Here is a 112,684-nt window from a genome sequence, read left to right on the forward strand (position 1 = left end):
GGCCGAAAGGGAACTCGCTGAACGACGCCGAGCGGAAGCCGCGCTGCAAACACTCAACTCCACGCTTGAACAACGGGTGATTGAGGAAGTTGCGGAGCGATCAAAGGCGGAGGAGCAGTTGCGTCAGGCGCAGAAGATGGAGGCGGTGGGCCAGTTGACAGGCGGCATCGCTCACGACTTCAACAATATGCTTGCGGTCATCATCGGTGGGCTCAATCTTCTTCAACGCAAACTGTCCAAGGGTGAAACAGACGTTGGCCGATTTGTCGAAGGGGCCATGGACGGCGCCCATCGCGCCGCGGCCCTGACACAGCGGTTGCTTGCCTTCTCTCGACAGCAACCACTTAAGCCGGAAACCATCAATGCAAACCGCCTGGTAGGCGGGATGACCGATCTGTTGATGCGAACGCTCGGCGAGACGATCAAGGTCGAAACTGCTTTCGGTGCTGGCCTCTGGCAGGTCAAGGCCGACCCAGGCCAGCTGGAAAGCGCCCTGCTCAACCTCTCGGTCAATGCGCGGGATGCCATGCCTAACGGTGGCAAGCTGACCATCGAAACTTCGAACGCCTATGTCGACGAGCGGTATGCTCGCGAGTCCGCCATCTGCGCCGGGCAGTTCGTGCTGATCGCGGTTACCGACACGGGCATCGGGATGTCGCCTGATGTTCTCGCAAAGGCTTTCGATCCCTTCTACACGACCAAAAGCGTTGGCAAGGGAACCGGGCTCGGCCTCAGCCAGGTTTACGGCTTTGTCCGGCAGTCCGGGGGAAACGTGAAGATCTACTCGGAGCCCGGCGTGGGGACCACGATCAAGATCTATCTGCCAAGGCACTATGGCAATCCTGAACAGGGTGCTTCCAACACCCAACCACGACCGATCGACGGTGGCCTGCCGAGCGAGGTCATCATGGTGGTCGAGGACGAAGATCGGGTCCGCGCAGTCTCAGCCGAAGCGTTGCGCGAGCTTGGTTACACGGTAGTCGAAGCCAGCGGACCAAATGAAGCACTTAAGATGATCCAAGCCGGGCAGGAATTGTCGTTGCTCTTCACCGACGTTGTCATGCCGGAGATGTCAGGGCGTCAACTCGTCGACGTCCTGCGCAAGAAAAATCCGAAGCTCAGGGTGCTCTACACCACCGGCTACACGCGGAACGCCATCGTTCACAATGGTATCCTCGATCCGGGGACACAGCTGTTGCCGAAACCTTTCAGCCTTGAAGACCTTGCGGAAAAGGTGCGGTCAATCCTAGACGATCCTACGTAGGGCGTCAGTCATGATGGCAGGCAAGCTCGCAGGTGACAGGAACAATTCGAACTGGAAGTCGTTTGCCCTGAACAGGTCGGGCCGCGTGCTGCCTGGAAGAGCCTAACCCGCCAGCGCCGGCGCCTAAGCCGAAAGAGAACGTCATCGATCTGGCTGAGGTTCTAAAAAAGAGCCTCAAAAAGGGTGGTTTGGCCCCCAAAAAGACCGCGCCGTCAAAGCGGAAGACAGCTTAGTCAGTGCACTGAAACAGGAGAATTTTGTGACCCCACTGACTCCCGAGCAATGCCGGGCCGCAAGAGGTCTTTTGGATTGGCCCCAAGTCAGGCTTGGAGCCAAAGCAGGTCTAAGTGAGGGGACGGTTCGAGATTTCGAAAAGGGAAGACGTGTTCCTGTGGCCGGCAAGCTCGTCGCGATGCGGTGTGCGCTTGAAATGGCGGGGGTCGCTTTTCTCGGAGATGGCGAGACAGCGCATGGCGGCCCCGGTGTTCGCCTGATGAAGAACCCGGCTCCACGCACCCATCTTTGCGATGGCGAAGCCGGCATTATTGAGAACAGCGAGATGTGACCCTCACCGAGGCCCTGCTCTTTCGCCAACTCCGAAAGTGGTGGGATGCCCACTTACCTTGTGCATTTTTTGCGATCTGCAGAGCCGGATTGGAAGGGAGTGGCGGCCGGTGTTTGCCGGTGTCATGTCTTCATACGCTGCTCGGCCTCTGCTTTTGCAGAGGGTATCGAGCCGAAGATTGACGCTCAGGTGGTCAAGCCCTCTGTCCATGAGTCGGGGGCGCCTTACCTGGAGGATTCTGGCCATCTGATTGGTGCGTTTTGTCGTCCACCTCATTGACTGGCCGCGTTAATCCAACCCCACCCTCCGGCTTCTTGTTACCAGCCGCGCCCTGGGAGAACGCATCCGTCTGGTCGGCACCGGTCTTGGCCGGATATTTTGTTGCACCGGATTCGCGATGGTTTTCGTTCCCAGACATTTTCGATCCTCCCATGTGATGACCGATAACAGCCCCGCGCGCTGCGAGTTCCGCCTCACATGGAACATTCTTTCCGGCCGGTCGTTGGCCAGCAAAGGAGACAGCGGGAATGGCCATGATCAAAAACCTCAGCGATGCAATTGTTAAAGAGCCGGAGAGGGCCGGAGCCGAAATCGAGCGCAAAAACCTGAGCGGCAAAGACGCCAATCCCGCAGACCTAGCCAGACAAAGCGACGCTCGGCCGGTGGCCGGCAAAACCCCTCGCCCGACCGACAAACCCGGAGCGTAGCCATGCCGCCCAAGCCAGAGCCAAGCGAAGAACCTCCGGTGGATGCGCCGACCTGGACGCAAGACGTGCGTGAACCCGATCCCGATCTTTTCCCAGACGAGTTGCCGGTCCCTAACCCCGATGAGAACCGTGTCCCGCCAAAAAGAGTTCTGACATGAGCGGCCATGATACTCGCAAGGGTGGTTGCCTTTGTGGTGCAGTTCGCTTCTCGGCAAAAGGCGATCCGCTTCGCGTTGGCTTGTGCCATTGTCAGGATTGTCGGCGCGCTAGCGGCAGCGCGTTCAATTTCTTCGGTGTTTGGCCGCGATCTGCATATAGGGGAACTGGAGAACTCAGGACGTTTGAAGGTCGGAGCTTTTGCCCAAGTTGCGGATCTCGCGTTGCCTCGTTTCTGGATGACGAGGCGGAGTTGATGCTTGGTGCTCTGGATCTTGCCCCCAGCGACATCATCCCCGACTATGAACTCTGGATCGGTCGGCGCGAACCCTGGCTCATGGATTTGCGATGGGCCGAGCAGTTCGAGCATGATAGCGAACCGCGTGCCATTGCCGCCCCGCCAATTGAACCTGACATTCCAGCACCGCCGCAGCAACCGGCTGCTTGACCTGGCGCCACGCGTGAGCCGCGCCTCGAACATCTTTGCGACGAAGTTTATAAGTTCCTCTGGACGGCAGTGGTGAGTAGCAGCAGAGTGTCTCGCGATCCCATGACGACGCGTGAACCACCGTTTCAAGGGCGCGCGCTCGTTGTTTGAAATATCTGTTCGAACGTGCATTGCCTGGCATTCTTGTCAGGGCGCCATCGCAAGAACTTGGTGCCATGCCGGAAGCGACCGCCGGTGACGTGATCGAAGCGAACTTCCGCCACCAGTTCGGGCCGCAATGGCTCCCACTGCCCGCTTCTTTCCGAGCTCCAACGGCTTGGACTGCCCGGGGCTTTGCCAGTAAAGCCCGGAGGCGACCGCAAAGCTTCGAGTTGTCGTGTCAGAGTTGATCGGTCTTCCTCGGCGATCGTCGACGTGAAACCCACATGGTCAAGTTGCCCGTGGCCGTTGTAGAGACCAAGCAGCAATGAACCGACCTCGCGCGACTTCGACAGATAGCGGAACCCTCCGACCACGCAATCCGCGGTGCGTGAGCGTTTGACCTTGACCATGAGGCGCTCTCCAGGCCGATATTCGTCGTCGAGACGTTTGGCGACAACGCCGTCCGTAGAACCCTGACCAGCGTCGCCAAGCCACTTCGTTGCGATCGCCAGGTTTTGCGTAGAGCGCGAGAGCTCGAGATCGGTGCATCCAGCTGACTTCGCGAACGCTTCTAGCGCTTTGCGCCGTGCAGAAAGAGGTTGATGCATCAGGCTGACGTCGCCACTGGCCAGCATGTCAAAGAGGATCAATTTGGCGGGCGTTTCGATCGACAGTTTTCGAATCCTGCTCGCCGCCGGATGCAGCCGCATCTGCAGCGCGTCAAACCATAGCGAGCCATCGACCTCGATGACGATCTCACCATCGAGGACGAATTCTCTGGCTTTCTGGTCACGCAACATCGAGACGACTTCGGGGAAATATCGCCCTAGCGGCTTGCCCGATTTTGCCCGCAAGTCTACCGCATCGCCGGCTTTAAACGCCAGGCATCGAAACCCGTCCCATTTGGGTTCGTACTGCCATTGGCCGGGGTCGCTCGGCAATGTATCGGCTGCCTTTGCCTCCATCGGCGCGATATCCAAGGAAAGCGGGAAAGACGATTTCAAATCGTTCGATTTCATGCGGCAAGCTTTGCTGAACCGAAACGTTTGATGGCAGTGCTGATCGACCGTGCACCATCATCGTAGTCCGCCCACGCAACGGTCTTCTTCAAGAGGCCTGGCACAGTTCGGACGGTGTATTTCTTGGGATCCAAGTCCGTCCTGACCTGCCCCCATGTCAGTGGCATGGATACGGTCGCGCCCTCCCTGGCTCGCGGTGACAGCGGGGCCACGGCTGTCGCCATTCGATCATTTCGGAGATAGTCGAGAAAGATCCGGGACGTTCTCAACTTCTTGGCCATGTTGACGAGGTAGAGGTCCGGACGGTCCGCTGCCATTTTCATGCAAATGGCCTTTGCGAAGGCTTTGGCCTCCGGCCATGTCGTTTTGCTGCGCTGGCTGGCCAGTGGCGTGACAACGTGCAGCCCCTTGCCGCCGGTGGTCTTGCAAAAGCTCACCAGCCCCAGATCCTCAAGACGGTCGCGCATTTCCTTGGCGGCCACAACCACATCCGCAAAGGCGACTTCCGGACCTGGATCAAGGTCGAAGACAAGTCGACCGGGTACTTCAGGTTGGTCGGGCTTGCAGTTCCAAGGGTGCAGTTCCAGGCCCCCAATCTGGGCTATCGCTGCCAATCCTTCAACACGGTCAATCTGCAGATAGGGCTTATGGTCGCCGAAGACCTTCACGACCTCCAACAGATTGGACGTGCCGGGCATTGCGTGGCGCTGGAAAAACTGCTCGCCGGCAAACCCATCTGGCGCTCGCACGAGCGAACACGGTCGACCTTTGAGATGTTTGATCATCCAAGGCCCAACGGTTTCAAAGTATTCCGCCAGGTCGAGTTTCGTAACCGGCTGGCCTCCATCCCCAGCATTCGGCCAGAGCGGTTTGTCCGGTTTGGAGATGATCACGCCCATGATGACCGGGTTTTTCGCCGTCCGCCCCGTCGATTTGGCTGGTTCGGCAATTTGCGTGTCACGAGGATTAGCCGGTCTATCGGCTTCAACGTCATCTGCCGGCTTGTCCTCGCGCAAACCCTTAAAGGCCGCTTGCCTTACATTGCCCCCACCAGTCCAGCCTGCGAATTCGATTTCCGCAACGAGTTCCTGCCTGGTCCAAAAGACGGTCGAATCTTTCTTCGGTGCGCCATCGCCGGTAAACGGCGACTTGTCCGTCTGCATCTCCTTCAGTTTCGGAAGCAACTGCTTGACCTTCGCCTCGCTGTATCCAGTCCCGACGCGGCCAATATAGGCGAAATGCTCTCCGCGATTGACACCGACCAGCAGCGATCGAAACCTGCCATTGGTTGTCGACCAGCCACCGATAACGACCTCATGGCCAGCGCGGCATTTGGATTTTGCCCAGGTGTCGGTCCTCCCGGACACATATGCTGCATCAGATTTTTTGGAGACAATGCCTTCAAGCGAAAGCCGGCAGGCGGAGCGCAGGACCGCATCCCCGCCATTGGTGAAGTGCTCGACATAGCGAATGAGATCGTGCTGACCATGGTCGGCTTCACCAAGCAGCGCGCTCAGCCGCTCCTTGCGTTCAAAGAGAGGCAGCTTTCGTAGATCGACGCCGTTCACAAACAGCAGATCAAAAGCAAAGAAGATCAGGTCCTTCGTCCTGCGCTCCGACAAAGAGGATTGCAGGGCAGCAAAATCGGGCGCCCCGTTTTCACCGAGCGCAACGATCTCGCCATCGATGATGACATTGGGAAGACGGGCCGCCTCCTTTGCGATGGCGCCAAACTTCTGCGTCCAGTCGAGGCCTTTGCGGGTCTTCAGGATGACGGCGCTGTCTTCGACCCGCAATTGCACCCGATAACCATCGAACTTGATTTCATGAACCCAATTCGCCCCTGTTGGGGGGCGCGAAAGCGTGGCGCAGAGCTGTGGTGAAATGAAGTCGGGCATCTTCGCCCCGGAAGCGGGCGCGGCCTTTTTGGACCGCGGAGATGCCTTTGGCACTTTCGTGGCGCGCTGCTCGGCAGCATGACCGCGATTGCTGTCCCACACCGCATCAGCATCGGCCACCGCCGCGCCTTGTATCATAAAAGGCTTCGGCCCCGAACCCTTTCCCGCAGCGATCCTTTCCATGCTGCGCCCGGAGGCAACCGATCGGTCCTGTGCGAGCACCGCGTCGCCATTGCCATCAGTCGCGTATTTGTCTCGATGTTTGATCAGCAACCAATTGGTCCGCTTGCCGCCATTGCGGTCATGCTTCATGCGCACCAAGACAAAGCTTCCGTGCAGGCGCTTGCCGTCGAGCGTGAATTTGAGATCACCTTTTTCCAAGGCTTGCTCGGGAGACAGCGAGCCTTCCGCCACCCAGTATCCGCGATCCCACAGTTGCACGGTGCCGCCGCCATACTGTCCTTTGGGGATCGTGCCTTCAAAGTCGCCATACTCCAGCGGATGATCCTCAACTTCGACTGCCAGGCGTTTGTCCTGCGGATCCAGGGACGGACCTTTGGTGACGGCCCACGACTTGAACACACCGTCCAGTTCAAGGCGCAGATCATAATGAAGCCGCGTGGCATCATGTTTCTGGATCACAAACCGAAGTCGGTTCGATTTCACGATCGACCGCTCGCCGCTCGGTTCCTTTGTCTTCGTGAAATCGCGCTTGGCCCGATAGGTGGAAAGCTCGCCCTTTATCATGGATGATGCCCTAGCTGATGACGCAACGCGCGACTCAACGCCGTGGGCGAGATTTGGTTCGGGTGCTGCGCTTCGATGATCCTGCCGCTACGCTTTTCACTTAAGAGGAAACGTGGCATCGCCAGCGAGCCAGTTCCGTGGCGGGGATCGGTCTCGCACCTGAGACGAAACAATTTGACGAGCGCATGGCCGCATCATCTATGTCCTGTCGGGCTCTAACATGTGCATCTCAACGTCCCACCGATCGAGATTATCTGGTCCACATGTCTGATCCGTACACGCCGATGGCAGCTCACGGCATTGGCGAAATCGGCAACCGGCACTTGCGCTGACGTTGCGAACGCGGTCTTCAACGAGACCGGAAAGCGCATTCGCGACCTGCCGCTAACGACAAGCTGATGTGACTTCGAGCGCTCTTGGCGTGTATTCTCAAGCGCCGAAAGCGCGAGGTGCAAAGCTCCGCGACCGCGGAGCAGCCCCTTGCGCCAATCTCGGCGTGCACAGCGACAATGTCAGCCGGCCGGCGGTGCGCTGGCCGGCTGATTTAGGGGCACCGCCTCATTCAGCGGCGTGCAGATTGATCTTGCTTTCCGCCATTTCGGTAAGCTTGCGATCGGTCGCCTGTTCTTCCTTGAGGTTCTTGGCCAGCACATTGGCGCAGTCGCTACGGCCAAGCTGTTTGGCCCAGGCGATCAGCGTGCCGTAACGTGTCATCTCGTAGTGCTCCACCGCCTGTGCCGACGCAATCAGGGCCGCATCGAGAACGTCCTTGTCGTCGACATCGCCGCTCACGTCGTGGGCTTCTTCCAGGATGCCGTCGATCGCCGGGCAGTTGATCTGCTTGGCCTTAACGCCATGCAACTCGAACACCTGCTCGACACGCTCGATGTGGCCCTTGGTCTGGCCGAGGTGTTTTTCAAATCCAGCCTTTAATTGCGGATCGGTTGCTTTCTCGATCATCTTCGGCAGCGCCTTCTCGATCTGCTTTTCGGCATAATAGATGTCGCGCAGCGTGTGCACGAAGAGATCGTCCAGTGTCTTGATGTCCTTAGAAAAGAAGCCCATGGCTCTTCCCTTTCATTGCTCTCAGGGTGAATTTCGGCGGCGGGTTTGACCGCACCCAACAGCCGCCGGGACGTATCCCGGCTTGTCTGGTCAACGTCCCGGTAAGGGAGCGGTTCCGAGTTCAAGTGCCGGGCCAGCACCCATTGGTCGAATGACGCTTCGAACCCTGCGGTTACGCGCCAGACTCGCTACGCATGGCGGTAATGCAGACGTCCAAATCTCACGTCCTATTCCGCAGCAGCAGTTGCCCTTCGAAGCTTCCCGACCTGTCTCGTGATCTGGCCGATATGTCGACTATCGGTGCCACAGCATCCGCCCCAGACATTGATGTGAGAGAAGCGCGCAGCAAGGTTGGCCATCTGGCCGCCGAGTTCCTCAGGGTCACCATCTTCGAGATGCCCGAGCTTGCAGAGATCGAGCGTTTCCATTGCAACGGCGTTTGGCATGAAGCCCCCTAATCGCTGCGTCCAATCACCTTCAGTCAGGCCCCGTTCGAACTCCGTTGGATGCGTGCAATTGACCATATAGTAAGCCGGCGCGGCGTCGGTCGCGGCGTCGACTGTTGCAATTGCCTCCTGCAAGGTCTGCCCACCTTTCAGTTTCCCGCCCTTTGCAACGAAGAATGATACAACAACTGGCATATCTGCGGCCTTCGCCGCACGAGCCAGGCCGATTGCTTCATCTGTGGCAGACAATGTCAGTGCGGTTATCAGATCGGCTCCGGCCTTCTTGAAGGTCAGAATTTGTTCGGAGTGGTAATCCTCGGCCTCCGCTGCATCCGGGGTACGGCCCACGTTGTAAGCATCGCCTCTTGGCCCGATTACGCCCCCGACGATCATGGGCGTTTTAAGACTGTCGTACTCTCGCACGAAGTCCTTGTAGAACTCGATCCCACGAATGTTGATTTCCTCCAGGCCTTCGCGGGAGTAGCCGATTAGTTCGCCCCAATCACGGCTAGCCCGATAGTGAAGGCCCTCGTTTATGACACCGAACCCTTCCGTAACTGCTGCCTCGACAAGCCTACGGTGATAGTTGGTCAGACAGGCCACACCACGCTCGTCATCTAGCAATTCGAAAAGACAGAAGTGCCGAAGGCGGAAGCCGTCGACATACTGCAACCACGTCTCGATCCCACCTCCACAGGTCATGTTGCGACCATTCAGTTGAGGAAGATTGCCTTTTCCAACCATGTTGGTCCTCACGCTTGGCGTTCAAACGTAGCACAGAAGGGCATTGCTGTCGTGTTCATGGAACCGACGCGCTTGGGAGTGGCAACAGCTGTGGCTCGGTTTCTTGATTCCGCACGCGGGCAAGAAACTCAAGACGGTTAAAGTGATCGAACCGCAACCAGTCAATCAAACGGCAAGTCACAAATATGCCGAGGGCCACTCGATGAGGCCGGGAGCTTCTATTTCCATGGGCCGGACATTGCCATGAACCTCAGGGCGCACTCAGATCGCCGAAGGCGTCGACGATAGGACCTGGGAGTTCCATTTGCCTGCCGGCGACTATTCGGAATGGTTTCGCCATCAGATCCGCGACAAGGATCTTGCTCGCGAAACTGCCGATGCGGAAAAGGACAAAAAGCTTTCAGCCGAGGAGAGCCGCAAGCGTGTAATCGGACGCCGTCCGCCGTCGCTACACGGCGCCCGCGACGACTCGGGAAGAGTACTGGGCGATAGAGGTTCGCCATCGGCTAGACCGACTTCCAGAGCACCCCGAGCGCGACCAGGAGGTCGGCGAAGCCAAAGCCAAGCCTGCTAAACTTCCCTCGTCAGCATCCTCTCATTTCCGTCGCGGTTCATCACCGTCGTATCACGGTCACCGATAACCAGCCGGTGAAAGCCGGCGCGTTCTCCTGCGCATCCACTACATCGACAATCAAGTGAAGCCGGACAGAGACGGAAACGGAATGTCTCGAAAGTCTTGAGGGTGCAGCCCGGAAAGACACGGACAAGTGCTTGTAGCACTGTCCAGTGTCCGGTCCCTTGGGTTCTCTGCAACGGGATCAATAATCGTTGTTGTCGTCCGGGATGATGACGTGCCGGTGGTGACGGCGTTCGATGGAACCGGTGGTGACCACGACGTGATCGCGGCGATGGTGCCGACGCCAATTGCGATTGCCGTTGTCATAGAAAGCTTCCGTGCCATGTCGGCGATGATGAAGGCGCTGGCCGTCCTGGTTGATAATCACAGCGTGATCGCGGCGATGGTGCCGACGCCAATTGCGATTGCCGTTGTCATAGAAAGCCTCCGTGCCATGTCGGCGATGATGAAGGCGCTGGCCGTCCTGGTTGATAATCACAGCATCATTGTTGTGACTGCGATGATGTCGGTGGGTGGTGATGACGAACGAGTCCGCCGACGCGACCGCAGGCGCGGCCAAGCAAAGCGCCAGCGCGCCCAGAATGAGGGTGGTTTTCATTTTCAGTGCTCCAAGAATTTAAAATGCCCTTCATCGAATAAACATCCGTGCCGGGCTTTTGTTCCTGCCACCATCGGTTCCGCCTTCGCGAGCTGGCTGAGAATGGAGCGGAACAACCTTGCGGCCACCATGCACGCCGTTCGTGCCTGTTAGATGCTGGCAGCTAAGGCTTGACTGATAGGCCGATGCGCTCATCGAAATCGCGAGCGGTCTCGATGCAGCCGGCCTCAGGCTTGCGGCAAAGCCCCGCGCGCGTTTGCCTTGGACAGCTTTGCCACCGCGCGCTCGACCCGCAGGGCCGCGGCGTCGGTGTCTTCGAAACTCTGCATCAATTCATGCCGCAGTAACGCGAGCCTGGCTTGCCGATAGATCGGGCCGCTTCTGGCGATTTCGGGGTTCAGCGGAAATGTCGGGAACATCATGTTTCAATTCCTCCGGACGGGATCGATCTTTGCGAGCCGCTGCCTAGCCTCGACCACGCGCCGTTTCTCCGCCCGCACCCTGCCGCACAACGCCAGGTTCAATGCGACGCCATATTCATTGGCCAGGAGCTCATTTGCGCGCCTCAGAGAAATCTCAGCTCGTTTCACGCGCAGCCTCGCGTCAGCCGCTTCTATAGAGAAAACTTCAAACATTGTTCCGCTCCCTTTGAGGTGGCGGTCCCTTCGATCGGTAAACAGCCGCCGGGAGCAATTGGTTCCGACGATGCGACAATCAGGCCGCCGGGGCTGACGTGGACCCGCCAGCCGATAAAGCATCGACGTGTCCACGTCGCTGGGGCCGGCCGGCCTCTTCAACCGTCATTCCTGACTACGAGGGCATCCAGGCGAAGAGCACTCGCGACTGGAAGCCGACCTTTGGTCGAGGGACTTAGGGACTTCAGTCTTAGTTGAGCTATTGCTAATATGCCTTTAGCTTGGGCAATGCAGGGACGATCCCAAAAAGACTGACCCGCAATGGCCGGTGCGGCTCGCTTCACCCAAGCATCCCCTGCACCGGCCATCCCCCCGCGGCAGCATGAGGGCTGCCAGACTGGCGCTCGTAGCTCAATAAAAGGGGCAGAGCGGAGGCTCAAATGGCCGGCAACAAGCGCAGGCATGATGCTATTCACGACCATCAGGTCGAACACTTCGCCTCGGAGAACGGTTTGACTGGGGACCTGGCTTGGGCGTTGATCCTAACACACGGCAACAGCCGCAAGGCCGTGATTAAAGCCGCGCAGGGTTTGAAAGGTGATGTCAGGCAACACGGAGCCGACCAGCCCTTACTTCCCGGTAGAGCTCGCACCCCCTGACAACCGACATCGTCAGCGTTTGTGCAAGGTGTGGGGCGCGTCGAAGAGGTGTCCCCGCACCTCTTCCGAGTTTCCTTACTACCCCAACCACCGCGCCTTCGACGTCAGGAGCGGGTCTGCGCGGCGAGGTTCCATCGTCACGGCCGATACGATGGTTGCGATAGCAAACGCGACAGGAGCATGGGAAGCCCACGCCGCCTGCTCGGGGAATCCCCCTCGCAGGTAAACTGATCGAAAATCCGCCAACTGGCGGAATTGGCCCACTTCCTCACGGTGGTGGGCTAGTCGTTCGGGCTTCGCCAATTCAGAGCGTGGCTGGCGATAGTGCAGATGCCGAGCGTACACTTGCGCTTGAGAAAACCACGAAGGCGAAAAGCAGCACCGCTGCAGCCACGATCAGCGAGCCGACGGCAACGACCGGTTCGATTGCCGTATAGCCTCCGTGCAGCATCAGATACAAAGCAGGAAGCATGATCACAAGCCCGACGTTATATAAGCCGTAGTGGATCATCGCGATTTTCCGCCCGGCCTTTGCCGGGTTAAGGGCGTAGTAGCCGCCGAAAATTGCACTTGTAACCCATCCGAGGAGATTGATGTGCGCATGCGCCGGAAAGGCGCCGTGGTCGCCCGAAATCGCCATCTGCAAGCCGGCGCCAATCCCCAGGATGAGCCACACGACTGCCGTCTTAAAGAAGAGATCCGAAACCTTAGGCATGACACTTCCTCCCCGTAATGCCGATTTTCAACGGGGGATATTAGGGTTCCCTAAAAAAGCAATGCAATCAAAATCAAAGACCATCCACAGGCCCCAAGCCCGACCACGCCTAACAGTGGTGCGCCCTTAACTCGCGCTGCCCGGAACAGGGAGCGGGGGCCCCGTAGACACGCCAAACAAAACCACAGAACCACCGCTGAATAGGTACCCCCGCTGGCTCACGGTGGCGTGCTTTTTCTATTTGGCAGGCGCAAGAACGAGCAGTGTAATGTGTTTTCTCGCCGCCACCCGTTGAAGGCAATGTTGGGGGATATCGGGCCAGGTGGCCTTGGTGCATTCCTTGTGGGTGATAACTACAGCGGCTTGCACGACCGGTTGCACGTTTGCCGCTTGGGTAGGGGTAGAAAGCAACGTCTGCGCTATGAGAGCCGATATTACGGCGATTTGGGCCAGTACAGCAGCGAAGGGGGTGTTCTTGAGCATATTGCACGCAACCCCACGGCAATCGTTCCATGCTCACGGTGGCGTGGTTTTTCGTGGCGGAGAGAGCGCGCCTGTAAATCGACTAGTTCGCATCCTTTCGCAATCGCCACGGCAGACATGGCCGGATGTGCTTTTGGCTCGACCTAGTCGCGAATAGCTTGAACAAGGTCTGTTTCATTGGCACCCTATCGCCCATGGGAACAGAAAGGGCAGGTCCTCAATGCCAGATGGACAGTTCGACATCGACGCTTGGCTTTCTCGTATCGGATACGATGGCTCGCGTGACCCGACGCTCAAAACGCTCAGGGCGGTAGTAACTGCACACGCGACTGCTATTGCTTACGAAAGTATCGACGTTCTTCTGAATATTACGCCCTCTCTCGATCCCGCATTGCTGCAGGCCAAAATAATTTCTGGTGGACGAGGCGGTTACTGCTTTGAACAGAATATGCTGTTTCGCGCCGGCTTGCTTTCGCTTGGATACAAGGTAACGAGCCTACAAGCTCGAGTAGTGCGCGGATTGAAGATCGATGCACCTCGACCCATGCTCCACATGGTTTTGCGGGTGGAACTGCCGGAGGGGTCCTTCCTCGCAGACGTGGGATTTGGAAATCTTGCGCCGACAACCGCGCTGAAGCTTTTTACGCAGGACGAACAGGAGACCCCTCACGAGGTCATGCGGTTTCTAGATATGGGGGATGAGTCAGTGCTGCAGTCCAAGCTGGCGAGTGGATGGGAGCATATCTACAGGGTCGTTTTCCTTCCTCGGGTCGATGCCGAGTACGAGATTTGCAACTGGTTCACCGCCAGTCATCCACAGAGCCCATACCTCAGCAACCTGATTGCGGCGCGTCCCGGACCAAACAGAACGCGACTAACCCTGTTTAATTCGCGCTTCAATCGGCGATACCCATCAGGCGAGGTAGAACGCCGTACGATAACCGGCATCGAGGGGTTTCGCGATGTGCTCGCGAACGAGTTTGGTCTCCACCTTTCCCAAACTAAATTGCAAACGGCCGTCGATCATATGGAACAACGAGGGACGCGCGGCGCGCCTCATCCGTTCTTCGCTTAGCGTGGCGGGGCCATTGCGTCATTGGAAAACAGCAGGGGCGAACCAAAGCCCCCGGCAAGTCCCCGATCTCTAAAGGGAGGGGCCCGCCGCCGCCGTGAGCGAAGCGGTGGGTTTTCGCTGGGAACCAGATCTTGCCGACCAGCTGCCGTATGGGTTGCGGGCCCGCTGGCCAAGCTTGGCGGCCCGCGTTCTATCACAGAGCGCAGACCATCCTTTCCGCAGACCATCTCCTTTCTTTGAGCGCGGCCGACATCCGGGCTGCGTCCTTGAATCCTAAAGCAGCCTATTCGGCCACTAGTTCGCGTTGCGCGGCGCCTCTCAAGCCGGCCCGTTCTGGTCGAAGCTCTTCATTGGTGGACCATCGATCGCATTTGGCAACGGCTTCCCGATCTGGATCGGCCGCCGAGGCTGATCTACCCGATAATCACATGACCCATTGAGGGCACATTGGCGCATAGTTCGCTGCCGGGCGCCCCTCCCCCTTCGGAAAATCGTCAAGCACGCCCTTGTGCGGGTCGAGGCTTTAGTACGCGATCCCTCTTCCGCGTGACCGGCAGGTCAGTTGCACCGCCCGGACCTTCCTGAATTGTCGGGCTCGTCGGCTTTGAGATCACCGCCCGAAAGAGAAGGGCGAAACGATAGACTCTAGGTTGGACAGGCCGGTTTAGGGCGCGCCTAAGTGCGTCCGCTGTGCGTTGGCCAAGTTCAAGCATGACGTTGTCGTATGTGTCGGAAATCCGGCAATTGGGGCAAGTTAAGAGGTCGGATCCTTGCGGATCACGGAGGCCGCTGAGGGGCACTTTGCACCGATTGCAGCCGATCTTAGGAGCAATTTCGATCATGTGGTAGCGATGTCCCGCCGTTTTGATCAACCAAGCAATTCCAGTGCCAAGCGCAATTGATCCGTTGCGGGACAGAGTTGCTCAAAACGAACTTCCAAACACGCTCACGACGTAGGTCATCGCCCTTATTCCTTCCACCTTTGGTACTTCCGTCATATGGTTGTGTTCCGCCCATATTAGCGGTGGCGTATATATTGGCCGACCCGGCGCCGCTCTCAACCCGCCCGCCGGTCAGGCCCAGCGGCTTAGCTGCCGGTCACTCCTGGCAACCAGGCCGCTGGGCTCTTCAAACGCGCTGGCAAAGGCGATCTATGGCTTTCGGAAGTGAAATTGCCACTGGCCTATATTAAGGAGCAAATTATGGACGGGACCTTTGGAGGCCGGTCCAAGGGGCCTTGTCGCATCGCGAGCGGCCATGTGCGACTTCCCCGGTATTGCACGCATTGGCGATGGGTCGTGGAGATTGGGGCGCGAAATAGAGCTTCCCATTCGCTTAGATTCAATCCGGGCAATCTTCGTAACGTGGAGCCAATTCGCTTTCGATGGTGTTCACAATTATTCCCGGCGTGAGGCCTTCGACGCCCTTGCAACGCCGCTGGCCAAACTCGATGAGGCCCTTCCCGGTTTCTACGAGCGCAATGTTATAAGCAGCGACTATGCTGTTGCTGCTTGGCAGGACGCGACCGAAGCTGCTCGAAGGGGAGTTTCGAATGTTTCGCCTCGCAGGATCTCCATCATGCGCAGACTTCTGGCACTTCATCCCTGTGTTGGCGACGACAAGTGCAGTCGCAGGTGATCTATTGTTCGACGCCGTCGCTGCCGGCAACATAGCTGGCCGAGAGCAAATACGTTGGTGAGATAGGCCTGGACGACGGCGAGCTGAGGACTAAATGTCGACAATTGTTTTCTATGGCCTCGTGGCGTTTGCCGTCATTTTCGGCGGCGGCTTATTGGGGATGCTCTTGGGGAGATTGATGCCGGTAGCTTATCGCGACAAGGAAACGCAAGCTATCGTACAGACAGCTGCCGGCATGGTTTCAATCAGCACCGCTTTGGTGCTTGGCTTGCTGGTCGCGTCGGCGAAAGGGAAATTCGATGTCAGCAATCGCCAGATGGAAGAGCTGGCTGCCAGCCTTATGTTGATGGACCGCAATCTGATGAATTGCGGGCCGGAAGCAAAAGACATTATCATGCTGTTGAGATCCTACACTGTAGCCAACATCGCGACCGCTTGGCCTGACGAGCCCGAGGCCCAATCAGCAACTGGGGGCCAACCCGCCTGGCAGATTATCGAGAGTATCCAGCAGCGGCTTCGAGAACTGACACCAAAGACAGATGCGCAACGAGCAAGTGCCGCCAGTGCGTCGCAAACAGCCTTGGACCTAGCCAAGGCAGGTTGGCTTGAGACGGCGCAGCAAGCCAATCACGCCCCTCAACCATTCATTTTACTCTTGATTGCGTGGCTCTTCGTCTTATTCTTGAGCTTCGGTCTGTATGCACCCCACAATGGCTTGGTGGTCGCTGCGCTATTTGTCTGTGCGCTCTCGATAGCTTGCGCCATCGCGATGGTTGTCGATCTGGATTATCCTTTCGAAGGAGTGATTGTCGTCTCTCCACAGTCGATGCAAAAGGCGCTGGCGACGATTCACGCTGCTAGCTGAGGCGACGGTTCAACTGGCAGCAGTCGTCCGATAGGCTGAAACCGAGTGTGCGTTCCTTGTACAACCTAGAATCGAACTTCGCTCTTGACGACGTCCCCTTTCAGGCGGGCGCGCCGGGATCTCCAACAGCGGACAAGAGGCGCATCGCGGCCCGACTGCGATTGGGCCGACCGCAGACGGTCGGCTTTTGGCAAGGTAGCTTGGAAAGCAGCCGTTCCGCATCGACCCATTCTAAGACATTCGATCTCATCCGGCTCGATGACCGCAACGGGTTCCTAAATGAGGTTAGGAATGTCCGCTGCTGGGCAAGTGCCCTGGCGGAAGGCTGAATGTAGCGTCTGACAGCAATTGTCTGCGAGAAATCCGGATAAATGGAAGACTACGAAGGTCGACCGAATTTCAAGGCGAGGCTGCGAGATGCTCAACGCTGGCGCCTTCCCGCCCTGCCAGTTTGATGATTTCGGCGAATCTGGCGTCGTCAATCTGTCCGGCCATGCACACTCCGTCCGTATGCCATCCGGGTCGTGACATTTCCTCAAATTCAGGATCTCGCAGCCGGTCGGCCAGCCTGCGATTGGAAACGAGATAGGCGTCTTCAAACTGTCTTACGACATACGCCGGCAATCCGAACGGCGGCCCTGGCAGGTGTCGTTGAAGAGCCAAGAGCGCTTCTGACATCGGTGGCAGACCTCGCTCGTTGAGCATTCGCGCAACCTCGGTCATTTCGGCGTTAAGGCTCCGGTTCGTATGAATTTCCTGCACCTGATCGATCGTGTCCATGCCAATACCCAGCCGCACCTTGAACGCGCCTAGCAGCGAACGCGGGCTATAGTTGATCATCCGCATGGCGGCATCGGGAAATGCGCCGGCCCAGCTCTCGTAGAGACAATTCCAGTCAAGATGGGGAAGATATTCGGCGCCGTCTACAATATCGCTGCGCCCGAGCGACTTGATGTCCTGCGCATAGCCGCTAGCTGACAGGATGTCCTGGCGCCTCAGGACACAGACGATCATGACGACGTCCACATTCTCCTGCCTGAAATATTCCGCCACATGCAGCGGATCGCAGATATGAAAGTATTCTGACGATATGATCGACACTAGATCGGGGTCGGAAGAGAACAGTGTCCCCTTCTCGTCAGGAAGGTTCGCGAGACCCCTGATATCGTCCAAGGCGCGCCGAGACACGTCCTGGACCAGGCTCGCGGCGACTTGATGGGAGGCCATGTCAGGAGCGACGTAGAAGCCGGCCGGTCGCAGGACAGCACTGTTGTATCGGAGCCAGTTCTGCAGGAACGTGGTCCCGGTCTTGGCGAGGCCGATATGAAGGATTGCCCTGGGCATGAGTGCAGGCTCTATGACGGACTTGTCTCGCTCTTCCTACGCCTAGTCGGCCCGGTTGAGCAACGGTCGGCGCTGCCTGTCTGTTCTCGTTCCGCTTTGACCGATAAGCGATTTCCGCAGCGCTCGGATGCCCCGCACGCGCCGCGACGCAAATTCGTGTCGGAGTTCCTCCACGCCAGGCATGCGGCACAAACGCGACCTAAAAGGCAGGCTGCAGATTGTTTAATTGTCTCCAGATTGTAAGTTGGCGGCAGACGGCTTGTGGGTTGGCGGCAGACGGCTCAGAGAGAATCGATGTCAGATATCGATATTGCCGGCACATTGGCAGAGCATGAACCACTCGCGCGGTCGATCGCCGAAGCGAAAAAGGTCGCCTATGAGATCAGCAAGGATGACATGCTGCTCGATTTCTTCGTCCGGGCAGTGTTTCCGACTGATCACCGCCGAGCAATCGAGGCTTATTTCACAGGGGGAGAAGATTGTGCCAAGCGCTTCGCCAACCTTTGCCGCGAGCACCTTTCATCTGGCCCATCCAGCGTCCTTGAGTTCGCGTCGGGTTATGGCCGCGTCGCGCGCTACGCGATGCATTTTCTGCCGGATGCAGCATGGGTTTCCAGCGACGTTCACCCTAATGCCGTCGAATTCCTATCAAACAAGATCGGCGTTAGGGCACACCTCTCGTCCACAAAACCGGAGGACTGGAGCATCGATGACGAGTTTGATGTTGTCTTCGCCCTATCGTTTTTTTCGCACATGCCAGACGCTACCTTCGCGCCTTGGCTTTCTCGCGTTTTCACAGCGGTGAAGCCGGGGGGCATCTTTGTTTTCACAACTCACGGAGCCGTCACTCTCCGAAATATGAGAGCTGGGGGTTTGCCGGCGCAATTTGATGACACCGGATTTTATTGGAACTCGAACAGTGACCAGCGCGATTTGGACGCTCGTGACTATGGGACAAGCGCCGTTTCCCTTGGTTATGTTCAAAAAGCAGTGTCCGACATCGAAGGGGCCGAACTGATCCGCTTTCAGCAGGCGTTTTGGTGGGGGCACCAAGACCTTTATGTCGTCCGCAAGCTCGATCATTAAGCTGCCGTACTAACGATATGTCTCATGAGGAAAACGACTATACGAAGTTAGAAGTAATACTATGTCGTAAATAGTTTTTGCGAGCAGTTATTGCCGTGGCGACTGGATATGATACAGTATTTATGTTGACCGATGTGAAGCCAGCTCGAATTGGAAATGTCCAAGCGTCGGCCCCAAACTCGGTGTGCACCACAAAGTCATATCCCTCTTGGTTCGAATCCCCGTGGTAACTTGGCGGAAGCCCGTCTCTGTAGCGCGTCAAACGACCGACAATTGTAGGGACAGTATAACACAAGCACCCATCATCTGAGAGAACGCGTCCGCATTCCCTCAAAGCTTCAATCGGAAATGGCACGTGTTCGAGCGTATCAGAATGAATGACGAGATCAAACTGATCATCCTCATAGGGCATGGACTGCATATCTACCGAGGGGTAGTCGGCACGGGTATACAGTGGGAGAACAGAAAGTGTCGCAGACAGTGACGAGCCATTGATATCGAGGATACGGAGACGGAGCGCTTCACTTGTATTGACAAACTCCACCAACGTCTTGGGGGTAGCGACAACTTCGCGAATGGCGTTGGCTAGTGCAATCCCCCTTAGATTTGAGCCGCAATGCGTGCATTGCGTGCCTTGCTGCCGGTCGATATAGGCAACCTCGGCGGACGATAAATTCCACTCAGCGATCAGCCGAGGCCAAAGAACTTTGCTGTCCCGAAACTCATCATTCCCGCAAACAGTGCACACCAACAAAGGGATCCTCCATAAGACACGTACTCAGGGCAATTTGCACAGAGGGCGAGACGAATAATAGTAGCAATTCGCCACTGGACCAGGCTATTGCCATCATGCACAGCGTGGTTTTCCGAATCCTCTCCAATTGTCTCTAGGTGTGGTTCACGCTGCGGGGATAGGTTTAGGTGGTGACGTTGCCTGCGTTGTCCGCGCTGTCGAATCCAATGGTGTTACGGCGCGAAATCGTCATGCACCGCGCCAGCAAATCAACCATTTTCTCGCTGCGGTGGACCTCATTCTCTAGTGGGCGCTATCGCGCGGCAACTCGCCAGCCGCGTAACAACTTGCCGAACTCAATTCACAGATAGCCCGTTGTCACTGGGGAGCGCGGCGCTGGTTCGGGAAGGAATCCAGGCCAAGTCCTGCGTATTGACTTCAATCCATCCATTTGCGATCCGGAAGGACAAATGGGCGAAACCGATCGGCGCGCAATGGTATTTTCCGACCAGGCATTTCTCTTCCTTTACCTGCCGATCACACTCCTGCTAGGTTCGCTCCTGAGTCGAACGAGATTATTCTCACCATTTATCTTTCTATCCAGCCTGATCTTCTTCTACTGGTCTTCTGGCTTTTATGTTCTGCTGCTGCTCTTCAGCATTGTGCTAAATTTCGCGGGCGCGATCGCGGTGGAACGCTGGCATCACAAACTAGTGGTCACCGCCGTCGTCAGTCTGAACGTGTTGGTCCTCTGTTATTACAAGTATACAGCCTTCCTTCTTGGCTCCGTCGGATTCTTCGGGTCCGAGAGTTTGCAACACTTCGCGCAAACCATCATTCTCCCGATAGGGATCTCGTTTTTCACGTTCCAGGGCATCTCCTACGTGATCGACGTATGGCGTGGCGAGGTGAAGGCTGAGCGCAACTTGGTGGTGTTTGGCGCCTACAAAGCTTTCTTCCCGCAGCTGATTGCCGGCCCGATCGTACGGTATCGTGACGTCGAGAAGGACTTCCACCATCCTGATCTCAGTGTGGATATCTTTGCCGCCGGGGCCGGTCGGTTCATGGTCGGCCTTTGCAAGAAGGTCCTTATCGCGGACAGCGTCGCGGGCGTCGCAGACGCGTCCTTTGCCCTTGCCGGCGCGGAGCAAACCTTTGCCTCTGCCTGGCTCGGGGCAATCGCCTACTCGATCCAGATCTATTTCGACTTTTCTGGCTATTCGGACATGGCGATCGGTCTCGCTATGATGTTCGGTATCCGGTTCAAGGAGAACTTCAACCACCCCTACGCCGCGTCTACGATCACCGAGTTTTGGCGTCGCTGGCACATCTCGCTGTCGGGCTGGTTTCGTGACTACCTCTATATCCCGCTGGGGGGAAACAGGGCAGGCCCGGTGCGAACTTACGCAAACCTGATGATCGTGTTCCTTGCGACCGGGATATGGCATGGGGCGGCATGGACGTTCGTCCTGTGGGGCGCATACCACGGAATTTTTCTCATAGCGGAACGCCTGGTCCTTGGAGGAAGGGCGTTTTCGTCTCAGGTCGTTCGGATGATCTATTTCTTTCCCGTCGTGATTTTCGGATGGGTCCTGTTCCGCGCAAACGACCTTTCGGTCTTCGCCAGCCATGCACGCGCCATGCTGTTGCCGCTGGCACACGGGGCGTTCGGGTTGCCCGGGTCGATGGACCTGGCGCTTTCGCCCCAGGGCAAAGTCGCTATGCTGTTGGCCTGCCTCCTCATAGTCATCCAGGGGCAGGTTAGCCCCTTGGGTGTGGTCGTAGCCGGGGCAGCGGGCAGTCCAGCGCGCTTTGCCCGACTTGTCTTCGTCAGCGTCGCAGCAGTCATCTGCGCGATCTACATCGTACCTCAGGCCTTCTCGCCGTTCCTCTATTTCAGGTTCTGAGTATGAAATTGGCGAATCTCGCAACCATCGGAGCCTTCGCGGCCTTTCTGGCTGCGCCCGTCGGAAGCCTCGTCACGATGGGACTCGACCCGGCCGCCGAAAGAACGATCACCTTGACCGAACTCACGTCGGCTAAACTGCTGACGCCAAATGACGAGAAGTACCGGAACGACGTAGCCAGAAGGCTTGTCAGCAATTCTCCAGTCGGAATGGACGCCATCCGCGCCAAGAATGCCCTGGATGTTAAGGTGTTCGGCTTCGTCAATACTTCCCAAGTCATCTCCGGCGTGGATGGATGGCTGTTTTACAAGCCCGGGTTCCAGAACGGCGCATGTATGTCAGAGCACGATATTGGCGTCATGCTGGCGCATGTTGAAGCGTTGCGGATGATAGCGAAGGGGATCGGCATAGACTTTCGTATGTCGGTCTCGCCAGACAAGGAAGTTGTGTATCCCGAGAAACTAGGGCCTGCCGCTGCGTCCGCTGCCGGCTGTAAGATCCTTTCATCGCGCTTGTGGCGCCGCATCGCAAAGACCAGCAAATCGAGCATAATAGACCATTTCGATGTGATGGGTCACGACGTAGCCGATGACCTGCTCTACTTCAGAACGGATACCCACTGGAACGAGCTTGGGAAACTCAAAGCCGTCAGGCAACTCGTCTTCGAGTTGACCGGCAGAAAAGTGGACAGCCCGATCCTCGCAAGCGGCCAGGTCATGCACGCCACCGACATGCCGAACAGGTTGCTGAGAATCGAGCACAAAGAAGCTGAATCAATTTATGACGACTACGCATCTCGAACATTTCCGGACGATAGCGATCAAAGGATTCCAGATACATTTATACTTCACGACTCATTTTATGGCGTAAGCTATGATTTGTTAAAGCGCGTCTTCTTGAGTCCTCTTTTTGTATCCTACGGGAGCGAGAATATCGAACTGGAAGTCCGCAATGCATTGGCGAAGTCCCCGAAGCATGTCCTGGTGAACTTAGTCGAGCGGAACATGCTGTCCCGAATTCTCCACGGCGAGTTGTCCTGGACAGGGGTGTTCGGCAAGGCGCTTATGGACGCCAACGCAAAGGCCGCTCGCGGGTGCAGAATGTCGGACGTTGCCGAAGATGGGCCGAAATTCGAGAACCTGAGCAAACAGCCGTCGGGCGATTTCACCGCGGGAGTTGATCCTCAGATCCTCGTACGATTGGCAGAGCATGGCAGGCCTTGCGTGCGGATCTCGTTCGCAACTGCCGCAAGACAGAACACCTATGTCTATTTGCCGATCAAAGACCAGGTCAATCGGAACGGGCCATACTTCGAGGGATTCTCGTTGATGCTCACGGACGCGCCGGGGGCGCGCGACTTCTGGCTCGTTTTGCCTGAGGACTTTGCCGGCATGACGTTGAGGGTTGATCCGATCTACTCCACCGGAACGCTATCCCACCTCAGAATACAAACCGGGGCACTCCCCTCATTCTCAGAGCAGGCTCATCAACCAGTAGCGATGGGGCGATGACGCAGTCCGCCCGTTGAACACCCTCGATGAAGGCATTTTCGGCTGCCAGCTCAATTCCTGTTACCAACTCGTGCCGGGCGCGCGCAAACCAGCAGTATCGAATCCGGCCTTTCGCGCAACAAACGGCATCAAGCGCTCGATCGCATGGAGGACTGTGCCGTCATAAGGAACGGGCTCCGATGGGTAATCATTCCAATCGAGACCCAGATCGCGTAGCGGATGCAAAACGCTTGGACGGCACCAGAACATGGTTCCCAGCGGGAAATCGAAAAAGTCCGCCAGCGGCATGGCGATGCCCATCCGTCTTGCCAAGTCTTCAGCGATTTCCCTGTTGTCGTTCCAGCCGACGAGGTGTGGATCCTCTGCCATCAGAAGACCTATCGCCGGTTTCGATGCGAAGGCTTCGGCAGCCAGATCGAGCATCGCGTGTTCACCACCAACCAAGTTCTCCCAAAGGAAGTGGCGCCATGCCTCACCCATAGCCGCGTCCGTGCCAACGCTCCTCTTGGCGTGCACGTGGCCGATCAGATCGTAGCGACCATCAAGCAAACGCGGCAAGAATTCAGTAAGAAGCGGTCCGACATCGCGCCCCCTGTTGGGAACGACCGCCACTTCAACGGAACCGTCGTGGTCGCCAAACGCAGCTCGAAGATGTCTGGCTTTGGCGTCGGTGTCCGTGGACAGGAACAGGTCGCAGCGCGTGCGGTTACGCTTGAGCCGGAAGGCCAGATCATCAGCCAAATCTTCATAGTAAAAATGGGCATGAAGGGCCACACGCTGCTCCGACGACCGGTAAGTGCTATTGACAGGATTGAAAACGTCCCGGGACCAAGGACCGGCGGGGCGCCCGGCGCGGAGCCAATGGGCCAAGGGATGGGCTTTCCCTGGGCCGCACTCGTCTGGATTGGCTTGTGCATAGCTTTGCGGATTGAAGCCTGCACAAGGACGACGGAACTGTGGATTGGCTGTCGAATCGCCCGAGAGGCCCATGATGCTCCATTGCTGGAGCGTGCGCCGCCCTGCCTCCAACTCGGCAACGGGCGCCATACCTGGAGGAAGAACCATTTCGAGATCGACAACAGCATCCAGCATCAGGGTGGCAAGATCCTCGTCATGAAGTTCTGCCGCAGCTGTTTTGCCCCACTCTTCGATTTGTTGAACATAGGCACTCATGTTGTAAGCCGCATGTCCGACCCGCGCCACTTCGGCTCCCAAGGCCCTTGCCTTGTCGCGGTCGTCTGCCAGTCCGCATAAGATGACGGCTGCAGCATGAGTATCGAGGTGAGGTGCAATGAGAGGGCGTGTCGCAACGTCGGCCCCTAAGATGTCCGCCGTTCCACAAGCTCCCTGGAAGCACACGGTCGGTATCCCACGCACAACCGTATCGATAGCCACGTTTGGCTGCGGATCAAGGCGGGAACTGAGAAAGAAGGCGTCTGCAATGGCATATGCAGGCTCCAAATCCGATACCGGATCAAGCATCACCAGGCTATCTCCCAGACCTGACTGGGCTATCTGGTAGGCGAGATACGCGGAGTAGCCACTGTCATGCTCTGGATCGTACCCATCACCGATCCAGACAAATCGAAAGCGAACATTCGGCCGCAGTCGTTTCGCTGTGGCAGCAGCGCTTATAAAAAGATCAACGCCTTTGCGAATGTGCACCATGCCGGCGCCAAGCACGAGAAAGGAGGCCTCCTCACCCTCGGGCCGCAAACGAAGTAGGAACTCGTCTCTTTTTTTGTCTGCCGGCTCATCGGCTGAGGACGCTGGCGGCGGATCGCTGCGCCCCTGAGCCAGGATATGAATTCCGGGGCGCCTTTCGAGGCCAGGAAAGGCGTCGTACGAAGACTGCGCAACGATCTCGGCTGGAAATACGACATGCTGCGCCCAGTCATAAACGTTGCGCATCTTGCCTACAGGGCGCGTATAGGCGGCAAACTCATGCACCAAGGCAACGCTCGGCACTCCATAAGACGCCAAGGCAGGCACCATGATCTGCGTCTCTATGCTGTTGGCGATGGCATAAAGTGGCCTGAATTCCTCTGTGATCCGCTTGGCTAGCCGGGTCGCATCCACCCAGTTCCAGTCCTCCCATGTCAACGGACCAACGGACGAGGCAGTAACGGTGATGAAGTCGGTTTCCAGTTCTCCACCGCGCATCATCAGGGAAACCACCGTTGCCGTTTCCGCTAGTTCCCTGGCAAGGTTCCAGCCCAACATGGGCGCGCCCGTTCTCGAAACCTCATGCGAAATCAGAAGCACAACCGGCTTTTCGGACTGCGGCAAGGGCGAAAACTCTAACCTATCAACGACAGAAACTCCTCGCCGACCTTCGCGCCTGCCATCGTGCTGGTAATGCAGTAAAGGCGAAATCCCGGCGCTCGCGACGTCTGGATAACGTTCCCGATAATAAGCCGCATCAAAAAGGGGCGATGCGCGCCAACCCATCGGCTCACCGACCACTGCATAGTGCAACGCTGGGTCCATACCGGCGGGCAAACGGTCAGCGTAAAATTCAGCATCGAAGCACGGCGACCGTCGGAAGGCTGCAGCAAGATCCTCGGCTTCGTGCTTGTTCGCGGGCAGCGGTTCCCCGAGAGCCGAAAGTTCTAGCCAGACATAAGCAGGCGGCTTGAACATCCCTGCCGTCTCGTAGAAGGGACGCAAGAAATCGCCGTTGAATCGCTCATTTGGCTCCAATCCAATCCGCCATCCAATTTCGGCATAGTGCCCCACTGGATCCCACAGTTCCGGCCGGTTAAGGGAGGAACGATAATAGTCGACGTCTACGAACCCCGTCATTTCCAGCATAGCGACGAATTCATGGCGAATTTCATCAGCCATTACGCTCTCGCGACTATTCATTGTGTGCGTCCCGGTCCAAGAACACGATTACGGACAAAGGCGCGGATCGGGCGAGGAAAGAGCCGCGACGCGCTGAGTATCCCAAAGCGTTTCAGAATGGCCTCGAGGCGGTGGCGCAGGCCCAAGTAGCGTTGCTCCCATTCTGCAGCCTTGCGCTCCAAATCTGCAACCCGGCCTGCGCATTCAGCATTTCGCTGTCGTAGTTCATTGGCCTCGGCAGCTTTGCTCTCCAATTCCGCAACGCGGCCTTCCCATTCAACATTTCGCTGTCGCAGTTCCTTGGCCTCGGCATCGTGGCCAAGACGCGATTCAGTGAGGAGGTTGGCGTGGCCCCGGAAGGACGTTCTCAAGACGTCTCGCTGCACGGCTGCCACGGCCAGTTCGGAGCGTACTTGCGTCAACTCGGACCGCAGTCCGTCAATGACGGTACGGCTTCCCGATTGAGCCAAGGCCAAAGCGGCTTCCGCATTTTTTGCCCGTTCGACTTGTGCTTTGATGGTTTCACTAGCCGTTTCAATTTCCCGGCGGAAACCGGATGCCAACAATTCCGTCTGCTCCATGTGACTGCGAAGCACTGCGTCAGCGGCATGGCTTCCAGACTGAGCTAAGGCCAAAGCGGCTTCCGCTTTTTCGGCCCGTTCGACTTGTGCTTTGATGGTTTCACTAGCCGTTTCAATTTCGCGGCGGAGACCGGAAGCTAGCAAATCCGTCTGCTCCATGTGACTGCGAAGCTCCGCTTGAGCGGCAGCGCCACTCTCGGCCCGCCCTAGGATTTCACCGATCTCACTTGTTTCGATGAACAACGAATTGGGAATACCTGGAAGTTCCGATTCGGACGCAATCGCAATATTGTAAGGCGGTCGCGGCAAGCCATGGCTGACCTCGTAGTGCGTCTCTCCTCGTCGCTCGAACGTCAGCGTTCTCGATATTCCAGCCTCGTCATCTGCGATAAGCGTTGATCCGAGGAGCGGTCGTTGAAGCAGTATCAAGACATTCCGGAACGCGGCTTTCAGCAGCGCCTCGAACTCCACACGCGAGAGTTCGTGCACATGATGGGGATTGGCAGGGCTTCCGAGTGGAGAATAGACATCTCGTTCAGGCGACGAAAGGATGAGAAAACCGGTTGGCCGCAAAACGCGCTGAACCTCTGCGATAAACAGATCATGTTCAAAAAAATGCTCAAGCGTCTCGAACGATACGACCACGTCGACACTCGCATCTTCCAAAGGCAACTTGCGAGCATCTCCTTGCTGATAGCGAAGGTTGGGAGCGATATAGCCCCCCTGGGCGTGCGCTAACGCCTCCTCGGACAACTCGATACCAACAACCGATCGCGCGACTTGGGCCAAAAGAGCGGAGCCGTAGCCCTCGCCTGATGCGACATCGACAACATCCAGGTCGCGGCAAAGAGCCCGGGCAAGAAAATAGCGATGAAGGTGCTCGATCTCCACCTGACCCGCCGTAGCGGTTGTCAACCGTTCGCCGGTCCACTCTAGTGCTTGCCGCGGCAGGACCCGTTCGAATATTTCTCCCATTTGATTGTCGCCAATTCCTCTCACTGGTCTAATGTGCGGCGCCACCTACCACTGACCTGTGACGGTGCGTTACGCTTCCACCAAGATCCGCGAGTGTTTGGCTCAAGCCTTCAGAAAAAGAGAGAGTAGGTCGCCACCCCAGCGCCTCCCGAATGAGCGAAATATCGAGCACGCTCACTGGAACATCAAATTTCCGACCGCGCTCATAGCGAACGTCCAATCTTTGGGAGAGTTTTGATTCAAGTTCGGCAATGACCCCGTTGAGGCTGACGCCCTCGCCACTGCCGATGTTGAAAACCTGATGGCCGTCGAGCGGTGCTGCGCGTGCCAGTGCAACTAAGCCTGCTGCGGCATCGGAAATGTGGATAAAATCACGTACGACTTCGCCATCGCCCCAGACGACTATTGGCCGTTGCGACAATGCGTGGTGCAGGAACGTCGTTACCGCACCTTGGCCTTTTTCCAAATTCTGCCCTGCTCCAAAAGGATTGGCTAGACGCGCTACACGACAATCGAGCCCGTAGAGAGCTCGATAGGTGCCTAGATACAGTTCAACAGCGGCTTTACCAGCGCCGTAGGCGGTAATCGGGTTTAAGCGGTGATCTTCATGCACTGGAACGCGCAGCAGTTTGCCATAAACCGTACCGCCGGACGAAGCGAAGATCAGCCTTGGCGCCTGCTCCCCCTTTTTTCGAAGCGCATCTAGCAAACCCAGCGTTGGTGCGACATTGGTCGACAGATTAAGGGTGGGATCGTTGTTGGCGCTGGCAGGAACGGATGACCATGCATAATGGTGAATGACCGTGACCCCGTCGATCAGGCTATCCCATTGCGCGTTGGCAAGATCGAAACTACGCCATGCGACTCGCTCGTCAAGTGCAGGAGCAAATGTCGGCTTCGAAAGTGAGCGTCCGGCTAAAACGACCTCACACCCGCTTTGCACCAAGATTGCTGCAACATGTCGGCCAATGAAGCCGCTTCCACCAAGAATCAGATGTCGTTCGACGGTGTCGGATTGTTCTGCTTTAGATGACATCCGGATATGCTCGGCCGCTCCCGAAAACGGTTAACTGCGATTGCGGGAACCAGAATAGCGAACCGCAATTCCCAAGTAGGTCCGTACTCTGACTTCGCGAGTGCGTCAAAGCTTATCGGGTTGACGGAATGATGTGTTGCTATTGCGCTCAGCACTTGTTCGGCTGGGCCGTCGATGACGACTTTTGCCGCCTGCCAGCCAGAGCATGCGCTGGGCGGAAGCGCCGAATCAAGTGCATCGCCCGCACCGCCCTCGCGGACAGGTTGTTCATGATTTACTAATGTAGATGCTTGGTGTTTCGCGTGCTATGCCGTCAGCGGTTATGGAGAGCGGCGATTTCGCGGCAAAAATGAAAAACCTGGACCGACAGGACCATGCTGCTTTCAGCGGCTTCGCTGCAACACTGCATGAAATGGTGTCGCTGAACCTTCATGAGAACGACGGGATGTTTCATGGGAACAGCCGGCACTACCTAACCTGTGGGGGATCAGCGCTAAACGTTATCGCGGCCGCGGTCGGCCTGGGTGGAATAGAGCCAAAAGAAATCCTCGATTTCGGGGCTGGTGCCGGACGCGTCACACGTTGGCTGCGGGCTGCGTACGCGGGCGCCGAGATTTCGGCGACAGATATGCGCGTTGAGGATCTCGAATTCTGTGCACGCGAGTTTGGTGCGCGGACGTGGCTGTCCGGCACCGATGTGGACGGCCTTGTCGCTCCCTCGCGGTACGACGTGATCTGGCTCGGCTCGGTTCTGACGCACCTGTCCGCGAACATATCCGAGCGTCTGGTCAGGAAGCTGCTCTCATGGCTGCGACCAGACGGCCTCCTTATCGTCAGCCTGCACGGGCGTTTCGTCCATTTCCGAGGCCCCCAGTTCAACTACTATGGCGTCGCCCCTAGGTGGGAGGAAATCGAGAGGCGGTATCTCGCAGAAGGCTATGGGTACGCCGACTATCCTGGTCAGGACGCATACGGAATCTCGCTCTCCAAGCCAGGTTGGGCCACTTCGCTGGCAGAACGGCTAGAGGGCACTCGCCTGGTCCTGATGAGTGAACGAGCGTGGGACAACCACCATGATATTCTCGCGCTGCAACATCGACCGGTGACCGCGCCCCTGTCCGTTCGAACCGGCCAGTCAAGTTGATGTGAGCGAGTATGGGCGCACAAATACAATCGAGGGCGCTAATCTTTCCACTTACTGGACTGCGGTTCTTCGCCGCTTTTGCCATCGTACTTCATCATATCCAAGGGAATTTCGGTGTGCCAACCACCGTATTTCAAGGGTGGAACCTTGCGAACGGCGTCACCGTGTTTTTCGTTTTATCAGGGTTCGTGCTAACCTATTCCTACCCTGCGCTGAATGGGCCTGGTGAAACGCGCCGGTTCTATATCGGCAGAATTGCCAGGATTTTTCCGGCTCATTTTGTGACCTTGCTGGCAGCAGTCGCGTTGGGTGTGCCATTCGTGGCTCCGTATTTCCTCGCAAACGTTTTGTTGCTGCAAAGTTGGGTTCCAACCGGCGATTACTTTTTCAGCTACAATGCGGTCAGCTGGAGCATCTCGACCGAGATGAGTTTTTATCTCGTCTTCCCGTTTCTGATCCGCAATTTCGAATCGACATGGCATTGGAAGCTCGCGACATGCTTTGTCGCTTCTTCGGCGATGGGTCTCCTCGCCTCGCAACTCGGACTGCCTTTTTATAGTGGCGGAAAAGATGCCGTCATCCAGGGCATAGTGATGGTGAACCCGGTCGCAAGGGTCTTCGAATTTTGCCTCGGCATGACGGCGGCTTTGCTGTGGACGCGTTTCCGCGATGGTCTTTTCCATCTTCGATTTGGCACATGGGCCGCCATCGAGTTGATCGGCGTCCTGCTGCTGATTTGGGGATCTGGCTGGATCAACGCGATCCTACAGCCCTTCATGCGCTCGGGCGCCATGCAGTATTGGACGGCCCAGACACTTTCCCCTGTCGTCCCGGCAGTCTTGCTACTCATTATTCTCGCATCTAGCACCGGGCCGTTGGCGAAGGTGCTTGCCTGCCGCCCCGTGAGGTTCCTTGGCGAGATTTCATTCGCCATTTACCTGACACACCAACTCTTCATCAGGTTTTTTGTCATGCACCCACAAATCTTGGAAGGCCTGTCGCAGCGGACGGCGATTGGGGTCTTTCTGCTTACAGTTCTCGCCGCATCGACCGCACTGCATTTGGCCGAGGTTCCAGCCAGAAAGATGATTTTGGGGTGGTTCGGTCACACCCTAAGGACGAACGCCGTGACCGTCGACCACCATTCTTTGGTCAACCAGAACCAAACTTAGAGTAAATTTGCCTTGTCATCGTGACCATGATGCTGACAACGACGGTCTTCGTCGCTCTGGCTGGGCGCCTCACGTTGAGGGCGGATGGGTTATCGACCGAGACCTTGAGCCTGTCAGGTTCTTGATTTTCGTAGTTGGCTATGGGGTAGTAGCTGCGGCATTGATCGCTCGTGATTCAATGTCAATTACCAGCCCGTGGGCGGACATCCGCTTGCAAACATCCGCCCAGCATGGACCGCGCGAATGCACATTCCCGACGTTTCAATCATCGAGCGTGGTGGTGCGTAGATGATTATAGCGCACTCAAAAAAATTTATTCTCATGTCGCCGTGGAAGACTGCGAGTTCTACGTGTCACGCAAGTTTAGGTCGGTACAATGAGAGCGTGTATCCGCGTTTCTTTTATTTCAATAGATTCCTCAATCGTGTCGTAACTCAACATGCCACTCTTGCCGATTTGACAGCGCTTCCCGAAGGGAAACTAGGATACAAAGTAGGGGCTTTTGTAAGGAACCCTTACGATCGGGCCTATTCTGGATTTATTCAAATACAACGGGACTTTCAAGAGCAGCCAAAATTAGAAATCGAGCCAGCTTGGATTACACATTTGTTGAGAGCGCAGATCTCCACGAACATGTCGCGAGTGATATCGGCAGGTTTCAACTTTGATGCTTGGATCCACTTATTGCCAGACTATGAAGTATACGAACCTGGCAACAACACAAACATGGTCCTGCACCCCTGCCATTACTGGACGCACGTGAATGGTGAGCAGTTCGCAGGGTTTGTCGGAAAGGTTGAGCAATTCGAGGACGACTTCCATCGATTTTGTGACTACGTGGACATTGAGCCGCCAGTAATTCGGCTGTCGAATGTCTCCGAACATGAGACTGAACGAACGACAGGTGACACCTACAAATATGCCGGGAGAATGTCTAGGCGGACACTAGACCGTATAAACGAACTCTTTGCTGAAGATTTTGAGCGTTTCGGATATGATATGATCTAAAATTTGCATAGAATCGACACCGCCTCAGCATTTTTACTGATACTAGTCTACACATCAGGTTGACCTCGACAAATGAGGCGAACACGGGCGGTGAGGGTCCGGTTAAGGCTCGATCACGACCACCACCATGGTCACCCGCGATGTCCGCTTCCGGCCAGAGGGAAGTTTGCCTCCATGGCCGAGATGAGGCGCATTGCGGCCCGACTGCGATTGGGCCGCATGCGGACTGGCAGCTTCGAGGTTCGGATTTTGAGAAGCGGACACTCCCGGTAGCCGCAGGCGTCGACGTGATCTGACCCGAAGCGGCCATTGACAGAAGTACGCCATCTAGGTGACGGGACGGATGTTCTGATTAACGTGGAAAAGGTTGGCAGGGTCGAATTTGCCCTTTAGTGCGGCGAGGCGCGGATAGTTATCGCCGTAGGTGGCCCGAAGGCGCCCCTCGCCTTCGTCGTCCATCATGAAATTTGGATAGGCGCCACCGAGGTCGAAGGGGTGGACCGCGGTCCAGTAATCCGTGGCCCATTTCTTCAATGCTGGCGCACTGCCGGGATCGGGGTCGATCCCAGCAATTACCATCGACCAAGTAGCATCGCGGCAATTCCATGCGGTGTCGCTCTTTGCCGTGCGATGCACCGCCGCATCAATGGGGTAAAGGTGCATCGCTGAAAAGACGCTTGCCTTTGCCGCATTGTCTATATGAGCAGCGATGGCTTCATCCGGCAACGCCTTGACGAAATCGCCTTTCCAATACCACTGCAATCCGGTGGGGTAGAGCGCGTCGAACATGCCTTGTAGCGCCGTATAAGCGATCGGCCCGGCCCAATCGATGATCGGCTTGGGTAGCGCCGCGCGGACCGCATCGACCGCCGCTTCGCCGCCCTCGCCGTTGTGGGCAATGAGCAGGACGCACATCTTCTTGCTCCAGTGCTCGCGGGGGAAGGGCTCGCCCGGGGGCACGGACTGGAGCCCGAGCCAGATGTAGAAATCGTCTGGGGCATTTGCCTGGAAGTCGCGATACCAGCGCATCACCTCCGCTGCGTCGCCAAGGTCGAAGACGATCGGACCGCCATAGAGCATTTTCGCCGAATGCGTACGGAACAAGAAGCTGGTCACGACGCCGAAGTTGCCGCCGCCGCCTCGAAGCGCCCACAGGAGATCGGCATTCTCTGTTTCGCTAGCGGTCATGAAGCTCCCGTCGGCCAATATCACGTCGGCTTCGATGAGGTTGTCGACGGCAAGGCCATACTGCCGGCTTAGATAGCCGTGGCCGCCGCTTAGCGTCAAACCAGCGACCCCGGTGGTAGAGATGATCCCGAACGGGACCGCCTGGCCGAAGGCGTGGGTGGCGTGGTCGACGTCACCCGTCGTACAACCAGGCCCGACTCGCACCGTGCGATGCTTCGGATCGACGCGCACGCCCTTCATCATCGAGAGGTCGATCACGAGGCCATCGTTGACGCTGCCGAACCCCGGTCCGTTATGACCGCCGCCACGGATTGCGATTGGGAGTTGGCTGTCGCGACCGAAGTTCACCGCGGCAATGACGTCGCCTACATCGGCGCAACGGGCGATGATCAACGGCCGCTTGTCTATCATGCCGTTGTAGAGTTTGCGGGCCTCCTCATAGCTCGAGTCGCCATTGCGGATGACTTCCCCCCGCAGAGTTGCTGCGAATTTGGTGATATCTTCGTCGTTCATGGCATTCCTCCCTGCAGAAACTGTCTGCCCATTCCAAGAACGCTAGACCCGTCACGGACCCCCGAAAATGTCACATCGTCCAATTCCATTGCTCGATCGTTCAAATTGGGGAGATCAGAGCGGCTTGCTCGTATGGCCATATTCCTGGATAATCTCGCGATGCCCGACCGAAAAACTTCGAAGTCAAGGAGTAGTTAATCGTATCCGGAGGTGTTGTGCATGGATGTCCTATCCGATGTGCTCCGAGCCGTTCGCCTGACGGGCGCGATCTATTTCGATATCGACGCCAGTTCTCCCTGGGTTGGCGAGTCGCCGGGAACCGCCGAGATTGCCGCCGCCATCATGCCGGGGGCTGAGCATGTCATTTCCTTTCATGCCGTTATGTCTGGATCGTGCTGGGCCGCGTTGGGAGACGACTCAATGCCTCCGGTACGCGTGAACGCCGGTGATGTCGTCGTCTTCCCCGGAGGTGCCCCGAATGTCATGAGTTCCTCGCCCGGGACTCGGGGCAAACCCAACATGGCAATGTATTATCGGCCGATAGACGAACACCTGCCGTTCGCGGTGATTCATGGTGGTGGCGGAGACGAGCGGACCCGGTTCATTTGTGGGTACCTTGGCTGCGATGCGCGTCCCTTCAATCCCCTCCTCGCCGCGTTGCCGGCCATCCTTTGCGCCCGAAAACCTTCTGACGGAAGCAGTTGGGTCATCGACCTATTTCTGCTAGCTCTGGCAGAGGGTGGCAGCGCGCGAGCCGGTGGCGAAACGGTGCTCGCCAAGTTGAGCGAGTTGATGTTTGTCGAAGTCATCCGCCGCCATATTGAGACCCTCCCTGCGGATTCGCGAGGATGGCTATCAGGCCTTCGAGATCCGCACGTCGGCGAGGCGCTTCGACTCATTCACGCACGCCCCAGGGAAGATTGGACATTGGACAGACTGGCCCGCGCCGTAGGGCTTTCGCGCACTGCATTTGCGGGCCGCTTTAGCCACTACGTCGAGGTCTCGCCAATGCAGTATCTTGCTCGGTGGCGTCTACAGTTGGCGGGACGCCTTCTCGAACGGTCCGATGTCAGCATCGCGCAAGCGGGAGCGGAGGTCGGCTACGAGTCGGAGGCCGCCTTCAACCGCGCCTTCAAAAAGTTCGTAGGCATTCCACCCGGTACCTGGCGCAAGGCACGTTCGTCTTTGTTGGAGGCCGAAAGGTCGCCTGTCCAATAGGAAGAAATGGCACGCTTTCACACTTCAGTCTGCGAGGCGCGCCAACTTCGATCCGAAGCTCGAATGGCCGCTCTTGGCGCAACCACGACCTCCAGCCTGATGGCCGGCAAGGTCTGCTTTCAGGAAGCTGCGAAGCCGACCTCTACGGCCGACATGAGGCGCATTGCGGCCGACTGCGATGGGCCGCTTCCTGACTGTCCGGTTTCGGGGATCGCCCAGCGGTAAGCTGCCGTTCTTCGCCCGACCCCATTGCGGACATCGACGCGCCGCCGCTTCAACAGCGCCCACGGCCTTTTTAGTGGAACGACTGCTCGCGGGAAATGGTGCGACCAGCCTCTATGGCGGGAAGGGGCGCTGAGCCGGCAAGCCGACTGCCAGGTCTTAGGCAGCAGCTTCGAAAAACTTTGGTGGTCAGGGCGGTGGGCAACCCGCCCTCTTGGCCCGTTCGACACATCCGGCCAGATGGACATGTCCGCGGCGTCGCAATACAATTACGGATAGTTCCTGCCTTGGGGGCCATCGCACAGTATGGCTGAACAACGCGCTCAACGTCGCCTTGCTGCCATCCTGGCCGCCGATGTGGTCGGCTATAGCCGCATGATGCAGCAGGACGAAGCCGGCACGCTAGCGATACTGAAGGATCGACGGAAAACCGTTCTCGAACCGACGGTCGCCAATCACGGTGGCCGGATCATCAAGCTGGTAGGTGATGGTGCTCTCATTGAGTTTGCCAGCGCTGTGGACGCAGTCGAGTGCGCCGCACGACTGCAAGAACGCATGGCTGCCGGAAATGCTGACCAGTCGGACGGTCTCCAGATCGTGCTGCGCATTGGAGTCAACCTGGGCGACGTCGTAGTCGACGGCGATGATCTCTACGGGGACGGCGTGAATATTGCGGCGCGGTTGGAAGCCCTTGCCGATCCCGGCGGCGTTTGGATTTCAGAAGACGCTTACCGGCAAGTTCGAAGTAAGCTCGCGCTTTCGTTTGACGATCTTGGTGCTCGGGTTCTCAAGAACATCGCCGAACCGGTCCGCATCTATCGGGTCACAAACACGCCGGCAGTGACGGTTACGGCGACGACCACCTCGACACCTGAGAAGCCTTCGATCGCCGTGCTGCCGTTTGCCAACCTGTCGGGCGATCCTGAGCAGGACTACTTCGCCGATGGAATCGTCGCGGACCTCATCACCCAACTGTCGCGACTGCGCGATCTGCTGGTCATTGCTCGGAACTCGACCCTCATGTTCAAGGGCCGAACTGTGCGGGTTCAGGATGTGGCGCGCGATCTGGGGGTACGCTTTATCCTTGAGGGGAGTGTGAGGCGCGCAGGGAACAGAATTCGCGTAACGGCTCAGCTGATCGATGGCGCGTCGGGTGGGCATGTTTGGGCCGAGCGCTATGACCGGGAGCTCACCGACTTTTTCGAACTTCAAGACGAAATCACCAAAGCCGTCACCGTTGCACTCCAGGTTAACTTGACCGAAGGCGACACAGCGCGGATCGCGGCCGAAGGGACCCGCAACTTGGAGGCGTGGGAAGCCTTCCTGCAGGGCCAGACCGCAATACTGAAGTTCACAAAGCTCGACAATATCCAAGCACGATTCTTCTACGAACGAGCCGTACATCACGATGCAAACTATGCGCTCGCCTTCGTTATGCTGGCGCACACCCATTGGTTGGATGCGCGGCTTGGCTTCACCCCCGATCCGGCGATCTCTCTTGGGCTAGCAAAGGCGGCCCTTCAGCGTGCGGAGGACCTTGTAGGCGAAACCGGCGCAGTTCTGCACTACAAGGGAAATGCTGCGCTGATGGAGCGGCGCCACGATGAAGCCCTTGAATTCCACCGCCGCGCGGGCGAACTGGCGCCGAGCGACGCCTACTGCGCGGCCGCATTCGGCATGACACAGGTCTATAGCGGCGATTTTCAGGGAGCCACAGCAACCCTGAAAACCTCGCGGCGACTCAGCCCATACGCCATCAACTGGGCTATCTACTACCTCGCCTGGGCCGATCTCTGGCAGGGCGATCTGGAGCAAGCGCGGTCCGATGCTGCGCTCTACCTGGCGCGCGAGCCACACGAGCCTTTTGCCTACATCTTATCGGCAATCACCGCTGCCGCCACTGGCCGGCTCGACGCCGCCCGCGGTCACATCACCGTCCTGCTTGGCAAGCATCCGGAGATGACTCGCTCTGGTGTTGCAGCCGCACAGTTCTATCGCGATCCCGAGCGCCTGCAGCGAATTATGGCTTGGCTCGAGGATGCGGGTCTGCCCGAATGACAGGAATTTTCTTGGTCACTTTCTACAGGTCTGTATGTGACACGAAGCGGTCACTAGCACCTCGCCACCGGACTGACCGCTTTCCACCCCATGGTGGTCGGGGCCGTTGAGATTGATAACCCGTTGAAGCGTTCATCCGCGTCGCGCCGGATGACCGCCCAACTCAGATTTCGGTCCGTTCTGCCAAGAGCAGCGCGTCCTCCACGTCGACCCCCAGATATCGGACCGTGTTCTCAATCTTGGAATGTCCGAGCCGTATCTGGATAGCGCGGATGTTTCCCGTCGCCTTGTAGATCATCGACGCCTTCGTCCGTCGGAGCGAGTGTGTTCCGTACTCCTCCGAACGCAGACCGATCGCGGTCACCCATTGGTCGACCAACCGCGCGTACTGCCTTGTGCTCATGTGGCATGAATGATCGACCCGGCTCGGGAACGCATAGTCCTCGACCGAGCCCCCACGTCGTTCGAGCCAGGCCAGAAGGCTGGCTCTCACGTCACTGGTGACGGCATCGTGAGCTTTGCAGAGCCTGGCCGGCACTGCTCTCAACTCGCGCCCGGGGAGCCGAGGGCGCGAGAAGCAGGAGCGGACGGAAAATCAATGGAGCCGGGAGGGAGGAGTCGCATCCAGCTCGGATCCGCTGAACCGTCGGTGGTGATGGTGTTCTTGAGTAGCTTGCTCAGGCGCATGCCACTATGCTCGGACTTTTATGGTCAGGCGGGGAACTCGTATGGCACGCCCGAACGTCATACTTATTGCGACGCTGCAACTATCGAAACTTCTCCGAACGATTTTTGCGAGACTTGCCGGCCCATTACAAAATATGATCGCGTTCGGAACTACCGGCAAAGATCCAGTATCCAGTCGCCACCTTAGGGCCCTCAACGTATTCGTCACGCTGGTAGTGCTAAGTACAATATTCGTGATAGTACAGTCTTTGTTTCGCCTTGGATTCGCTAAACATCACGCCTTGATTTTATGGGCGTCATTTATCCTGTTCATGTGGGCGCTTACTCCGCTGTCAAATCGGTTTGGCGAAGTTGTAGCGACAACATATTTTGTTGGCGTATCTTGGATCGGATTTGTTGTTCAAGGATACATCGCTGGTTCTTCGCTTGGCAGTCATTATTTCTTGTTAGCGGCCCCGGCGGTATCGATTTCTCTCGGATCCAAGCGAATGTTGATCGCAATAATACTTTTGTTCTGGGCGCTTTTCGGATTCTATATAGTGGAATTCACGTTTCCAAGCTCCTCGTTCGAGCCTGTCCCAGGAGGCTTTGCCGAACTAAATCTACAGTATTGTTTATTCGGCTCATCTATATTGTTATTTTGGTCGATCCACTATGCTCTCTATGTAGGTGACCGCGCTGAAGCGGCGCTTGAGCGTGAATATGAGCGGTCAGAACACCTCTTGCTTAATCTCATGCCTGCATCGATTGCTGCAAGATTGAAAGAAAGACCAGAAGAAACTATCGCTGATCACTTCGACGAGGTAGCTATCCTTTTTGCCGACGTAGTCAATTTTACGCCTCGCGCTAGCAAGTTACCCGCCGTAGAGGTTGTGCGGTTCCTCAATCGAGTCTTTACCAGATTTGACCGCTTGGCAGCGATCCATCGCTTGGAGAAGATCAAAACGATTGGAGACGCCTACATGGTGGCGGGTGGCATGCCTGACCGCCATCAAGGGTACGCTCGACGGGTAGCCGAGTTGGCACTCGACATGCTGGACGCGACCCGCGACCTCTCGGAAGAGATAGGAGAGGAAATAGCCATACGGATAGGAATCCACATAGGGCCGGCAGTCGCAGGAGTAATCGGGACACAGAAGCTTTTTTACGATGTGTGGGGAGATACCGTGAACACTGCATCTCGGATGGAGTCACTTGGTAGTGCCGGCCGGATTCAGGTGACCGAGACAGCTATGCAGATTCTGGCTGACGAGTACGTGTTTGAGAGACGCGCCCGAGTTCATGTCAAAGGGAAGGGTGAGATGGAAGTGTACTACCTGCTCGCCCGCAAAGCCGCGCCTGAGCTCGACCAGCCTATCCCCGGTCCTTGATCGCCAAAAAAGCCCCCGTCGGCAGCAGGCGAGCCTCTTCGAGCTTCTCGCCGCAACCCAACTAGCACAAGTTCTGGCACGTCAAGGTCGTGTCCATGAGGCCGCGACGCGTCTGCAAGCGGTGGTTCAGACATTTAACACTAGGTATCAAATCGTCGACCTCGTCGCCGCAGTAAAGGGCGCTGGACCCCCGCCTAGTCCGAACATAGCGCGAGCGCGACCTTCAACATGGGCGAGTGAGATGTCTGCATTCGGGCGGAGGCAAGAACCCGCCTCTGCGGCCGACATGAGGCGCAAAGCGGCTTCCCAAAATACACGAGCGCGGCCTTCGTTTTGCCGCGACGCGGAACCATTGAAAATGCCATCCGTTAGGCTGTTCACGAAATGCATGAGCGAGGCAACGTGGACCAGGACGACGCTTCACCTATCCCATCCGGCGTAGAGGGGCTCGATTATGTCCTGCGAGGCGGATACGCGAAGTTCCGCTCGCATCTTGTAGAGGGCAGGCCTGGCTCAGGTAAGACAACGCTCGGTCTCCAGTTCCTGATCAAGGGCGCCGAGAACGGCGAAAAATGCCTCTACATAACGCTTTCCGAAAGCAAGCGAGAACTCCGGTCAGTCGCTAACCGGCATGGGTTTTCACTTGAGGGCATTGAAATCCTTGAGTTGGTGCCGCCCGAGCTTAGCCTCGACCCGTCGCAGCTTCAGACCTTGGTGCACTCTTCCGATCTGGAATTGGGTGAAACGGTGCAGTCCGCGCTTGCCGAAATCGAGCGCATGAAACCGAATCGCGTGGTGTTCGATTCCCTGTCGGAAATTCGCTTGCTGTCGCAGGGCTCGTTGCGCTATCGGCGCCAGGTCTTGGCGTTGAAAAGCTTCTTCCTTCTAAATAATGCCACCGTGCTGTTGCTGGATGATCTCACTGCTGAACATGACGATCTCAACTTGCATTCGATCAGCCACGGCGTCATCCGGATGGAGCAGCTTTCACCGATTTATGGGGGTGAGCGTCGACGACTTCGTGTGATCAAAATGCGCGGGGTCCAGATTCGCGGCGGCTTCCACGATTTCGTGATTCGCCCGGGCGGCGTGACTGTCTTTCCCCGTCTGGTTGCCGCCGAACACGAGATGTCCGAGCACGGCACGCCGGCTGTCAGCAACAGCTCGGTCGATACGCTTGTTGGCGGAGGCCTGGAACGCGGTACCAGCACTCTTCTGATGGGCCCATCCGGTGTAGGCAAATCGACCATTGCCTGCATTTATTGCCATGCCGCGCTGAAGCGTGGCGAACACGTGCTGGTCCTGTTGTTCGATGAGACCAAGCGCATCTTTCTGGCGCGTGCCTCAGGGTTAGGCATCGATCTGAACCCGTTTGCCGAGGATGGGAGATTATTGCTGGAACAGGTGGATCCAGCGGAGCTTTCGCCAGGCGAATTGTCGTCACGGGTCCAGTCGGCTGTCGAGGGCTCCAATGCCAGAATTGTCGTGATCGATAGTCTGACTGGCTACCTCAACGCCATGTCGGAGGAGCAACATCTCGTGCTTCAGATGCACGAAATCCTCACCTACCTCAATCAGAAGGGTGTTGTGACGATCTTGCTCTTGGCCAATCATGGGCTGATTGGACAAATGTCTTCGCCTGTGGACATGACCTATCTCTGCGATTCCGTCATGTTACTGCGCTTCTTTGAAAGCGGCGGTCGGCTTAGACGGGCCGTTTCGGTCGTAAAGAAGCGTGTTGGCCCGCATGAAGACACCATCCGCGAATTCAAGATCAGCGCGGCCGGCTTGGCTGTCGGGGAGCCCTTGGAAGAGTTTCGAGGGATTTTGACCGGCGTGCCTACCTATGAGGGCAAGCGTGGCGACCTTCTCAAAGACAAGGCATCATGATGTTGTCGGGCCGCGGCGTGCTCGTGCTCGCGCCGGTGGGACGTGATGCAAAGATCGCGGCCTCAATACTGGCCGCAAATGAGATCGTATCGCATATCTGTGCGAGCCTGGAAGAAACCCTCCCGCATCTGGAAGAGGCTCAATGTCTGGTTGTTGCCGAGGAAGCCTTGATCAGCTCCGACCGAAATCAATTCGCATTCTGGCTGGATCACCAGCCAACGTGGTCGGATTTTCCGATTGTCCTCCTGACCAGGCGTGGGACAGAAATCGACAAGCGGCTGTCGTTTCTGGATGGCTACTTGATTGTCCTGGAACGTCCGTTCTTGGCCTCAAGCCTCACAAATTCCGTCCGCTCCGCACTGCGCGCCCGCGCGCGCCAACTCGAGGTGAAGTCTTATATCGAACAGAAGCAAGAAGTTGCTGATCGGCAGAAGCTGTTGATCCGAGAGCTCCATCACCGTGTCAAAAATACGCTAGCTAACGTCCGTGCGATGATGGGTGCGACTGCGAAGTCGAGTGGCAGCGTCGAGAACTTCACGCGCGATTTCTCGGCCAGAATTGTCTCTTTGGCTGACACGCACTCAATGCTGACTGACGACTACTGGCAGACGGCTTCCTTGCATAAGCTGCTTGAGTCGGAACTGCGGCATTACGATACCAACGACAAGTCGCGTGTATTGCTCGAAGGGCCTGATGTAGCTCTTGTAGCTGACATCGCGATACCGGTCGGCATGGCGTTTCATGAGCTTGCGTCGAACTCGTCAAAGTATGGGGCGTTGTCTCATCCTCGGGGTCGCCTCGAGGTCAGGTGGTCAGTGGACACCTCAGGCGACGCCCAGATCGTCAATCTAGATTGGCTGGAAATTGGTGGGCCTAGGGTAGAGCAGCCTAAGCGGCGTGGATTTGGGACAACCCTGCTGGAGAAAGTTGTGGCCGTACAGTGCGACGCCAAGGTCGAATTGAACTACCACCGCGACGGTCTGCGCTTCGCAATGGCGTTGCCCGTTCGTGATACTAGGCTGGTGCCTGGCTATTGACGCCAGCGCACGGATGTTGCTGCCCGGTTCGGCGGTCGCGGATTAGGCCAATCGTCTGTTGTGGAACTTTAGGCTGTAGGTCTGACCGTAGTCTCGACGATGAAAAAGGCCGATTTTGTCGCCAGGACACGGGGTGGTTGGAAACCCGCACGCCCAAACAGTGACGCGAATTCGTCCACAGTGCGTTCTCGCCCCTCTTTGAAAAGGACCATCATGTGCATGTCCGTGAGGTAGTCCAATGCCTTGGCGGCATCGGGGACGTCATCCATTATACGCTCGATCACCAGAAGTCGTGCATTGTCGTGCATGACTGCCCGGCAGTTGCTCAGAATGCGGATGCAGTGCTCGTCGCTCCAGTCGTGCAGAACTTGCGCCAAAGTGTAGACGTCCCCACCCGCAGTCACCGCTTCGAAGAAATCGCCTGGCGCAAGCTGACAGCGACCTTCCAATAAAGGAAAGGTCTTAAACGCCTTGCCAACCACGTCGGGGTGGTCGAACAGCACCCCGCGAACTGACGGATAGGCCGTCAAGATTGCCGACAGCAGCGCTCCGTTGCCGCCGCCAATGTCGATCACAGTTCCGACGTCTGAGAAATCGTAGGCTTCTGTCACGGCACCATGCCGGTCGTCCGGGCTATTCTGCATGTGGGCGTCGAATATGGATGCCTCGTCAGGATGATCCTTCATGTAGTCGAAGTAGGGCTTTCCGAAGTGCCGCTCGAAGGCAGGCTCGCCTTCTCGCACCACGTCCTCCAACTGGGTCCAGACACCCCAGGTGCTTGGCATTCCCGAGTAACGGCTTATGTGGTGCAGGGACGGATTGGCATCACGCCGCAGCCAGCGAGAGCGTCCGTTGTGCCCGAGCCTTCCCTCATCGTCGAGGCGGAACACCCCGCAGGCAACTAGTGCTCGGCAGAGCCGGCGGAGCGCCTGGGGATCGGTGCCTGTAGGTGCAGAGAGATCCACTATAGGACGCGGTTCTTCGGCGATCAGATCGGCCAGCCCCAGTGTAGCGGCCACCTCAATCATTCTGGTGACCCGCATCCCCAGGATCAGCATCACCATATCATCAACGCCCGCGCGGTCGTCGGTCATGGTCCCCTCCGTGATCGACTACTAAAATACCACGGGTGGTAGATGGATGATACCTGCCCACCGCTGGCCAGTTTCGTTTCCGGACCCGCGTGCTATGCGCGGGCTGCGGGCTCCCACCCTGAAACGCTTCGATCACGGTGACTAACAACGACCGAGAGTGCTAGCAACGGGGACGGCACATGTCGGCGAGTGCTCTCCAGATAGGACTGTCCCAATCATAGAGCCCCGGCATCGCTGGGGCTTCTCGCGTTTCGGCCTCCCTTCGGCATTCAGGTTTCACGACGGACGCACCGCAAATTCCACGGCGGGTGCAACGAAAATTCCACGGCCGCTCCCACCCTCGCTCAAACGCCTCGGCTTCAAAAGAAGGCGGTCCGGCAAACAAGCCGCATCAACCTTTGGAGTAGAAGAAATGCAACCGAACGCCAAACCTGCAAGGCTGCCGCTCAACGGGGTCGACACGCCGAATCTGCTTGCGACGATCAACGCCGTGGCCAGCCAGCCAGAGCTCGCGAAGTTCCAGTTCCGTGCCCACAATGAGTGGATCGAGGGCACCCACAGCAAGAGCGTCATGCACGGCTTCCACGGCGCAGGCCAGGAACTGAAGCATGCCAAAGCCTTTTATGCCGACAGCGACCACCCAGGCGTTCTGTGTGGCGCCGACAACGCTCCTACCCCGGTCGAATGGCTGTTGCATGGGCTGGCGAGCTGCCTGATGGCGGGCGTCGCCAACATCGCCGCCGCGCGCGGCATCAAGCTGACCAAGGTGAAGTGCTCGGTCGACGGCGACATCGACCTGCGCGGTATCCTCGGCATCTCCGATGAGGCCCGCAACGGCTTCCACAACATCAACGTTTCTTTCGAGATCGAGGGCGATGCGCCGGCCGAGAAGCTCAACCAGTTGATCGAGCAGGCCCGTGCGCGCTCGGCCGTCTTCGACGTGCTGACCAAGGGCGTACCGGTCGCCGTCGGGGTCAAGACCATCCAGTAACGACAAACCTAGGAACGGTCTGGATGAACGTCTGGACCGTCTCCCCGAAGCAAACGGAACAGGACCATGCAACAGGCTGACGTCGTCATCGTCGGCGGTGGGCAGGCGGGCCTTGCGCTCAGCCATTGCCTTGGCCGCAGGGGCATCGCGCATGCGGTGCTGGAGCGGGGCCGTATTGGCGAACGCTGGCGCTCGCAGACCTGGCACTCGCTCAGGCTGTTGACGCCCAACTGGCTGAATGCCCTTCCCGGCTCGCCATATGCAGGCGCCGATCCCGACGGATTCCTGACCAGGGACGTTTTCGTTGCGAGCCTCGAAGCGTATGCCGAGCACTGGCAGGCGCCGGTCGAAAGCGGCGTCGAGGTCATGTCCTGCCGACGAAACGGCAGCGGCTTTGCCTTGCGCACCAGCGCTGGCGATTGGTCGGCGAGAGCTGTGGTGGTGGCGACCGGCCATTGCGACAAGCCGGTGATGCCGTTTAAGCTCGACGGCAAGCAGCCGCAGAGCATCCATGCCTCCCAATATCGCAGTCCCGACGCACTGCCACCAGGCAGCGTGCTGGTGGTCGGCGCGTCCTCCTCGGGCGTGCAGATCGCAGACGAACTGGCCCGCGCTGGCCGGCGCGTGGTGCTTTCGGTCGGCAAGCACACGCGCTTGCCGCGGCGCTGGCGCGGCAAGGACATCTTCTGGTGGCTTTGCGAGATGGGCTTCATGGCGCAGCGCCTCGACGACCTCGCCAATCCAGAAAGCTCCAAGCGGCAGCCCTCGCTGCAACTCGCCGGCCGCCTGGACAAGGCCGATGTCGACCTCGCCACGCTGCAGGCCATCGGCGTCGAACTGACCGGGCGCGTGCAAGGCATTGCCGACGGCACGGTCTGCTTTGCTGATGATCTCGCGGCAAGCCTGGCGGCGGCGGACGCAAAGCAGGACCGGCTGCTCGGCGCGATCGACCGTTTTGCCGGTGCCGTGCGACCGATGCGTCCCGAGCCGGTGGTCGTGCCTTCAACCTATCTGCGGGACCTTTCGCTGATGGACGGGTCTATCGGCACAGTCATCTGGGCGACAGGCTATGCGCGGTCCTTTGGATGGCTGGAGCCGTTTGCGCTCGGGCCAGATGGCGAGCTGGCGCACAGTGATGGAATCGCCATCGTTCCCGGCCTCTTCGCGCTCGGCTTCCGTTTCCTGCGCAAGCGCGATTCCAACTTCATTGGCGGCGTCGGCACCGACGCGCAGGCGATCGCCACCGAGATCTCCCGCTACCTCGACTGCTATGGCCTCAAGGCCGCTTGAGAACAATGAACATGCACACCCTCCCAAAACGTACCCACTACGACGCCATTATCATCGGCGCCCGCTGCGCCGGCGCGTCGACAGCCATGTTGCTCTCCCGCGCCGGGCTCAGCGTGATGGCGATCGACCGCAAGCCCTACGGGTCGGACACGCTGTCCACCCACGCGCTGATGCGCCCTGCCGTTCTGCAGCTGTCGCGCTGGGGGCTGCTCAAGCCGCTCATCGATGCGGGCACGCCGCTGGTCGAGGCGACGACCTTCCACTATGGGGATGAGGAGGTCACCATTCCGCTTCGCGCCGGGCCCGACCTTCCCGGTCTGATCGCCCCGCGGCGCAGCGTGCTTGACCGCATTCTCGTCGATGCAGCGCGCAAGGCCGGTGCCGAAGTCCTGCACGACACGGCCGTCGCCGACCTCTTTGCCGATACGCAAGGACGCGTGCGAGGTGTCGAGATCCGCACTGCCGGCGGCGGGCCGTTGCGGGTGAACGCCGACATCGTGGTCGGCGCCGACGGCATCGGCTCGCTGGTGTCCAAATACTGCGACGCACAGGTGCTGCAACGCGGCACCGTGTCGGCCGCCCATGTCTACGGCTATGCGCCGGTTGAGCCCGGCGCCGGCTACCACTGGTATTTCCGCGACGGAATTGCCGGGGCCTTCATCCCGACCAATGACGGGGTTGCCTGCATCGTTGCGTCGGTGCCGACAAAGCTGTTCGACGAGCGGTTCCGCGGCAACCCCGAGCAGGCCCGCATGGACGTGCTTGCCACGCTTTCGCCGGCGCTCGCCGTGCAAGCGAGCCGGGCGGCGAAGGACAGCCGCCTGCAGGTGTTCCGTGGCGTGCCGGGCTTCTTGCGTCAGGCGTATGGACCGGGCTGGGCGCTGGTCGGCGATGCAGGCTTCTTCCGCGATCCGATCACCTCGCATGGCATTTCCGACGCGCTGCGCGACGCCGAGGCCCTGGCGCACGCCATTCTCGACGGCTCCGAGGCGGACTTCGCAGCCTACCAGCACGAGCGGGACCTGATCCCCAGCCAGGTCCTCGACACGACAGATGCCGTTGCCGGCTTCGACTGGACGCTGGGCGACATCGGCGAGAAGCACCGTCGTTTCAGCGCGGTGATGAAGGCTGAAGTTCAGGCATTGGCTGACCGGGAGATGCCGATCCGCGGCGTCCCCTCATCCAGGTGGCGGCCGGCGGCCCATCGGGTGCCGGCAAACCAGATCAGACCGCCGGCCGCGGCCAGCTTAATCACGCATCGCAACCGAATGGGGATAGAATCATGACTGCACATATGAATGACGGCTGGATCGGCGTCATCAAGGGACGGCCGCAAGTGGGAGCCTTTGCCGAACGCTCGCGGCGCACGCGACCACAGGACATTGAAGCGTTCACCGAAATGACCGGCGACCGCAACCCGCTGCACTATGACAAGGCCTTGGCCAAGGCTTCGGTGTTCGGCAAGCTGATCGTCCAGGGCGGCGTTACCTCCGGCATCCTCAATGCGGTGGTGGCGGAGGACCTTCCTGGCCCTGGCACAGTGTTCCTCGAAGTCGGCTGGAAATTCGTCAAGGCGGTCGGTGTCGGGGAAATGATTACCGGCCGCGTCGAGGTCAAGGAGGTGCGGCCCGACAAGCCCATCTGCAAGATCGAGACGTCGGTGCGCAACGAGGCGGGCGACATTTGTCTCACCGGCACTGCAACGGTGTTCACCGTGCCGTTGGCCAGGGGCTGAGCGCCCGAAGATGATGCTTTGGCGGAATGAGGCGACACCAGCTGTCCGTGCCGAGTATGCGCATCGCTGGGGCGTGCTCGGCCTGCTTTGCTTGGCCGTCGTGCTGTCGCTGACGACGTGGTTCTCGGCAACCGCGATCGTGCCAGAACTGAAGGCGGCGTGGAGCCTGTCCGGGCCTATAGATGCCTGGCTGACCAATGGCGTTCAGATCGGTTTCGTCGCCGGCGCGCTGGCGTCCAGCCTGGTCAATTTGCCCGATGTCGTCAGGCTGAACCGGCTGATGGCGATTTCCGCCCTGCTTGCGGCGGTAGCCAATGCCTGCCTGCTGATGCAGCCGTCGCCGGCCGGCCTCGTCGCCGCGCGAGTCGTCACCGGCCTCGCGCTGGCCGGCGTTTATCCGCCGGCACTGAAGCTCGTTTCAACATGGTTCGTGCGCAGCCGAGGGCTGGCGCTCGGCGCCGTCATCGGCGCGCTAACACTAGGATCCTCGCTGCCGCATCTCTTCCGGGCACTCACCGGTTCGTTCGACTGGCAGCTGGTGGTGCTGGCCGCGACCACGGCGACCCTCGTAGGCTCGATCCTGTTCTGGTTCTTCGCCCGTGAGGGGCCCTTTCCGTTCGGCAAGGCGGTCTTCGATCCCCGCCAGATCGGCGCCATCTTCCGCGACCGGTCGCTGATGCTGGTCAATATCGGCTATCTTGGCCACATGTGGGAACTCTACGCCATGTGGGCCTGGCTGCTCGCCTATGCGCGCGCCGCCCTCGAGGCGCAGCAGCAGGCCTCGCCTGCCTTCGCGTCACTGCTGACGTTCCTGGCCATCGCTGCCGGTATCGGCGGCTGCCTGCTCGGCGGCGTACTGTCCGACCGCTTCGGCCGCAGCCTGACAACCGCCGGAATGATGATGGTATCGGGTCTTTGCGCGATGGCCGTCGGTTTCGTTTTCGACGGACCGCTCTGGCTCTTCGTCTTGGTGATCGTCGTCTGGGGTGTTTCGGTGATAGGCGATTCCGCGCAGTTTTCGGCGGCTGTGACGGAGCTTGCCGACAGGCGGTTCGTCGGCACCGCGCTGTCGGTGCAGCTTGGGCTCGGCTTTGCCTTGACGGTGCTTGCCATCTGGTCTGTCCCACACGTCGCGGCCTTGCTTGGCAGCTGGCGCTGGGCGTTCCTGCAACTCGCGCCCGGACCGATCATCGGTGCCGCGGCGATGCTATCCCTGCGACATAACCACCCCCGGACAAAGCCAGCTGGCACGATCACAGTATGGCACTATCTGCGCTGTTTTGTGCGATGACCATGTGTGCGCATCGATCCTGGCTGGCCTCACATGGCCAGGTTACTGCCTGTCACTGATAGGGCGGCCCGCACCTTGTCCGCCTAGCGACCGTAATCGCTGCGCTCCTTCAAGCTGCCTGGTGCCCCGCCGTTAAGTCTACACCGCGTCCGGGCCTCTCCTGCATTCCATACCGTCCTCCCCGTGCAACGCGCGAACCACGAATTCTGGAACCACTTGGCAACGGTGAGCAACTCGTCACCAGCGTCGCGACCTAGTGGTTGCATCTTCTGCTGGCGTGTATCGTCACCTACGAGTGTTTCGTATTGGTCATCGTCGATCAGGACACGCTGAAGATCGTCCTTAATCTGACCTGACGCGCAGGGCGCACCACACTGAAAATGCTCGCCACAAGGGCGTGGCGGGCCTTTCCGTAAGATTTGCCGATGAATCAGATGCGGGCGAACGGAACCACAAAGGCCGTTCCGCGTCATAGATGCAGATTCCTGTTGCAGCTACGGAGTTGAAATAGATGTTTAGGCTCCTTCTTGTCGTCGCCGCGGCACTGGCGCTCGCATGCGGCGGGACCGAGGCGGCCAAGCTGGACCAAACCGCCGTCAATCAGGCCCAATTCGGCGTCGGCGAGCCGAAAGGTGCCAGTCCAACCGTTCTGAAAGCCCAGATTTTTCTAGATCGCGCCCGATTTTCGCCCGGCCTGATCGACGGCCGCCTCTCAGAGAACTTCGCCAAGGCGGTTAGCGCCTTTCAGACCGCGAACGGATTCCCATCAGACGGGAAGCTCACTCGGGAGACCTGGGACAAGCTAATGGCAACCTCTGCCAGTCCGGTCCTGGTGGCCTACGAACTGACACCCAAGGATGTGCGCGGCCCCTTCACCAAACGCATTCCAGCTCGCCTCGAGAGGATGGCTCGTCTGTCGAGGCTTGGCTATCACAGCGCGGCGGAGAAGATTGCGGAGCGCTTTCACATAAGCGAACAATTGCTCAGAAAGCTCAATCCTGGCATCAGCTTCAGGAAGGCCGGCACGCTGTTGGTGGTCCCAGATGTTGGCCGGGGCGATCCTCCCGCCGCGGTTGCTGGCATTAAGGTCGACAAAGGCGCGCGCCTGGTGCGCGTGCTTGACACCTCTGGCAGATGGCTCGCAGTCTACCCCGCCTCGATCGGGAGCGACGAGAAGCCGGCGCCAAGCGGTCAGGCAGAGATCAAACGTGTCGTGCGCAATCCCACATACCACTACGATCCCCACTTCGCTTTCAAGGGAGTAAAGACCAAGCGGCCTTTCACCATCGCTGCTGGGCCGAACAACCCCGTCGGATCGGTCTGGATCGACCTCTCTATCGAAAGCTACGGCATTCATGGCACACCCGAACCCGGCAAGATCGGAACGACCTTCTCGCATGGCTGCATCAGGCTGACCAACTGGGATGCCGAAGACCTCGCCTCTATGGTGCAGAAGGGCACGAAAGTTAACTTCAAGGACGAGATAGCGGACGCCGGCGACAAGCCCGCCGATTAGACGATTCGCGACGCATTGGAAATCCATGCGCGTCAACCTCAGTTACTCCACTATACTGCGGCGCGTTTTGTCAAAATCTCAGCAAGGCTGGAGGCTATGGCGAAGGAATTGGAAGGCAAGGTCGCCGTCGTGACCGGCGCTGCGTCCGGCATTGGATGGGCCAGTACGGAAGCGATGTTGTCCGCAGGCGCGCACGTGGTAATGGTCGACCGCGACGAGGCCGCAATGGAGGCGCTCTGCAGCAAACACAAGGCCCTTATCCCGCTGGTCATCAACCTGCTTGACTCGAAGGACTGTGCCTCCTTGGTGCCGAAGGTTCTGGAGAAAGTGGGCCAGATAGACATCTTGCATGCCAACGCGGGTACGTATGTCGGCGGCGACCTGGTCGATGCTGACACCGCAGCCATCGATCGCATGTTGAATTTGAACGTCAACGTCGTGATGAAGAATCTGCACGACGTACTGCCTCACATGATCGAGCGCAGAACCGGCGACATCATCGTAACGAGTTCCCTGGCAGCCCATTTTCCGACGCCATGGGAGCCGGTCTATGCGTCCTCTAAGTGGGCGATCAACTGCTTTGTCCAGACAGTGCGGCGCCAGGTGTTCAAGCACGGGATTCGTGTTGGCTCAATATCGCCCGGCCCTGTCATAAGCGCACTGCTTGCGGACTGGCCGCCAGAGAAACTTAAGGAAGCCAAGGAGTCGGGAAGCCTTCTAGAGGCCAGCGAAGTGGCCAACGTTGTAATCTTCATGTTGACGCGGCCGCGCGGCATGACAATTCGGGACGTCGTCATGTTACCCACCAACTTCGATCTCTGAAGGAGTGAAGCAGCATATTTTCACCTGATGGCGCGACATCGGTGCCTAACTTGCCCCCTGTGCAAAGGTCGGCTCTGATTGGCAGTCAGAATAGCGGTCGCGATCTTAGAATGTTAGCACTTCTTGACGAGTGGGCCACAAGTCAGAAACCCTTGGGATGAGGCAGGATAGGCGGTCGCTGAAGCCCGCGCCACTTGCGGGGCGCGGGCCGATCGGAGGCCCGATCTTCGGCAGGTAATGGAGGGCATCGCCTGCCGCCATCGCACAATTAGAGGTGGCTAATGTTCCGTCAACCCGCTTCTTTGCGTAGGCCTTGTGCGCTTGCGTCACCGTCCTTGTGCAGCTGATCGTGATGGCGTCTGCTATCTTGAGTGACCGCGAGATGGGTGTCATTCGCCAAAAATCAAAGCCCGCTGCCTCGGGGGAAGCAGCGGGCAAATGCAGGGCCGGAAGGGCCTGTGTGCAAGTTTCCGGCAGCGCCAGACTAAAACGGCGCGGCTGGTGGTTGGTTCCCTGATCAAACAAGAGCCCGCCACCATGTGGGCCAGAGTGGCGGGCTTCCTTCGATACCAGCCGGGGACGTTATGCTGGCCGGGGAGTAACCTGAGCGGGAACCATTAGTTGCGTCTAAAATACAAAAAGCCCGCCACCTTGCGGCAGCGGGCCAAGCGTGTCTCAGCACGCTTTCACAATACAGCGTTGGCCGCAGCTAGTTGGCGCCGCCGAGCTGCTTGGTCATCTTACAGAAATTGTCATGCGCCTTGGCAATGGCCTCGTCGCCGCATTCTTTCATCATCGATGCGCGGTCTTCTTCCTTCATGGCCATCCAGGCGGCCTTGAATTCCGCCTCGGACTTCATGGTCTTCATGCCGGCATCGGTGAAGAACGGCGACATCTTGGCCGGGTCATCGAGCGCGGACGTTCCGGTGCTGCTGCCGGCAAGTGCGGCACCAGTCATCATCACAAGCGCCATCGCGCCCATCGTGAGCATCTTGAGGTTCATGGAAATTTCTCCCAATTACGGCTGCCAAAACGGCAGCTTGTTGCATCAACTTCGCTCTTCGGAAAAAGTTTCTCCGCTTAACGAAAAGGCCCGCCCGAAATGGGAACGGGCGGGCAGGGTCTGGAGTGCGCTGGGATCAACCAGCATCGGGCCAACGAGCGGCGGAGGGGTTGGTTGCAGCGGCGCTGGGCCTGGTGGTGCCGGCCACTGCAGCGAGGGGTGAGCTGCGGAAGAAATAGTGCGTTTGCCACCGGCTTATATTAGGAGCACATTATAGACGGGACTTGGAGGATTCCACCCGCCTCTCCGGTCCAAGAAGACGGGACTTGGAGGATTCCACCCGTCTCTCCGGTCCAAGGGCCCGGCGTCTTGGAGTTCCCAAACCAAAAAAGGTGTCGGGCCCGCCCTATCGCGCTTCGGCTTCGGCGGGATGGCCGGTGCGAGCGCCCACCACCCAGGCAGATGCACCGGCCACTGCGATAGCGGGAAAAGCTCCCGCAGTGATAAGCTTATACTACATTAGCGGTCACGCAATTGAGACTGAGGTCCTCGGTTTGCCGGCCCTAAAGGCTTGCTTTCAGGGTCATGCAGCGGCAAGGCGCAATCCTGCTGGGTTGTTAGGCACGGAGGAAGCCCAACCGCCCCTGGCCAGCGCCTTACCCAACAATGCCCCAGCCCAACAGGCCCGGCCATTTTCAGCAACAGCCCCTTGGAACCACCTTAGTCGGACGACGTTGCGCCTTTTTGGAAACGAAGGAGGCCGTCATGGACTGGAACCGCGTCGAAGGAAACTGGAAGCAGGTGAAGGGGAAGGTCAAGGAACAGTGGGGAAAACTCACTGATGATGATCTTGATCGCATCGCCGGAAAGCGCGATCAGCTCGAAGGCAAGATCCAAGAGCGCTACGGCATAGAAAAGGATCGGGTTCGTCGCGATATCGATGACTGGTATGGCAGGCAAGGTTGGTAGGGCGCAAAATGCCCGCCGCCCATTCACGGCGGCGGCGGGCCCTCCCGGGTTGATTGTCCTCCGCTACCACGAACTGTTAGAATCCTGAATTCATTGTATCGTGTCATCCACCCTCTTGAACGCGCCGTTCGATCCGCACCTGTTCGCCTTGCCTTTGCCTTGGCCAGAGCCTTGTTTATGTCCGTCGTGGTCAGGACATTCCGCCAGTGCGGCGCCTCGAACTCGCTCACGATGTAGGTCGTTGTCACTCGCTTAGCGGTCATCGCTTCCCCCGGTCAGTGAAAGCCCGCGCCTCTGGCGGAGAACGCGGGCCGATCAGGGTGGTGCGTAACTCGATCTTTAGCAGATTCCGACTGACCGTTACCTGCCGCCCAGCACGAACTCTTATCGGCCTCTAATGTTCCATCCGGTGTTGGCCGTTCTTTGTCCTGGTGGCTCCTAAAGGATTCCTTCCAACCTAGCCGAGGAGCGGGAAATCGGAGGCGAAATTTCACGCTCCCGACGTAGGTTAGGGGCCAGCCGTTGCGCCATTATTTAGAGAGCGCTCTCGACGGCGTCGCTAAGAACTGGAAACCCCGCGCTACCCAGCCGTAGAATTGCTTGGGTCCACTGGCTGCTGATTTAGTAGCGTAGACAGCGCTGTAATGATCTGCGGCATGAAGAACGGCTTGGTAATCATCACGCTTCCTGGAACGCCCTCGGCGCCCCAATGGATAGCGCTGTCGCCGCTCATGTAGACCACCGGAATGGTTGAATTGGCTTGCCGCAAGTGCTTGGCCACCTCCCACCCGGATTGTCCGTTGCCCAGACGTATGTCCGTGATCAGGCCCTTGAACTTACCAGGCTCAGCGTCGAAAGCGGCCAACGCCTGCGCTGCATCAGTGACAGCAACGACCTCGAAACCAGCTTCCTGCAGCGCCGTCTCGACATCAAGCAGGATTAGTGGCTCATCTTCAACGACCAGAACCGTCCCGACCATCATTTGATAATGCCCCGCAAGTTGCGCACTACTACGCGCACAACCCTTATTGGTTCCGTCTAATTGATTGTCGGAACCGTACCTGGCTACCCACCGGTAATGGGAATTTTCTGTAACGGCTAGACCTCCACAAGGCGGGCCCCACCCTCAACCATGTGAATTGCGGTTCTGGCGCTGTCTGCTTACCTACCGTCTATGAACAAGACGAAGCTCACAATCTGGATTGCGCTGGCCGTGCTCGTGGTGCTGATCGTGGTCTGTATTTATCTGTTCATTCAGGCGGACGCGCCCGATTGGTCATCGCGGCTTTGATTGCCGCTACCCAGGCCGAATCGCGACAGCCAAGACCACGAGGCCCGAGCGGCTTGCACGGGGAATTGACTCGATAATCGCGCAATAGAGCGTTCTCTAACTTACGTCGGCGCTCGTGAGGGGCATCGCCGCTTCGGAGACTGCACTCTCGCCCATTTTTGAGGGAGGCAGAGATGATACATGATACGTACCCGCAAAGCCATTTCCTAAGCCCGGACGATTTAGCGACATGTCAGCGAGTGTTCGACCAGATATGCGCCGATGCCAGGTCGCCTTTACCCCAAAGCTCCCACCCAACAGGCACCGGCCACCCCTCGCAAAATCGTTGAGTTACATGTTGCTAGCTGGCCGGGGCGGACGCGACGGACGATGCGCTGGCGACGGTCGCTTGAGCGGCATGTCGGCCAAAGACGCGCGGATCGGTCTAGTGGACACCGACAGGGCATTGGCATGCCGCTTGAGTAGCTTAGCTGACATCCTAACCACCAGGTCTCGTATTCCCATGGGCGCTCCTCCCGAGAGCGCCCCCCGCCATTAATATATTAGCAATTGGCGATGTTCTTTGCATGTAACTTTGACGTACCGTCGCTGTTCAGGGCGGGTTGGTTAAAAATGTACCGTCACTTGCCGCTCTATCGTTTTTTCGGCTTCGGCGTGATCGTCTCCACCCGCAGTTTGTCGCAAATCTCTTTTGCCATATCGAAAGCCGCCTGCTGTCCTTGGTGGTCAACACCGTGCGCCAAGCCAGCTTCTCCAACACGCTCACGATGTAAGTGGTTACCGGCTTGTCGCGTAGGCGTTCGGCCTTGTGATGCCGCGGCGGCGCGTTTGATTTAGCGCAAGGACGGTGCGGGTCAGCCAGGAGCAGGGATAGTTGCTGGGATGTTAGAGCGCTTCTGCTGCCGTCCTGGGGAGATGATTGTCATGAAATCTATATCGAGGAGAGCAGTGCTCGGGCTTGCTGCCGCAATGTTCATGGGCGGCACTGCCGGCGCCGTCCAAGCGGCTGCGATTGTCCAGGTCTCCCTGTGGGACAAGGGCGCGAGTACGGAGATGCCGATGGGCCTCGCCTATGGGGCGCCCGGACTCGATCTCGCCAAGGCGACCATGGGCATCAAGGCTTTGCCCGGTGCTGTGAAGGCCGGGGAGGTCACATTCAATGTGAAAAATGACTCCAAGGACACGGTCCACGAAATGATCGTGATGTTCCTTGCCGAACCTGGCAAGCCGCTCCCTTACCTTGAGGCCGAAAACCGGGTCGACGAAGACAAGGCCGGCGACAAGGGCGAGGTTTCGGAGCTCGATCCCGGTAAATCAGGCGCCCTGACCGTCGAGATGAAGGCTGGAAAGTATCTGCTTATCTGCAACGTGCCGGGTCACTATGGGGCTGGCATGTGGACCGAATTCACAGTTGAACCATAAAGACCAGCGCTTTGGCCTTGTCCTTCGCGGCGGTCAGCACGCGATGTAGGTTCTCGGCTGGCATACTTCACCTTGCCGGCGATGCGGCGACTTGATACGCCGCCGATGACCGGTGCGGCTGGGGCTATCTTGGCTAAGCGAAGCCGCACCGGTCACTGCGGGTTGGTTTGGACGTCCCGCGTTGCCCAAGCTATGGGCTTTCAACTGCGCAATTAAGCCTATTCTGGACTAAGACTGAAGTCCCCTACGGCGCTTCCCAACCTGGGAGATGGCCGGTGCAGAGGGATGCTTGTGGGCGACCGCACCGGCCACTGCGGGATGGGCTCTTTGGGATGTCCCCCGCATTGCCCAAGCTAAATGCATATTAGCAATAGCTCAAGTCCAGCGCTCGAACGTCGGTTTCCAGTCGCGGTTCCGCTGCGCGGCCAGGGCTGGAAATTCACAAGGTCTCTAGTGCCTCGGGATCAACAGTTTGGCCTCACGCACTAGCGAGGGCCAGTTATGGCCCAGGTAAGCGATAAGCTCGATAGCTTGTGCTTCGGTAATGCCAGTTTCGCCCATGAGCCGTTGCACTACTGTAAAGCCGTGAACCGCGCTTGGCGGCGTTGCTACGGTTTGAATCATGTTGGATGTGTCCCTTCCAACTGACCCAACGGCAGCCGACACGGAATTGTTCCGTTGACGCGAGGCGTTAGCTTGTCATCTTATTAGCATTCCCTAATTTAAGAAACGTCTTTTGCACGGTTCGAGAACGGATGGTGTCCCATTATAGAACACATTATATCGGCGTATAATTCGTAGGGCGAAGGGGAACAAACAGGGGATTCAGTGACTGAAAGGTCTCGTCCTTGCCCATCGATCCGAAGCGACTAGAGCCCGCCAGCGCGCGTTTGCCGCCGGCCTATATTAGGAGCACATTATAGACGGGACTTGGGGGAACCACCCGTCTCTCCGGTCCAAGGGCCCGGCGTCTCGGAGTTCCCAAAAGCCAAAGGTGTCGGGCCCGCCCTAGTGGTATTCTATCGCGTATGATCGGCGGCAATCAGTCATGGGGAGGCAGCGAATATGCGAACAATCGATCTTTGTGCGGCCGTTGTTCTATGCATCGTGCCATCCAGCCAACTACTGGCGGCAGATGAGGTTTCCGTCGAACGCGGTTTGTATATTTCGATCATCGGCGGCTGCCATTTCTGCCACACGGAAGGATACCGTGAAGCCGATGGGAAAATCGATCCGGAGAAAGCGTTGAAAGGCTCTTCCATTGGCTGGCAAGGCCCCTGGGGCACGGCCTATGCCGCAAATCTCAGGGACTCGGCAATGGGCTTCACTGAGGACAAATGGGTCGACCACCTCAAGAACAAGGTCAATTTGCCGCCGATGCCCTGGTACCAAATCCAAGCCATGAGCGAAAGCGACGTGCGTTCCGTGTATCTTTACATCAAATCGCTCGGACCCTCCGGCGATTTGGCACCCTTTTACCGGGAGCCTGGCAAGGAGCCGAGGACGCCTTACGTCACACTGGTGCCACCTCAGACGCCGAAGAAGTAACGACCTAGCGCTTCACTTTCGGCGTGATCTCCTCGACCCGCACCTTGTCGCCGATCTCCTTCGCCATCGCGAAGGCTTCGGCTTTGTCATTCGTAGTCAGCACTGTGCGCCAATGCGGCGCCTCGAAAACGCTCACGGCGTAGGTTGTGGCCGGCTTGTCCGTCATCGCTTCCCTGTTGCAAAAGCCCGCGCCTCGGCGGGAGAACGCGGGCCGATCAGGTGATGCAGCATCCTGATCTACGACAGGGATGGGGTGAGCATCCTGCCGTAAGCGAAAAACTTTTAGATGTTGCTAATGTTCCATGGGCTTCCTTCATGCAGCCGTCATAATGGGATGCAAGATTTGTGGCGCCGAGTGCGGACACCCCTCCGCCTTCGGGGTTCCCAAGACCTCCTAATTGCCCGGCCCGACCGGGATCAGGCCGACTTCGTTGCCGTTGCATTTCTTGCAGCGAAGCTTCGGACGAATATCCCATTCCATGGCCGGCGCGTCTGGGCCGAAGCGGTCGCGGAGCTTCACCAAGTCGAGTGCTTGCCTATGGTGACAGGCCGAGTTGTGGCAGTGCGCCGTCACCGCCATCTTAGCGTCGATCAGAGATTGAAACGTCCAGCCCTTGCCCATTGCGCCGATATAGGCGGCGTCGGTCAGTCCGCCAAGCCGGCATCGTGATGAACGAGGGCGTCGAGGATCGCCTCATAGACGCTGCCGATATCTTCCTCGATCTCATCGCTGCTTATTCCTGCGGCCATGGCATCCGCTAATAGCTTGTTAGTGAGATCGGCGACCGATATGGGATCGGCGCCCACGGTCTCCGGGACGTTGGACGAAATCCATTTGCACAAAAAGTCGGTGCCGCGTGTGCTCATCTCGCCATAAGCTGGCGAGTGGCATTAGGTTCCTTCCTCCCGGAAATCTTGCAGCGAGGCGTGCCGCAAATCTTCCTCGCCGCGCAAGTGCTTCACCCGACCGATGATGCCCGGCTTGACCCATTGCGTCGTTGGCCGCTTCATGCCCTTCGGCGCCGGCCCAGCGTGTTCCTGGACGCGCTTCCACAGCCGGTCTCGGATGGCGCCGCGCGCATTGATGAAGGCCGAGCCGACATATCGCCCGGTCGCGCGATCCGCCATCAGGGCAAAAGCGGGCTTGCCCGCTTCGCGCTCGACGCCGAGCAATTCATACTCGTCAATCGAGTAGCATTTCGCTTTCAGCCAGTTGGTTGACGGGCCACTGCGGTATTTGCTGTCGCGCCGCTTCGACACCATCCCTTCAAGTCCGGCCTGGTCCAGCAGATGAAAGATCGCCTTGGCTTCGCCCGGCAGCGGCTCGCTGAACTGGATACGTCCGCCCGGCTCGATCATGCTAGCGAGGATCTCTCGCCGCTCCTCCAGCGCCATATCGCGCAGATCGTGGCCGTTGAGGTGCAGCAGATCGAAGGCGACGAAATAGAGGTCGTGCTGCCGGCGGGTGATGGCCTTGCGCAGCTCGCCGAAGTCAGACAGGCCGGCATCGTTCAGCACGATGATCTCGCCGTCGACGGTGGCGCTTTCGGCGCCAAGCGTTTCCGCCTCTTTCACAAGGTCGCGATACTTCGACGTCCAGTCGTGGCCGTTGCGCGTATATATCCTGGTGCCGTCTTCGTCGATGATGAGCTGCGAACGGTAGCCGTCGAACTTGACCTCATGAATCCAACCGTCGCCCTCGGGAGGCTTCTCCACCAAGCTCGGCATCAATGGGGCGACGAACTTCAAACGCATAAACTGACTCGCAAAAGCCGCGATTTAATTAGCATGAGCTGAAATAGTTCCGGAACATTTTAGACGAATTGAAAGTTCGATAGCGATGACGAAGCTATCGGATCTCGGACCACCAATCGAAGGCAAGCGCCACGACGGCGAGCCAGCGAACGAACAGGACAATTTCTATCAGTGCTCGGCATGCGGACAGTAGGTCGACCAACGCGATTTGAGGCAAGTCATCTGGCACGGTCAGCCTGGGCACGAACCGCTGGAGATGGACGCCTGAAAACGCAAAAAGCCCGCCACGGAGAAAGCCGTGACGGGCCTTTCTTCTGTCTGCCTGGTTGAGGGACCAAGCAGTACTGGGATCAACCAGCAAGGGGTCAACGAGCGGCGCAGGGGTTGGTTGCAGTGGCGCCGAGCTTGGTCGGCGCCAGGGCCCTTTAGGGCCGGCAATCTAGGGACTTCAGCCTTAATTGCGTGATCTCTAATACTAAGGCGATGGTGGGGCGATCCTACCTGCTGTCATATGTCTCGATCAAGATGTAGTGCCGCAGTAACCAAAAGAAGCCCCCGTACGCGCTGGCGCCTGTGGCCGCGCGCCACAGCAACCAACCCTGCTCGGCCTTTTGCCGACTAGCCCGGCCGGCCCGGTAGTAGCCGTCATACGGGCTTGTGCTGCCGCATCACACCCCATTCGTGCCAGATCAGCACCATAACGACCGCATCGAAGACGGTCAGCACGAGCAGACCCGGAGAGTGGGTGTAAGAATAGCGGTAGACCTGGTAGGCCATGAATGCGCCTAGGGCCACGAGAGAGGCCGGATATGACCAAAGCTTTCGTCGCAAAAGGCCGACAACCAAGAGCAGCTTTATCAGGCCGTGACTGAGCAGGTAGAAGGCATAGAACTCCTTGCTGGCGACGGAAAAATGACTTGCAGTCTGCGACAGATAGCCAGCTATGAAATCATTTGGATCCTCGATCAATTCGTCTTGGGTAAATACCTTCACCCACGAGGCTATCGTATCGGTGGTGACGACATACAGCAGTATCCCGCCCACACATTCGATCAGGGCATGCGCACCCTTGAGCCAGACGCTGACTTCAAAAATCTGATGGATGCGGCGTTCGTCGACTGCTTTCACAATTCACCTCGCGATCGACAAAACGGAAGCAATAAAGAATGGATGCAATTCTCACCCACTGGATCAACGCTTCGGCCGGGCTTCACCCGGTTTTGGATAAAGCAATGATTGGCGCCTCACAAATCGGCGTTCCGATCATGGTGCTTGCTGTGGTTCTGCAATGGTGGGTCAAGGTCGACCGCTACTATGTTCGTCACGCTGCCTTGTCGGCCGGTTTGGCGTTCTTAGTAGGACTGGCAATCAACCAGTTTATTCTTTTGTTCGTGCATCGGGTGCGCCCCTACGATGCCGGCGTCACGCATCTATTGATTGCGCCCAGTGCCGATTGGTCATTCCCGTCCGACCACGCGACAGCCGCCACTGCGATTGTTGCGGCCTTTGCGATGCAAGCTCTACCTCGCCGGACGGCAGCGCTTGCCCTTGTGGCATTTCTGATTTGCTGGTCGAGAATTTATATCGGCACCCATTACTTGACGGACGTCGGCGGCGGCGCCGTGGTTGGTATCTTGGGGGCCGTAGCGGTGCGATTGGCTTATCGAGAGGATTCCCGGCTCGACAATCTGATGACCAGAATTTTTTAGCGCTGAGCGGCGCGACGGCAAGTCCCGCCGTTCCACTTGCGGGGAACGGCGGGACAACCAACAGACTAGGTGCTAGCCGGCAGCGTCACTCGATAATCTGCACGACCTTGCGTGTATCCGGATCTACGAGAACTGCATGATCTCCGACTACCGTATACTTGTATCTGACATCGGGCACGTCGATTTGGTGAAGCTCGACCGTGTCCGGGAGCGCGGTGCCGATGTTGAGTTCGACCCCAAGCAAGCTGACGGATGCGAGCTTCTGCTTGTGGATGTATTCGCGAACCACCGTCTGCTGTTCCGGCTTGAGGACCACAACGTCTCCCGCGAAGGAAGCGCCGATTCCAGCGACAAGCACGAAGCTTGCGACTGCACTGACAAGATACCTTTTCATGACAAATCTTTCTTTGTTGTGTCGATAGGCAGTTAGGTACTGACGTGAACTACTTTAGCTCTCAGCCACCGTTAGCAGGTGCTGCTGGAGCAGGAGCGGCCGGCTTCGTCGGGGCAGGCGCGGCTGGCGCTTCGACCTTGGGCGCTTCGACCTTGGGTGCTTCAACTTTTACGTTGATGTCCTGTCCGCCGCCGCCATGGATGTTGATGACGCCAGTGAATATCAGCAACACCACGATTGCGATGGCTCCGAGAACAATAGCGACCGCAGTGCCGCCGCCACCTCCAGAATTAATAACAGTTGGTCCGTCAGCCATGATTTCCTCTCCTTTTCAAATAATCACCGGTCACCAACGAGCCCCGCAGCATTGCGTTCCGCCGCGAGGCTAAGGTCTGGGAAAGGTCCGACTGTAGTCTGATGGAGCAACCGATGCCTGGCCGGCACGTTGGACCCGAGCCGAACACGACATTCTTTGACGGTGTGAGATATTGAGAAGTGAGGCATGCAGTGACCTTTGTCCATAGACCCAATATCCATGGCGACCCGGGCTATGCCGCAAATGACAACGATGCTCGTATCCCGGGAACCCTTTCGGTCATGGACCTCGTCTATGAGACCGACGACGACAAAATCGCGGACCTCGTCAGGCGAACCGAGCGCCTCGCCATTGCGATTGTTGTAGGAATGGCGATCTGCCTTATCTTTGTCCCGGCGATCTGTGTTGCCCTGACGTACGGCATATAGGGCGGTCTAGTTCAAGCATCGACTCAACCGGACGTGCGACTGAACCAGTCACCCGGGACCATCTATCAAATGAAACGGATGACCATTCCCGATGTTTAGGCCTGAACCTCAGAAATCCCATGCCTCCCATGCCTTGCTAGCGCGCCTTGCTGACCTCAAGATCAAACTGCAGGATGCCGATATTACCGATGGCGAAATCAAGACGTTCCAGAAGGTCGCTGCCGTGATGGAGGACAGCCAGGGCCGTATCGATGGGGACGACCTAATTGCAGCATCGTTCCTAGCCGACCCGCCGCTCGACTAGCGAACCTGAGTCGTGTCGATTGCGCGTGAAGATCTTGGTGCCGTCTTCATCAATAATGCGCGGTGGACGGTAGCCGTCAATTTGACCAACTGCAGACGCATGCACTGACTCGCAAAACCGCAATCAAATTAGCACGCGCTTAATTAGTTTCGGAGCATTTTAACGAATCGTTGACCGTGCTGTCCCAGAATAGGACGGCGCGGTCAAACCCCTACCCCTACCCCGACTGCGTAGGCGGCTCCGGCGCCCAGTACCGCCGCACTGTGTCGGAGCCGCTACCATCCTCCCTAAATACCAGTAATGGCTGAACCAACTGTTAGCGCACGTGCTTTCTAGTCCGGCTTGCTGATCGTTAGAGTTTGATGGAACAGGGATTAGCCTGCCACGGCGATCCCACAGGCCGCTTAGCCTGGAAACGGACGCGTATCTGCCTGTCCGAATGATCGTTCCGCGATCACACCATAGCGCCTGCATCTCGATTATATTAGCTTGTGCTTGCGGACCTTTCCGCCTGGAGCGGCGCCCCTTACATCCTAACACCCAGCCCAACGGCGCGCCGCAGGAAGTGAGGAAGCATGAGCAGCTTCGGCTTATGGGTCGCGCTCGTCGACACCAAGGTGAACACAAGGAGGCCAGCCATAAAGGCCACCCATCCGATCAGGAATACCTGGACGGTCATTCCGAAGAAATAGACAAGGGCGAGCACGTCGGCGAACAGCCCAACCACGATTCCCATAGCGCCGAAAGATGTCGATGCCCCAACGAGAATGATGACGACGATCAACAACAGAAAAATTGCCATCGCCCCTAGTCCCCCCACGAAAGGGAGAATGCGTCCGCTGATGACGGGAGTCCACTGTCAGGCTGCAGACGCTGTCGCCGGCCACCGTCATCCGTCGCCGCTCCTAGGGCAGCAGCGCCCTGCCGCTTCTTTAAGGGAATGGCCGCGAGATGGGTGTCATTAGCGCCAAAAAGCAAAGCCCGCTGCCTCGGGGGGAGAGCAGCGGGCCAACGCAGAGCCGGAAAGGGCTTTGGGGGCAAATCCCGGAAGCGCGGATACAAACGGCGTGCCGGAAGATTTGTTCCCTGGCCAAAAAAAGCCCGCCACCGTGTGGGCCAAAGTGACGGGCTTCCTTGGTTACCAGCCGGGGACGTTATGCTGGCCGGGGACTAACTTGAGCGGGAAACTTTAGTTGCATCTAAAATATAAAAAGCCCGCCACCTTGCGGCAGCGGGCCGAGCGTGTCTCAGCACGCTTTCACAATACGGCCGCCCCTAGTTGGCGCCGCCGAGCTGCTTGGTCATTTACAGAAATTGTCATGCGCTTTGGCAATGGCCTCGTCGCCGCATTCCTTCAACGCCTGCTTTGAGAGTCAGGCCGCACGCTTCGCGCCTTCACCGATCGTCGCCTTCCGCATCTTGCCAGGACCGGCCACCTTGAAGACGATCGGCGCCCGCCTGAGTTAGCGGGCGTAGAGGTTAGATCATCGCCGCAAGCCCATGGCGCTGGTCCACCACGCATTGGAATGACGATTGCGGGTTAGCCCACGCCGATCAGGTAAACCAAAGCGCTGACAACCGCCGCGACTGATGCTCCAGCTATGAGCATGAGACGGCGCTGCTGTTTGCGCCGATTGACGGGTTTTTTCCCATCCGCAGCGGCATAGGCGCTGTAAATGCGGCGGCCATCTTCTCCGAACGATCGCTGTTCGGGGAAGCCTTTTTTGATTTGGATCTCGGTCGAAGTATTCTCATGCTCCTAGTCCTAAGTCAGCCACAACGGCATCCTGAGTGCCGCTCGACGGAACGGTCGACGATGTGAGCATTCATCCTTTGTTGACCATATTAGCCGATGATAATAAGCGGACATGCTAGGTATTTCGTACATGCCACAAATGGCCCCGGTGCATTCACCCCTGGCGCCGGGGCCTAATTCATTCAGCGCCGCTGCTCTGGCGTCAGTGCATGATTGGTGAAGGCGAGGTTCCGGTCGCCTCGTCCCGCCTCCCGGCAGGGCTGGCAGAACAGCACCTTGATCAGATCCCAGTGCATGCAGCCGTGACCTTCGCCCAATCGGTCGACGAGCGCTTGGACGTCGAGTTTCACACTTCGGCGACAGGTCATGCAATCGACCGAAAGACCCGATCCGGCCTGTAGTTTCTTGCCGAGCGTGTCTTCGAGAAATGGATATTTCATGGTCATGGGAAATGGCGATCTCCGTTGAAGGGGTTCGCCGCAACGGAAGGATATATTCCGGACATTGAAGACTCTTTCAAGGCCACGAGGGTCCAACCCTGTTGTGAAAGCTATTTCGATCGACCTCTCCGCGATAGTTCGGCAGTGAGTTCGGCTCTATCCCACTATGCCTTTCGATCAAGCCAGCGCTCCCGGGCGGCCAGTGTTGCCGAGCTTCAATGAGGTAGGGAACCTCAACCGTCGTGCCGGCGCGCTTGCTTCCGCCCGGGCTGGCGTTCGTAGCGAGCCAGGCGGAGCCTACTTTGCCCCCTTCGGAAGCATCCTTGTCAAAATCGCATCTCGGCGGACGAAGTGATGATAGAGCGCAGCGAAGGCATGCAGGCCGACTGCTATCAGAATGCCATCAGCGCACAATGAGTGAAGTTCTCGGATCGTGCGAGCCGCAGTTCGATCAGGTGCAAATGGAGCCGGGACCGCGAACAGGCCGAAGAAGCTCAACTCGTTACCCCTGAACCAGGTCAAAAGGATACCTAGGACAGGGATCGCAATCAGCAATGCATAGAGGACAAAGTGACCGACCTTGGCCGCCGCCCGCTCGGGAGGCGACATCTCATCCGGAAGACCGGGGGCTCCTCTAAGGACGCGCAGGACGGTCCGCCAAAGCACCAAGCCAGCCAACAGAAGGCCAAACGAAATATGCAGCCGCCAGATGGAATCGACGATAGGATCGCCACGAGGCAACAGGTCCTCGCCGTACGTCAGTGCGTACAGCAAGAGGACAAGCACGAAGAGAGACCAGTGCAAAAACTTTTGGGTCGACGTGTATGCGGCAGAGGTCATTCGATGAGAGCTCCTGTTGAAAAGGATCTCCCTCTTCCGTTGGCTTCCTGGCAGCCTTGAGGCCGCCAAATTACGATTTTGTAACGATCTCGCCGGTTTCAACGGGGTATGATTTACCCGCACCCCGTTTCCCCGTCTCGCCACCCACCGTTATTGAACCGCTCGATCCGCACCTGGTCGCCGATTTCCTTTGCCTGGCGCGCTTCGCCCGGAAGCGCCTCACTGAACTGGATACGCTGCCCGGCTCGATCATGCCGGCGAGAACCTCGCGACGCTGTCGCCCAGATCGTGGCCGTTGAGGTGCAGCAGATCGAAGGCGAACAACGCTAGGCCCAAGGCTGGTCTCAGGCTGATTGACAAAACGGCACGGAAAGCAGCCCGCTGCCGGGACTTATTCGGGGCAGCGGGCTGTGGGCTGGTACCCAAGAGCAACGGAGGGGCTGCTACGGTTCCGCTGCTCCAAGCATACACATATTAGGCGGGGCTCATGCGCGCGACTTACGGATTCGTAAGGAAGCGCGAAATGACTATTTCGCGCGGCACAGAGGGTGTAGACGACGGCTTATGAGCAAGCCGCATCCCGCCGCCGACAGCGATCCAGGCAACCCACCTTACGAGGTTGAAGCGTTCGCCGAAAAGCACGCCTTAACGTTGAAAGCGGCGGAGGTAATATTGCTTGCAAACGGGCCGTCACGGGTGGCCTGCGACGCTGCAGCGAAGGCATTTCTCATTGCGGTGGCAAGCCGATCTCAGTTCTAACCCCACTCGTCCCAGCGGGTTATCGATCATTGATGGCCGCCTTGTGATGAAAACTGCACATCGACGAATGGGCTACGGACGCTCCGGTTACGGAGCGATTTTCAGTCCGACAACGGCGCTGACGAATGGTCCAGCGTGGGGGATCCCGTCACCTCCCACGCAGAGACCATCGCCATCTCAGTCTTCACCGAAATAGCGCGCACGCGCCCGATCGTCTGACGGTGCCTCTGGCCCCAAACCGATGACATCCGGAATACGTGTCGGATCCTGGCCGAAAAGTGCAAACGCATGCTCGCGCCGCCGGTCGGCGGCCTCACCGCGCTCGAACAGCAAAGCTGTCTCCATTGCTTCCAGCCGTCGCATGCGGCCATAAAAGTCATCATGGTCCCCGGCATAAGCATCTGCTCCCGATTGCCAATCAGAACTCTGTAGTAACCGGTCCCTCAACAACCGGACATCCCGAAGCGTCCTCGACAGCCCGCGGCCCCACGCTGGATCAGTGGCGGCTGCAGCATCGCCGATCAGAACCACGCCATTGCGACAGGGCTTGTCGACCCAGCGATGTGATCCGTCGAAGCTCGCAAAGGGACCGGCCTGCCGGGATCGGTCAAACCAGTGGCCTGGGGCGCCCACCGCACGGAGTTGCCGGACCATTTCATCGACCGAGTGTCGGCCTGATAGACGCTTAGGCAAAACATCCTTGTGGTAGATGAGGTAGATGCGGTTGCGCCCGGGCGCAACGCGCATCGCGATCACCATTCGCCCGCCCAGGGGATCATAGAAGAGATTGATTGTGCTTGCCGATGATGGAGCGCTGCCGGCGAGAAACTCCGAACAGTTGACGTCGCCCTCAAGAATCATGCCTGCCGTGACAAGCTGCTCTTGGTCATACTGCACATCAAAGCCGAGAAACGAGCGCAGCCGAGAATCACGACCATCTGCCAGAACGACCAGACGGGCAGAGAGACCTTTGGTGTCGCTGCCGATATGAACCCGTGGCACTACTCCAAAGGTAACCGTTGCGGCCGCTTCCCCGCGCCGAACCCTAGCCCCCAGAGCCTTGGCATGTGCTCGAAGAACCTCTTGCATCGCCGGATGTGGAAACGTCATGCAGCAGGTGGCCGCCGGGGTCGTCGCAAGCAGATCCCTCACTACGGGAGATGCGCCACTCCTGAATCTTGAATAATAGGCTGCCTCGATGGCGCAGCCTTCGAGGAGGAGGTCGTATATGCCCAGGCGTTTGGCCTCGAGGCTTCCCCACGGCATGAGAACTTCGCCACGGATACGATCTCGGAATGGATCCTGCTGCTCGACAATGAGGATCCTGGCGCCGCGACTGGCAAGGGCAATGGCCAGCGAAGAGCCTGCAAGACCACCACCAACAATGATTAGGTCGTATTCTGAGCGATCCATGAGGATAGGTTGCCACAGGCTCTTCAGATATTGCTAAACTATAGCCTACCTACCAAAGGCGTCTAGCGCCGTTGCCCCTGGCTATCCGGGATTGAAGATTCGCTCGTTTCGATTTGAGTCCGCGTAGGGGACCAGAAGAGGCTATCGGCAAGACGACTTCATCGCAACGCGGATGCCGCGCACAGTCTTTCCGGACGCGTTAAATGGGCGACAAGTCCGTGACTTCCGTTAGGTGTTTGAACCTCTATCGCCTGGCTCTTCACTACCGGTTCGCGCCGCTTGATTTCATGACGCCCCTCTCTGCGTCCCTTCCCCGGCGTACCAATGTCTCGTCGACGGCAACACGCATTTAGCGCCAGACGCGGTCATCGGACTTTCAGCCCCGGTATGCTTGCCAAAGTGCCCCTGAGGACGCGACCAGATGGACTTCAATTTTTTGTCCGGGCAGCGCCGCCCTCCTCGATGTCGCGCCGCTTTGCGGTCGGAGCACCGGAGCCCCACAAGGCGCGCGCGACCAGGCTCCGCTTGCCCTTGCGCGGGACAAGCTCGATATCGCTGACCAGCTTGGCGCCGCCCTTGCGCCGCTCCAGGATGATCTTGCGGCTGTGGAAGGCTTCCAACTCGGCGCGGTGCGCGACGCTGATGATCGTGACCATCGGCAATTCGTGGATGATCGTCTCCATCATCTTGTCCTGGCTTTTCTCATCGAGCGCCGAGGTGGCTTCATCGAGTACGATGATATCGGGACCGTGCAGGAGGAGACGCGCGAAGGCGAGCCGCTGCTTTTCGCCGCCCGACAGGGTCTGGTCCCATGGCGCCTCTTCCTCGATCCTGGCGGCGAGATAGTCGAGGCCCACCTTGCCGAGGGCGACGCTGATCTCCTCGATCGTCCAGTTGTCGGCGGCGGCCGGATAGGCGACCGCGCGGCGAAGCGTGCCAGAGGGGATGTAAGGCCGTTGCGGCAGCATAAACAGTCGCCTGTCGGCGTGGAAATTGACGCTGCCGCCGCCCCACGGCCACAGACCCGCGACGGCCCGCACCAGCGTCGACTTGCCTGAACCGGATTCGCCGGCCACCAGCACCCGTTCGCCCGGCTCGATCACGACCTCGGTTTCCTTGACCACCGAGGTGCCGTCGTCGAGCGTCACGGAGAGATTGTCGAGGCTGAGGATGGCGCCGTCTTGGGTTTCGCCACGACTGATGCGTCCGAGCGCATCGCTCTGTTCCGCGCGCTCCAGCCCGTCGAGCGACATCATCAGGGAGGCGATGCGCCGAGCACATGCGTTCCAGTCGGCGAGACGGGGATAGTTGTCGACCAGCCATCCGAACGCGCCTTGCACAATGCCAAAGGCAGACGCTGCCTGCATCACCTCGCCAAGCGTCATTGAACCTTCGAGGAATTTTGGCGCGCACAGCAGGATCGGCACGACTGGCGCAAACAGGCTCGACCCCTGCGACACCGCCGCCGTGCGCATGTGCTGGCCGGTCAGCAGCGCCCATTGCCTCAGCACATGGCCTAAATTCCGGTCGATGCCGCTGCGCTCCTCCTCCTCGCCGCCCAGCAAGGCGATGCTCTCACCGTTTTCCCGCACGCGCGTCAGTGTGTAGCGCAGTTCGGCCTCCGCCTGGTTCTTCCGCTCGGAGAGCTGGACGAAATTGCGGCCGATAACCACCATCGAGGTCGAGGTGATGGCGGCATAGATCATCGCGGTGATGACCAGGAAGCCGGGAATGGTGATGCTTGCGCCGCCGATCGGCAGGGTGAGCGCGCCGCCGATGGCCCACAGCACGACGATGAAGGTCGAGGCCGACAGGAACGCGTTGAGGACCCGGCGATGAAATCGACAGGCGACTCGGTGGCGATGCGTAGATCCTCGGTCATGCGGGCTTCGGGGTTCTGGTGGTCGCCGCCGACGAGGTTCAGCTGGTAGTAGCGGCCGCTGGCCAGCCAGCGCGCGAGGACCGAGGTAGTCAGCCAGGAACGCCAGCGACGCTGAATCGTCATGCGCAGATAGACCTGTGCGACGACAAGGCTGCCGCTACAGATCACCAGCGGCACGAACACGGCGCTGAGGAAATAGACGCTGCGGGCGTTGCGCTGCTCAAGGGCATCGAACATCGAACGGTTCCAGACATTGATCCCATACTGGAAGCCGATGTTGATGCAGATCAGCAGCAGCACCCCGATCGTGAACGGCCAGGCGAGCCGGTCGCCGCGCCTGCTCCAGTAACCGCGCGCGCTGATCCAGAAACGCCGCAGCAGATATTTCTTGCGCGCCTGCTCGGCCTGCTCAGGCGACAGCTCCGGATCGGGCTCGACGGCCTCCGGCGGCGGCGCGGCCTCGCCGTCGACTTCAGGGGTGAGTTCGACAGTGGATGCCATTCCCTGGCGGGACTTCTCGACACCGCGTGGCTTGGCGTTGTTGGCCCGTTTAGGTTTGAATTTAGCCTCGGACATCGGCCGACAACGGCTCAAAAATCAAAAGGTTTCATGATGTCTGCTCGAGATCCAGCTCCCAATAGCTGTCACAGAACCGGTCGACCCAACAAACGGATCGGTTGACTCGGTCAATACTGTTTCTCGCCTTCCTAGAATTGCGAGCTAAGGCCTGCGCAAACAAAGGAACTGGCGCGAAACAATGGTATGATTCCAATGAGTTGGCGGCATCGCACAGGAGGCCGATCGCTGGACGCATTCGGCCATTGAGGTAGGTGCCTCAGAAAACTCACTTGCACAAATGGTATTGGCACCATGCGAAGATATCCATCAGGCTGAGGCAGGCGACGTAATCAAGTGTAGCCTTGCGGGGTCCGCGGTCGGAGTCAGAAGGGATTTCCGGCTTGGGTAAACCGGCCGCAATCAAGCTCCACTGGCTGTCCGTGAGGAGTCTGCAAATATGCTCGCCGCCACTCGTCCCGACGGCGTGCCAGCTCCGCGCGTGACACGTTCCCTCCAGCATCCAGAATACGTTCAAGCGCAGACAGCACGGCTCTGAAATACGTGTCTGTGCCGTCGGCACTCCCAGCAAGACTTGCCAGGCGGATTTCTTCGCCCAAGGTTTCCGTCCATTTTGATTGCGAGATCGTCCCCGATCCAATCAACAGACTGGCGATTGCCATTGCTTGGGCGTGCCATGGTTCAGCGAAGATTGGCTCGTCGTCTCTTCTCCTCAACGGCGCGTAGCCGGGATCAGGCACGCTCAAGGTAGCTCTCCCAAAGATCAACAAAAACGCGATCCCGCCGGTCCTTCGCTTCCGGCCACAGTTCTGATGCGGCGAAGCTGACCGTATAGAGGTGCTCCGCCTTATGTTCGCCCCGAGCAGACGCATCCGGCAAGACATGCGCACCGTGATGAGCGAAGATGCTTCCGGTTCTGCCGCGCACATAACCGGGAAGACGAGTATGACCCGAGCGCCCCGACAACTTACCACGCACGGTCTCACCTATGACAAACGATCGTTGAGCGTCGATTTCGACAGCGTAGCTGCGCGGATTCTTGACGTAAGCCCTCGCTTCCACCGCAGTCTCAGGCGGATATCCTGATTGCGGCGTAAATGTCGATGCCCCCGATTTGAGCTCCGCCAAAGTGATATAGCCCACGTCGATCATCTCAGCAGCAAGGGTGAGCAGCCAATGGTCGAAATAGGAGCGCGTCAGGTAGTCCGCCGGAACGATCAACTCGCGGCAATGCCGGAACCAGTCTATCGACCAGTCGCTGTCGCCAGCGGCGGTCTGCGCCAATCCAAAAGCGCGCATTTCCCACTCTTCATGGAATGGTCGACCATCGCCCAGCCCTTGAATCGGGCCAAAACCTTCTCGTCCACCGAGATCATGAACGCCGTCCATCAGCGGGCTCTCAGCGACGGCGAGAGAGCCCTTTCAGTTCCGATCATCGAGTTGCGCGTCACCAACCGCGCAAGAGAGTCCTCGTCCAAGCTCTCAGTGCCTTCCGGCTGTTGCGGCAGCACGATGTATCGTCTTTCTGACGTCGAGTCCCAGACACGCACTTCTGTGGTGATTTCGAGTTCGACGCCGAATTCTTTCAGAACACCCCGAGGATCGCGTACGGCGCGCGCTCTGTATTCGTTGGACTTGTACCATGCGGGCGACATGCCCAGGATGGAAAACGGATAGCAGGAACAAAGCGTGCAGACGATGAGGTTATGAACATCCGGGGTATTCTCGACAGCGTCCAAATGACCCGTCCCGTGGCCTGCGAAGCCCAACTCATCGATCGCCGACGTGGCGTTTGCGAGCAGGCGCGCTTTGTAAGCGGGATCTTTCCATGCTCGCGCCACAACTCTCGCGCCGCGCTTGGGTCCGATCTCCTCCCTATACATCTCGATCCATGCCTCCATCGCTTCCGGATCGACGAGGCGCTTCTCGATCAGGAGACTCTCGAGAGCCTTCGCTTTCAGGGCCGGGTCCGACGGCAAGTCGTGGTGCAAGTCGTGATGAATCTTCGAAATCTTTTGCGAATTGAAACTCGTCATCGACGTTCCCCCGATTTGAGGCAGATCGGCGCGGAATTTATCATGGGCACAAGAAGGTTGCAAAAAGGACCGGGACGATAACAACCGGCAAGCTCAGACGTTTGCAATGTTGAGAAGTACTGACAATGCGCCTCTCCAGCGGGCACGCGTCAGACATTGCGTTGCACTCCCGAGCGGGCGAGCACTCCGTGCTTCAGGCGCTCGTTCTTGCCGTAGTCTTCGGCGGGGTGGAAGAACAGGTGCGGCGTGCCATCGATGTCTTCCAGCCTCTTGCGGTAGGCCTCGAGATAGGCCTTGCAGCCATCATCGCCGACACGGCCTGGCATATAGGCGACGAAGGGCGGTAGCACGTCGAAGCCCGAGTACCGCAGCAGCCCATTGTGGATTGGCCACAGAACGGTGAGGATGTCACCGTCAATGCCATCGGGGGCGTAGGTGTCGGCCGATGTGCCTGTGGTGGCGGCCACCATGGCGAGCTTTCCCTTGAACATGCCGGTATCGTATTTGCGCCCGGGCAGATAGGCGAAACCGCGCGCGAAAACACGATCGGCCCAACCCTTGAGGATTGCGGGCATTCCGAACCACCAGACTGGGAACTGGAAGATCACCAAGTCTGCCCGCTTCAGTTTTTCGATCTCGGCACTTATATCCGCCGAAAACGCCCCGGTCTCGCAGGCGGCGGTCTGCTCCCGCTGCAGGCTGAAGAAGTCTGGATTGTTGCGCTCTCCGGTCATGTCGCCCGGTCCGGCGACAGGGTTGAAGCCCATTTCGTATAGGTCGCTGACAACCACGTCGTGGCCCGCGCAGGTCAAGGACTCCACGGCAAGATTCTTCATGGCGCCGTTGAAGGATTTCTGTTCCGGATGGGCATAGACGATGAGGATGTTCACGACGGCTTTCCTGGTAGGAACGCGGCAGGCCGAGCACGTGCTCGGAGAGGAATGGTAGGATGAGGTTGGCCGAGATTGGCGTGACTGGACATCAATGGCAAGTCCGACCCTAGGGCATGCGTCAGAAGTTGGCGTTCCAACCTCGTGGTCAGTTGTTCACGGCCTCGGCCACTTGGAGAAAGGCAAACGGCGGATAGCGGCCCAGCTTCTTGGCGACCTCCATGTTCACGACATAGGCGAAGGCCGTTGCCCGCACGACTGGAAGGTCGCCGGGGGTCGCCCCGTCGCGCAATATCTTGAGCGCCTGTTCCGCGGCGAGATGGCCGACATCCTCCAGCCGCGCCGCAATGGAGAGCATCGCGTGATGCTCGCGCACCAGCGGCTCGTATGGGCTGACTATGGCGATGCCGTTGTCGACGGCAGTCTTCGTGAACAACTCACCATTGGCGTTCAGGAACGAGCTCGATCCGACGTAAAGCCAGCGGACTCCCTGTTCGCGCAACTCGGTCATGCGCTCCGCAATCCGGGCAACGTCCGGCACGCCTTCATTGCCGGGGTCGATCTCCAACGCGACAAGCTCGATACCAAGCGTCGGCGCAACTTTCTTGAGTTCTTCCGCCGTGATCGCCGAATTGCGTTCGTTCGAGTTGTAGAGCAGGCCGAGCTTGTCGAACGTCGGATCGTACTGGCGGACGATCTCGATGTTGATCGCTTCCGGCACCCGGTTGAAAGTTCCAGCGACATTGGCGCGTCCACTGCCTTCGAAGCCCTTGGCGATGTGCGTGCCGAAGGGGTCGGCAACTTTCACGAAGACGACCGGAATGTCGGCGAGAAATGCAGGGTTGTCCGCATCATCCAGCGTGCCGATGACGCCAAGCGTCCCGTTCGTGCCGTAGGTAAGCACCAGGTCGGCCGGCATCGCCCGGGCCTGGGCAATTGCGGCGGGGATGCGCGACTTGTCTTGAGCCAGGTCGACGATCGTGACGTCCGCGGTAAAGCCGCTCTCTTTGATCGCCGCTTTGAACCCTTCGCAGACGTTTTCGCACCCTTCGTAGAAGATGCCCAAGATCTGCTTTCTATCCGCCGCATGAGCCAGGGCGGTCAGCACAACACATACGGCCAACGGGAGCAGTCCGCGTACGATCGATCTCACGACGATTCCCCCATGAGGCGCTCCGAGGCGCTAGCCGCCAGTCTAACGCCGTCAGGTCCCGGCCGGCAAAACAATTCACTGGCAGCTAAATTAATTCCGGCTAATTCTATACGCCGACTGCCGGGCCCCGCGCCGCTCGCTTGCCCAGCACCGAGATCCCGAACAGCACGGCGCCGGCAAGTGCGAGCGCCGCGACGGTGGCCGTCGCTGCCGCGTAACCATAGAGACCCGCGACAGCCGCGACCAGCAGCAGCCCGACGATGCTGGCGAACCGCTCGACCGTTCGCAGTGCACCCAGAACCGCATCGGCCCCCAGATGCTTCAACTCCGTTTCAGCAATCGACATCGAGAGCGAGACTTGCGACCCACGCACCATGCCGTTGCCGATTCCGGAGCCTAGCACCGCAACGAAGATGGCGATCTGGCTCGGCCAGACGGCTGCCGTCAGCAGGGAGATGCCGCCGAGAAGCCCCCCCGACAAGGCCACGGCCGATACCGGAATCCCCCTCTCCGCCGCGCGCCCCGCAAGCGGACCGACCAGGGCGATCGCGAGGAAGTAGACCATCAGCGTGCGTCCGATATCCCCCGGCGAGGCACCGAGGGAATCGAGCGTCAGAGCCACGAGATAGGAAATGAAGGCCTGCTGCCAGATGTTGCCAGGGATGGCGATGCCGAACACCAGGGCGGCGAAATGCCAGTTGCGCAAGGAGGCAAGCAGTGGCGGTCGAGTTGCCTTGGCGGCACGCGCACCATCTCTCCGGCTCGCGGTGTCGGCGACCAGCGAGAAGATCAGAAGCGCGGAGATCAGGACAAAGGTGGCGCTGAGCAGAAACACGTTGGCCTTGCCCAGCCTGTCTGCCAGCACACCGCCCAGCGCCGTGCCGCAGAATATCCCTCCGTACAATACCGTCGAAAACATTCCGAGCGATCGGTCTCGCTCGTCGCGCGGCGTGTTGTCGATGACGTAGTCCTGGCAGGCGAGCGTTACGAAGGCGTACCCCACCCCGAGAATGGTGCGCGACGCGACGATCTCGGGCACGCTGGTTGCCCAATAGAGCCAAAGATGGGCGGCGATTGTCGGTGCCGCAGCCAGGATCAGCAGCCTCCGCGGTCCAAGCCAGCCGGCAAGCGGCCGCGCAAACGGGGAAACCAGCACGATGGCGAGCAGGTATCCGGCGAGCGGCAGGCTGATCAGCACGCTCTCGGACAGCCACGGAAAGGGATTGTGTGCCGCCCTCGTGTAAAGCGGCATGAAGGAAAGCGGCAGCTCGTCAGCGGCCGCGAACAGAAATAGCGCCAGCCGCAGATCGGTGAAATAGGAAAAGCGCAGGGTCGTCGGCCCGTTCAGCGAAAGACCGTAGCGCGCCTGCAATGCGGCGAGCCTGGCTCCCCTCGCTTCAGAACCATCGAGGCCTTGCCATGCCGCGGCGAACTGCGCGCTGAGGCCTTCGGTGCGCTCGACCAGGATCTGGGCGGCACGATCAACGGCGATGTGGGCACCCACCACCACCCGCTTGGAGAAGTCACCGGCCGCCTGCATGGCCGCCAGCCGCTGCAACCGATCGAGAGCGGCAGTCAGTGAGCGACTGGTCATCAGCACCATGATCTCGAAGGCCGTTAAGACAGCGACCACCACGACGACGCCCATATCGAGAAAGACGTCGAGGAACTTCTTGGAGATGAATGCCGGGTCGACATCGATCACCACGTAGGCGATTTCCTTGCCATCGTGCATGATCGGGTGGCTGCGCACGCCTTTGCGCTCACGCGGCGGAGCAAGATAAGGGTCGATCGGTTTGCCAACCTCCAGCACCACCCGACCCGTGGCCACCGCGACGTATGCGATCTCGGGCAATTGCTTGAGCATATCGCCAAAATAGCTCTCGGCGTTGACGAGACCATCCAGCGGCACGCCTGTCGCCAGTGCTCGCTGGACGTCTTCGCCAACAACCGTGGCAATCAGGTTCGTGCGGGCCGACAGCTCAGGTTCAATGGAGCGATTGACATTGCCCAGGGTGATGACGCCCAAAATCAGGGCGGAACTCACCATCAGCACCGCCGCCAGCGGGGCCAGGCGCGATGCGATCTGCCGAGCGAGCGAGCGCAAAGGGTTGGACGCAATCTCGGTCTCAGGAGCCGGGTTGGTAGCGACGGCCGAGTCGTCGCCTTCGGGGCGCCCGTCCTCTGCGACCGGTGATGCAAAGGCGCTGAGTTCCCGGCTGGCCTCATCATACTGACGTCTCGCGTCTGAAAGGTTTGCGCCGAGTTGCCGGATCTGGGGGCCGAAGAGATCCCGCCAGAACGCGCCGGGGCCACTCGTCCGCGGATTGCCATCGGTGCCGATCTCCGCGTCGGGCTCGCCGCGGGCAACGCCCTCCAGGCGGGCAAGCCGACGCTGAGGGGTTCCCAGAAGCAGCCTCAGCAGAAGGTAGGATAGCGCCGAGAAGGCGGCCCAGATCAGCAGGGCGGTGCGGACGACCTTGGCTACCATGGTCTGTGACGCCGCTTCGAGCCGGTCCTTCGGATAGGCGACAACGACGGCGCCGCTGGCGGCGCCATCACGGCTCACCACGTTGAACCCGCTGTAGATTTGCTCGGCTGTCTCAGTGCTCCACTTAACGCTCTTCGACAACTGCATCGCTTGCAGCACCTCGTGCGGAACCCCCTTGGGCCCTGACGCATCGGTGGTGTAGACGATGATTCCCGACGGGTTGAACGCGTGGACTGCCTTGACCTGGTCGTCGATCTCGATCGCCCGCGCGACGATCGCGTTGCCGTTTCGGATCATGGAGAGCGGCAGGCCAAGGTCGATGAACGGTTTGAACGACGTTGCGGTCGTCTGGGCGATGACGGAAATTCGTTGCCTTAGAAGGTCGGAAAGCACTGCATTGTGCTGGAGAACCGAAAGCAGCCCCACGACGGCTTGCAGCAGGCCGATGACAGCCGAGAAGGTTATCCAGCTTCGAAGAAGCATTGCGGCCCCCTCCCCATAAGCGGCGTGCGGCAACATTACGTTGAGGGGGCGGGCTTCGCCAGTGGGCCATCCGATATCGACGTCGAAAGCGAGCATGAGGCGCAAGAGAGTGCGCTGCGATGTCTCTCCGCCAAGACGCTGCGGGCCAGCAGCGCTGTCGTAAGCGTCGCCCTGGCATTAAACTCGCCAGACGGTAACCAGCGAGGCCAGTGCCGCCGCTGCTATGCCTGTGACACAAGGCGCCGAGCGCCATGAGCTTCCGACCCTGAAACGCAAAAAAGAACCCCACCGGCCGGCGCCGATGGGGAGACTGGAAATGATATAAGGGAAGATCAGGGGGTGCGCATCACCTTCAAGATGACATCCCACCAGTAAGCGATGAAGCCGACGGCGGTGCCGCCGACGGCGGTGCCGGCAATGCCCGCCACGAACAGGGCGCCGATGCCGCGCTGCCTCCACTCCTTGAATTCGTCAGTGATCTCCTTGCTGTCGGTGACATCGGCCTTCATCGTCTCGATGCCGGTTTTTGCCTCCCCGATATCGTGCACTAGGTCGTCAACACGCCTGTGGATGGAGGCCCGATGATCATCCGCTCGACGTGTGCTTTCGGTGAAGTCGCGGCGCAATGCCGCCACTTCCGCACGCAAGCCGCCAATGGCCTCTGAGATATCGTCAAGCTTCGATGTCATCTGTTCACCGGATCTGCGCTTCGATGGTTTGGATTGCGCCGGCCCCGGAAGGCCGGCGCCAGGATCATTTTACGGGTGGCTGCGGCTTGATCAGGCCGGCCAGGCCGTCGCGCTGCAGGTTGACCAGCGTCTTGACGAAGCCGGCGCCCGCCGCGATCCACAACGCGTCCTGCGGCGGGAGCCACGAAGCGGTGCAGTCGAAGTTGCCGTTCGCCAGCGTCGAGCATCCCGTTGCTGTCAGGAAGCCCGCGATCGCCGTCGGGAGCCAGATCAGCAGGTTGAGGGCGTTGTGCAGCGCGTTGGTGTTCAGCCAGTTCATGGAAGCGAGTCCCTTCGAGATTTGAGAAACGCCGGCAAACGCTACTGCGCCGCCGGCGTCTGAGGGTTTTTGCGAGCAGCCACGTACGCCGAGAGCGCGGCGTCATAGGAGGCGTCGATCTCTGCATCGAGGGCCTTGAGCGCGGCGACCTGGTCGGGCGTGACCGAGCTGCTGTTCGACAGCGCGGCGATGATGTTTCTGATCAGGGGCACGACGTCCTGCGCCTCCTGGACGGCGACGGGGATGATGTTGATCAGCTGGGCGATGATCTCGTTGATCTTGGCCGAGCTGGTGATCATCGGGATCAACGACAGCACGGTCTGCAGCAGGGCAGCAAAGGCGGACCAGTTCATGGGTATCTCCTTGGGGGGTGGTCGATGTTCAGCCGTGGAAGGCCGAGACGATCTGTTGGATGGTGTCGGTGGCGGTCTGCAGCGCGTCATAGACGCCCGCATCGCCAAGCTCGCCCGGATGCGAGGCCACGAAGTCCTCGAGTGAGTTGCGGGCCGTGGTGCCAGCCTTGATTGCCGGATCCAGCTTGGTCTGAATTGCGGTGTCGTCGCAGCCGACCGGCGCCGGGACCGGCGAGCAATAGACGACATAGTTCTTGGCCGTGACCTTCACGGCGTCGAACGCGTTGACGGCGACCGCGACCGCGGCGGGCGAGACCTTGGCCTGCGTGACGGAGTCGATCGCGCTGGTGATATTGGCGCAGCCGGCGAGCGCAAGCATCGCCGCTGCCGCAAACAGCAGTTTCATGTGAAGTTCCTTTCGATGATGCCCGGAGACCGCCGGGCGCGGATTAGTCTCCGTGCGGCTCCAGCAGCACCGTCTGGCCGGCGAGGGCATGGGTGCAGTCGCCGAGGAACTGGATTTAGCCGTCAGTCACGAAAGAGTGGGAGACCTGGGGGATCAGGTTGCCGGCGCCATCGCGCTCCCAATCACCGGTCCATTTGCCGTTTTCGTCTTTCACGATCTTGGAGCTGGTCACCTTGATCGATGGCGTGAACGACGGTTTGTCGTAATTGCCGTTAAAGCCCCAGCCGGGGCTCACATGCTGGCCATCTGGCCGGACGCTGATCTGATGGGTTTCCTTGCACCCGGGACACCAGAATAAGATCCGGTTGCCCTCGCCGGTTCGAAGAACGCCGCGCGCGCCCATCAGGCCGCCACCGCATTGCCGCAGGTCTGGCAGATGTTCGCGTTCGCCGGCATCGGCGACCACGGCGTGTCGGGCTTGCCCTGCCACCATTTGAATCGCGCGGCGAGCTTGGTGTCGTAGTGGTTCTTGGCATAGCCGGAGCCATTGTAGCCGCGCGCAAAAGCCGCCCATTGGTGGTTTCGCAGGTCCTCGTCCAGATGCTCGGCCTTGATGAAATTGACTGCGGCTTGAAGCTGGGCCGCCTCACCTCCATTGACCATTGCGGCGACCATGGCCTGCACGGTGTCGTAGCCGGCGGCGACATAGTTTTCGCCCATCACCTGGCCGATGCCCCACGAGCAGGACATGAGCGCCGCCGTCTCATCGATGGCGATCATGCGCAACAGGTCGGGATAGCTGTCCTGCGGATAGTTGTTGACCCAGCTGGTCGTGGCGAGACCGGCTTTGAGAGCTTCCTCGCGTTTGGCTGCCGGCAGGTTCTTGTAGAAGCGATACGTCTCGCGCAGCATCTTCGGCCTGCCCTGGCTGTCATAGCCCCCGCCCGCCGTCTCGACGTCGAGGAAGGCGTGCAGCTCATCCTCGCCGACGCCGATGCCGTAGCCGATGCAGGGCAGATCGGTGTCGGACAGGCGTACGACAGCGCCCCCGAACGTGGTGTCCATGGTCGGTCCTTTCCGCCCTCGCGGGCAGGTCATGAAGGTTCGGATTTTGATTGACGGCGCAAGTAGTCGTGCCAGCAGACCGGAGTCGATTTCTTTAGCAGCCAGAGTGGAGCAAGTAATTGTACCAGAAGTCAGGCTCGATTGCTTACGCGCCAGCCGCCAGATAAAGAGCACGGAAAGTGAAAGTATTCGAAGTCAATGCCCCCCAGAACAATCCAGAGATACACGGCACTCGACGGGCTTCGAGGCGTGGCGGCCTATCTGGTTGTCGTTTCCCACTATATCAGCACGCCCTATCCGACCAATGTTATGGCGGCTGCCGGCCAAGTCGGCGTGATGCTGTTCTTTGTGATATCCGGCTTTCTCATGGGCGAGCTGTATATGAAGACGCCGTTCACGAAAGAGGCCGTGAGGGCCTTCTACGTCAAGCGCTTTGCCCGAGTGGTGCCCCTTTATTACGTTGTCGTGATCGTGAGCCTGGTGCTCTTTGTGACCCGGAAAAACGTCTGGCCGCTATATTACGTCGACCCACCCACCATATGGCAGCATCTCCTTTTCTGGCGCGGAACAAACGTGCTCTGGACAATCCCGGTTGAGGTTCAGTTCTATGCGCTTTTCCCCCTCATTTGGTGGGCTTTCAGCCGAGCCGGAACGGCGGCAATGCTTCTCTTGGTAGTCGCTTGCGCCACGGGCGCGGCGTCCTGGATACCGACGAACGACCTGTTCACCTTTTTCCTGCCGTACTTCGCCGCTGGCCTTCTGCTATCCGTGATCACGGTGCCCTACTCGCGCCTGATAGAGTTCCTTGTCATTCCGGCATTCATAGTTCTGATGCTTGCCATGCCAAAATTTGCCGACGCCATGGGTGTCAGACAGACAGGAGTTTGGAACTCACCAGTGTATCTGCTGCTAGTGCCAACCACGGTCCTGCTTGTCGTCAATTCGCGTTGGGCAGCCATTGTGCTGGGCAGCCGAGTTGCCGCCTTCACCGGGATGATCAGCTATTCCGTTTATCTGCTGCACATGCCGGTCCATTTCGTCCTGCGACAGTTGCCCATTTTCAAGACGAGCCCGCTCCTGTTCATCGGCGTTGCGGTGATCGGCACCACTGTCGTGGCGTGGCTCTCTTATCGGCTCATCGAGAACCCAGCTCGTCGCTGGGTATCTCGGTTCGCCTACGCGAGGCCCCCGCGCTTGATCACGCTGATCCCCCGCCAATCTTGACGTTGCCGGTCGATGCGGAAGGCGACGTGTTGGTCGTGTTGGCGTTGTAGATGTTCGACTGCACACTGACATTCGCTGTAGCAGCACCAACCGTCACGGCAGTTCCGTAAGTAGTGAAAGTGTTGCCGGTAACTATGCCGTTATTGCTGACGCTGGAGATTTGAACGGCGATAGTCGAAGAGGTCGTGGCTGCTACAAACTGGTTTCCGACGATCGAAAATTCGTTCATCGTGCCAAAAATAGCCTGCGCACCAGAAGCCGGTGTGATGAAAACACTGGACGTTACCATCACGCCGGAAACGACCGTGTTGAAGTCGAGGCCTGCATTTGAGGCGGCGAACTGACTGTTCACTATACTGAGCTGGTCCAGGGTGCCGGTCTCGCTCGCGTTCGAGGCGATGCCGAAGTGACCGCCGGTAAAGTTCGAATTGGCGACAGCAACGCCTTGGACGAAGCTGTCATAGATAATCCCGACATTTCCGAAATTGAACGTGCAATCTACGAAGTTGTACACAACACCAAAGCACGGACCTCCCGCGCAAGCTGTGGACGATGGAAGTCCTGCGAGATCAACGCCATTCCCCGCAAGGGCGCCCGTGCCGGGAACGAAAAGACCATAGAAGTTGATGTTCGAAACACCGTTGACCTTGATACCAGTCGCCCAATATTCAGCGGCTGCGTAGCCGTCCGAGCCCCGCAATGTGACATTGGTGAAGTCGCTTTCAGCCGCATTAGCCGGATTGGCGGACGGCGCGTTCTGGGTCAGGGTGAAAGCTGTGCCCGTCGCCGTGATGCTCGTGGTGGCTGTCAGGTCGCGGATATGAAGCGAAGACGTCGTAGCGCCAAACGTCCAGGTGCTGCCGGCGGCCGATGGGAAATCGAGATAAGTGCAATCTTGACCACCGCCGACAATCGTAAGTGATTTGCCGGCCGCGATCGTCGTCGCGAGCGCGCTTGAAATCTTATAGTGGCCGCATGCCAGGCGAACCTGCCCGCCACTGGCCCCAACTGTCGTCAGGAGAGTTTGGAAGACCGTCGTGTTGTCGAACGTTCCGTTGGCGTTCATGCCCGCGGCGATGCCGTCGAAGATCGGCGAGGAGAATGCCACGCCACTCCCATTGGTGACGATCTGGCCATTTCCGAAACCGCTCCATGTGGTGGTCCCGGAGAGCGTTGGAGACGGAAGCGTCAGCCCGCTCGGCAGTGTGGTCAGAGCTGCCGGGGCTGCGCTCGACCCGGTCGCATTGCCAACCACGGTATTCGCGGCGATGTTGCCGAGATTGCCTATTGTCGGCTGCGCATAAGTCTCAGCGCCAGATGTGTTGATGCCCGTCGCGAACTGACTGGCGGGCGCAACGCTGGAAATCACACCGCCAAGGGTCACCGCCGTCGGCGCCGGGAGCCGCGCGTTGGCAAGTGTGCCCGAGTTTATTTCCGACGCATCGATGCTCTTGTTGGTGAGCGTCTGCGAATCCGTGGTGCCGACAAGGTTGCCTGACCCCGGGAATGTCGTCGGCACGCCGCCGACCGTCACCGTTGCCGACATGCTTGGTGAAACGAGAACGGGCGCCGTCAGGGTCTTGTTGGTGAGCGTTTGATTGTCGGTCGTGCCGACAAGAGGGCTCAAAGGCAGGGCTTGACCGCTGTCGGCAAGGGCCGAGCCATCCGTTGTCGAGAAGGTCGGCAGATCGCCGACGACCGTTGTTGCAGGACCGGCGACATTGCCGTTGCGGATCGGGCCAATCGTCACCCCGCCGACCTGGGCGAACAGGCCATCGTTCGTCATCCAGAGATCGCCGTCGACGGGAGCATCTGGAGCTGTGCCGGGCGGCAGATTGAAGCCGGCGGTGCTCGACGTCGAGGCGGCCATGATCAGCTTGCCCTGCATCGTGTCGCCGTTGCGATTGACCGGGACGTAGCCGAGCCTGTCCTGCTTTTGCTGGAACCAGTTGTTCCACTGGCCGACCGTGGGGACCATGCCATAGGTCATTGCCGGATTTGACGGCGCCGACTGAGCCATGGCGATACCGGGGCTCGCGAGCAAAGCGAGCACGAGCGAAACAGATTTGAGCATGAGCGATCCTTCGCCCAGGGCCGAGCCCTGGGACGTTATGCGCGCCGCGCGCGCGACCAAGAAAAGAGGGGAAGGGTTGTGTGGAACCTGCTTACGCAGGCGCCAGATCAGGCAAATTCTTCAATGACGACGAGGCCGTTGGCGCCTGCGCCACCGGTCGTTTGAGCGCCTGAGTTGGCCCCGGCAGCGCCAGAGCCGCCGCCGCCCGGGCCGCCGCCGATATTTCCGTTCGCGGTCGTTGAAGCGACCGGCTTGCCGCCGGCGCCCAAATTCGATGCGCCACCGCCGCCGCTGACCATGTTGACCGATGCGAGCGAGATTGCCGGCTGCCCGGCATTTCCCGTGGAACTGAACAGGTTGCCGCCGGTCGCGATGCCACCGCCGCCGCCCTGCTGGGTGGATGGATTTGCCGTTGGGGTGCCGGAAGCGCCGCCAACACCACCAGTGATCGAGATGGCAGTGCCGAACGAAGTGACACCGCCTGTCTGTCCATTGACGCCTACGCCGCCTGCTCCGCCCGTCCCGATGACAATGGCGACGCCGGCAAAGCCAGCAGCGAGAGCCGACTTGGCCCAGCCGCCAGAGCCACCGCCGCCGCCTGCTGCAAATTGCGTGGCACTCATGGCCGGACAGCCGCCACCGCCGCCGCCCGCCCCAACGACCTGGACGATGATGCTATTGGTTCCAGGCGTGGGCGTGTAAGTGGCGCTGTTTGCGAAAACGCGCGTTGCGATCAGCCCGCCAGACGTGGAATAGCGCCTCCAGCCAGCCCCGCCGGCATCGGGGTTCGTCACATTGTTGTCGACGGTTGAGAGCCACCACAATCCCACGGTCACGGCCGAGGCGACGACGGCACCCTTTGGATAGCCTCCAACACTGGCTTGAAAGGACGCATCGTAGGCGATCGGCCCGCCGGCCTCGGCCCACTGTAGCCACTGTGTCATCTGCCGCATGATGCCGTTCATGTCCTGACCGAACGGCGGCACGCCACCCGATCCCACTGGCAGAAAGTTCGCTGGGGGAAAGCCATCCGCCAGCGAAGCGGCGCCGTTGCTGATGCCGATCTGGGACGCGACGGGAATGTTTCGGATGAACCCGCCGCCGGCATTGGCGCCCCAAAAGAGGGGGAATTTGTCAGGGATATCGGATTGCTGCATGGGTGCTTTCCTAAGCGATGATGACCACCGACGCCGAGACGCCGGTAGGCTTCGACAGGACGCCGGAATTTTGAACGATGGCGAGTTCGACGGGAGAGAGCTCGAACTGGAAGGTGTAGATTATCGTCATCGTCTCGATCGCCGAGCCCGAATAGAACGATGCCTGGTTAAAGCCCGAGGCGTTCAGCGATTCCTGGAAGCCGAACCACGTCCCCGCGTCGCCGCCTTCGGTGACGTAGCAATTGCCGCGATGGGGAAAGAGGCCGAGCAGGATTTGATTGATCGCCGGGATCGACCCGTTCGTGATATTGGCCGCCGCCTTTGCCAGGATCAGCTGACGGAAGGCTTCGTCGGAAAGGGCGAAATTGCTCGTCAGTGGAGCGCCCGAGAAGAACGCGCCCTGCCCAAACGGGTCGGATCCTGGGACCGCCTCATCGAAGCCGAACCAGTTTCCGACCGGAACCTGCAGGATGCGATTGACGCCAACGATCCGGCCCCACACGTCGAGCCCATAGCCCTGCGCGGTATCGACATTCCAGATGAAGTCGAAGAACGCCTCGAAATTGGCGGTCTGGTCGAGGTGGCTGAATATGTTGGTGATCAGCCGCCGCGTCAGGACCGGCGAGTTCGCATACTGGCTGATGACCGTGCGCCAGACGTCGAATGGCGGGAAATCGCCGAGCGGACTGACGCCGATAACGAATTGGCCAAGGCCATTCGGCACCCCGGCAGGCGGCCGGGGATAGGGAGGTCCAGTGTCGGCCATGATCAGCTCAGGGTTACGATGATGTCGTTCGCAGAGATCGTCGGCACCTGGTCGATATCGACACCGATGTCGAAGCAGTCGGCTATCGCCGCCGTCATGCTCTGGCTGGGCACGTCCCTATTGTTGGAGACGGTGTAGGTTCCCGTGCCGCCCGTGCCGCTGCCGAGTGCCGTAATGCTGGTACCGACGGTCAAGGCGCCAGTCGTGTCGGAAATGATCTGGCCGACAGCGAGCGCCCCCGAGGCGACCGCGCTGACGGTCAGGGTGTTCCCGACGATCTGCCCGGTGAAGACGGCAGCAGGATCGTTGTCCGAGCCAATCTCGATGGAGATGATCTGCGCCCACGAGCCAAGGGCCGCGACAGGCGCGTAGAACCGGCTGGCGAACAACGTGGTGCCGATCTTGGCGCGCGGCCCTCCATCGCCCCCGGCAAAGGCGCTAACGATGGCATTCTGGATTTGCGTTGCCGCGTCGGCCGGGACCATGTGTGAGTTCACGATGTTGACCGCGAACAGGATCGCCAACGGGTCGGGGATTTCGAAGCTGACCTGATAGGCCGGGAACGGCGGCACATAGCCGGGGCTCTGGTCGAAGACCGTGACGGACGTGTTGCCGTTGTAGGCGCAGCCAGGAGCTTTCCGCGTCCAGATCGCCCGAGCGATGTCGTCGGCATTGCCGCCGACCACGGCGACATAGAGCGAGTTCGCAAAGAGCGCGACGCCGCCAATGGTCTGGACGGCATTGGTGGCGTTTTCGGTCACGAACGCGTCGATGACGTTCGGCACCGCGAGAACGGCACCCAGCACGGAAGGCAGCGAACCTTGCGAGTTCAAGGCCACAGAAGCAGCGCGCCGGGCCTCGAAAGCGGCTCGGCTCTCGACGTTATTGCCGAGCACACCATCATCGGGATTGCTGATGGAGTCCCATCCGGGGATCGCCCGGAAAATCTGGTTGAGGCTACCGGCAGGGCAAGGAATTGGGCCAACCGCCGTGCATTCAAACGGCAGCGTGACCGTGCCATCGGCGCCGATGACGCCATCCTCGGTGCAAAGATACTGGTTGCCGTCGGCGGCTAGTGCCAGCGAGGCGATCGGGATCGAGACACCCTGCAGGCCTCGACACACTGCCTGCACGACCGTCGGCTGCGCCGGATTGCGCTCGATAAAATAAATGCGCGCGATAGCATCCTGCATGCGCCCGCTGGCGAAAGCCGGATCGACCTGGTTGGTGAAGAACAGGAAGGTCCCGTTCACCTCGTCGATCACGGCGGCTTCGCTGCTTGCGAGTTGCCCCTGCGGCGTGTTGAGAGCTGGGTTCAGCGTGCCGCCAAAGGCTTCGTTGATGTCTTCCGTGACGCCCGCCAGAACGTCCCCAGCCGAGGGGATGATGAACCCCTTGTCGGTAAAGACCGGCGGCGGAACGTTGGTGGTATCGACCATTTCAGAAGCCCGCTGTTGTGATGTTGCCCGCCACGTCAGTCACCTGCACTTGGCCGGTGACGATGCGGTCGGTGAAGGACAGGATGAAAGTCTGCGCCTTGACGACGCCAGGCACGGTCAGGGCGGCTTGATTGAAGTAAGCCTTCATCAGCGAGATCGGCGGCATCTTGCCGAGGATCTGGTCGAAGTAAGGAATGCCCTGCGTCGTGTCGAAGTAGAGTTCGCCCACGAACAGCCGGATCGCGCTCGCGGCGTCCTGCGCCAGCGCCAAGGGCTCGTCGGCCACGGCGATGTTGCCCGACGCATCGACCGTCAGGTCCCATGTGTCGACATCAAGAAGAAGCGTTTTCATCAGGTTCCCGGCTCCGGTGGTCCCGACGTCCCGCCACCAGGTTGGACACCGGTTTGGAGGTGATTAAGCAGGCTCACGGAATTGCCGCCGCCGGCGCCCGCGATGACGTCCCCGGTCACCAGCAACTGCGCCGTCGTGATGGTGATGGAGCCCGCCGAGAACTCGATGATCTGGCCGTTCTTGTCGAACAGCTTGATCCCGCCCTCGGTGAACTGGACCGCCTGGTCCTGGTTTGCGGGATTGACGATGGCGCCCATGTAGATGCCGTCGGACATGTTGCCACGGCGGAAGCTGCCCGGGTTCGACTGCGCTCCGGCATTGGCTTTCAGCGCCGAGATATCCCGGTCCGAGATCGCCATGTGGCCGATGTCGCCGACCTTCGGGTCGTTGATGATGCCGTTGGCGCCGCCCTGGTTCCGCATCGTGGCGATGCCATAGATGGTGCCATGGGGCGTCTGGTTGCCCTGACCGTCGGTCTGGTTGATCAGCGGCACCACGTCGACCGTGGGTGGCGCGCCGACGCCGCCGCCATGCACCGCGACGATCTTGACCGGGATGCCCGAGCGCGTCTGCGCCATCTCCTGGCGGATCAGGAAGCGCAGCCGGTTGATCTCGGTGGTGTCGTCCGAGGTGCCTTGCTGGCCGAAAAACCCTTGCGTCGTCATGCCGGCGCCGCAGCATCGACGGCGATGCATTCGAGCAGCATGAACCACTTTCCGTGGGGCATCATCGACTCCAGCTGATACTCGATACGGTTGACCTTCCACGTGCCGTTGGCCGGCGTCAGATCGCTCTGGATCTGGACCTTGCCCTGGTATTTCACGGCGGGATTGTAGAGCACCCGCACCAGGACGAACGCCTGCTGGAAGAAGGGGTAGCCGACCATGCCGGTTTGCGGCGAGATCAGCACTGTGTCGCCATCCCTCGCCTTGCCGGCTGGCGTGATCACCATCGTGCCCCGGTCGATGCCGACGTCGAAAGCGCCGTCGCGGGCGATCGCCAGCGCCTGCGTCCATGCCGTGCCGGGATAGTAGGGGTTGGCGAGCTTGACCTTGACGCCCGCGTCCTCGAACGAAAGCTCCATCTGCCCGGCCAGACTTTTCATCATCTGGGAGGCATCCGCCGAGCCCTTGATGCTGAGCGGCGGGATGGGCTTTGCGGCATGGAAGACGCCCGGCAGCGAGCTGATCCGAAAGCACACGTCGGGCATCGCCTGCGCATCGACGTAGGCGTAGACGATGGCACCGGTCCACACGACGTTCTGGCCGGTCTCGTCGTCTCCGGCGAGCACCGAAATGCCGTTCTTGTACATCTGCAGATACTGTGATCCGACCGTGGATAGCTGGTTCATCAGCGCGAGCGGCAAGCCCCAGATCGAGATTTCGGCTTGCCCCGAGCCCTGCCCCGCGTTCACGATGTTGCAGGAAACCCGTAGGCCGAAGACCTCCGCCGTGTTACCGCCCCCTTCAAACTGACCATTGGCCAGCTCGAACTCGACAGCAATTCGCTTCTGGCTGAATGCCATCTCAGGTTCCTAGATAAGGTTGAAACGATGACGAACGCCCGTGCCGCCGCGACTGCGGCCCTTCTCTTGACCGCATCCCCGGTGCTGGCGGCATCGAGCCCGGGGCAGCTCGAGAAGACCTACCTCGATTTGAACGAGCAGTGCCGTGGCGGCTCGGGCGACGACCCGGAGACGATCAAGGCCTGCGATCAGCGCGAACAGGTGTCGGCCGAGCTGCGCCAGCTCCACATCTGCTTTGCCGGCGACCGCTTCAAGCACTGCAAAAAGTGATCAGCCCTGCCCGGGCAGAAGGTCGGCCGGCGACAGATAGGCGAGGCTGTAGCGCGTGCCCAACCCGGTATAGACCGGGTCGCTGTCGCCCTGATTGTCGATGAAGACGAGATCGCCGGAAAACCCGAGATAGAGCGACCGCACGATCCGGTTGAGGTTCTGGCAGATGACGCCGCCGATCACGAGCGCATTGTCGACGAAGAGATCGATGAACAGGCCGGTGTCCTTCTGGTAGAGGCTCACCTGCGATATCTGGTTGCCGAGCGTCACGCTGACCGCCTGGCTCGGCACCGCCTGCAGGGGAATGATCACCATCACAGGCCGCCGGCTGGCAAACCAGACGACGTCTGGAATTTCGCCAGTTGCGCGCCGGTGGCAGGCACCGTCTGCACGGTACCGCCGTTGACCTGGGCCGCGCTGCTCGGCGATTGCGTGTTCGTCATGGCGGCGCTGACGGCCTCGCGCACCTCGATCAGCCAGATATCGACCGACAGGAGCCCAAGGCCCTCGGTGGAGCGCCGGCTGTAATCGTAATGGGTGAAGTTGCACGAGAGATAGACCGCGTCCGGCGTCACCACGTCGTAGAGGTTGGTGTCGGCCGCCACCGCGGCGATCGACGCCAGCATGGCCTCGCGGTTTGCCAGCGATCCGCCTGCGGTGAAGCGCAGCCGCGAGTCGTAGGGGATCTGGACCTTGTCGTAGCTCTCGAAAGCGCCACGCTCGACCGGGAAGTCAGAGATCGACCACTGCTGGCGATATTGGACCTCGACGACATTGTCGGCGATGACCACCGGCGAGCCCCCGAAAAAGATGCCCCACTGCTGTTGCAGGAACGAGCCCGACAGCAACCCGATGGCGTCTTGCGTCAACAGTTCCAGAATGCCCGCCATCACGCCAATCCATAGTTTGCCTGCGCGGAGAAGAGACGACGGTTGAGAGCGTCGTTGATGTCGCCTGCAATGCCATTGGCGTCGGTCGCCTGGGTGTTCACCTCGACCTTGCCGATATGGTTCTCGACCGAACTGCTCGACGTCGTCGCGCCATGCGTGCTCGAGATGTTCGACAGGGCCGACGGTTTGGCGCCGGTGTTGATCCCGGCCATGCCCCGGTAGGTCTTGCTGGTGAAGTTATCCATCCCGTTCCACGCGCTGTAGCCTTCGGCGCGCTCGAACATCGATGCGCCCGTGGCGCCCTGCGCATCGGTCTTTGCATTGCGTAGCGCGCGGCCGGCGGCACTCTCCGGACCGTTGAGTTCGGACAGCGAGAACTGCAACTGCGTGTCGAAGTCGTTCCAGCTCTTGCCGCGTGCCTTGGCGAAGGCCATGAGGCGAGCCTTGCGAGGTCCGAGCCACTGCGCCATGCCGGTGGCGCCAATGCTGTTGACCGTGCCAGGACCGCCAGCCGCCTCGACATTCATCCAGCGTGACACCAGACCGCGCGCACCGGCATCGGAAAGCCCGCCAGCGGTGAGCGTCTGATAGGCTTGCGATTGCCGCTCCGGCGTCCACCAGCCTCGGGTGCCGCGCGATGCGCTCTGCGGGCGGCTGATCGCATCGCCGCCGGCACCGCTGCCCTTGGCGGCAGCCCCGCCACCGAATGCATTGCGCTCGCCGGCGCCGAACAGATTGCCGATGCCGCTGACGAGGTTGCTCCAGAAGCCGCCGCCATCGCTCTTCTGGTCGGAGATGGTGACCGGAAGCGGATTGCTCCTGGAAACCGGGTTCCCGTCGACAGTGGTCTCACCGCTGGCGTGGTTGCGCGCCTGCGGACCGCTCCGATCCCAGCCCTTGAGCTTCGTGATCTGGTCGAGCTCGAAATCGGCAGGCTTCCATCCGCCATCCTTTTTCGGGGTATCGCCCGACAGCGTCAGCATGGCCAGGAAGGGCGACAGTTTGCCGAGCAAGCCAAGCATGCCTGCTCCTGCGCCCGCGCCAGCCGCCTCGGCCCCGCCGCCTGCGAGCATGCGCATGTTGCCGAGGACGCGGAGGAACTTCGATCCGAGCCAAAGCCCGAACAGGATCTCGGTCGCGTGCACGATGCCGCCGAGGCCATCGACCACGTCCTTGGCGCCTGTGGCGAAAGTCTGCATCCCGGCGCCGACGGCGTTCCAGTCGATCTTGTTGAGAAAGTCGATGAAACGCTTCACCGTATCGACGATGCCGCTTTTGATCCAGTCCTGGTTCTTGTCAATCCAGGCCGACATCTTATCCGCTGCCTCGACCAGGACCGGGCCGAGCTTGTCATAGATGGCGTTGGCGAGCGCGATGACGTGCTGGAGCAGTTCAGCCCAGCTCGCTTGCAGCTTTTGCGCGGAGTCGATCGCCGCATTGCTGGGCGACAGGCTCTTGTCGAGCTTGTCGAGATAGGCGTCGATGCCCCGGCCCATCTTGTACATGAGCTGTTCGGTGGCCGGGTCGATGCCGAGCGCCGTGGCGACGTTGTGCGCCGCCGACGGGTCCATGTTGTGGAGCCGCTGCAACGCGGCCGAGACATCGGACAGATATTTGTCGAGCCCGTGGTTGGGGTCGATCGACATGCCGGTCCAGGCTTGCAGCTGCGAGAACTCGCGCGGCAGCGCCTGCCCGTTCTTGTTGAGGTCGTAGAGCTGCTTGTTGACGCGCTCCAGCGTCGACGCGGTCGCATCGGCGGACCCGCCGAAGCGCTCTGCGGCGTTCTCCCAGGCCCCGATGCGCTGCGGCGATTCACCGAGGCTCGACGCGAAGCGGCCAAGCGAAGCATCGGCATTGGTGATCTTGCGCACGAACTCGCTGAGCGCCTGCGAGCTGGTGACGACAGCGAACAGTTCGAGGACGCGCCGGGTGATCAGGTTGACCGTCTCGGCAGCCTTTTTCGAGCTGTCCTCGATCTCCTTGCCGCCTTGGCGGAAGCCGTCGCGCGTCTTTAGCCACGCCTCTGCCTGCTTCTTCTGGCGTTTTTCGAAATTGCTGGGATCGAGGCCGAGCGTGACGATCAGGCTGTCAATGACCGTTGGCATTCTCGTCTCTCTTCCTCAGCAGCATCAGGTTGTGCGCATCGACCATCGACACCTCGAGAAGGTCGTGGACGTCCTCGATCGACAGCCACTCGTCTAGGTCGCGGAGCGTGGCTTTCCCCTTTGAGAGAACCTGACCGATGGCTCGGGAGACGTTTTCGTATTCGAGGAGCTGGACGCCGGCGACGCTTGCGAGGTCGATTTCAACGGGCCGGCGCTCGTAAAAAAACTGACGTGGAGGTTGATCACTTCCTGGCGCAGCTTGACCAGCGTGGCGATCTCCTCGATGTCCCCCTCGATCAGGGCGCGCATGATCGCCGGATTGCGGGGATCGGGCTTGATGGTCACGCACTCCATCATCTCGTCGAGCAGAGGCTCGGCATCCTCGAAGGTGATCTTGGTGATCGCCCGGATGCCGACGAGGGCAATGCCCTGCATGCCCATGCCGGTGAAATCGTCCGGCAGGTCGACGCCCGAGCGCGCCACGGCGAGAAGCGCGCGCATGGCCCACTTCTCCGCCCGTGTCGCCGGCATCTCGCGGATATGGAACGTCTTGCCCTCGTCACGACCAGAATCGGTGATCGTGACGTCGATCTCTTTACGCATGACTTACCCTCAGTTCGGGACGCTTTGAACGCTCTGCCAGCGGATCGCGAAACGGCGCGGCTGCAAGATCTTGGCCGCCGCTGGCATGGGCGGCAGGCTGACCAGGAACCCCTTGGTCGAAATGTAGGAGCGCCCGACCGACGGCAGCGTCGTGCTGCCGTTGGCGGTGAAGACGTCCTTGGCCTGGATTTGCGTCGCCGCCCAGGTTTCGAAGAAGGCGATCGACGGGGAATCGGCCTGCAACACGAAGGTCTGGTTGGTCGGGTTGTAGACAAACCCGCCCGACAGGATGCCATCGACGCCCATGGCGGTCTCGATCTGGTCGACATTGTCCATGTCGTAGATGTTGTCCGCAGAGAAGCCCTGAAGTTGGATCGGTGTTGGAAAGAGGTTCGCCACCGTAAGAGTGATGACCGCGTTCGCGGCGGTTAGGGTCGACATGATCTAGCTCCTCAAGAAGGGATTGGTTGCCGCTTACTGCACGAGGGTCGAGGTGAGCCCGATCTTCTGGACGGACTCGCCATCCATGTACCAGAAGTTGATCGGCGGGCTCTGGCGGGCCTGGCGCACCTGCGGCGAGGCATCCTTGACCTGCAGGTGCCAGCCTTGCAGCTGGAGGGTGTCGCTGGCCTTGACGCCGGCCGCCGAGTTGATCTGCGCGATCTGGAGCGCCGACAGTGTCACGCCGGCGCGGATGGCGCCGAAATTGAGCGCCTGGTTGATCGGGTCGAGGCAGGCTGCTTTGATCAGCTCATAGCCCTGCGCGTTGTAGGGCACCGAGTTGATGTTCTGGAGTAGTTCCATGAGGGCAAGCTGGAGCTGGTTGTTCAGCCAAATCTGGTTGATGTAGCTGTCCAGCCATTCGAACTCGCCCGACACCGTGCCATTCTGGAACTCCAGGAACTGCTGCGCCGCCGTGGCATAGGCGCCGTAGAAATTATAGCCGTTGGCGAAGAGATTGTTCGCCACCGTCGCCGAAGTCACCCCGGCCACCAGACCATCCTGCCCCCTGAAGGCGAAGGTGATGCGGCCATTGGTCTGCTGGAAGTCGATCGATGCCGCAGCGCCGCAGATGAAGGCGGCGATTTCGGCGGGCGTGGTCGGGCCGCCGTCCGGCTGGTGGATCGCGCAGGTGCCGTCGAGATTGTCCTGCTTGATGATGCTGCCGAAGCTGGAAGCCGCAGCGCCGCTTTCGGTCGGCACGATGTCCGTGTCCCAGGCGATGTAGGCATAACGCTTGTTGGTGGTGTTGACCCATGCGGCAAAGGCCTGCTTCTGCACCGAGCCCGAGCCGCCATCCGGATCGAAGATCGTCATGAAGGTCGCCCAATTCTGGGTGATCTGGGTGATGTCAGTCATGAAACCGGCGGGCGTCGTTCCATCGGCGCCCTGCGACAGCACAGCGCCGGTCGCCTGGCTGAGGAAGAGATCGTCGGAAAGCGTGCCCGTCGCGAAGTCGACAGTCGAGGGCTGGCCGGCAATGCCCGAGGTGATGACGAAGGCTCCCGCGACGGAGTCGAAGGAGACCTCGAGCGGCGTGGCGGACGCGGTGACCGTGCCGCTGGCCGCCGTCTGCGTCAGGTTGACGAAGTACGTGCCGGCGAGGCCCGAGCCGGTGCCGAGCTGGGTGATGCGCGTGCCTGCGGTCACGCCGACGCCGGCAAGGGTCTGGCCGACCGACAGCGTGCCGGAAGCGACCGCCGTGACCGTGAGCGTGCCATAGGTCGCCGAGATAGCCTCGCTGGGGACGACCTGTTCGATCGACACCGCGTATTCGCCAAGGCCGCCGGGCGTGCCCGAGAGCTGGTTGGTGATCACCGTCCCTGCCGCCACACCGGCACCGGAAAGGACAGCGCCGGCCACCAGCGTGCCCGAGGTGACCCCGGTCACATAGAGGACGTTGCCGGCGATCGACGCGGTCACAGCTGCCGTTGCGGCTGCGATGGCACCAGTCACCGTGGCGGCCACGGGCGGGACCGCGTTGAGGCCCGTCTCGATCAGCGCCGCCGCAGCCGAGAAGCTGGTCGCGCCCGACAGGTCGAGCGCGTTGGCGGTGCGGACAAAGCCGTCGACATCGACGAGGAGCGTACCGGTGAGCGCCTTGAGCTGGGCCAGCGACAGTTGCGCCACGCGCCCGCCGCGCAGATAGGCCGCGACCGAAGCCGACGGATACTGTGCGAACAGGATGGTGGCGGGCTTCTGGGTCGAGTTGTTGAACCCGTTGAAGTAGACCGCGGCGATCTCGGCCTCTTCTGAGGAGGCACCGAAGAAGGTCGACACCGACTCGCCATCGTTGGGGAAGGACAGCACCTGGCTGGTCGGGACGCGGGTGTTGTGGGTCAGCACGAGGCCGTTCATCACGAGCGCGTTGCCGCCGGCATTGAGAACGTTCGGAATGACGTTCACAAGCTGTGAGGCCGGGATGGTCGTCATGGACCAGGTCCTTTCTGTTTCGGATTAGAGGGTTCAGGCCGGGAAGGCCGCGTCGACGTTGACGACGTCGATCACGGTCTGGTCGGCAAATTGCTGCGGCAGGCCGAGCGCCTGGTTGGCCTGGATATGCACGTCGACGACGTAGCGGGTTTCGTATTGCTGCTCCCCGTTGAAGAAGGGGACCTGCCTCGGATCGTCTGCGTAGAAGGGCGCGCCATCCATGCCGGCAGCGGCGAAGAAGGTCGTCGCCCGATCATCACGGATAAGGGTCGCGATCACCTGCGCCATATCGGAGGCGACAGCATCCGTTGCGCTGTGGACGTCGAGCTGGATCACCACGTCGATCGGTTGCATGATCGTCTCGGCGCCGCACGCCAGCGCCCCGGCTGCCACGGTCTGCGATGGCGAGACGGTATAGGTACCGATGCCGCCCGGCGCGCCGCCGGTCTGCTCGCCGATCAGCGTTCCATCCGCCACCGACGTTCCAAAGACCGTCCCCCCGACCACGAGCGCGCCGAACACGATATGCGTAACGGTCATCACGGCATCGGTGATCGACGCCTCGAAGGCGCAGTCCTGGTACGTGTCAATGTTGGTCGAGAGGCGCCCGCGCCGGATGACCGTCATAGTGACGAAATCGCCGGCGGGCTCAGGCACGCGATTGTCCTGCGAGGCCACCACCTCAACGCCAGCCGGCAAGTATTGCAGCAGAAAGCCGCGCAACACCGTCTGGATGGTCGATTGGCTGGGGCTAAGCATGCATCGCCTATGAGGTCATCGCGAAAAGATCGGCAACGGGAAACGTCAGGTGCGGCGACATCGCGATCCGCTCATCGAGGCCGTAAAGCGAGTTCGGACCTGCGCCATTGGTGACCAATCGATGTGGTCGAGGGTCGGCGTTGTCGTCGCGCCTGTCCCCGAGCCCAGGCTGCCATTGCAGGCGATCTTGATCGTCCCATCGGCCGAGAAGTATCCAGCGCCCTTGTTGAGCTGCGTCAGGCCGTTGTCGGATCTCCACGTGCCCGGCGCGGATGAAGCGCTGAGGCGAAGGAAGCAGAGAAGCCGACCATGCGCGCCTTACAAAAGGCGACAGGCCGAGTAATATCAACCATCTTTGGCTGGAGGGGGACAATGGTATGAAACTCGGCTTTATTGGCACGGGTGCAATCACAGAGGCCATCGTGATTGGCCTGATGGATGCGCAGTTCCCAGCTTCGGAGATTGTCGTTTCGGCGCGTGGGGTTGCGACGGCAGCGCGATTAGCGGCATCTTTCGGAAAGGTGCGCGTCTGCGATCACAATCAAGAGATCGTCGACGTGTCCGATATTCTTTTTCTCGCGGTGCGGCCGCAAATCGCGGAGGAGGTCATTTCTTCGCTGGCATTCTCAAGAGATAAGGCGATCGTAAGTCTGATCGCCATGTTGCCCGCCGAAAAGATCGCAGAGTGGATCGGGCATCCGGTCAATGTCACGCGTGCGATACCCTTGCCGTCTGTGGCAAACCGATCTGGCGTGACGGTGATCTATCCCGCTAACGACCGTCTTACCCACCTGTTCGGCGCCATGGGTGCAGTGGTTAATGCGACCTCGATTGAGGAAATCAACAGCTACAGCGCTGCGGGCTCTCTGATGGCCACCTACTTCGGCTGTCTGGAAACCGCGGCCCAATGGATGGTGGATCACGGAGCGGAATACCAAAAGGCGAGAACCTATCTCGCGCACGTTTTCTTTGGTCTGGCGCAAACTGCGATCAAAAGCCCTGCGACCTTCGAGGCTCTGGTTAGCGACCATTCGACCCCGCAGGGACTTAATGACCAAGCCTATCGCGTATTCGCCCAAAGCGGTGGCACGAATGCGTTAGTAACGGCAATGGAAAGTGTTGCAACCAGGATAGCCTCATCCTTCACCTAAGTTTGTCGCTAACGTGCGTCCATTTCAAACTGGACCCACCACCCAGGCTCCATTCTGTAGCGCTATCGCCACCTTGTACCAGTCGGGCCATTCCTCCAGGACGTAGGCGACTAGCCAGGTGTTGCCCTCCGGCAAGGTGCCGGCCGGGAAGACGAAGAGATCGCCGCCTGTTTGCAAGGGGCGCACCACGGCGAGCGCCGAACCGTTGAGATAGACGGCGCGCCGCACTCCCTGGATATTGAGGCCGTCGAGGTGCTGCAGGTCGCTATAGCTGAGCGCCTGCACCTGGACCGACACGCCGGGCACGTCCTGATAGGTCGGCGTCCTGGTGCCGTCCCCGGCGGTGGTGTAGCCGGTCGACCGTTTGAGCATGGCGGTGACGAACGGGTTCACCGCTGCGATCGCCGGCGCGACGATCCCATGCAGGTTCATGGTCGATCAGCCGACGCGATAGACCGAGAAAGCCTGATCGGCGGTCTTGATGAAGCGCAGGATGCCGCTCGACGGGATGGTCGGGCCGCTATGCGCCGGGAAGTCCATCGAGCCGACCAGCGTCATGCCGGTGTTGGTGGTGACGCTCGCGTCCTCGAGATCGACGATTGACGTGTTGATCACGGAAACGTCGAAATAGTCGGAGACGGCGAAGCCGGCGGGCAGCGCGGCCTGGAGCGCGGCGCCGGTCGGAAGCTGCTGCGCCGAGGCAGCGCCAGCGCCCTGGTCGACGGTGATGATGCCGGCGAGCAGCTGGGCCGGTGTCAGGGTGCCCGAGACGGTGACCGCCACCGGCGCAGAGTTGTTCAGCAGAGCGACGTTGGCATTCACCGTGCCGCGCTGGCTGTCCCAGATTGCAAGACGCATTGTCAGGATCTCCTTGAAATGATGTGCCGGGTCTATTTCTTCACGGCATAGTCGACCGAGGCGAGCATGTGGCCGGTGTCCACGAGCTGCTTGTCGTTGCCCTTGCGGGCGATGGTGGCGGGTTTCAGCGGCGGGCCGACATAGGCGACGATGGCCGCCTGGAGCTGCCACTTGATCGCCGCGCCGGCCTGCCCGAGCGTCTTGTCGGCGTCGTATTCGTTGGCGACGAGAAGGTTGCCCACGGCATCAGGCCACTCGGGGCTCTTGTAGGCGATCATGCCCCGGAAGAACGGTCGAGGCGGAACCGCGGCGGGCGCGTCCATGCCAAGCGCTCGCGCTACCTGGTGCGAGACCTTGTTGCCGCTGCCGAACTCGTTCAGCGCCGCCACCAGCGCGACGGGCGTGCCGTCTGGATAGGTCGCGCCCTCCGGGAAGCCGATCTCGACTGAGGCTGCCTTCTGGAGGTTCTTCGATATCTCGGCGAGCTTCGCGGCGAGCTTGTCGCCGCCGGTGAGCTGCACCATCGCCTTACGCGCCAGGTCCCTTTGCCGTCTTCGCCTTGGCGTCGGCGGCTGGATCGGTCGAGCCGATATCGCCCGTCGCACCAGTATCACCGGTTGCTCCGGTAGGACCGGTCGAGCCAGCCACATCGGCGGCACCGGTCTGCTGTGTGGCACCGGCATTGGCAGCGGGATCGATCGCGGGCGTCTCGGGCTCGTCCGCAACCACGACAGGCGCCGGCGTCTCGATGCGCGCATTGCTCTCGAGTTTCTTGATGCGATCCTCGGCTTGTTCGCGGAAAGCGCGAAACTCGCGCGTCAACTGGCGAAGGAGCTGTTCCATGACGATGTCCTTTTCTACTGATTGGGCCACGGGCTGAAAAAGCGGCGCGGGCCGGGGACGTAGCGCGCCGTCCGATAGGCGGCTGTCGCCTGCCAGAACGCCGCGCCGAATGGGGTCTGCATGAACCAGGCGTTGCTTGGCATCATCGGGAAGTCGGCCGACACCGAAACGCTGCCCTCGGTCGCATCCGAAATGCGGCCCACGATCCCGGCAGCCGGTTGACCGTTGACGCCGTACATGAGCTGGCATATGTGCGCGACCATCAGGTTGAGCAGCGTCGTCTGCGTCTCTGCCGTGCTCACCGGGCCGCCGCCATCGTTGCGGCAATAGAGCTCCGCGACGGGCAGCGCGCCCTGCAGGACCTGTGTTGGGCTGAGCGTCGCGAACTGCGGGTAGATCGCCACGAAGTTCGATAAGCTGAAATCGACCCTCACACCCATTGCATTCCTCGCGCCGCCGCTTCCCCGCTACATGAAACCGGGCCTAGGCCCCCGGCCGCCCCGCACGGGCTCTTCCAAGGATCGAGCGAGCTCCCCTAGTGGTAAAAATCTGACACTTGGTACCCGATGCGGAATGCCTCTTCCGTCCCCGATGCGGACGTTCACTCGCCCATGGCCGAACTCACGCCCATGACCCAACGTGGTCATTCCCGAACCCGCTACCAAAGTCTCAAATCGGGATGGGCAGAACGTTCGAATGCTTGAGTTGCAAAGCGGGTCGCTTCGAGTTGCCACCAACAGCCAGGTCGATAGCGAGGCTGGCCCGAGTCTTGAAGACTACAAAGGGTTGCGGCCAACCCTTTTGGCGCCGAGTGAGAGCTTTGCCCTCGCTATGAACCCAGATCAGGGGTATGCTTACCTATCGCTGGCTGGGACATCACGAACCAGCGACTGAGAGCGCAAGACTCCCGCATGAAAGACAGGGCGCTCCGGCACTAGGCATTTGGCGCGCTCGTTCTCACTCTACGCCGGAATCCTTTTTGCGCGGTTCCGGCCATGAACCGTTTTTGGTTCGGGGAGCGCCCGATGCAAATTATCCAAGACCGCCGCACTTTCCTGGCCGGCGCTGCGGCCGCTGGCGCCGCAAGCCTCTTCGGCACGATAACACCCGCTGCTGCAGCACTGCCGCCGCCAGAGACGAATTCCGTGCGCCTGGGTCGCTGGATCGGCGGTGCCTACTGCTGGGAGTCGCTCTACCTCGCTGGCGAACTGCTCCGTGCCGACGGCATGACCGACGTCCGGTACGTGCAAGGTGACCAGAAGTACTTCGATAGCAGCCAATGGTTTGCAGCGGGTGAGACGGACTTCGACTTCAATATGCCGCCCATGCACATCCGCGGCATCGAGGCAGGAGTGCCCATCAAGATCGTCGCCGGCGTGCACTCCGGCTGCTGGGAGTTGCGCGCCAACGATCGCGTCAACAGCATTGCCGACCTGAAGGGCAAACGCGTGGGCGTCTGGGCGATGAACGACCACCCGCAGACGTTCCTCCAGCTGCTGATCAACTATGTCGGGCTCGATCCCCACCACGACATCGAGTGGGTGGTCGGCGTGCCGAAAAATGGCTCGCTTATGCAGAACTTCATCGAAGGCAAGGTCGATGCCTTCCTGGTAGATACCAGCCAATACTCCGAGGTTCGTGCCAAAAATGTGGGCCACACGGTGTTCAGCAACCTCGTGGACCGGCCTTGGTCGGAGTATTTCTGTTGCATGATCGCCGGCCGGAGCGATTATGTGGATAAGTATCCGGTCGCCACCAAGCGCGTCCTGCGGGCTATCTTCAAGTCTGTCGAATTCTGCGTGTCGAACCCGAAATCGGCCGCCCGCGCGGTGGTCGATCAAGGCTTCTTGCCGAGCTACGACGGTGCGCTGACCACGTTGCAGAACACCGGGCATAACCGGTGGAGTGAATACGACCCAGAAGACTCGGTGCGCTTCTACGCGCTACGCCTCCTGGAAGCGGGCATGATCAAGTCGAGCCCGCAGGAGATCATCGCCAAAGGGACGGACTTCCGCTTCTTCGACGAGCTCAAACGGGAATTGAAGACGTGACTGCCTGGCAGGCACGCCTCGTGCTTCTGTTGGCGCTCGCCACCGGGCCGGCGCATGCGAATGACGCGCCTCGCGGCGACCATCTGCCGACGATTGGACCGGCCCCGGACTTTACGCTGACCTCGCAGGACGGTGCGCGCGTGTCACTCAGCGATTTTCGAGGCAAGGTCGTCGCGATCGCGTTCATTTACACCTACTGCACCACCGTATGCCCCATGCTGACTGCCAACATGGCGCAGGTGCGGGACAAGCTGGGCTCCGACTTTGGGGCGAAGATCGACTTCGTTTCAATTACCCTTGATCCGGAGCGCGACACGCCCGAAGTTCTAAAGGAATACGCCGAGGCTTTCGGCGCTGACCCGAAGGGCTGGCCTTTCCTCACCGGCGATCTGGCGACCGTCCGCGACGTGGCGCTGAAATACGGCGTGTTCGCACGAAAGACCGCCACCGGCGACATCGACCACACGACGGTGGCGTCGCTCGTAGATCCGAGCGGCACATTGCGCGTACAGTACCTGGGAGCTCGGTTCGACCTTGAGGAATTTAGGGATGACCTTCTCAGCCTCCTGGACGAGGCCAGGTAACGTCACCAGAAGGCTGGTCCGCTGGGTGGCACGACTGCCAGCGCGCGTCCCGACCAAGCTGCTGATCACGGCTGGCTTTCCCGAATGACTAACTTCTTACTCGACGGAACCACCATGCTTGGAGTCGGCTTGTGGCCCTTCTGCCGCAAGGCAACGGCAACCGACAATGGCCGCTTTCGTCCAAGAAGCGGACATTCCCCGACAAACGCCCGACGCGGCGCAACCATTTGCGTCAGCGCCCGCCGATTCCGAGGCGACCAGCGGGCTCACGCACCTTGCATCGAAGCTGTTCTATGGCTCCCCAGGCGAATTCGTCTATCCCGTCTCGCATTCCGGCAGCCGCACTGGTTTGACGAACTTTGCCAGCGCCTCGGGATTGGCGCAAAGCGGGAAGCCGGCGAGCGGCATTGTCTCGATGAAACGACCGCGTTCCCTCTTGCTCGAGCTGAATTCATTGACCAGGCCCTCGACGGTCAGGTCCGGATACCGTTTGAGGGTTTCCCTGACCGAAGCATTCGCCTCATCGGTTCGACCCAGTGCCGCGAGGGAGCTGCTACGCACCACCCAATCCCCTTTGCCGTAGTTATCGGGCGTCTTGCGCTCCAGCATCTTCACGGCGTCCTCATAGCGGCCAGCCATAAAATAGGCCGTGGAGTAGAAACTAGTTGCCCACATCGGGTAATTCGGGTCGAGCCGTATAACTTGGTCGACCAACTGAGCGCCGCGTTCGGGTTCGTCGAAGCCTGCCGCATAGCCGGAATAGAATGTCAGGATTTCGGCCGAACCCGGAGCGAGGCGGAGGGCCGTGTCCAGCTCGACCTTGGCGCGGGCGTTGTCGCCTTTGTCTTTGAGGCTCATGCCAAAAACGGCGTGCGCCTCGGCGTCGCTCGGATCGAGCCGCACCGCGCGTTCGGCCACATCGGCAGCCGCCTTGATTTCGCTCTCGGAATTGATACCGAAGCCAGCCAAAATGTTATGAGCATGATAGAGTTCCACCCAGGCGCGGGCGAACTCCGGGTCCAGCTCGACAGCGAGGTTGAGCAGCCTGACGGCCTCCTCCTCATCTGCTACGGTAATCTTTTCAATCCTTTCGGTTCCGAGCAGATAGTAGTCATAGACAGTCAAGTTGTCCGGCCGTTTACGCTTCGCTGCAGCCCGCCCCGCTCCCTGAATYAGCCCCACGCCGTTTCCGAGACGGTTGGTGACCTGCTCGGCGATCTCGGTTTGCACGGCGAATACGTCTTCAGCAGGCCGGTCCCATCGCTCCGACCACAGATGGTTGCCGGTTCTTGCATCGATCAACTGCGCGGTGATCCGCAGCCGACCGCCCTGGCGCTGGATCGAGCCTTCCAGCACATAGCCGACGTCGAGCGCACTCGCGACCTGGCGGACATCCGCCGACTTGCCTTTGTACGCTTGCGTCGAATTGCGCGCCACGACGTCGAGTTCGGGAAACTGCGCGAGATCGGTGATGATGTCCTCGGTGAGGCCATCGGCCAGACGCCCGGTGGCCTCGTCGCCGCCAAAGTTGTTGAAGGGCAGCACTGCGACCGACGGCTTGGCACCCAGAGCAGCTGAATGAAAGAACCACCATGTCCCGCCGCCGCCCAGCAGAGCAAATAGCGCGATGGCCGCAGCCGTCCCACCCCAGCGCGGCATCGCCTTACGCAAGGTCCAGCGTGGCCGCTTGCCATCGAGCCTTAGCCGGTACATCCGCACCGGACGGCTGATATTCTTTACTTGTTGCTCGCCAGCGAAATCGAGGGACCAAYTAAGCTTGCCTTGCAGATGGTCAAAGGCCGTGCCCGAAACGATTACGCCGCCAGCATCAGCGAGTTGCTGCAATCGTGCGGCGACATTGACGCCATCGCCATAGACATCGCCGTCAACCAGCGCAACGTCGCCAAGATTGACCCCGATGCGGAACACGATGCGCTCAGGCTCGGGCAGACCTTCATTGCGCGCGGCCGCCGCGCTTTGGATTTCCGCCGCGCAGGCGACTGCGTCAACCACGCTCTCGAAGGCGACAAGCGCGCCGTCTCCCATCAGCTTGATGAGGCGGCCATGGTGTTGGGAGATGGCGGGGTCGAACAGCTCGGCACGAACGGATTTCAATCGCTCAATGGTGCCGGCCTCGTCGGCCTCCATCGCCTTTGAATAGCCGACCATATCGGCCGCCAGGATCGCCAGCATCTTCCGGTCGAGCGGGGAAATACTCACCATCGTGCCCCTGCATGAACATGCAGTACGCCGGTAACCCTACACCCATCGAAGTGGCGCCGCTACCACAACGCCATAACGGTATGTCTGCTGAGCGCGGGACGTTCTATCGGCAGGTCGTAGTGACCAGCCATGTGTTTTAATCGCAGGGTCGCGAGGCGCAGCCCGCCAGCGCCAGGCCGACCAGTGCGCCGAGCAGAAGCGCCCGTGCCATCGGCTCAGGCTACGTCCTGCTTGAAGGCTTGGATACCGCGCGGCAGGTTGTTCGGATCAATCGGCTCGAAACCCGATTTCTGCGCCTCGTGCTCCTTGACGAAGCCTTCGACCATGTCGCGTTCAGCATGCGCCCAGACCAGATTGTTCTTGACCGCGTCTAGGTCCTGGTTTTGGGCGAGCCATTTCTTAAAGAAGTCTGCTTCGACGCCATAGGTCAGGGCGTAGCTGCTGGTCTGCGCAGACAGGGCCTGCTCGGTGCGGCGATCGAACCGACGGCCGTAGCCTTTCAGCACGACCGGCTCGCCGATGACTTGGGCGCGCTTCACCTTGCGAAAGCTGCCGCCGGCGGTCGGCTCATTCTGCTCGATCATCTCGTGAAGGCGCAGGATGAGCCCATGCGGAAGCTTGCAGGCCACGGTGACGGTATCCGACATCGAATGTACTCCGGTTGATGAAAATGTGGGTCTCTGGAGGCGTAGGGCCGCGCCAGAGATGATCCAGCGGTGCCCCCACCACCAATCACCTGCGACGCGGCCCGAGAGCTGGAGCGGATGCCAGGTGTCAATCCTGGCTCAGCGCCTGTGGAACAGGCACCCCTCACGGAGCATCCGCGAACTCTTGGGGGCGGCCGATCGTGGCGCTTAGCGATGTAGACCCCGATAACGGGACGGATGGACCGCTCGCTTGCCACCTCGGCTTGATGCGTTCGGCGAATGCGTGTCCATCTCACAGGCCTAAGCCTCGTCCGCCTGTCGTCCCTGGYTCAAGCGTGGGAACCAACGCAAGGCTGCACTTGGACGTTACCGAGCACACTACCCGCGAAACCATTGGTGCCATAATGGTTACAATCTCGCACCAGCCGTGTCAAGCGGTCTTAGACGCCGACCATTTGAGAAATGCCCATGGGCTGACGGATGATGGCGCCCCACGTGCCGCTGGTCATCTTCTTCTTCCACGAGGACATCGCGCGAATGATCGGGTGCGTGCGGAGCTTTTCGTTGAAGGAACAATAGCCGGTCTTCTGGCCGTCGATGGCGTCGGCAATCAGCTGCACCTGGTTGCCGGCCGCGATTCCCACCGGGTTAATCGAGGTCTGCGCGCCATACTGCACTGCTGTCTCCACCCGGATATTTGGAAAGTTCTTCCGGAGCAGATCCTCGACGTTGACGTTGAAGGAGTTCGTCGCGGTCATGGCGAGTTGCGATTCCGGCGACAGCGCCAGCGTCATCTTGGTCTTCTGGTCGATCAGGCCAGCGGTCTGATTGACGAGTTGCAGCCACAGCGACTGGATGTCGGCATAGATTTCGTTGGCCGTGGCGACAATTTGGCCGTTGTTGATCCACTTTACGCCGCCATAGGCCTTCGGCGCCGGGGTGATCGGTGCCGCGAGGTTCGGATCATTGAGAAGGCCATAATTCTGGAGACCCTGCACACCCTTGAAATAGGTGGTGTTCAGGAAGCGGGCGAGCACGGTGACGCCGGCGCCGTCGACCTCGCTGACCCAACTGACGCGGCCGAGGCCGGCGCGCTCGATTTCCAGCTCGCCATATTCGGCGATCGTCTGGAACAGGTAGGACTGGCGCTGGGGCCAGTTCATGTTCGCGCCGGAGCGACCATTGTCGTTATAGTCGCCGTAGCTTGACACTTCGCCGGTCTGCTCGATGGTCGGGAACATCGCGGTCTGGTCGATCCATGTGCCCTTGCGGGTTTCACCGAAGATCTCGGCGGCCTGCGTCGGGGCGAAGAGGATGCGATAGACCTCCGGGTCGACCAGCGTCGTCAGGAACGCCGGAATGCCGGTGTTCGACACCGTCGCCAGCTGAGGCTGCGCATCCATCGCGAGATGGTTGGTGCGGAAGGCCTCGACGATGTAGGCGCGTGCTTCGGGAAGGTAGATGCCGGCCTGCTCGAACATCGGGCGATGCTGCGCCCACGTTGCGGCGGCCTGATTGAAGTCGTGGAATTGCATGGTGGTTCTCCTCACAGACCGCCGGCTTTCACGCCGGCGGGATGGTTTCGAGGTTGACGGGAGGGGTTTAGCCCTGGGGCCAGGAGCTGATCTTCATCAGCTCGCCCGGATGGGCGAAGGAACGCACGGTCCACTTGGTCTCAACGTTGGTGGCCGCAGTGATGGCCGTCGCGTTGACGACGGCGTTGACGTCGACGGCATAGGTGCCGGCGCCGCCGGCAGGACCGGTGATCTGCTGGCCGATCGTGGTGACAGCGGTGATGCCGGTGCCGGTGAGCGTGTCACCGATGCCGAAGACACCAGCGATGGTGCCGCCGGTCGTGAACACGCCATAGGTGCCGGCGATGATGGTGCCCGAGTCGACATCCTGGTCGGGGATTGACACCGCATAGGTGCCGGTCTTGCCGAACGAGCCGTCGTCTTCGGCGCTGGTCAGCTGGTTGACGATCTTTGTTCCGGTGGCGACATCGGTGCCGGAGATGGTCGTGCCGGGATAGATGGTGCCCGAGTTGAGTGAGCTGACCGCCAGCACGTTGCCGACGATGGAGCCCGCGAAGCCGCTCGTCGCGGCGGCGATCGAACCCGCCGACGTGGTGGCGCCGTTCGGCGTGCCGGTCGGAGCCGCCGTGGCCTTACCGTCGGCGTAGTTGGCGTAGACCTTCTGGCCGACCTGGGCCGGCGTTGCGCCGTTGTTCTTCACCCAGAAATCGCCTTCGTTGAAGACAGTGATGGGGAAGCCGGCCGGAACCAGCATCGTGGCTTCCTGCAGATAGACCTCGATCAGGCCCTGCTGCTCACGATGGATGAAGCCCGCGACCGGGCCGGTCCCGAACGTGTTGACCACAGCCGGCGCGTTGTCGCTGTCGACCTGGGCGGACGTCAGCCAGGCAAAGCGACCGACGATTACGCCGAGAGCGCCGCACACAAGCGCGCCAGCGGCTGCCAGGACGGGGGTGCGCATATTGGTGCTGGCGAAGTCGCCTTCGACAGCCGGAGCAGGGTTGTAGAAAGCCTGCGTCTGAAAACCAGACATGGGCAGTCTCCTCATTGAAAAGAGCCGGCTCACTGGCCGGCTCGAAGGGGTTTCATTTTAAGCCGCTCTTCCTTAGAGCGACTTGACGATGTGGGTTTTGGTGGCCGGGTACATCTCGTGGAACAAAGTGATGCCGGCAGCATCCATGGCGACGCGCGGCTGCTGGGTCCGGGTGACGCCAGGCAGCGGCTGAGCCTTGAGAATGGCCGGCAGCGCCGAGGGGTGGACGCCATCGATGTCGACGCCGAGCGAGGTGAGCGCGGTCCGGTAGACTGCTTCCGCGCTGTCTTGGGCCATGGCGAGCTTGCCGATATAGGGCCGAACCGCCTCTTCGGCAGCGCGCACCTGCGCGGCTTCCTCGCGGGCCTCACGCTTGGCGCGATCGATAGCGGTGGAAACAGCGGCAGCGATGGCCGAGTCCATGGCCCTCTTGTCGACCTTGTCTTCGTCCTTGTCGGAATCTTCGGCCTTTTTCTTCTGGTAGTCCTCGTCGTCCTCTTCCTCTTCCGCGTCCTCGGCCTTTTTCTTCTCTTCCTCGGCGGCGGCGTCGTCCTCGGCCTTTTTCTTCTTGGCCTCCTCGTCCTCGTCGTCCTCGTCCATGGCTTCCTGCACATCGACTTCGTCGAGCGCGACGAGAACGGCTTCGAGACCGTCGAGCTTGGCGTCCGCCGCCAGCTTGCCTTTCGTGGCCTTGCCGACTGCCTCGATGATGGCAGGCCGCTTGGCCTTGAAATTGTCTGCGGTGACGCCGACGAGGGCCTGGCTGACATCGATCTTCTGATCGCTGGCTAGCTTGGGCATTACGTGGGCGAGGATCGCGCCGTGGGCGACAGATGCCATGCGCGACAGCAGTGCCGATTTCTTCATTTTCTGGATCTCCTGTTTGCTGTCGCCGACAACTACATCGGGTCCGGCGCGACCCTCCTCAACCAAGGCAACGTGGTTTGCGGCTATGTCGCGCATCACGCCGTCGTAGGATTCTCCAGCCAGCGTGCCGGGCGTCATGTCGGCCCGGTAGCGGTAGCTGCTCGATAGTTCTTTCTGCCGATCGGACTCGATCAGCGCGATTGCCGCGCCATCCCAGATGTTCAGCGGCGCCATGAGGTACGGTGCATGGAACTCGACGGCATCGCCGATCGATCCGACCGTGGCTTCGCGCGGATGATCCTTGGCGCTGACCGGAATGTGCTTCAGCAGAAGCGGCTTGCCGACGAAGGTCGGGGCGGCCTTTGCCAGCTCTTCGGGGTCGCGATAGAGGTTGTAGAGCCGCTGCTGGTCGAGACCGAGTGCCTCAAAATCCGGGATTTCGCGGCCATAGTACGGGCAGACGTTGGCCTTGGAGATCGGCGTCAGCTCGACGCGCAGATGACCGTCATGGTCGAAAACGCGAACGCTGTTGCGGTCCATGGCCAGGGCGTCGTAGGCCCGCTTTTGTGGCACGACACCGGTTCCTCCGCACTCGTCGCAGGCAATACCAGGACCGGCGAGTTGACCCGTGCCACCGCACAGCGGGCAATCGGCGGCATCAGCGGCGTCCTCCGGCTCGATCTGTTCCTCTTTCGTCCACTTCACGAAGTTGGAGCTCAGCGCGTCCCAATCTTCGGGCGACATGTCGGCGGCGATGCCAAGGCGCTCGCCCAGCATGTCGCGCAGACCGGGATGCAGCGGCTCAGGCAGCGAGCGCAGAGGGGCCCAGGCATAGCCGGAATGCTCGTCGGTCAGCACCGGCGCGAACTTCTTGTCGACGGCCTGTGCGAAGGTGTGATGCACCCAGCCGTTGGGCGTGCCGCGCGTATCGATGAGCTGGCGCGTGCCAGAGGGCAGCGTGCCGGCTTCCTCGGTGGTCTCGCGCGCCGCCATCGTCTCGGCGTCCTCGCCCTCTTCCGACTTGCCACCAGGCCAGCACCAATGGCCGGGCCAGCTGATGTCGGTCGACGAGCGCCGGAGCACCAGGACATCGCCATCGGGCGCAACCAGCATCAGCGAGGCTGCCTGACCGGCGCCGTCCTTGCCGACGAACTCTTCGCCGACGGCTTTCGGAATGCCGAGCGTGCTCCGACCCTCGGCCGCGGCGTACATCGCGCGGCGTCGAGCCTCAGAAGTGGCAGGCATGTTCAATCCTCTAGAATAGGGTCAAAACCCAATCACTTTGAACAAAGGATAGAGAGCCGTCGGCGAAGTCCTAGTGTATGCTAGGCAACGGAATCCGTCACACGTGGGGATCGTCATGGTCGGTTCGCCAGCAACTGCCACCCTTGTCCTCAACGACAAGGTTGCCGTTGACCTGGAAGGCGAGACGCTCCGTCTTGGCAACGGCGACGCCATCGCCATCAGGCCGCAGGCCTTTGCGGTCCTTCGCCACCTCGTCCAGAACGCGAACAGGCTGGTCAGCAAGGCGGAGCTGCTTGAAGCCGTCTGGGGAGGCGCCGCTGTTACCGACGACAGTCTCGTTCAATGCATCCACGAGATCCGGCGAGCGCTCGGCGACCAACGGCATGCGGTCTTGGCCACCGTCTCGCGGCGGGGCTACCGCCTGTCGCTGGAGGGTGGCGATGAGAGTGCTCTCGGTGGCCCTTCGATCGCCGTGCTGCCGTTCGCCTCCATGAGCGGCGACGAGCCCCATGACTACTTCGCCGATGGCCTGGTCGAGGACATCATCACCAACCTCTCGAAGATCCCGGGCCTGTTCGTCATCGCACGCAATTCCTCCTTCGGCTTCAGGGACGAGAAAGCCGATCCGCGCACAATCGCCGCTGAACTACGCGTTCGCTACCTGCTGCAGGGTAGCCTGCGGCAGTCCGGGGGGAGACTTAGGATGAATGCCCAGCTTATCGACGGCGCATCGGCCAATTATGTCTGGGCCGACAGGTTCGAGGGCGCGGTAACGGACGTGTTCGAACTCCAGGATCGGTTGACCGAGCAGATCGTGGGCTCGATCGAACCGAGTGTCCGTCGTGCGGAGATCGAGCGCGCGCGCCGCAAGCGGCCCGAAAGTCTGGACGCGTACGATCTCTACCTTCGGGCCCTGCCGCACGCGCACGCGAACACGCCCGTCGAAACGGACAAGGCCCTGCAACTGCTGGCGCGCTCGATCGAGCTTCAGCCGGACTATGTCGCTGCGCATGGCTACGCCGCATGGTGTTACGAGCAGCGTTACCTCCGCAACGGTTTGGATCCCGCAGACAAGGCGGCCGCACTCAACCACGCCGACATTGCGTTAGGCATCAACAGCGACGACCCACAGGCGATGAGCATCGGCGCGTTCGTCCGCGCGAACCTCACCCGGGACTACGACGCCGCCCTCGAGGTGCTCGACCGGGCCCTCGCATTGAACCACAATTCGGCCTTGGCCTTTGGCTTCAGCGCTTTGGTCAGTGCCCACAGCGAGCGACACCAGCGGTCGGTGGAACATGCGCACAAGGCGCTGCGGCTGAGCCCGCTCGACGATCCGCTGAGCTACCATCCCTACTGCGCACTCGCCCTGACCCACCTCTTTGCCGGGGCCTTTGCCGACGCGGCCAGATACGCCGCTCTGGCGGTCCGGGCCAATCCCGGCTTCAGCATCCCGTACGCCTATCTGGCGGCCAGCCACGTCGGCCTTGGCAATGTCGAAGCCGCGCACTCTGCGGCACGACGACTGATCGAGGTGGCGCCGAATTTCTCGGTCGGCGGCTACGTGCGAACTAACCTGTTTCGGCCGTACTTGATGGACGCGCTGGCAAAAGCCTTGCGAACGGCAGGGCTTCCTGAATGAGCCAACCAGCGCGAACGAACCGCGCGCAGGTGCAGCGCTGTCACACGCCGCCGGTCCTCTCCCAGCCTCCTCTCTCAGGCAGTCTCGGCGATGCGCTCCGTTGGGCTACGAGCGGGGCCTTTCAGCGCCATTTTGTTAACCTGAGTTCCGTGCCCTGCGAAGATGCCGATCGGGGAAATATCGCCCTTTGATCGGAGTCCTTTCGTTACATCCGGGAGGACTTCGCTCACACTTGCCGGCGGATTTGCCACCTGCTGTCCGCCGGAACACGACAGATGAATCACGCTTGGTGTGTCTCAGCTACCCTAGCGATGCTGTCTTGCTGGAATGGCGCTGGCGCCCACGACACCGAATCGGGATGGACCTATCCACCCGCTTGCTGCCGAGGCGACCAAGAGAGAGGCGATTGCCAGGAAATTCCGAATACCAGTGTGAGCACCGGCCCTGATGGTTTCAGAGTGCTGCTCAATCCGGGCGACCATCACCTCGTTACAAGGCAACACTTTTTCCGAATTCCGTATGGCGACACCATTCCGTCCGGAGACAGCCATTTTCACATTTGCTTGCACCCAACCGAAGATCACGCAAACTGCTTCTTTGCTCCTCCCGACGGATTTTGATTTGCGAGGCATCGGACGTATCCTATGGCGCCCGCGGAAGGCACTCCTAAGGGGATTATGGACTTCCTCTAAGTCATGCAGTCGTTCGGCGATCCAACGCAGCATCGGGAAGACCACTGGCTAGGCCGTGGGGATCGGCGTTCACTACATGCTCGCCACGCTCGGACGCTTTGCTGAGGTGGTTGTCTCGCGCCGGCACAAAGTGCCGACTAGACCTACAGTTTGGGAGGTCGCAGGCCGAGCATTTCGCGGAGCCCGGAATGTCGGCCTGCTAACGTCTGCCGTCTAGAAGCTGCCGGTCCGCAGTCGGCCGATCCGGCCATTGGCGTGCGCCTACTGATTGGTTTTGACCTTAGGAGAAGCGTTTGATGACCGGCTTGCCGACGCATCGGCAGTTGATCAGCTCGCCCGGCTGAATGTGCTGGTGGACGGCAGGGTCGTACCAGCCCACGGAAATGGTGTAGCGCGTGCCTTCACGCCCGGCCTGCAGATGCGTTGGGCGGGGCTCTTTGCCGCCGCTGTGCATCCAGATGGCCTCGGTGACGCCGACCTCGGTCAGGCGCACCTTGTTGAAGGCCGATGTCGCCTTGTTGTTCTGGTCGAGAGCGATGAAGGCTGCTCGGCGCTTGGTGACGCCAAACCTGCCCTCCAGGTCCTTTGTGATCTGCCTTAGATCGCGGCCAGTATGGACGCCTCGCATGACGATGCCTTCGACCTGGTCGAAATACTGCGACGGGATCGACTTGATCAGCACCACATTGGCGTGGATCGTCGCGTCGACCACGTCACGCATCTCAGCCGTCATCTTGAACTCGACCGAGATGCCGTCATCGCGCAGGATCTTGCGCAACGCGTCGCTGGACCGTTGCTCGACCGACAGTGCGAAATAGTTGCCCAGCTGCTCCGAAGCGATGTCGAAGCGCTTGGTCCACTGCCTGGAGAGCTTGCGGATCGACCGGCGCATCGCATCGGCTGGCGTTTCATCAGCTGCCATGCGGGGCGTATTGGCCCGGTAGGAGGCGCGGAGCCAGTAGACCACACTATCACTCATGGCCTCGACGAGGCGCGTCAGCCTGCCCTGATAGGCCGCCCTAATCCCGGCGTTGGGCCGGAGCGGGCGCAGAACCTTTTCGTTCCGCTTGGCCCTCCTTCGATTTTGCAGGCTGGACATCACGATCCCTGAGCGTTTCGGCGATCTCGCGATCGTCGGGCGTCTGTGCTTTGAGGAGTTCCCACAGGTTGAGCGTGATCATCCCTCAGCCTTATCACGCGCCCTTGAATTAGCCACTAGCTGCTAAAAGTCCGCCCTTGCGGCAAAGGGGACCGCACGGAACTAGTAGCTCTATGCGAGGTTTCGAATGATGCGCGACTGCACTGGGGTTGGGGTGGAGTGATGCCATGGGCGATATAGGCGCTGAGATCACTGAGAAACAGGTCAACAGACGGGGACCGTTCCAGCGACTTCTGCACACAATCGGGCCCGGCTTCATTACGGGCGCTTCGGACGACGACCCTTCGGGTATCGGAACCTACAGCCAGGCGGGAGCTCAACTTGGGTTCGATATCGGCTGGACTTTGCTATTCACGTTTCCGCTCATGGCCGCGATCCAGGAGATTGCAGCGCGGATTGGCCGGACGACAGGTCGAGGAATCTCTGGAAATTTGTGTCGACACTATCCTGCGGCCCTGATGAATTTTGTGGTCGTGTTGCTGTTCGTGGCCAATACGATCAATATCGGCGCAGACCTCAGCGCGATGGCTGAAGCGCTCCGATTGCTGGTGGGTGGCCCCAGTTCGCTCTACGTGGTTGGGTTCGGACTGGCATCTATCGGAGCAATCGTCTTTCTCGACTACCGCCGCTATGTCACGATCCTGAAATGGTCGACGCTCAGCCTCTTCGCCTACGTCGCGGCAGCGTTCATGGCCCACGTCCCTTGGGGAGAGGCGCTGAAAGGCATTGTTGTCCCACGCCTGGAATGGAACGGCTCTTATTTCACAACTCTTGTGGCCATTCTTGGCACGACGATTTCCCCCTATCTGTTCTTCTGGCAATCATCGCAGGAGGTGCAGGAGGAGAAAGTGGACCCGACGGCCAAGCCGTTGAAATGGGCGCCATGGCAAGCATCTTCGGCCTTTAAGCGTATTCGCGCTGATACCCTGGTTGGCATGGCATTTTCGAACCTAATAGCAATTGCCATCGTCGTTACGACGGCCGCTACCCTGCACAGAGCTGGAGTGACTGATATTAACTCCGCTACTGATGCAGCCAAAGCGCTCGAGCCGGTTGCAGGCAAGTTCGCCTTTATGCTCTTCGCGATTGGGATAAT

At 59.9% G+C, this 112,684-nt stretch carries 105 protein-coding genes and 3 pseudogenes (2 of these 108 running past the window's edge); 42 read left to right on the forward strand and 66 right to left on the reverse strand.

Features of this window, described 5'->3' with window-relative positions:
* The 4 genes from AC1D10_RS11140 to AC1D10_RS11155 all read left to right on the forward strand — a co-directional run.
* A protein-coding gene (locus AC1D10_RS11140; RefSeq protein ID WP_477272084.1) for a GAF domain-containing hybrid sensor histidine kinase/response regulator crosses the window boundary here: on the forward strand, nucleotides 1-1,264 show its 3' portion. It extends 2,804 nt beyond the left edge of the window; only the last 1,264 of its 4,068 coding nucleotides appear in the window; its start codon lies beyond the left edge, outside the window; the stop codon is at nucleotides 1,262-1,264.
* Between the two features lie 391 nt (nucleotides 1,265-1,655).
* Nucleotides 1,656-1,829: a hypothetical protein gene (locus AC1D10_RS11145; protein ID WP_477271523.1), complete on the forward strand. Its 174-nt coding sequence runs from the start codon at nucleotides 1,656-1,658 to the stop codon at nucleotides 1,827-1,829.
* Nucleotides 1,830-2,356: 527 nt separating this feature from the next.
* Nucleotides 2,357-2,536: a hypothetical protein gene (locus AC1D10_RS11150; protein WP_477271525.1), complete on the forward strand. Its 180-nt coding sequence runs from the start codon at nucleotides 2,357-2,359 to the stop codon at nucleotides 2,534-2,536.
* Nucleotides 2,537-2,690: 154 nt separating this feature from the next.
* Entirely contained in the window at nucleotides 2,691-3,140 is a 450-nt protein-coding gene (locus tag AC1D10_RS11155) for a GFA family protein (RefSeq protein WP_477271527.1), read from the forward strand.
* A gap of 125 nt (nucleotides 3,141-3,265) precedes the next feature.
* On the opposite strand, the gene AC1D10_RS11160 is transcribed toward AC1D10_RS11155, so the two are convergent.
* The 4 genes from AC1D10_RS11160 to AC1D10_RS11175 form a co-directional block, all read right to left on the reverse strand.
* Nucleotides 3,266-4,300 (reverse strand): ATP-dependent DNA ligase, encoded by a 1,035-nt coding sequence (locus AC1D10_RS11160; RefSeq protein WP_477271529.1) that lies wholly within the window; start codon nucleotides 4,298-4,300, stop codon nucleotides 3,266-3,268.
* A complete protein-coding gene (gene ligD, locus AC1D10_RS11165; protein ID WP_477271531.1) occupies nucleotides 4,297-6,945 on the reverse strand; it encodes a DNA ligase D in 2,649 nt (882 codons plus the stop codon). Before ligD ends, AC1D10_RS11160 begins: the two co-directional genes overlap by 4 nt.
* Before the next feature lie 558 nt (nucleotides 6,946-7,503).
* Nucleotides 7,504-8,010 carry a YciE/YciF ferroxidase family protein gene (locus tag AC1D10_RS11170; protein WP_477271534.1) on the reverse strand — a complete coding sequence of 169 codons (507 nt, stop codon included), beginning with the start codon at nucleotides 8,008-8,010 and terminating at the stop codon, nucleotides 7,504-7,506.
* Nucleotides 8,011-8,237: 227 nt separating this feature from the next.
* Entirely contained in the window at nucleotides 8,238-9,200 is a 963-nt protein-coding gene (locus AC1D10_RS11175) for a homocysteine S-methyltransferase family protein (protein ID WP_477271536.1), read from the reverse strand.
* A 178-nt stretch (nucleotides 9,201-9,378) separates the two neighbouring features.
* On the opposite strand from AC1D10_RS11175, the pseudogene AC1D10_RS11180 reads away from it, so the two are divergent.
* Nucleotides 9,379-9,841 (forward strand): annotated as a pseudogene (locus tag AC1D10_RS11180) (hypothetical protein); the annotation flags it as partial.
* A gap of 210 nt (nucleotides 9,842-10,051) precedes the next feature.
* Complete coding sequence (locus tag AC1D10_RS11185) at nucleotides 10,052-10,588, forward strand: hypothetical protein (protein WP_477271538.1); 537 nt, start codon at nucleotides 10,052-10,054, stop codon at nucleotides 10,586-10,588.
* 74 nt (nucleotides 10,589-10,662) lie between these two features.
* On the opposite strand, the gene AC1D10_RS11190 is transcribed toward AC1D10_RS11185, so the two are convergent.
* Nucleotides 10,663-10,857 (reverse strand): hypothetical protein, encoded by a 195-nt coding sequence (locus tag AC1D10_RS11190; protein ID WP_477271540.1) that lies wholly within the window; start codon nucleotides 10,855-10,857, stop codon nucleotides 10,663-10,665.
* A gap of 653 nt (nucleotides 10,858-11,510) precedes the next feature.
* On the opposite strand from AC1D10_RS11190, the gene AC1D10_RS11195 reads away from it, so the two are divergent.
* Entirely contained in the window at nucleotides 11,511-11,729 is a 219-nt protein-coding gene (locus tag AC1D10_RS11195; RefSeq protein WP_477271542.1) for a hypothetical protein, read from the forward strand.
* A 304-nt stretch (nucleotides 11,730-12,033) separates the two neighbouring features.
* Here the strand turns inward: AC1D10_RS11195 and AC1D10_RS11200 are convergent, their stop codons facing one another.
* On the reverse strand, nucleotides 12,034-12,444 hold the full coding sequence (locus AC1D10_RS11200) for a hypothetical protein (protein WP_477271544.1): 411 nt from the start codon (nucleotides 12,442-12,444) through the stop codon (nucleotides 12,034-12,036).
* A 703-nt stretch (nucleotides 12,445-13,147) separates the two neighbouring features.
* Here AC1D10_RS11200 and AC1D10_RS11205 point away from each other — a divergent pair.
* Nucleotides 13,148-14,002: an arylamine N-acetyltransferase family protein gene (locus AC1D10_RS11205; protein WP_477271546.1), complete on the forward strand. Its 855-nt coding sequence runs from the start codon at nucleotides 13,148-13,150 to the stop codon at nucleotides 14,000-14,002.
* A gap of 1,732 nt (nucleotides 14,003-15,734) precedes the next feature.
* Nucleotides 15,735-16,505: a bestrophin-like domain gene (locus AC1D10_RS11210; RefSeq protein WP_477271548.1), complete on the forward strand. Its 771-nt coding sequence runs from the start codon at nucleotides 15,735-15,737 to the stop codon at nucleotides 16,503-16,505.
* A gap of 399 nt (nucleotides 16,506-16,904) precedes the next feature.
* Here AC1D10_RS11210 and AC1D10_RS11215 read toward each other — a convergent pair whose 3' ends face one another.
* Nucleotides 16,905-17,849 carry a hypothetical protein gene (locus AC1D10_RS11215; protein ID WP_477271550.1) on the reverse strand — a complete coding sequence of 315 codons (945 nt, stop codon included), beginning with the start codon at nucleotides 17,847-17,849 and terminating at the stop codon, nucleotides 16,905-16,907.
* A 294-nt stretch (nucleotides 17,850-18,143) separates the two neighbouring features.
* Here AC1D10_RS11215 and AC1D10_RS11220 point away from each other — a divergent pair, with 294 nt between their 5' ends.
* A complete protein-coding gene (locus AC1D10_RS11220; RefSeq protein ID WP_477271552.1) occupies nucleotides 18,144-18,935 on the forward strand; it encodes a class I SAM-dependent methyltransferase in 792 nt (263 codons plus the stop codon).
* 37 nt (nucleotides 18,936-18,972) lie between these two features.
* Here AC1D10_RS11220 and AC1D10_RS11225 read toward each other — a convergent pair whose 3' ends face one another.
* Nucleotides 18,973-19,683 carry a class I SAM-dependent methyltransferase gene (locus AC1D10_RS11225; protein ID WP_477272086.1) on the reverse strand — a complete coding sequence of 237 codons (711 nt, stop codon included), beginning with the start codon at nucleotides 19,681-19,683 and terminating at the stop codon, nucleotides 18,973-18,975.
* 455 nt (nucleotides 19,684-20,138) lie between these two features.
* Between AC1D10_RS11225 and AC1D10_RS11230 the strand changes: the two genes are divergently transcribed.
* Nucleotides 20,139-21,575: an MBOAT family O-acyltransferase gene (locus tag AC1D10_RS11230; RefSeq protein WP_477271554.1), complete on the forward strand. Its 1,437-nt coding sequence runs from the start codon at nucleotides 20,139-20,141 to the stop codon at nucleotides 21,573-21,575.
* Between the two features lie 8 nt (nucleotides 21,576-21,583).
* Complete coding sequence (locus AC1D10_RS11235; protein WP_477271556.1) at nucleotides 21,584-23,086, forward strand: alginate O-acetyltransferase AlgX-related protein; 1,503 nt, start codon at nucleotides 21,584-21,586, stop codon at nucleotides 23,084-23,086.
* Between the two features lie 60 nt (nucleotides 23,087-23,146).
* Here the strand turns inward: AC1D10_RS11235 and AC1D10_RS11240 are convergent, their stop codons facing one another.
* Genes AC1D10_RS11240 through AC1D10_RS11250 form a run of 3 tightly spaced genes read right to left on the reverse strand, consistent with a single transcriptional unit; the run spans nucleotide 23,147 to nucleotide 28,525 of the window.
* Complete coding sequence (locus AC1D10_RS11240; protein ID WP_477271558.1) at nucleotides 23,147-25,933, reverse strand: rhamnan synthesis F family protein; 2,787 nt, start codon at nucleotides 25,931-25,933, stop codon at nucleotides 23,147-23,149.
* Between the two features lie 17 nt (nucleotides 25,934-25,950).
* A complete protein-coding gene (locus AC1D10_RS11245) occupies nucleotides 25,951-27,489 on the reverse strand; it encodes a class I SAM-dependent methyltransferase (protein ID WP_477271560.1) in 1,539 nt (512 codons plus the stop codon).
* A 28-nt stretch (nucleotides 27,490-27,517) separates the two neighbouring features.
* The gene (locus tag AC1D10_RS11250) at nucleotides 27,518-28,525 is read right to left on the reverse strand and encodes an NAD-dependent epimerase/dehydratase family protein (RefSeq protein WP_477271562.1); all 1,008 of its coding nucleotides are present in this window, start codon (nucleotides 28,523-28,525) and stop codon (nucleotides 27,518-27,520) included.
* Nucleotides 28,526-28,811: 286 nt separating this feature from the next.
* Between AC1D10_RS11250 and AC1D10_RS11255 the strand changes: the two genes are divergently transcribed.
* From AC1D10_RS11255 to AC1D10_RS11265, 3 genes are all read left to right on the forward strand, one after another.
* Nucleotides 28,812-29,669 (forward strand): class I SAM-dependent methyltransferase, encoded by an 858-nt coding sequence (locus AC1D10_RS11255; RefSeq protein ID WP_477271564.1) that lies wholly within the window; start codon nucleotides 28,812-28,814, stop codon nucleotides 29,667-29,669.
* Nucleotides 29,670-29,680: 11 nt separating this feature from the next.
* Nucleotides 29,681-30,841, forward strand: coding sequence for an acyltransferase family protein (locus tag AC1D10_RS11260; protein ID WP_477271566.1), 1,161 nt, complete (start codon nucleotides 29,681-29,683; stop codon nucleotides 30,839-30,841).
* Nucleotides 30,842-31,225: 384 nt separating this feature from the next.
* Nucleotides 31,226-31,849 carry a sulfotransferase family 2 domain-containing protein gene (locus AC1D10_RS11265; protein WP_477271568.1) on the forward strand — a complete coding sequence of 208 codons (624 nt, stop codon included), beginning with the start codon at nucleotides 31,226-31,228 and terminating at the stop codon, nucleotides 31,847-31,849.
* Nucleotides 31,850-32,176: 327 nt separating this feature from the next.
* On the opposite strand, the gene AC1D10_RS11270 is transcribed toward AC1D10_RS11265, so the two are convergent.
* Nucleotides 32,177-33,550, reverse strand: a complete 1,374-nt coding sequence (locus AC1D10_RS11270) for an FAD-binding oxidoreductase (protein ID WP_477271570.1) — start codon at nucleotides 33,548-33,550, stop codon at nucleotides 32,177-32,179.
* Nucleotides 33,551-33,769: 219 nt separating this feature from the next.
* Between AC1D10_RS11270 and AC1D10_RS11275 the strand changes: the two genes are divergently transcribed.
* Together AC1D10_RS11275 and AC1D10_RS11280 are read left to right on the forward strand one after the other, a co-directional pair.
* On the forward strand, nucleotides 33,770-34,768 hold the full coding sequence (locus AC1D10_RS11275; protein WP_477271572.1) for an AraC family transcriptional regulator: 999 nt from the start codon (nucleotides 33,770-33,772) through the stop codon (nucleotides 34,766-34,768).
* Nucleotides 34,769-35,296: 528 nt separating this feature from the next.
* Nucleotides 35,297-37,048, forward strand: coding sequence for an adenylate/guanylate cyclase domain-containing protein (locus AC1D10_RS11280; protein WP_477271574.1), 1,752 nt, complete (start codon nucleotides 35,297-35,299; stop codon nucleotides 37,046-37,048).
* Between the two features lie 163 nt (nucleotides 37,049-37,211).
* Here AC1D10_RS11280 and AC1D10_RS11285 read toward each other — a convergent pair.
* Nucleotides 37,212-37,553: pseudogene (locus tag AC1D10_RS11285) on the reverse strand (tyrosine-type recombinase/integrase); the annotation flags it as partial.
* A 223-nt stretch (nucleotides 37,554-37,776) separates the two neighbouring features.
* On the opposite strand from AC1D10_RS11285, the gene AC1D10_RS11290 reads away from it, so the two are divergent.
* The 3 genes from AC1D10_RS11290 (at nucleotide 37,777) to AC1D10_RS11300 (ending at nucleotide 42,032) form a co-directional block, all read left to right on the forward strand.
* Nucleotides 37,777-39,105, forward strand: a complete 1,329-nt coding sequence (locus tag AC1D10_RS11290) for an adenylate/guanylate cyclase domain-containing protein (RefSeq protein ID WP_477271576.1) — start codon at nucleotides 37,777-37,779, stop codon at nucleotides 39,103-39,105.
* Between the two features lie 384 nt (nucleotides 39,106-39,489).
* Nucleotides 39,490-40,995, forward strand: a complete 1,506-nt coding sequence (locus AC1D10_RS11295; protein ID WP_477271578.1) for an ATPase domain-containing protein — start codon at nucleotides 39,490-39,492, stop codon at nucleotides 40,993-40,995.
* Nucleotides 40,992-42,032 carry a sensor histidine kinase gene (locus tag AC1D10_RS11300; RefSeq protein ID WP_477271580.1) on the forward strand — a complete coding sequence of 347 codons (1,041 nt, stop codon included), beginning with the start codon at nucleotides 40,992-40,994 and terminating at the stop codon, nucleotides 42,030-42,032. Before AC1D10_RS11295 ends, AC1D10_RS11300 begins: the two co-directional genes overlap by 4 nt.
* Before the next feature lie 68 nt (nucleotides 42,033-42,100).
* Here the strand turns inward: AC1D10_RS11300 and AC1D10_RS11305 are convergent, their stop codons facing one another.
* A complete protein-coding gene (locus AC1D10_RS11305) occupies nucleotides 42,101-43,126 on the reverse strand; it encodes a methyltransferase (RefSeq protein WP_477271582.1) in 1,026 nt (341 codons plus the stop codon).
* Nucleotides 43,127-43,538: 412 nt separating this feature from the next.
* Here AC1D10_RS11305 and AC1D10_RS11310 point away from each other — a divergent pair, with 412 nt between their 5' ends.
* The 7 genes from AC1D10_RS11310 to AC1D10_RS11340 all read left to right on the forward strand — a co-directional run bounded on the left by AC1D10_RS11310 (nucleotide 43,539) and on the right by AC1D10_RS11340 (nucleotide 50,771).
* On the forward strand, nucleotides 43,539-44,117 hold the full coding sequence (locus AC1D10_RS11310; RefSeq protein WP_477271584.1) for an OsmC family protein: 579 nt from the start codon (nucleotides 43,539-43,541) through the stop codon (nucleotides 44,115-44,117).
* Nucleotides 44,118-44,183: 66 nt separating this feature from the next.
* A complete protein-coding gene (locus tag AC1D10_RS11315; protein WP_477271586.1) occupies nucleotides 44,184-45,407 on the forward strand; it encodes a flavin-containing monooxygenase in 1,224 nt (407 codons plus the stop codon).
* 11 nt (nucleotides 45,408-45,418) lie between these two features.
* On the forward strand, nucleotides 45,419-46,693 hold the full coding sequence (locus AC1D10_RS11320) for an NAD(P)/FAD-dependent oxidoreductase (RefSeq protein ID WP_477271588.1): 1,275 nt from the start codon (nucleotides 45,419-45,421) through the stop codon (nucleotides 46,691-46,693).
* The gene (locus tag AC1D10_RS11325) at nucleotides 46,690-47,142 is read left to right on the forward strand and encodes a MaoC family dehydratase (RefSeq protein ID WP_477271590.1); all 453 of its coding nucleotides are present in this window, start codon (nucleotides 46,690-46,692) and stop codon (nucleotides 47,140-47,142) included. Before AC1D10_RS11320 ends, AC1D10_RS11325 begins: the two co-directional genes overlap by 4 nt.
* Before the next feature lie 10 nt (nucleotides 47,143-47,152).
* The gene (locus AC1D10_RS11330; protein ID WP_477271591.1) at nucleotides 47,153-48,433 is read left to right on the forward strand and encodes an MFS transporter; all 1,281 of its coding nucleotides are present in this window, start codon (nucleotides 47,153-47,155) and stop codon (nucleotides 48,431-48,433) included.
* Between the two features lie 511 nt (nucleotides 48,434-48,944).
* Nucleotides 48,945-49,949: a L,D-transpeptidase family protein gene (locus tag AC1D10_RS11335; protein ID WP_477271593.1), complete on the forward strand. Its 1,005-nt coding sequence runs from the start codon at nucleotides 48,945-48,947 to the stop codon at nucleotides 49,947-49,949.
* A 96-nt stretch (nucleotides 49,950-50,045) separates the two neighbouring features.
* Nucleotides 50,046-50,771, forward strand: coding sequence for an SDR family oxidoreductase (locus AC1D10_RS11340; protein ID WP_477271595.1), 726 nt, complete (start codon nucleotides 50,046-50,048; stop codon nucleotides 50,769-50,771).
* 709 nt (nucleotides 50,772-51,480) lie between these two features.
* Here AC1D10_RS11340 and AC1D10_RS11345 read toward each other — a convergent pair.
* The gene (locus AC1D10_RS11345; RefSeq protein ID WP_477271597.1) at nucleotides 51,481-51,774 is read right to left on the reverse strand and encodes a hypothetical protein; all 294 of its coding nucleotides are present in this window, start codon (nucleotides 51,772-51,774) and stop codon (nucleotides 51,481-51,483) included.
* 765 nt (nucleotides 51,775-52,539) lie between these two features.
* Between AC1D10_RS11345 and AC1D10_RS11350 the strand changes: the two genes are divergently transcribed.
* A complete protein-coding gene (locus AC1D10_RS11350; RefSeq protein WP_042640013.1) occupies nucleotides 52,540-52,743 on the forward strand; it encodes a CsbD family protein in 204 nt (67 codons plus the stop codon).
* A gap of 580 nt (nucleotides 52,744-53,323) precedes the next feature.
* On the opposite strand, the gene AC1D10_RS11355 is transcribed toward AC1D10_RS11350, so the two are convergent.
* Nucleotides 53,324-53,725 carry a response regulator gene (locus AC1D10_RS11355; RefSeq protein WP_477271600.1) on the reverse strand — a complete coding sequence of 134 codons (402 nt, stop codon included), beginning with the start codon at nucleotides 53,723-53,725 and terminating at the stop codon, nucleotides 53,324-53,326.
* 1,233 nt (nucleotides 53,726-54,958) lie between these two features.
* On the opposite strand from AC1D10_RS11355, the gene AC1D10_RS11360 reads away from it, so the two are divergent.
* Nucleotides 54,959-55,456 (forward strand): sulfocyanin-like copper-binding protein, encoded by a 498-nt coding sequence (locus AC1D10_RS11360; protein WP_477271602.1) that lies wholly within the window; start codon nucleotides 54,959-54,961, stop codon nucleotides 55,454-55,456.
* A gap of 1,065 nt (nucleotides 55,457-56,521) precedes the next feature.
* On the forward strand, nucleotides 56,522-57,004 hold the full coding sequence (locus AC1D10_RS11365) for a c-type cytochrome (RefSeq protein WP_477271604.1): 483 nt from the start codon (nucleotides 56,522-56,524) through the stop codon (nucleotides 57,002-57,004).
* 4 nt (nucleotides 57,005-57,008) lie between these two features.
* On the opposite strand, the gene AC1D10_RS11370 is transcribed toward AC1D10_RS11365, so the two are convergent.
* The 5 genes from AC1D10_RS11370 to AC1D10_RS11390 form a co-directional block, all read right to left on the reverse strand.
* Complete coding sequence (locus AC1D10_RS11370) at nucleotides 57,009-57,170, reverse strand: hypothetical protein (RefSeq protein WP_477271606.1); 162 nt, start codon at nucleotides 57,168-57,170, stop codon at nucleotides 57,009-57,011.
* Between the two features lie 228 nt (nucleotides 57,171-57,398).
* Complete coding sequence (locus tag AC1D10_RS11375; RefSeq protein ID WP_477271608.1) at nucleotides 57,399-57,626, reverse strand: hypothetical protein; 228 nt, start codon at nucleotides 57,624-57,626, stop codon at nucleotides 57,399-57,401.
* A gap of 23 nt (nucleotides 57,627-57,649) precedes the next feature.
* Nucleotides 57,650-57,871 carry a DUF768 domain-containing protein gene (locus tag AC1D10_RS11380; RefSeq protein WP_477271610.1) on the reverse strand — a complete coding sequence of 74 codons (222 nt, stop codon included), beginning with the start codon at nucleotides 57,869-57,871 and terminating at the stop codon, nucleotides 57,650-57,652.
* Between the two features lie 24 nt (nucleotides 57,872-57,895).
* Entirely contained in the window at nucleotides 57,896-58,759 is an 864-nt protein-coding gene (locus tag AC1D10_RS11385; RefSeq protein WP_477271612.1) for an ATP-dependent DNA ligase, read from the reverse strand.
* Between the two features lie 645 nt (nucleotides 58,760-59,404).
* A complete protein-coding gene (locus tag AC1D10_RS11390) occupies nucleotides 59,405-59,887 on the reverse strand; it encodes a DUF2127 domain-containing protein (protein ID WP_477271614.1) in 483 nt (160 codons plus the stop codon).
* 38 nt (nucleotides 59,888-59,925) lie between these two features.
* Between AC1D10_RS11390 and AC1D10_RS11395 the strand changes: the two genes are divergently transcribed.
* Nucleotides 59,926-60,468: a phosphatase PAP2 family protein gene (locus tag AC1D10_RS11395; protein ID WP_477271616.1), complete on the forward strand. Its 543-nt coding sequence runs from the start codon at nucleotides 59,926-59,928 to the stop codon at nucleotides 60,466-60,468.
* An 85-nt stretch (nucleotides 60,469-60,553) separates the two neighbouring features.
* Here the strand turns inward: AC1D10_RS11395 and AC1D10_RS11400 are convergent, their stop codons facing one another.
* Together AC1D10_RS11400 and AC1D10_RS11405 are read right to left on the reverse strand one after the other, a co-directional pair.
* The gene (locus tag AC1D10_RS11400) at nucleotides 60,554-60,862 is read right to left on the reverse strand and encodes a DUF1236 domain-containing protein (protein WP_477271618.1); all 309 of its coding nucleotides are present in this window, start codon (nucleotides 60,860-60,862) and stop codon (nucleotides 60,554-60,556) included.
* 61 nt (nucleotides 60,863-60,923) lie between these two features.
* Nucleotides 60,924-61,178: a hypothetical protein gene (locus tag AC1D10_RS11405; protein WP_477271620.1), complete on the reverse strand. Its 255-nt coding sequence runs from the start codon at nucleotides 61,176-61,178 to the stop codon at nucleotides 60,924-60,926.
* Nucleotides 61,179-61,369: 191 nt separating this feature from the next.
* Here AC1D10_RS11405 and AC1D10_RS11410 point away from each other — a divergent pair, with 191 nt between their 5' ends.
* Nucleotides 61,370-61,606 carry a hypothetical protein gene (locus AC1D10_RS11410; protein ID WP_477271622.1) on the forward strand — a complete coding sequence of 79 codons (237 nt, stop codon included), beginning with the start codon at nucleotides 61,370-61,372 and terminating at the stop codon, nucleotides 61,604-61,606.
* Between the two features lie 91 nt (nucleotides 61,607-61,697).
* Entirely contained in the window at nucleotides 61,698-61,910 is a 213-nt protein-coding gene (locus tag AC1D10_RS11415) for a hypothetical protein (protein WP_477271624.1), read from the forward strand.
* Nucleotides 61,911-62,436: 526 nt separating this feature from the next.
* Here the strand turns inward: AC1D10_RS11415 and AC1D10_RS11420 are convergent.
* The 3 genes from AC1D10_RS11420 to AC1D10_RS11430 form a co-directional block, all read right to left on the reverse strand.
* Complete coding sequence (locus AC1D10_RS11420; RefSeq protein WP_477271626.1) at nucleotides 62,437-62,712, reverse strand: hypothetical protein; 276 nt, start codon at nucleotides 62,710-62,712, stop codon at nucleotides 62,437-62,439.
* Nucleotides 62,713-63,848: 1,136 nt separating this feature from the next.
* Entirely contained in the window at nucleotides 63,849-64,112 is a 264-nt protein-coding gene (locus tag AC1D10_RS11425) for a hypothetical protein (RefSeq protein ID WP_477271628.1), read from the reverse strand.
* 291 nt (nucleotides 64,113-64,403) lie between these two features.
* Nucleotides 64,404-64,946, reverse strand: coding sequence for a cytochrome b (locus AC1D10_RS11430; protein ID WP_477271630.1), 543 nt, complete (start codon nucleotides 64,944-64,946; stop codon nucleotides 64,404-64,406).
* 564 nt (nucleotides 64,947-65,510) lie between these two features.
* On the opposite strand from AC1D10_RS11430, the gene AC1D10_RS11435 reads away from it, so the two are divergent.
* Nucleotides 65,511-65,705: a hypothetical protein gene (locus AC1D10_RS11435; RefSeq protein ID WP_477271632.1), complete on the forward strand. Its 195-nt coding sequence runs from the start codon at nucleotides 65,511-65,513 to the stop codon at nucleotides 65,703-65,705.
* Between the two features lie 177 nt (nucleotides 65,706-65,882).
* Here AC1D10_RS11435 and AC1D10_RS11440 read toward each other — a convergent pair whose 3' ends face one another.
* The 14 genes and pseudogenes from AC1D10_RS11440 to AC1D10_RS11505 all read right to left on the reverse strand — a co-directional run bounded on the left by AC1D10_RS11440 (nucleotide 65,883) and on the right by AC1D10_RS11505 (nucleotide 79,461).
* Nucleotides 65,883-67,118, reverse strand: a complete 1,236-nt coding sequence (locus AC1D10_RS11440; protein ID WP_477271634.1) for an FAD-dependent oxidoreductase — start codon at nucleotides 67,116-67,118, stop codon at nucleotides 65,883-65,885.
* 428 nt (nucleotides 67,119-67,546) lie between these two features.
* Nucleotides 67,547-69,576 (reverse strand): annotated as a pseudogene (locus AC1D10_RS11445) (ABC transporter ATP-binding protein/permease).
* A gap of 365 nt (nucleotides 69,577-69,941) precedes the next feature.
* On the reverse strand, nucleotides 69,942-70,316 hold the full coding sequence (locus tag AC1D10_RS11450) for a nitrile hydratase accessory protein (RefSeq protein WP_477272088.1): 375 nt from the start codon (nucleotides 70,314-70,316) through the stop codon (nucleotides 69,942-69,944).
* On the reverse strand, nucleotides 70,309-70,965 hold the full coding sequence (nthB, locus tag AC1D10_RS11455) for a nitrile hydratase subunit beta (protein ID WP_477271636.1): 657 nt from the start codon (nucleotides 70,963-70,965) through the stop codon (nucleotides 70,309-70,311). Before nthB ends, AC1D10_RS11450 begins: the two co-directional genes overlap by 8 nt.
* Nucleotides 70,965-71,612 carry a nitrile hydratase subunit alpha gene (gene nthA, locus AC1D10_RS11460; RefSeq protein ID WP_477271638.1) on the reverse strand — a complete coding sequence of 216 codons (648 nt, stop codon included), beginning with the start codon at nucleotides 71,610-71,612 and terminating at the stop codon, nucleotides 70,965-70,967. Before nthA ends, nthB begins: the two co-directional genes overlap by 1 nt.
* Nucleotides 71,613-71,761: 149 nt before the next feature.
* Complete coding sequence (locus tag AC1D10_RS11465) at nucleotides 71,762-72,502, reverse strand: NAD(P)H-dependent oxidoreductase (RefSeq protein ID WP_477271640.1); 741 nt, start codon at nucleotides 72,500-72,502, stop codon at nucleotides 71,762-71,764.
* A gap of 148 nt (nucleotides 72,503-72,650) precedes the next feature.
* Nucleotides 72,651-73,568: an ABC transporter substrate-binding protein gene (locus AC1D10_RS11470; RefSeq protein WP_477271642.1), complete on the reverse strand. Its 918-nt coding sequence runs from the start codon at nucleotides 73,566-73,568 to the stop codon at nucleotides 72,651-72,653.
* Between the two features lie 193 nt (nucleotides 73,569-73,761).
* Nucleotides 73,762-76,629 carry an MFS transporter gene (locus AC1D10_RS11475; RefSeq protein ID WP_477271644.1) on the reverse strand — a complete coding sequence of 956 codons (2,868 nt, stop codon included), beginning with the start codon at nucleotides 76,627-76,629 and terminating at the stop codon, nucleotides 73,762-73,764.
* Between the two features lie 332 nt (nucleotides 76,630-76,961).
* The gene (locus AC1D10_RS11480; RefSeq protein ID WP_477271646.1) at nucleotides 76,962-77,318 is read right to left on the reverse strand and encodes a DUF1515 family protein; all 357 of its coding nucleotides are present in this window, start codon (nucleotides 77,316-77,318) and stop codon (nucleotides 76,962-76,964) included.
* 64 nt (nucleotides 77,319-77,382) lie between these two features.
* Entirely contained in the window at nucleotides 77,383-77,637 is a 255-nt protein-coding gene (locus tag AC1D10_RS11485) for a hypothetical protein (RefSeq protein WP_477271648.1), read from the reverse strand.
* 41 nt (nucleotides 77,638-77,678) lie between these two features.
* Nucleotides 77,679-77,990 (reverse strand): hypothetical protein, encoded by a 312-nt coding sequence (locus AC1D10_RS11490; protein ID WP_477271650.1) that lies wholly within the window; start codon nucleotides 77,988-77,990, stop codon nucleotides 77,679-77,681.
* A gap of 28 nt (nucleotides 77,991-78,018) precedes the next feature.
* Complete coding sequence (locus AC1D10_RS11495) at nucleotides 78,019-78,396, reverse strand: hypothetical protein (RefSeq protein WP_477271652.1); 378 nt, start codon at nucleotides 78,394-78,396, stop codon at nucleotides 78,019-78,021.
* Nucleotides 78,397-78,511: 115 nt separating this feature from the next.
* Complete coding sequence (locus AC1D10_RS11500; RefSeq protein WP_477271654.1) at nucleotides 78,512-78,799, reverse strand: ubiquitination-like system serine protease family protein; 288 nt, start codon at nucleotides 78,797-78,799, stop codon at nucleotides 78,512-78,514.
* The gene (locus tag AC1D10_RS11505; protein WP_477271656.1) at nucleotides 78,799-79,461 is read right to left on the reverse strand and encodes an N-acetylmuramidase family protein; all 663 of its coding nucleotides are present in this window, start codon (nucleotides 79,459-79,461) and stop codon (nucleotides 78,799-78,801) included. Before AC1D10_RS11505 ends, AC1D10_RS11500 begins: the two co-directional genes overlap by 1 nt.
* 198 nt (nucleotides 79,462-79,659) lie before the next feature.
* Between AC1D10_RS11505 and AC1D10_RS11510 the strand changes: the two genes are divergently transcribed.
* The gene (locus AC1D10_RS11510) at nucleotides 79,660-80,685 is read left to right on the forward strand and encodes an acyltransferase family protein (RefSeq protein WP_477271658.1); all 1,026 of its coding nucleotides are present in this window, start codon (nucleotides 79,660-79,662) and stop codon (nucleotides 80,683-80,685) included.
* On the opposite strand, the gene AC1D10_RS11515 is transcribed toward AC1D10_RS11510, so the two are convergent.
* From AC1D10_RS11515 to AC1D10_RS11545, 7 genes are all read right to left on the reverse strand, one after another.
* A complete protein-coding gene (locus AC1D10_RS11515) occupies nucleotides 80,660-82,759 on the reverse strand; it encodes a hypothetical protein (protein ID WP_477271660.1) in 2,100 nt (699 codons plus the stop codon). The genes AC1D10_RS11510 and AC1D10_RS11515 overlap by 26 nt on opposite strands.
* 107 nt (nucleotides 82,760-82,866) lie before the next feature.
* Nucleotides 82,867-83,916 (reverse strand): glycine-rich domain-containing protein, encoded by a 1,050-nt coding sequence (locus tag AC1D10_RS11520; RefSeq protein ID WP_477271662.1) that lies wholly within the window; start codon nucleotides 83,914-83,916, stop codon nucleotides 82,867-82,869.
* A 10-nt stretch (nucleotides 83,917-83,926) separates the two neighbouring features.
* The gene (locus AC1D10_RS11525; RefSeq protein WP_477271664.1) at nucleotides 83,927-84,682 is read right to left on the reverse strand and encodes a DUF2612 domain-containing protein; all 756 of its coding nucleotides are present in this window, start codon (nucleotides 84,680-84,682) and stop codon (nucleotides 83,927-83,929) included.
* A gap of 2 nt (nucleotides 84,683-84,684) precedes the next feature.
* A complete protein-coding gene (locus AC1D10_RS11530; protein WP_477271666.1) occupies nucleotides 84,685-86,121 on the reverse strand; it encodes a baseplate J/gp47 family protein in 1,437 nt (478 codons plus the stop codon).
* Nucleotide 86,122: 1 nt separating this feature from the next.
* Nucleotides 86,123-86,473 carry a contractile injection system sheath initiator gene (locus AC1D10_RS11535; protein WP_477271668.1) on the reverse strand — a complete coding sequence of 117 codons (351 nt, stop codon included), beginning with the start codon at nucleotides 86,471-86,473 and terminating at the stop codon, nucleotides 86,123-86,125.
* A complete protein-coding gene (locus AC1D10_RS11540; RefSeq protein ID WP_477271670.1) occupies nucleotides 86,473-87,138 on the reverse strand; it encodes a hypothetical protein in 666 nt (221 codons plus the stop codon). Before AC1D10_RS11540 ends, AC1D10_RS11535 begins: the two co-directional genes overlap by 1 nt.
* On the reverse strand, nucleotides 87,135-87,998 hold the full coding sequence (locus AC1D10_RS11545) for a baseplate hub protein (protein WP_477271672.1): 864 nt from the start codon (nucleotides 87,996-87,998) through the stop codon (nucleotides 87,135-87,137). Before AC1D10_RS11545 ends, AC1D10_RS11540 begins: the two co-directional genes overlap by 4 nt.
* Before the next feature lie 27 nt (nucleotides 87,999-88,025).
* Between AC1D10_RS11545 and AC1D10_RS11550 the strand changes: the two genes are divergently transcribed.
* Nucleotides 88,026-88,268: a hypothetical protein gene (locus AC1D10_RS11550; protein ID WP_477271674.1), complete on the forward strand. Its 243-nt coding sequence runs from the start codon at nucleotides 88,026-88,028 to the stop codon at nucleotides 88,266-88,268.
* Here AC1D10_RS11550 and AC1D10_RS11555 read toward each other — a convergent pair whose 3' ends face one another.
* The 7 genes from AC1D10_RS11555 to AC1D10_RS11585 all read right to left on the reverse strand — a co-directional run bounded on the left by AC1D10_RS11555 (nucleotide 88,269) and on the right by AC1D10_RS11585 (nucleotide 95,058).
* A complete protein-coding gene (locus AC1D10_RS11555; protein ID WP_477271676.1) occupies nucleotides 88,269-88,583 on the reverse strand; it encodes a phage baseplate plug family protein in 315 nt (104 codons plus the stop codon).
* Nucleotides 88,583-89,158 carry a hypothetical protein gene (locus tag AC1D10_RS11560; RefSeq protein WP_477271678.1) on the reverse strand — a complete coding sequence of 192 codons (576 nt, stop codon included), beginning with the start codon at nucleotides 89,156-89,158 and terminating at the stop codon, nucleotides 88,583-88,585. The genes AC1D10_RS11555 and AC1D10_RS11560 overlap by 1 nt, the downstream gene beginning before the upstream one ends.
* Nucleotides 89,158-91,263, reverse strand: coding sequence for a phage tail tip lysozyme (locus AC1D10_RS11565; RefSeq protein ID WP_477271680.1), 2,106 nt, complete (start codon nucleotides 91,261-91,263; stop codon nucleotides 89,158-89,160). Before AC1D10_RS11565 ends, AC1D10_RS11560 begins: the two co-directional genes overlap by 1 nt.
* 93 nt (nucleotides 91,264-91,356) lie before the next feature.
* Nucleotides 91,357-91,866: a hypothetical protein gene (locus AC1D10_RS11570; protein ID WP_477271682.1), complete on the reverse strand. Its 510-nt coding sequence runs from the start codon at nucleotides 91,864-91,866 to the stop codon at nucleotides 91,357-91,359.
* Nucleotides 91,867-91,875: 9 nt separating this feature from the next.
* Nucleotides 91,876-92,307, reverse strand: a complete 432-nt coding sequence (locus AC1D10_RS11575) for a phage tail fiber protein (RefSeq protein ID WP_477271684.1) — start codon at nucleotides 92,305-92,307, stop codon at nucleotides 91,876-91,878.
* A 33-nt stretch (nucleotides 92,308-92,340) separates the two neighbouring features.
* Complete coding sequence (locus tag AC1D10_RS11580; RefSeq protein ID WP_477271686.1) at nucleotides 92,341-94,299, reverse strand: DUF3383 domain-containing protein; 1,959 nt, start codon at nucleotides 94,297-94,299, stop codon at nucleotides 92,341-92,343.
* Nucleotides 94,300-94,332: 33 nt separating this feature from the next.
* On the reverse strand, nucleotides 94,333-95,058 hold the full coding sequence (locus AC1D10_RS11585) for a phage neck terminator protein (protein WP_477271688.1): 726 nt from the start codon (nucleotides 95,056-95,058) through the stop codon (nucleotides 94,333-94,335).
* Between the two features lie 377 nt (nucleotides 95,059-95,435).
* Here AC1D10_RS11585 and AC1D10_RS11590 point away from each other — a divergent pair, with 377 nt between their 5' ends.
* On the forward strand, nucleotides 95,436-96,209 hold the full coding sequence (locus AC1D10_RS11590; RefSeq protein WP_477271690.1) for a pyrroline-5-carboxylate reductase: 774 nt from the start codon (nucleotides 95,436-95,438) through the stop codon (nucleotides 96,207-96,209).
* 24 nt (nucleotides 96,210-96,233) lie between these two features.
* Here AC1D10_RS11590 and AC1D10_RS11595 read toward each other — a convergent pair whose 3' ends face one another.
* The 5 genes from AC1D10_RS11595 to AC1D10_RS11615 are packed head-to-tail and all read right to left on the reverse strand — an operon-like array spanning nucleotide 96,234 to nucleotide 98,350.
* Complete coding sequence (locus AC1D10_RS11595) at nucleotides 96,234-96,641, reverse strand: hypothetical protein (protein WP_477271692.1); 408 nt, start codon at nucleotides 96,639-96,641, stop codon at nucleotides 96,234-96,236.
* A gap of 6 nt (nucleotides 96,642-96,647) precedes the next feature.
* Nucleotides 96,648-97,067: a hypothetical protein gene (locus tag AC1D10_RS11600; RefSeq protein ID WP_477271694.1), complete on the reverse strand. Its 420-nt coding sequence runs from the start codon at nucleotides 97,065-97,067 to the stop codon at nucleotides 96,648-96,650.
* A 32-nt stretch (nucleotides 97,068-97,099) separates the two neighbouring features.
* On the reverse strand, nucleotides 97,100-97,591 hold the full coding sequence (locus tag AC1D10_RS11605; RefSeq protein WP_477271696.1) for a hypothetical protein: 492 nt from the start codon (nucleotides 97,589-97,591) through the stop codon (nucleotides 97,100-97,102).
* A 4-nt stretch (nucleotides 97,592-97,595) separates the two neighbouring features.
* Nucleotides 97,596-97,910 carry a hypothetical protein gene (locus tag AC1D10_RS11610; RefSeq protein ID WP_477271698.1) on the reverse strand — a complete coding sequence of 105 codons (315 nt, stop codon included), beginning with the start codon at nucleotides 97,908-97,910 and terminating at the stop codon, nucleotides 97,596-97,598.
* 14 nt (nucleotides 97,911-97,924) lie between these two features.
* Nucleotides 97,925-98,350, reverse strand: coding sequence for a DUF4054 domain-containing protein (locus AC1D10_RS11615; protein ID WP_477271700.1), 426 nt, complete (start codon nucleotides 98,348-98,350; stop codon nucleotides 97,925-97,927).
* Between the two features lie 585 nt (nucleotides 98,351-98,935).
* Between AC1D10_RS11615 and AC1D10_RS11620 the strand changes: the two genes are divergently transcribed.
* Both AC1D10_RS11620 and AC1D10_RS11625 read left to right on the forward strand, forming a co-directional pair.
* On the forward strand, nucleotides 98,936-99,961 hold the full coding sequence (locus AC1D10_RS11620) for an ABC transporter substrate-binding protein (protein ID WP_477271702.1): 1,026 nt from the start codon (nucleotides 98,936-98,938) through the stop codon (nucleotides 99,959-99,961).
* Nucleotides 99,958-100,545: an SCO family protein gene (locus tag AC1D10_RS11625; RefSeq protein ID WP_477271704.1), complete on the forward strand. Its 588-nt coding sequence runs from the start codon at nucleotides 99,958-99,960 to the stop codon at nucleotides 100,543-100,545. Before AC1D10_RS11620 ends, AC1D10_RS11625 begins: the two co-directional genes overlap by 4 nt.
* A gap of 315 nt (nucleotides 100,546-100,860) precedes the next feature.
* Here the strand turns inward: AC1D10_RS11625 and AC1D10_RS11630 are convergent, their stop codons facing one another.
* From AC1D10_RS11630 to AC1D10_RS11650, 5 genes are all read right to left on the reverse strand, one after another.
* Complete coding sequence (locus AC1D10_RS11630; RefSeq protein WP_477271706.1) at nucleotides 100,861-102,768, reverse strand: adenylate/guanylate cyclase domain-containing protein; 1,908 nt, start codon at nucleotides 102,766-102,768, stop codon at nucleotides 100,861-100,863.
* A 215-nt stretch (nucleotides 102,769-102,983) separates the two neighbouring features.
* Nucleotides 102,984-103,415 carry a hypothetical protein gene (locus AC1D10_RS11635; protein ID WP_477271708.1) on the reverse strand — a complete coding sequence of 144 codons (432 nt, stop codon included), beginning with the start codon at nucleotides 103,413-103,415 and terminating at the stop codon, nucleotides 102,984-102,986.
* A gap of 440 nt (nucleotides 103,416-103,855) precedes the next feature.
* Nucleotides 103,856-104,950 (reverse strand): hypothetical protein, encoded by a 1,095-nt coding sequence (locus tag AC1D10_RS11640; protein WP_477271710.1) that lies wholly within the window; start codon nucleotides 104,948-104,950, stop codon nucleotides 103,856-103,858.
* A gap of 67 nt (nucleotides 104,951-105,017) precedes the next feature.
* Entirely contained in the window at nucleotides 105,018-105,983 is a 966-nt protein-coding gene (locus AC1D10_RS11645) for a gp53 minor capsid family protein (RefSeq protein ID WP_477271712.1), read from the reverse strand.
* 72 nt (nucleotides 105,984-106,055) lie between these two features.
* Complete coding sequence (locus AC1D10_RS11650; RefSeq protein WP_477271714.1) at nucleotides 106,056-108,095, reverse strand: DUF2213 domain-containing protein; 2,040 nt, start codon at nucleotides 108,093-108,095, stop codon at nucleotides 106,056-106,058.
* A gap of 115 nt (nucleotides 108,096-108,210) precedes the next feature.
* Here AC1D10_RS11650 and AC1D10_RS11655 point away from each other — a divergent pair, with 115 nt between their 5' ends.
* Entirely contained in the window at nucleotides 108,211-109,737 is a 1,527-nt protein-coding gene (locus AC1D10_RS11655) for a winged helix-turn-helix domain-containing tetratricopeptide repeat protein (RefSeq protein WP_477271716.1), read from the forward strand.
* Between the two features lie 275 nt (nucleotides 109,738-110,012).
* Nucleotides 110,013-110,357 (forward strand): hypothetical protein, encoded by a 345-nt coding sequence (locus tag AC1D10_RS11660; protein WP_477271718.1) that lies wholly within the window; start codon nucleotides 110,013-110,015, stop codon nucleotides 110,355-110,357.
* 352 nt (nucleotides 110,358-110,709) lie between these two features.
* Here the strand turns inward: AC1D10_RS11660 and AC1D10_RS11665 are convergent, their stop codons facing one another.
* Both AC1D10_RS11665 and AC1D10_RS11670 read right to left on the reverse strand, forming a co-directional pair.
* Nucleotides 110,710-111,408 carry a phage head morphogenesis protein gene (locus tag AC1D10_RS11665; protein ID WP_477271720.1) on the reverse strand — a complete coding sequence of 233 codons (699 nt, stop codon included), beginning with the start codon at nucleotides 111,406-111,408 and terminating at the stop codon, nucleotides 110,710-110,712.
* Between the two features lie 40 nt (nucleotides 111,409-111,448).
* On the reverse strand, nucleotides 111,449-111,610 hold the full coding sequence (locus AC1D10_RS11670) for a hypothetical protein (RefSeq protein ID WP_477271722.1): 162 nt from the start codon (nucleotides 111,608-111,610) through the stop codon (nucleotides 111,449-111,451).
* 145 nt (nucleotides 111,611-111,755) lie between these two features.
* On the opposite strand from AC1D10_RS11670, the gene AC1D10_RS11675 reads away from it, so the two are divergent.
* Nucleotides 111,756-112,684 carry the 5' portion of an NRAMP family divalent metal transporter gene (locus AC1D10_RS11675; RefSeq protein WP_477271724.1) on the forward strand. It continues 388 nt past the right edge of the window, so the window shows 929 of its 1,317 coding nt (coding positions 1-929); it begins with the start codon at nucleotides 111,756-111,758; the stop codon falls past the right edge of the window.

The organism is Mesorhizobium sp. P2_A8 (genome assembly GCF_056404935.1).

Excerpts from the sequence above, each read along its gene's own strand:
- AC1D10_RS11150 (WP_477271525.1), top strand. The coding sequence starts at position 2,357 with ATGGCCATGATCAAAAACCTCAGCGATGCAATTGTTAAAGAGCCGGAG.
- AC1D10_RS11155 (WP_477271527.1), top strand. The coding sequence starts at position 2,691 with ATGAGCGGCCATGATACTCGCAAGGGTGGTTGCCTTTGTGGTGCAGTT.
- AC1D10_RS11160 (WP_477271529.1), bottom strand. The coding sequence starts at position 4,300 with ATGAAATCGAACGATTTGAAATCGTCTTTCCCGCTTTCCTTGGATATC.
- ligD (WP_477271531.1), bottom strand. The coding sequence starts at position 6,945 with ATGATAAAGGGCGAGCTTTCCACCTATCGGGCCAAGCGCGATTTCACG.
- AC1D10_RS11170 (WP_477271534.1), bottom strand. The coding sequence starts at position 8,010 with ATGGGCTTCTTTTCTAAGGACATCAAGACACTGGACGATCTCTTCGTG.
- AC1D10_RS11175 (WP_477271536.1), bottom strand. The coding sequence starts at position 9,200 with ATGGTTGGAAAAGGCAATCTTCCTCAACTGAATGGTCGCAACATGACC.
- AC1D10_RS11190 (WP_477271540.1), bottom strand. The coding sequence starts at position 10,857 with ATGATGTTCCCGACATTTCCGCTGAACCCCGAAATCGCCAGAAGCGGC.
- AC1D10_RS11195 (WP_477271542.1), top strand. The coding sequence starts at position 11,511 with ATGGCCGGCAACAAGCGCAGGCATGATGCTATTCACGACCATCAGGTC.
- AC1D10_RS11200 (WP_477271544.1), bottom strand. The coding sequence starts at position 12,444 with ATGCCTAAGGTTTCGGATCTCTTCTTTAAGACGGCAGTCGTGTGGCTC.
- AC1D10_RS11205 (WP_477271546.1), top strand. The coding sequence starts at position 13,148 with ATGCCAGATGGACAGTTCGACATCGACGCTTGGCTTTCTCGTATCGGA.
- AC1D10_RS11210 (WP_477271548.1), top strand. The coding sequence starts at position 15,735 with ATGTCGACAATTGTTTTCTATGGCCTCGTGGCGTTTGCCGTCATTTTC.
- AC1D10_RS11215 (WP_477271550.1), bottom strand. The coding sequence starts at position 17,849 with ATGCCCAGGGCAATCCTTCATATCGGCCTCGCCAAGACCGGGACCACG.
- AC1D10_RS11220 (WP_477271552.1), top strand. The coding sequence starts at position 18,144 with ATGTCAGATATCGATATTGCCGGCACATTGGCAGAGCATGAACCACTC.
- AC1D10_RS11230 (WP_477271554.1), top strand. The coding sequence starts at position 20,139 with ATGGGCGAAACCGATCGGCGCGCAATGGTATTTTCCGACCAGGCATTT.
- AC1D10_RS11240 (WP_477271558.1), bottom strand. The coding sequence starts at position 25,933 with ATGGCTGATGAAATTCGCCATGAATTCGTCGCTATGCTGGAAATGACG.
- AC1D10_RS11245 (WP_477271560.1), bottom strand. The coding sequence starts at position 27,489 with ATGGGAGAAATATTCGAACGGGTCCTGCCGCGGCAAGCACTAGAGTGG.
- AC1D10_RS11250 (WP_477271562.1), bottom strand. The coding sequence starts at position 28,525 with ATGTCATCTAAAGCAGAACAATCCGACACCGTCGAACGACATCTGATT.
- AC1D10_RS11255 (WP_477271564.1), top strand. The coding sequence starts at position 28,812 with ATGCTTGGTGTTTCGCGTGCTATGCCGTCAGCGGTTATGGAGAGCGGC.
- AC1D10_RS11260 (WP_477271566.1), top strand. The coding sequence starts at position 29,681 with ATGGGCGCACAAATACAATCGAGGGCGCTAATCTTTCCACTTACTGGA.
- AC1D10_RS11270 (WP_477271570.1), bottom strand. The coding sequence starts at position 33,550 with ATGAACGACGAAGATATCACCAAATTCGCAGCAACTCTGCGGGGGGAA.
- AC1D10_RS11275 (WP_477271572.1), top strand. The coding sequence starts at position 33,770 with ATGGATGTCCTATCCGATGTGCTCCGAGCCGTTCGCCTGACGGGCGCG.
- AC1D10_RS11280 (WP_477271574.1), top strand. The coding sequence starts at position 35,297 with ATGGCTGAACAACGCGCTCAACGTCGCCTTGCTGCCATCCTGGCCGCC.
- AC1D10_RS11290 (WP_477271576.1), top strand. The coding sequence starts at position 37,777 with ATGGCACGCCCGAACGTCATACTTATTGCGACGCTGCAACTATCGAAA.
- AC1D10_RS11295 (WP_477271578.1), top strand. The coding sequence starts at position 39,490 with ATGCATGAGCGAGGCAACGTGGACCAGGACGACGCTTCACCTATCCCA.
- AC1D10_RS11300 (WP_477271580.1), top strand. The coding sequence starts at position 40,992 with ATGATGTTGTCGGGCCGCGGCGTGCTCGTGCTCGCGCCGGTGGGACGT.
- AC1D10_RS11305 (WP_477271582.1), bottom strand. The coding sequence starts at position 43,126 with ATGACCGACGACCGCGCGGGCGTTGATGATATGGTGATGCTGATCCTG.
- AC1D10_RS11310 (WP_477271584.1), top strand. The coding sequence starts at position 43,539 with ATGCAACCGAACGCCAAACCTGCAAGGCTGCCGCTCAACGGGGTCGAC.
- AC1D10_RS11315 (WP_477271586.1), top strand. The coding sequence starts at position 44,184 with ATGCAACAGGCTGACGTCGTCATCGTCGGCGGTGGGCAGGCGGGCCTT.
- AC1D10_RS11320 (WP_477271588.1), top strand. The coding sequence starts at position 45,419 with ATGCACACCCTCCCAAAACGTACCCACTACGACGCCATTATCATCGGC.
- AC1D10_RS11325 (WP_477271590.1), top strand. The coding sequence starts at position 46,690 with ATGACTGCACATATGAATGACGGCTGGATCGGCGTCATCAAGGGACGG.
- AC1D10_RS11330 (WP_477271591.1), top strand. The coding sequence starts at position 47,153 with ATGATGCTTTGGCGGAATGAGGCGACACCAGCTGTCCGTGCCGAGTAT.
- AC1D10_RS11335 (WP_477271593.1), top strand. The coding sequence starts at position 48,945 with ATGTTTAGGCTCCTTCTTGTCGTCGCCGCGGCACTGGCGCTCGCATGC.
- AC1D10_RS11340 (WP_477271595.1), top strand. The coding sequence starts at position 50,046 with ATGGCGAAGGAATTGGAAGGCAAGGTCGCCGTCGTGACCGGCGCTGCG.
- AC1D10_RS11345 (WP_477271597.1), bottom strand. The coding sequence starts at position 51,774 with ATGAACCTCAAGATGCTCACGATGGGCGCGATGGCGCTTGTGATGATG.
- AC1D10_RS11350 (WP_042640013.1), top strand. The coding sequence starts at position 52,540 with ATGGACTGGAACCGCGTCGAAGGAAACTGGAAGCAGGTGAAGGGGAAG.
- AC1D10_RS11355 (WP_477271600.1), bottom strand. The coding sequence starts at position 53,725 with ATGATGGTCGGGACGGTTCTGGTCGTTGAAGATGAGCCACTAATCCTG.
- AC1D10_RS11360 (WP_477271602.1), top strand. The coding sequence starts at position 54,959 with ATGAAATCTATATCGAGGAGAGCAGTGCTCGGGCTTGCTGCCGCAATG.
- AC1D10_RS11365 (WP_477271604.1), top strand. The coding sequence starts at position 56,522 with ATGCGAACAATCGATCTTTGTGCGGCCGTTGTTCTATGCATCGTGCCA.
- AC1D10_RS11370 (WP_477271606.1), bottom strand. The coding sequence starts at position 57,170 with ATGACGGACAAGCCGGCCACAACCTACGCCGTGAGCGTTTTCGAGGCG.
- AC1D10_RS11375 (WP_477271608.1), bottom strand. The coding sequence starts at position 57,626 with ATGGGCAAGGGCTGGACGTTTCAATCTCTGATCGACGCTAAGATGGCG.
- AC1D10_RS11380 (WP_477271610.1), bottom strand. The coding sequence starts at position 57,871 with ATGAGCACACGCGGCACCGACTTTTTGTGCAAATGGATTTCGTCCAAC.
- AC1D10_RS11385 (WP_477271612.1), bottom strand. The coding sequence starts at position 58,759 with ATGCGTTTGAAGTTCGTCGCCCCATTGATGCCGAGCTTGGTGGAGAAG.
- AC1D10_RS11395 (WP_477271616.1), top strand. The coding sequence starts at position 59,926 with ATGGATGCAATTCTCACCCACTGGATCAACGCTTCGGCCGGGCTTCAC.
- AC1D10_RS11400 (WP_477271618.1), bottom strand. The coding sequence starts at position 60,862 with ATGAAAAGGTATCTTGTCAGTGCAGTCGCAAGCTTCGTGCTTGTCGCT.
- AC1D10_RS11405 (WP_477271620.1), bottom strand. The coding sequence starts at position 61,178 with ATGGCTGACGGACCAACTGTTATTAATTCTGGAGGTGGCGGCGGCACT.
- AC1D10_RS11415 (WP_477271624.1), top strand. The coding sequence starts at position 61,698 with ATGTTTAGGCCTGAACCTCAGAAATCCCATGCCTCCCATGCCTTGCTA.
- AC1D10_RS11420 (WP_477271626.1), bottom strand. The coding sequence starts at position 62,712 with ATGGCAATTTTTCTGTTGTTGATCGTCGTCATCATTCTCGTTGGGGCA.
- AC1D10_RS11425 (WP_477271628.1), bottom strand. The coding sequence starts at position 64,112 with ATGACCATGAAATATCCATTTCTCGAAGACACGCTCGGCAAGAAACTA.
- AC1D10_RS11430 (WP_477271630.1), bottom strand. The coding sequence starts at position 64,946 with ATGACCTCTGCCGCATACACGTCGACCCAAAAGTTTTTGCACTGGTCT.
- AC1D10_RS11435 (WP_477271632.1), top strand. The coding sequence starts at position 65,511 with ATGAGCAAGCCGCATCCCGCCGCCGACAGCGATCCAGGCAACCCACCT.
- AC1D10_RS11440 (WP_477271634.1), bottom strand. The coding sequence starts at position 67,118 with ATGGATCGCTCAGAATACGACCTAATCATTGTTGGTGGTGGTCTTGCA.
- nthB (WP_477271636.1), bottom strand. The coding sequence starts at position 70,965 with ATGGACGGCGTTCATGATCTCGGTGGACGAGAAGGTTTTGGCCCGATT.
- nthA (WP_477271638.1), bottom strand. The coding sequence starts at position 71,612 with ATGACGAGTTTCAATTCGCAAAAGATTTCGAAGATTCATCACGACTTG.
- AC1D10_RS11475 (WP_477271644.1), bottom strand. The coding sequence starts at position 76,629 with ATGCTTCTTCGAAGCTGGATAACCTTCTCGGCTGTCATCGGCCTGCTG.
- AC1D10_RS11480 (WP_477271646.1), bottom strand. The coding sequence starts at position 77,318 with ATGACATCGAAGCTTGACGATATCTCAGAGGCCATTGGCGGCTTGCGT.
- AC1D10_RS11485 (WP_477271648.1), bottom strand. The coding sequence starts at position 77,637 with ATGAACTGGCTGAACACCAACGCGCTGCACAACGCCCTCAACCTGCTG.
- AC1D10_RS11490 (WP_477271650.1), bottom strand. The coding sequence starts at position 77,990 with ATGAACTGGTCCGCCTTTGCTGCCCTGCTGCAGACCGTGCTGTCGTTG.
- AC1D10_RS11495 (WP_477271652.1), bottom strand. The coding sequence starts at position 78,396 with ATGAAACTGCTGTTTGCGGCAGCGGCGATGCTTGCGCTCGCCGGCTGC.
- AC1D10_RS11500 (WP_477271654.1), bottom strand. The coding sequence starts at position 78,799 with ATGGGCGCGCGCGGCGTTCTTCGAACCGGCGAGGGCAACCGGATCTTA.
- AC1D10_RS11505 (WP_477271656.1), bottom strand. The coding sequence starts at position 79,461 with ATGGACACCACGTTCGGGGGCGCTGTCGTACGCCTGTCCGACACCGAT.
- AC1D10_RS11510 (WP_477271658.1), top strand. The coding sequence starts at position 79,660 with ATGCCCCCCAGAACAATCCAGAGATACACGGCACTCGACGGGCTTCGA.
- AC1D10_RS11515 (WP_477271660.1), bottom strand. The coding sequence starts at position 82,759 with ATGCTCAAATCTGTTTCGCTCGTGCTCGCTTTGCTCGCGAGCCCCGGT.
- AC1D10_RS11520 (WP_477271662.1), bottom strand. The coding sequence starts at position 83,916 with ATGCAGCAATCCGATATCCCTGACAAATTCCCCCTCTTTTGGGGCGCC.
- AC1D10_RS11525 (WP_477271664.1), bottom strand. The coding sequence starts at position 84,682 with ATGGCCGACACTGGACCTCCCTATCCCCGGCCGCCTGCCGGGGTGCCG.
- AC1D10_RS11530 (WP_477271666.1), bottom strand. The coding sequence starts at position 86,121 with ATGGTCGATACCACCAACGTTCCGCCGCCGGTCTTTACCGACAAGGGG.
- AC1D10_RS11535 (WP_477271668.1), bottom strand. The coding sequence starts at position 86,473 with ATGAAAACGCTTCTTCTTGATGTCGACACATGGGACCTGACGGTCGAT.
- AC1D10_RS11540 (WP_477271670.1), bottom strand. The coding sequence starts at position 87,138 with ATGACGACGCAAGGGTTTTTCGGCCAGCAAGGCACCTCGGACGACACC.
- AC1D10_RS11545 (WP_477271672.1), bottom strand. The coding sequence starts at position 87,998 with ATGGCATTCAGCCAGAAGCGAATTGCTGTCGAGTTCGAGCTGGCCAAT.
- AC1D10_RS11550 (WP_477271674.1), top strand. The coding sequence starts at position 88,026 with ATGACGAACGCCCGTGCCGCCGCGACTGCGGCCCTTCTCTTGACCGCA.
- AC1D10_RS11555 (WP_477271676.1), bottom strand. The coding sequence starts at position 88,583 with ATGGTGATCATTCCCCTGCAGGCGGTGCCGAGCCAGGCGGTCAGCGTG.
- AC1D10_RS11560 (WP_477271678.1), bottom strand. The coding sequence starts at position 89,158 with ATGGCGGGCATTCTGGAACTGTTGACGCAAGACGCCATCGGGTTGCTG.
- AC1D10_RS11565 (WP_477271680.1), bottom strand. The coding sequence starts at position 91,263 with ATGCCAACGGTCATTGACAGCCTGATCGTCACGCTCGGCCTCGATCCC.
- AC1D10_RS11570 (WP_477271682.1), bottom strand. The coding sequence starts at position 91,866 with ATGCGTAAAGAGATCGACGTCACGATCACCGATTCTGGTCGTGACGAG.
- AC1D10_RS11575 (WP_477271684.1), bottom strand. The coding sequence starts at position 92,307 with ATGTCGACCCTAACCGCCGCGAACGCGGTCATCACTCTTACGGTGGCG.
- AC1D10_RS11580 (WP_477271686.1), bottom strand. The coding sequence starts at position 94,299 with ATGACGACCATCCCGGCCTCACAGCTTGTGAACGTCATTCCGAACGTT.
- AC1D10_RS11585 (WP_477271688.1), bottom strand. The coding sequence starts at position 95,058 with ATGCTTAGCCCCAGCCAATCGACCATCCAGACGGTGTTGCGCGGCTTT.
- AC1D10_RS11590 (WP_477271690.1), top strand. The coding sequence starts at position 95,436 with ATGAAACTCGGCTTTATTGGCACGGGTGCAATCACAGAGGCCATCGTG.
- AC1D10_RS11595 (WP_477271692.1), bottom strand. The coding sequence starts at position 96,641 with ATGAACCTGCATGGGATCGTCGCGCCGGCGATCGCAGCGGTGAACCCG.
- AC1D10_RS11600 (WP_477271694.1), bottom strand. The coding sequence starts at position 97,067 with ATGCGTCTTGCAATCTGGGACAGCCAGCGCGGCACGGTGAATGCCAAC.
- AC1D10_RS11605 (WP_477271696.1), bottom strand. The coding sequence starts at position 97,591 with ATGGTGCAGCTCACCGGCGGCGACAAGCTCGCCGCGAAGCTCGCCGAG.
- AC1D10_RS11610 (WP_477271698.1), bottom strand. The coding sequence starts at position 97,910 with ATGGAACAGCTCCTTCGCCAGTTGACGCGCGAGTTTCGCGCTTTCCGC.
- AC1D10_RS11615 (WP_477271700.1), bottom strand. The coding sequence starts at position 98,350 with ATGGGTGTGAGGGTCGATTTCAGCTTATCGAACTTCGTGGCGATCTAC.
- AC1D10_RS11620 (WP_477271702.1), top strand. The coding sequence starts at position 98,936 with ATGCAAATTATCCAAGACCGCCGCACTTTCCTGGCCGGCGCTGCGGCC.
- AC1D10_RS11635 (WP_477271708.1), bottom strand. The coding sequence starts at position 103,415 with ATGTCGGATACCGTCACCGTGGCCTGCAAGCTTCCGCATGGGCTCATC.
- AC1D10_RS11640 (WP_477271710.1), bottom strand. The coding sequence starts at position 104,950 with ATGCAATTCCACGACTTCAATCAGGCCGCCGCAACGTGGGCGCAGCAT.
- AC1D10_RS11645 (WP_477271712.1), bottom strand. The coding sequence starts at position 105,983 with ATGTCTGGTTTTCAGACGCAGGCTTTCTACAACCCTGCTCCGGCTGTC.
- AC1D10_RS11650 (WP_477271714.1), bottom strand. The coding sequence starts at position 108,095 with ATGCCTGCCACTTCTGAGGCTCGACGCCGCGCGATGTACGCCGCGGCC.
- AC1D10_RS11655 (WP_477271716.1), top strand. The coding sequence starts at position 108,211 with ATGGTCGGTTCGCCAGCAACTGCCACCCTTGTCCTCAACGACAAGGTT.
- AC1D10_RS11660 (WP_477271718.1), top strand. The coding sequence starts at position 110,013 with ATGAATCACGCTTGGTGTGTCTCAGCTACCCTAGCGATGCTGTCTTGC.
- AC1D10_RS11665 (WP_477271720.1), bottom strand. The coding sequence starts at position 111,408 with ATGAGTGATAGTGTGGTCTACTGGCTCCGCGCCTCCTACCGGGCCAAT.
- AC1D10_RS11670 (WP_477271722.1), bottom strand. The coding sequence starts at position 111,610 with ATGATCACGCTCAACCTGTGGGAACTCCTCAAAGCACAGACGCCCGAC.